The organism is Streptomyces sp. NPDC091416 (assembly GCF_044756845.1).
GTDB lineage: Bacteria > Actinomycetota > Actinomycetes > Streptomycetales > Streptomycetaceae > Streptomyces.
This window is the reverse complement of sequence record NZ_JBIVTU010000002.1, coordinates 194,598-309,940: the sequence shown is the minus strand read 5'-3', so window position 1 is coordinate 309,940 and position 115,343 is coordinate 194,598. Positions and strand designations below refer to the sequence as shown.

Below are 115,343 nucleotides of genomic sequence, written 5' to 3'. Positions count from 1 at the left end.
GTGCACGCCTGCGTCTCGATGCCGCGCTGGACCACCTGGCCGTCACGTTCGCCGGCCTGACAGCCCGCCCCGACGAGAACAACTGCGTGTGCCACTGGGGCGCCGCCGAGGAGCTCGCGCTGCTCAAGGTGGCGGACACGGAGCTGGAGCCCGACCTCCTGCGGCGCACCTGGCAGGCCCCCGACTGGCGCGACCACGCATCCGTCCTGCGCAGGATCCTGCCCCAGTTCGCCCGGTCCCTCGTCGCCGGTTGTGCCGGTCCCTGGTACGCGGAGGCGGGCTGGTCGTTCGCCCGGGGCCGGTGGGAGCAGTGGCCCGCCGCACAGGCCGGGGCGGTCCGGGAGTTCCTGCACGCCTGGTGGGCCCGCACCCTCATCGATCCCCGCCCCGTGGTGCCCGTCCCCGACGTCCTGGTCCTGGCCACCGGGGCGTCCGCCGCCGTCGCCCCGTGGCTCGGCGTCTGGGAGACGCTGACGGGACCACCGGCCGACGGACACCTCGCCGCCCTGGTCGAACGGTGGGAGTGGGAACTCATCGGAGACCAACTGCCCTGGAACTCCCGGGACGACAACGAGGAGGAGATCCGCACCGGGCTGACCTCCTGGCTGGTCCGCAACGCGCCCGCCCGCCTCCGGGCCCACGGCGCACCGGCGGAACTGCTCAACCGGATACGGCTGCTCGGCCTCGACGGCGCGGCCCGCTGGGAGGACCCGGGCTGGGACGGGCGGCCCTTCTGACCCAACGGGGCCGACGCCGCCCCGACGCCGCGCTACTCCCGCGGGAGTAACCGGGCCGCCGCACCCTCCCCGGCAGTAGCCGGGAAGTCGGCCCCCGGTGCGACGTATCGCCCCCGGCCCAAAGGGAGTCTGGACATGACCGGACACCCGTACGGAAGGGGGGCCTCGCATGAGGGCCGCAGCACAGGACGAGGACCAGCGGACACGGCCACGCGGCAGGTGGCGGATGCTGCCCTGGGCGGTCGTCGCGCTCTGGGCCGCCGTGATCGCGATCGCCGGCCCGGCGGCCGGCAAGCTCGGGGACGTACAGGTCAACCGCGCCGTCGACTATCTGCCGGCGAGCGCCGACTCCACCCAGGTGGCGAAGATCCAGGACATGCTGCCCGGCGGTGAGTCGACCGACCTCGTCCTCGTCTACCACCGCGACGGCGGACTGACCGCAGCCGACCGGGCCACGGCCGCCCGGCAGACCGCCGGGGTCGCCGCCGCCCACACCCTCACCGCGCCGCCGCGAGCCGTGCCCTCCGAGGACGGCACGACCCGGATGTACCCGGTCTCCACGACCGCGCCCGGCCAGGACGACGAGGCGCGGACCGCGTTCGTCGACGACGTGCGCGAGACCGTGAAGGGAGGCGGCGGACTGGGCGTCGAGGTCGGCGGGCCCGGAGCGCTGAACGCCGACGCGCAGAAGGTCTACGGCTCGCTCGGCGGACCGCTGCTGTACACGACCGTCGCGGTCGTCGCGATCCTGCTGATCCTCATCTACCGCAGCCCGCTGCTGTGGCTCGTGCCGCTCGCCGTCGCAGGCGTCGCCGACGCCCTGTCGATGGCGGTCGTCCACGGCCTCAACCGGGGCTTCGACGTCACCGTCACCGGCCAGAGCTCCGCCGTCATGACGATCCTCGTCTTCGGCGCGGGCACCGACTACGCCCTGCTGCTCGTCTCCCGCTACCGCGAGGAACTCACGCGCGCCGCCCGGCCGCACGAGGCGATGGCGGCGGCGCTGCGCGGCTGCGGCCCCGCCGTCCTCGCCTCCTCCGCCACCGTCGCGGCGGGCCTCCTGTGCCTCCTGGCCGCCGATCTCACCAGCAGCCGCGGCATGGGCCCCATCGCCGCCGTCGGGGTGCTGTGCGCGCTCCTGGCGATGCTGACACTGCTTCCGGCCGTCCTGGTGCTCCTGGGCCGCCGGGTGTTCTGGCCCCTCGTTCCCGTGTACGGCTCCGAGCCGAAGAAGCGCCGCTCCCTCTTCGCCGCCATGGGCGGCTCGGCGGGGCGCCGGCCCGTCGCGGTCCTCGTGACCGGCGGGGTCCTGCTCGGCGCCCTGTCGCTCGGCGCGTTCAACCTGCCCGGCGACCTCAAGCAGGCGGACTCCTTCACCAGCACGCCGGACTCGGTCGCCGCCATGACGACCCTCGCCGACGCCTACCCCGGCCGCTCCAGCCAGCCGATCACCGTGCTCGCCCCCACCGACCGGGCCGGCGCCGCGCTGGCGAAGGCCCGTACGACCGAGGGCGTCGCCTCCGTCGAACGCGGCCGCAGCGGCGGCGGCTGGACCGAACTGTCCGTCGTCGCCGAGGCCCGGCCCGAGACCGCGGGGGAGCGGGACACCATCCGCGCCCTGCGCGAGAACCTGGACGGCAGCCATGTCGGCGGGCCCGGCGCCCAGCAGATGGACCTGGAGACGGCCAGCTCCCGGGACCTGGGGATCGTCGTCCCGCTCGTCCTGCTCTCCGTCCTGCTGATCCTGATCGTCCTGCTGCGCAGCCTCGTCGCCCCGCTGCTGCTCGTCGCCGCGGTCGTCGCGGTCTGGGGCGCCTCGCTCGGCATCGGCGGACTGCTCTTCGAACCGGTCCTCGGGCTCAGGGGCACCGACCCCGGGCTGCCGCTGCTCACCTTCGTCTTCCTGGTGGCCCTCGGCGTCGACTACGGCATCTTCCTGATGCACCGCGTCCGCGAGGAGGCCCGGCGCGGCGCCGGACCCACCGAGGCCGCGCTCACGGCCCTGCGCACCACCGGCGGCGTGATCGCCTCGGCGGGACTGGTCCTCGCCGCCACCTTCGCCGTCCTGACGAACATGCCGCTGACCTCCCTGGTCGAGATGGGCTTCGTCATCGCCGTGGGCGTCCTGCTCGACACCTTCCTCGTCCGCACCTACCTGGTGACCTCGGCGAGCGTGGCCCTGCAAAGGAGGATGTGGTGGCCCGGAGCGCTCAGCCGGACCCCGGTCGCACCCGCCCCGCGCGAACCGGAACTCGTCGGGACGCCCTGACAGTGCCCCGCCCCGTACCGGAGGATGGCGGCGTGTCCACCACCGCACGCCGCCGCGAGCGCATCCTGGCCGTCGTCAACCGCGATCCGATGCACGCGCCGCACAAGACGCGCACCGACGCCCTCGTGGCCGTGGGCGCCGGTGCGCTCTCCGCCACCCTCGCCCTGTTCGCCGACGACGCCGTCGCGCCCGACGCGCTCGGCTGGCTCCTGCTGACGGCGAGCGCCGCACCGCTCGTGTGGCGGCGACGAAACCCCGTACTCGTCCTGCTCGCCATGGTCCCGCTGCTGATGCTCTACCACGGCCTCGACAACGCCCACACGGCCCCGATGCCGCAGACCTGGATCGCGCTCTACACCGTGGCCGTGACCGGCCGCCCGTTGCGCACCCTGCTCACCGGCATCGGCGTGACGTCCGTGATGGTGACGGTGGTGCTGAGCATCGACGCCCATCAGGGGCTCGAACTGCTGCGCATCTCCGGCTGGATCGTCGCCGTCCTGTTCTGCGGCGTGGACGTACGCATCTACCGCCAGTATGTGGCCTCCGTGCTGGAGCGCGCCGAACGTGCCGAACGGACCCGCGAGGAGGAGGCCGGGCGGCGGGTCGCCGAGGAACGGCTGCGGATCGCCCGCGACCTGCACGACCTGCTGGCCCACAGCATCACCCTCATCGGCGTGCAGACCTCGGTCGCCTCGCACATCCTGACCGTCGACCCGGAACGGCTGGACCGCCGGGCGATCGCCGCGTCACTCGACGACATCGCGGACACCTGCCGCGAGGCGAGGGCGGAACTCCGGACCACCCTCCAGGTGCTCCGCGACACCGGGCAGGGCGACCGGCACGACACGGCCGGCCCGCTGCCCGGTCTGGCCGCGCTGCCCGGCCTCGTACGGGCCGCCGAGGCCGCCGGGGCCCGGGTCGACCTCCGGGTGCGGGTACCCGACGGCCGCCTCGCCCCGGCGACCGGAGCGGCCGCCTACCGCATCGTGCAGGAGTCCCTGACGAACGCGGTACGGCACGCGGGCCCCGGCGCCCGCGTCGTCGTCGCCGTCGGGCCCGCCGACGCGGGCACCCTGCGGGTCACAGTCACCGACGACGGCACCGGCCCGGTGGACGAGGTCTCCCCGCCCGGCTTCGGCATCCTGGGGATGCGGGAGAGGGCCCGCAGCACGGGCGGCACACTGGCCGCAGGGCCCCGCCCCGGCGGCGGCTTCGAGGTCTCGGCGCTGCTGCCCTTCCGGGAACAGGGCGACGAGCGGCCCGCCGTCCCCGCGCCCGTTCCGTTGCGGGAACAGGGCGACGGGCAGCCCGCCGTCCCCGCGCCCGTTCCGTCGCGGGAAGAGGGCGACGGGCGGCCCGCCGTCCCCGCGTCCGTTCCGTCGCGGGAAGAGGGCGACGGGCGGCCCAGCGCAGGCGTTGACCCGTTGCGGGAACAGGGCGACGGGCGGCCCGCCGCACCCGCCCCCGCACATCAGGCCCCCGCACATCAGGCCCCCGAGCACCGGGCCCGGACAACGGAGACCGCCTCATGATCCGCGTACTGCTCGCCGACGACCAGACCCTCGTCCGGGCGGCGTTCGCGATGCTCGTCGGCTCCGACCCGGGCATGGAGGTCGTCGGAGAGGCCGCCACCGGTCTCGAAGCCGTCGCGCTCGCCCGCTCCGCCCGCGCCGACCTCGTCGTGATGGACATCCGGATGCCCGAGCTCGACGGCATCGAGGCGACCCGTCGCATCGCCGCCGACGAGGACCTGGCCGGAGTGAAGGTCCTCGTCCTGACCACGTACGACACCGACGACCACATCGTCGACGCGCTGCGCGCCGGAGCCTCCGGCTTCCTGGTCAAGGACACCCGGCCCGCCGACCTCCTCGCCGCGATCCGGACGGTCGCCGCGGGCGAGGCCCTGCTCTCACCGGGCCCGACCGCGCGGCTGATCGCCCGGGTCCTCAGCGCACCGCGGCCCCCGGCGGGCATCGGCCCCGGCGGCCCCGGCATGCTCTCCGACCGGGAACGCCAGGTCCTGGCCCTCGTCGCACGCGGCCTCAACAACACCGAGATCGCCGAAGCCCTCGGCCTCAGCCCGCTCACCGCCAAGACCCACGTCAGCCGGATCATGGGCAAGCTGGCCGCCCGCGACCGGGCCCAGCTCGTGATCGTCGCCTACGAATCCGGGCTCGTCGTGCCCGCGGGCGGCGGCGCGGAGGCCGGCTGACCGGACCGGCTTGCGGGGCCGGGCCCGCCGGGCCGGCCGCGTACCGGACAATGGAGCCATGAGCTTGTTCCGGGACGACGGCGTGGTGCTCCGCACGCAGAAGCTGGGCGAGGCCGACCGGATCATCACGATCCTGACCCGCGGCCACGGCCGGGTACGGGCCGTGGCGCGCGGCGTACGGCGCACGAAGTCGAAGTTCGGGGCCCGGCTGGAGCCGTTCTCCCACGTGGACGTGCAGTTCTTCGCCCGCGGCAGCGAGCTGGTCGGGCGCGGACTGCCGCTCTGCACCCAGAGCGAGACGATCGCTCCGTACGGCGGCGGCATCGTCACGGACTACGGGCGCTACACCGCCGGCACCGCGATGCTGGAGACCGCCGAACGCTTCACGGACCACGAGGGCGAGCCCGCGGTCCAGCAGTACCTGCTGCTGGTGGGCGGCCTGCGCACCCTGGCCCGCGGGGAGCACGAGCCGAACCTCATCCTCGACGCCTTCCTGCTGCGCTCCCTCGCGGTCAACGGCTACGCCCCGAGCTTCGTCGACTGCGCCCGGTGCGGAATGCCCGGTCCGAACCGGTTCTTCTCCGTCGCGGCGGGCGGCGTCATCTGCGGCGACTGCCGGGTACCCGGCAGCGTCGTACCCTCGGCGGAGGCCGTCACCCTGCTGAGCGCACTGCTCTCCGGCGACTGGGAGACGGCGGACGCGTGCGAGGCACGTCATGTCAGGGAGGGGAGCGGGCTGGTTTCCGCCTACCTGCACTGGCATCTGGAGCGCGGGCTGCGTTCGCTGCGGTACGTGGAAAAGTAGACACAGGGAGACGGAAAAGCTCATGGCAGTACGCGGAATCCTCGGCGGCCGCAACCGGCGGGACTACAAGACCCCGGAGCCGCACCCGTCCGGCGCCGTGCCCCCGAAGATCCCCGGCGAGCTGGTGCCCAAGCACGTCGCCGTCGTGATGGACGGCAACGGCCGCTGGGCCAAGGAGCGGGGCCTGCCGCGCACCGAGGGCCACAAGGTCGGCGAGGGCGTCGTCATGGACGTGCTCAAGGGCTGCATCGAGATGGGCGTCAAGAACCTCTCGCTGTACGCGTTCTCCACGGAGAACTGGAAGCGGTCCCCGGAGGAGGTGAAGTTCCTCATGAACTTCAACCGGGACGTCATCCGCCGCCGCCGCGACGAGATGGACGAACTCGGCATCCGGATCCGCTGGGTCGGCCGCATGCCGAAGCTGTGGAAGTCCGTCGTCCAGGAGCTCCAGGTCGCCCAGGAGCAGACCAAGGACAACGACAGGATGACGCTGTACTTCTGCGTCAACTACGGCGGCCGGGCCGAGATCGCTGACGCCGCGCAGCGGATCGCCGAGGACGTGGCGGCCGGGAAGCTCGACCCGTCGAAGGTCAACGAGAAGACGTTCGCGAAGTACATCTACTACCCGGACATGCCGGACGTCGACCTCTTCGTCCGCCCCAGCGGCGAGCAGCGCACGTCCAACTACCTGATCTGGCAGAGCGCGTACGCCGAGATGGTCTTCCAGGACGTGCTGTGGCCGGACTTCGACCGCCGCGACCTGTGGCGGGCCTGTCTCGAATTCGCCCAGCGCGACCGGCGCTTCGGTGGTGCGGTGGAGGCGGCGGGCGCCGCGGAGTCCTCGGGGAGCTGAACCGGCGGGGCCCCGGGGGCGCCGCCCCCGGGGTCAGCCCTCGGCGTTCGCGCACTCCACGCACGTACCGAAGACCTCGACCGTGTGTGCCACGTTCACGAAGCCGTGCTGGGCCGCGATGGTCTCGGCCCACGTCTCCACCGCCGGGCCCTCGACCTCGACGGCCTTGCCGCACATCCGGCAGACCAGATGGTGGTGGTGGTCGCCCGTCGAGCACCGGCGGTAGACGGATTCGCCCTCGGTGGTGCGCAGTACGTCGACCTCGCCCGCGTCCGCGAGGGACTGCAGGGTGCGGTAGACGGTGGTCAGACCGACCGAGTCGCCGCGGTGCTTGAGCACGTCGTGCAGGTCCTGGGCGCTGCGGAACTCGTCCACCTCGTCGAGCGCAGCGGCCACCGCTGCCCGCTGCCGGGTCGACCGGCCGCGTACCGGTGCAGCGTTCGTTCCACTGATCGGCGCCGTCGCCACAGGAGCCTCCTCGTGTCGCCCGTACGTATGTCGGGCCATTGTGCCAGTCCGCACCGGCGGCGGGGTCAGACCGACCGCACAGGTGCGTCGTCCGCGGCCGGGCGGGTCGCCGGTACTTCCAGGGTGCACCGCTCGTCCGCCGTTTCGCGGCGGCGGGCCCGGATCCGGGCCAGCGGGGCGGCGAGCAGGGTCAGGGCGATGAACACCCCGATGGCCAGCAGCACGATCGTCGCGCCGGGCGGGACGTCCTGGTAGTACGACGTGATGGTGCCGGCCAGCGTCACCGCGACACCGGTGACGACCGAGAGCACGAACGTCACCTTGAACGACCGCGTGATCTGCTGCGCGGCGGCGACCGGGACCACCATCAGGGCGCTGACCAGCAGCAGCCCCACGACCCGCATCGCGACGGTGACGGTGACCGCGGCGGTGACCGCGATCAGCAGGTTCAGTACGCGCACCGGGAGCCCGGTGACCCGGGCGAACTCCTCGTCCTGGCTGACGGCGAACAGCTGCCGCCGCAGCCCCACCGTCACCAGCAGCACGAACGCCGCCAGCAGGGCGATCGCGGTGATGTCCTCGGAGGAGACCGTGGACAGCGAGCCGAAGAGGTACGAGGTGAGGTTGGCGTTGGAGCCGGTGTCGGAGAGGTTGATCAGCAGGACACCGCCCGCCATGCCACCGTAGAAGAGCATCGCCAGGGCGATGTCGCCGCGGGTGCGTCCGTACCAGCGGATGAGTTCCATCGTGACCGCGCCGACGACGGCGACGGCGGTGGCCATCCAGACCGGGCTGGTGGACAGCAGGAAGCCGAGGCCGACGCCGGTCATCGCGATGTGGCCGATGCCGTCGCCCATCAGGGCCTGCCGGCGCTGCACCAGGTAGATGCCGACGGCGGGGGCGATGACGCCGACCAGCACGGCGGCGATCAGGGCCCGCTGCATGAAGGGTGGGGTGAGGAATTCCATGATCAGCTCAGCAGTCCCGTCCGGACGGGCTCGGAGGCCGCGTGGGGGTGTACGTGGTCGTGGCCCGGCAGGGCGTGCTGCCCCAGGGCCTTCGGGGGCGGGCCGTCGTGCATCACGCAGCCGTCGCGCAGCACGATGGCCCGGTCGATCAGGGGCTCCAGCGGGCCGAGCTCGTGCAGGACGAGCAGCACGGTGGTGCCGGCCGCGACCTGCGCGCGCAGGGTCTCGGCGAGGATCTCCTGGCTGGCCAGGTCGACGCCGGCCATCGGCTCGTCCATGATCAGCAGTTCGGGTTCGGAGGCGAGCGCGCGGGCGATCAGTACGCGCTGGTGCTGACCGCCGGAGAGTGCGTCCACCGAGTCCTTGGCACGGTCGGCGAGGCCGACGAGCGCGATGGCGCGGTCGACGGCGGCCCGGTCGGTCCTGCGCGGCAGTCCCAGCCGGGTGCGCGAGAGCCGCCCGGAGGAGACGACCTCACGGATCGTGGCGGGCACCCCGCCGGCCGCGGTGGTGCGCTGCGGTACGTAGCCGACCCGGGCCCAGTCGCGGAAGCGGCGCAGCGGGGTGCCGAAGAGCTCGACGGTGCCGCCGGTGAGCGGGACCTGGCCGATGACGGAGCGTACGGCGGTCGACTTGCCGGAACCGTTGGCACCGAGCAGCGCGACGACCTCGCCGCGGCGCACGGTCAGGTCGACGCCGCGCAGCACGGGGCGTGCGCCGAGGGTGGCCGTGGCGTCGCGCACGACGATCACGGGGGCGGGTGTGGTGCTCGGTGCGGTGCTCTGGGGCTCGGGCACGATCGCCTCCGGTGCTGCTGCGCGGTTCGGGTCGGCCGGGTCGGTGGAGTGGTTCACTTCGCGCCGAGCGCCTTCTGGAGGGCGGCGAGGTTGGATTCCATGACCTCGATGTAGTCATCGCCCTTGGACTTGCCGGTGATTCCCTCCAGCGGGTCCAGGACGTCGGTCCTCAGGCCGGTGTCCCGGGCGACGGTCCTGGCCGTCTTGTCGCTGGCGAGGGTCTCGAAGAAGACGGTGGTGACCTTCTTCTCCTTCGCGATGGCGTGCAGGGCGCTGATCCGGGCGGGGCTGGGCTCGGCCTCGGGGTCGATGCCGGCGATGCCCTCCTGGGTGAGGCCGTAGCGCTCGGCCAGGTACCCGAAGGCGGAGTGGGTGGTGATGAACGTCCTGGTGGCGGTGTTCTTCAGCCCGTTCCCGTACGCGGTGTCGAGCGCGTCGAGCCGGGTGACCAGGGCGTCGGTGTTCTTGCGGTAGTCCGCTGCGTGGTCCGGGTCGGTCTTCTCCAGGGACGCGCCCACCCCCTTGGCGACCTGGGCGTACTTCACCGGGTCCAGCCAGATGTGCGGGTCCGCGCCTGCCTCCTCGCCCTCGTGCTCGTGGGCGTGCTCCTCGCCGCCGACCTCGGCGCCGTGGTCCTCCAGCGTGGTGAGCTTCGCGGCGTCGACCGTGTGCGCGGACTCGGAGAGCCTGATCGCGTCGTCGACGGCGGGCTGGAGACCCTTGAGGTAGAGGATGTAGTCCGCGTCGCTCAGACCGCCGACCTCCCGCGGGCTGAGCTCCAGGTCGTGGGGCTCCACGCCCGGCTTGGTCAGAGTGGAGACGGAGACGTGGTTCCCGCCTATCTGCTCGGCCAGGAACTGCATCGGGTAGAAGGACGCCACCACGTTCAGCTTGTCGCCGCTCTTGCGGTCGGCGGTGTCGGAGGCCGAGCAGGCGGAGAGGGCGGTGAGGCCGAGGACGACTGCTCCGGCGACGACGGTCGTGGGTATGAGGCGGCGTACGTTCATGACAGTCATTTTCAACAAAAGTGGAAACGATTGTCAACAAGGCCGATGAGATGCTCCGGGGCGGGCCGCTCGGCGGGCCGGTCCGATACCGATTTGATCGAAGGGGCGTGCCCGCCGGTAATCTGAGGCATCCGCGCACCCGTCTCCCGAGCCCACCCCCCACCGAGGCGCTTCGCGTCAGCCCTGTCCAGTTCCGTCGTCGTAATGAAGAGAGCACCGTGGCCGCCGACAAGATCGACTCCATCGTCAGCCTGAGCAAGCGCCGTGGCTTCGTCTACCCCTGCAGTGAGATCTACGGTGGCCAGCGGGCCGCCTGGGACTACGGGCCGCTGGGTGTCGAGCTCAAGGAGAACCTCAAGCGTCAGTGGTGGCGCTACATGGTCACCTCGCGCGAGGACGTGGTCGGACTCGACTCCTCGGTCATCCTGGCCCCCGAGGTGTGGGTGGCCTCCGGCCACGTCGCCACGTTCTCCGACCCGCTGACCGAGTGCACCTCCTGCCACAAGCGCTACCGCGCGGACCACCTGGAGGAGGCGTACGAGGAGAAGCACGGCAAGCCGCCGGTCAACGGCCTCGCCGACCTCAACTGCCCCAACTGCGGCAACAAGGGCACCTTCACCGAGCCCAAGCAGTTCTCCGGCCTGCTCTCCACGCACCTCGGCCCGACCCAGGACTCCGGCTCGGTGGCCTACCTGCGCCCCGAGACCGCCCAGGGCATCTTCACCAACTTCGGCCAGGTGCAGCAGACTTCCCGCAAGAAGCCGCCGTTCGGCATCGCGCAGATGGGCAAGTCCTTCCGGAACGAGATCACTCCGGGCAACTTCATCTTCCGCACCCGCGAGTTCGAGCAGATGGAGATGGAGTTCTTCGTCAAGCCGGGCGAGGACGAGCAGTGGCAGGAGTACTGGATGGAGCAGCGCTGGAACTGGTACACCGGCCTCGGCATGCGCGAGGAGAACATGCGGTGGTTCGAGCACCCCGCGGAGAAGCTCTCCCACTACTCCAAGCGCACCGCTGACATCGAGTACCGCTTCCGCTTCGGCGGCAGCGAGTGGGGCGAGCTGGAGGGCGTCGCCAACCGCACGGACTACGACCTCAAGGCGCACTCCAAGGCGTCCGGCACCGACCTGCAGTTCTACGACCAGGAGGCCGGCGAGCGCTGGACCCCCTACGTCATCGAGCCCGCGGCCGGCGTCGGCCGCGCGATGCTGGCCTTCCTCCTGGACGCCTACGTCGAGGACGAGGCGCCCAACGCCAAGGGCGTCATGGAGAAGCGCACCGTGATGCGCCTCGACCCGCGCCTGGCGCCGGTCAAGGTCGCGGTCCTGCCGCTGTCCCGCAACCCGCAGCTCTCGCCGAAGGCCAAGGGCCTCGCGGCCGACCTGCGGCAGAACTGGAACATCGAGTTCGACGACGCGGGCGCCATCGGCCGCCGCTACCGCCGCCAGGACGAGATCGGCACCCCGTTCTGCGTCACCGTCGACTTCGACACCCTCGACGACAACGCGGTGACCGTGCGCGAGCGCGACACCATGAAGCAGGAGCGCGTCTCGCTGGACCAGATCCAGGCGTACCTCGGCTCCCGTCTGCTGGGCTGCTGACGGGCTCCACCCGTAGCGCGCGAAGCCCCCGGTTCCCCGTACTCCCGTACGGAGCCGGGGGCTTCGTGCACACTGGGCACACTCGCCCTCAGGAGGCCCGGATGCCGTCCATGACCACGAGCAAGGTCAGCAGATGGGACCAGCACGGCCGTGAACACGTCGTTCACGTGCGGAAGTCGGGTGTTCGGCGGCAGCTGAGCTGCGACACCTGCGACTGGAACAAGGCGGTGCAGTTCCTGCCGTGGCTCAAGGCGGAGGAGCACCTCGCCGAGGCCCACCAGGCGACGGTCGACCCCTCGGCGACGTAGGGGACCCCCTGTGCCGGGCAGAAAACACGGTGCCGCGGCCCGAGGGGGCCGGGTACCTTTGCGGCATGTATGCGTTCTTCCAGATCTACGAGTGAGAGTGCGGCGGGTCCGAGCACCCGCCGCCCATCGGAACGATTCAGGGTCTTCGCAGACCTCACTTTCACCACGAATGGGAGAACCCCGTGGCCAAGAGCCGAAACAACCTTCTCGGCGTCGGCGGACAGCGCAAGAAGGTGTCGCGCGCCGAGCAGCAGGGCGCCGGGCCCGAGCGCAACGCCGACCGCAAGACGGCCGCCGAGCAGAAGGCGGAGCTGCTGCGCAGGATGCGTGAGCGCACCGCCGGTACCGAGGCCGGGCCGTCGGACGCCGCCGTCCCCGCCGGGCAGGACGCCCCGGAGCAGGACGCGCCCGCCCAGGGCTGACCTCCTTCGCGGAGAGCGGTTCGCACCACCCGTACGACCGTGGGCCCGGAACACCTCAGGTGTTCCGGGCCCACGCCCGTATCCGCGCGCCCCGCTCTCACGCCACCCTGCGCGGCAGCCGCAGGCTCAGCAGGGCCGTCAGGGCGACCGCCGCGAGCTGGACCAGCAGCGTCACGATCAGCGCGTCCCGCATGCCCGAGCCCGGCGCCAGCGCCAGGAACAGCGAACCGAGCGTCGCCACACCCAGTGCCAGCGCCGCCTGCTGGGTCGTCGTCATGACGCCGCCGCCCACCCCGGCCCGCTCCGGTGGCACGTCCGACAGGACGATGCGGAACAGGACGGGCAGTTGGAGGCCCTGGCCGAAGCCGGCGATCGCCAGCCCCGGCATCAGGCCGAGGAGGCCCAGGCCCGACCAGCCGCGCCACACCGTGAGGGCGAGCACGACGACGCCGGCCGCCTGGATCAGCCCGCCGGCCGTCACCACGCGGCTGCCGTGACGGCGCACCAGCCGCGGACCGGCCAGCGAGGCCGCGAAGAAGGCCACCGCCATCGGCGCCATCGACAGTCCCGACTCCGCCGGGCCCAGCCTCAGTCCCTGCTGGAGCGCGACGGCGATGACGAACATGAAGCCGCCGAAGCCGATCGAGAACGGCACCACCAGCGCCAGCCCGCGCCGCAGCGATTCGAGCCGCAACAGGCTCGGCGGGACCAGCGGGACCAGTCCGCGCCGGTCCGCCCGCCGCTCCACCCGGTAGAAGGCGACCGCGGCGAACGGGAACAGTGCCAGCGAGACCCAGGTCCACAGCGGCCAGCCCGCCGCCCGTCCCTCGGTGAGCGGGGCCAGCAGCGTCATCAGCGACACGGCGAGCAGCAGCGTGCCCGGTACGTCGACGGGGGCCGGCCGTTCCGAACGCGTCTCCGGGACCGCGCGCGCCGCCAGGACCAGCCCGACGGCCGCCACCGGCACGTTGACCAGGAACACCGAACGCCAGCCCGCGCTCTCGCCGAACACCGACGACAGCGGCGCGGCGGCGACGAGCACCCCGCCCAGGATCTGGCCCGCGACCATGGAGAGCCCGGCCGTGGCCCCGTACAGGCTCATCGCCCGGGCCCGCCGGTGGCCCGAGGTGGCCGCCTGGATGGTGGCGAGCACCTGCGGCAGCATCAGCGCCGCCGCGGCGCCCTGGGCCACCCGCGCCCCGACCAGCGTCCAGGCGTCCGGCGCCAGTCCGCAGGCCAGCGAGGTGAGCCCGAACGCGGCCATGCCCAGCAGGAAGAGCCGGCGCCGGCCGGCCATGTCGCCGAGGCGGCCGCCGAGGACGAGCAGGACGGCGTACGAGAGCCCGTACCCGGCGACCACCAGTTCCAGCAGCGCGGGACCCGCGGCCAGGTCGTGGTCGATGGTGGGCAGGGCGACGTTGACGATGAAGAAGTCGATCAGGGGGAGGGCGGCGCCCAGCAGCACGGTGAACAGCCCCAACGCACCGAGCACCGGGGCGGGGTGGTCGCGCCGCACCACGGGGCCGGCGGTGGCGGATGTCTTCGGGCGTACGGAGGATTCACTCACGACGGATTCACTCACGACACCGACGATCGCTCTTCCCGGAGCCTGGTACCAGAGTGTCTTTATCCTGGTACCAGAAGCACCTGTCACGGCTTCGGCCGGTCCCGCATGCTGGAGGTATGACGACTATGGCGACGGTGGTCCGGAGGGGCCCGGAAGCGCGGCAGGGTCCGGCGGCCGAAGCCCCGGACGCGTCCGGGACCGAGATCCGGCGGCACGAGCTCGCGGACTTCCTGCGCAGCCGCCGGGAGCGGATCACCCCGGAACAGGTGGGGCTTCCCCGGGGCAGCCGCAGGCGCACCCCAGGGCTGCGCCGCGAGGAGGTCGCCCAGCTCTCGGCCGTCGGCGTCACCTGGTACACCTGGCTCGAACAGGCCCGCGGCATTCAGGTCTCGCCCCAGGTTCTCGACGCGCTCGCCCGCGCCCTGCTGCTGGACCGCAGCGAGCGCACCCATCTGTTCTCCCTCGCGGGGGCCGTCGACCCGGCGCCCGGCACCGAGTGCCCGAGCATCACGCCGGCGCTGCGCGCCCTGCTGCGACAACTGGAGCCGATCCCCGCCTGCGTGCAGAACAGCCGGTACGACATCCTCGCCCACAACCGCACCTACGGCCGGATGCTGTGCGACATGGACGCCGTCCCGGTCGCGGACCGCAACGTCATGCTGCTGGCCTTCACGAACGAGGAATGGCGCACCTCCGTCATGGACGTGGCCGCGGTGACGCGTCTCATGACCGCGAAGTTCCGTGCGTCGATGGCCGGGCACCTCGCCGAGCCCTCCTGGAAGGCCCTGCTCAAACGCCTGGAGGCGGCATCGCCGGAATTCCGGGAGACCTGGGCGCGACACGAGGTCCTCGGCCCCGGCGCCCGGTCCAAGATCTTCCGCAACGCGCACGTGGGGCTGCTGCGGCTGGAGACCACCGACCTCTGGCTCGGCCCGTCGTCCGGACCGAGGCTCGTCACGTACGCGCCACGCGACGAGGAGACCCGCGAGCGGCTGGAGCGGCTCCAGGCGTTCGTGGCCGAGGTCGAGGGCTGACCGGCGGGTTGCGAGCGTGGGGGCCGGCTTCAGGGCTTGGTGGCCGGGGCCGAGGGCTGAGCCGCGGGTGTGAGCGCGCGTGGGCTTCAGGTCCTGGTCGTCGATGCCGATGACTGACTGCGGAGGCGCGGGGCCGGCTTCAGGGCTTGGTGGCGGGGGCCGAGTGCTGACCCGCGGGTCGCGAGCGTGGGGGCCGGCTTCAGGTCCTGGTGGTCGATGTCGACGACTGACCCGCAGGTGCGCCGGGCGGGGCCGCGGCCGCGGGTTCCTCCAGCCGTTCCGCGGTACGGCGGGCGGTGCCGCGGGCCCAGCGTCCGCTGCTCACCGTGCCGACCAGCAGGACGCACACCCCGCAGCCGGTGATGATCCACCAGGCGGCCCTGCTCGCCCCGACGAAGTCGCCCGCCGCCCCGGTGCCGTACGAGGAACCGGCGTCGGCCACGCCCGCCGCGAGGACCGCGCCGATCACGGCGACGCCCAGCGTCTGGCCGATCTGGCGGCTGGTCGAGGCGACCGCCGCGGCGACGCCCGCCTGGGAACGGGGCATGCCGGAGACGGCGGTGTTGGTGATGGGCGCGTTCACCGCGCCGAAGCCGAGCCCGAACAGCACATACGCGGTGAACATCGACGCCGTGCCGGTCTCCGCGTCGAACGCGGCGAACATCAGCCCGCTGGCCGCCATCGCGACGCCCGCGAGCAGCAGCGGGATACGCGGTCCGCGACTGGCGACGAGCCGGCCCGAGAACGGCGACAGGACGCAGACCACGGCCGCCATCGGCAGCATGTGGAGACCGGCGTCGAGTGCGCTGAGCCCCCGGACGTCCTGGAGATAGAGGGTGTTGAGGAAGAGGAAGCCACCGAGAGCGGCGAACGCGCTGACCGCGATGACGGTGGCCCCGCTGAAGGGGACGCTGCGGAAGAAGCGCAGATCGATCAGCGGGTCGGTACGCCGGGCCTCGTACACCAGCAGACCCGTCAGGGAGGCCGCCGCGAGCGCGGCGAAGCACAGGATCTCCGCCGACGCCCACCCCTTCTGCGGCGCCTCGATGATCGCGTACGTCAGCGAGCCCAGCAGTGTGATCACCAGCAGCTGGCCCACCGGATCCGGGCGGCGCGCCTTCGGGGCGCGGGACTCGGAGACGTACCGCCAGGTCAGCAGCAGGGCGGCGATGCCGATCGGCAGGTTGACCCAGAAGATCGACCGCCAGCCGACCGAATCGACGAGGAGGCCGCCGACCACGGGCCCCGCCGCCATGGAGATGCCGACGACAGCACCCCAGACGCCGATCGCCCGCGCGCGTTCGCGGGGGTCGGTGAAGGTGTTGGTGATGATCGACATCGCCACCGGGTTGAGCATGGAGCCACCGACGGCCTGCACCATCCGGAACGCGATGAGCGCCTCCAGGCTGGGCGCCAGCGAGCAGAGCGCCGAGCCCACGGTGAACAGGACGAGCCCGGCCATGAAGACCTTGCGCCTGCCGATCCGGTCCGCGGTGGAACCCGCGAGCATCAGCAGGGAGGCAAGGACGAGCGTGTACGCGTCGATCGTCCACTGCATCCCGGCGACGCTCGCGTCCAGGTCATGGCGCATGGCGGGCAGGGCGACGTTGAGGACGGTGTTGTCGAGGCTGACGATCAGAAGGCTCATGCAGCAGATCGCCAGTACGAGCATCCGCCGCCGGTGGCTGAGCTCAGGCATGTATGGATAGTACGGCTAACTAACGACTTCCGCTGCCAGTACCCCGGCGACGCCGGCCACCAGCGGATGGTCCCCCGCGGCGTCCGCCTCGCGCTTGGTCGTCAGCACTGCCAGCACGACCGGGGCTCCGTCCGGTGTCCAGGCGATGCCCACGTCGTTGCAACTGCCGTACGAGCCGCCGCCGGTCTTGTCCGCGACGGTCCACTCGGGTGGCAGTCCGGCCCGGAAGCGGGTGCCGCTGGTCCGGCAGTTCAGCAGCCAGCCGGTCAGCCGCTCGCGGTCGCGGGGTTCCAGTACGCCTCCGAGCACGAGCCGGGCGTAGTCGCGGGCGATGGCGGCCGGGGTGGTGGTGTCCCTGCGCCGCCCGGGTTCGGCCGAATTGAGGTCCGGCTCCCACCGGTCGAGGCGTGTCACCGGATCGCCGATCGAGCGGCTGAAGCGGGTGACGGCGCGAGGGCCTCCGAGCTCGCGCAGCAACAGGTTGGCCGCGGTGTTGTCGCTGTCGCAGATCGCGGCGTCGCAGAGTTGCGCGACGGTCAGCCCGCTCGCGATGCATTCCGGGGTGTCGGTGACCCGGGAATCGGCAACGCAGTCCTCCTTCGTGTAGCGGACGAGCCGGCCGAGCACCTCGCCGTCGCGGTCCAGATCCCTCAGTACGGCCGCGGCGGCCAGGGTCTTGAACGTGGAGAGCATGGGGAACCGCTCGTCGGCCCGGTGGCGGACGGCGGCCCCGGTGGCCACGTTGTACGCGAACGCGCCGACCCGGGCGCCGTGGACGTGCTCCAGCTCCCGCAGCCGGGCGGCGGCGGAGCCGGGTCCCCGCGTCCGCGCGGCGGCCCGGGAGGGGCCCGCGGCGGCGACGAGCAGCGCGCCGGCCGCGCCTGCGCCGCCCAGCGAGAGCAGGGTGCGGCGGGAGGGTGATGCGGGGGCGGCGCCGGCCGAGGGGCGGATGGCGTTCGTGGAGCTGAGGTCCGTGGACGTGGGGTTCGTGGTCATCGTGTCCTTCGTTCACCGGATTCGCAACGACCCCTCACGCTACGTGTGCGCACTGACAGTGAGCCCGCGCCATGCGGCCGCCCGGCCCGCCGGAGCAGTTTCCGGCGTACGCGACAATGGGGGAATGACCACGCTCGCCCCCTCGCCCCAGCTGCTCCGCATCGGCCCGCACACCGTGCAGCCTCCGGTGGTCCTGGCCCCCATGGCCGGCATCACCAACGCCCCCTTCCGCACCCTGTGCCGGGAGTTCTCGGGCGGCAAGGGGCTGTTCGTCAGCGAGATGATCACGACGCGGGCGCTGGTCGAGCGCAACGAGAAGACCATGCAGCTCATCCACTTCGACGCGACCGAGACCCCGCGCTCGATCCAGCTGTACGGAGTGGACCCGGTCACGGTCGGCAAGGCCGTCCGCATGATCGTCGACGAGAACCTCGCCGACCACATCGACCTGAACTTCGGCTGCCCGGTCCCCAAGGTCACCCGCAAGGGCGGCGGCTCCGCGCTCCCGTACAAGCGGCCGCTGCTGCGCGCGATCCTCAACCAGGCGGTCTCCCACGCGGGCGACCTGCCGGTCACCATCAAGATGCGCAAGGGCATCGACGACGACCACATCACGTTCCTCGACGCCGGCCGGATCGCCGTCGAGGAAGGCGTCACGGCCGTCGCCCTGCACGGCAGGACGGCCGCCCAGCACTACGGCGGTACCGCCGACTGGGACGCCATCGCCCGGCTCAAGGAGCACGTCCCCGAGATCCCCGTCCTCGGCAACGGCGACATCTGGTGCGCGGACGACGCGCTGCGGATGATGCGCGAGACCGGCTGCGACGGCGTGGTCGTGGGCCGCGGCTGCCTGGGCCGCCCCTGGCTCTTCGGCGACCTGGTGAGCGCCTTCGAGGGTACGGAGACCCGGCAGGCGCCCTCCCTGCGCACCGTCGCGGACGTGATGCTGCGGCACGCGACGCTGCTGGGGGAGTGGATCGGTGACGAGACCCGCGGCGTGATCGACTTCCGCAAGCACGTGGCCTGGTACCTGAAGGGCTTCGCGGTCGGCTCCGAGATGCGCAAGAAGCTGGCGATCACCTCGTCGCTGGAGGAGCTCGGCTCCCAGCTGCACGAACTGGAGCTGGACCAGCCCTGGCCGGACGGCGCCGACGGCCCGCGGGGGCGTACCTCGGGCAACAACCGGGTGGTGCTCCCGGACGGCTGGCTGAAGGACCCGTACGACTGCTCGGGCGTCAGCGCGGACGCGGAACTGGACACCTCCGGAGGCTGACCCGCCCCACGCCAACCACTGTCGCCGAACCCGGGATTGACGGTCCGTCCGTTCGTTAGAATGCGTGACTCGGCCACAGTGGGGGATCGCGTGACGAGCGTTGTCTTTGTGCACGGTACGGGCGTACGGGAGGACTCGTACCGGAAGTCCTACCAGCGGGTCGCCCGGGGACTCGCGCGAGTACGGCCCGATGTGAACCTCGCGCCCTGCTACTGGGGCGACACCTACGGCGCGCACCTCGCGCTGGGCGGCGCCAGCTTCCCGGAACGGGACCAGGACCGGGCCCTGCCCGGCGCCGCCGCGGACGATCCGCTCGCCGTGTGGGCGCTGCTCGAACAGGACCCGCTCGCGGAGATCGAACTCCTCGCGGAGAGCGCCGGGGAGGACGAGGGCGGCGGTTTCGCACCCGGCCGCGCCGACCCGTGGGACGCCCTGGCCGCCCGGGTGCGCGCGCTCGCCGAGACCGGACCGGCAGTGGACACGCCGGACGACGGCGACGGCGCCGCCGCTCTCGCCGGGGAGCTGGGCCCCCAGCTGAGCGCCGCAGCCCTGCGCGTCGCCGAGGAGCTGTCACTGCGGCTGTCCGGCACCGCCCCGGGCCGCGACGCCGAGTCGATGGCCGCCCGCGCGGTCGTCGCGCTCGCGACCCGGCTGACCGAGCACGCCCAGGACGCCGAGGAGCCGCTGCCCGTCGACGGCGCGGACCGCGACGCCCTGGTCGGCCTGCTCACCGACCGCCTCGGCGGCACCGACCGGGGCCTCAAGGGTGCCGCGTCCTGGGTGGGCGGACGGCTGCTCGGTGACCCGTTCCTGTGGACCGTCTCGCCCGCCGTCCAGGCGGGCCGCCGCCGGATGACCGGCAAGATCCTCCCCGAGAGCGGAGACATCCTGCGCTACCAGGGCCGTGGAGCCGGGCTGCGCACGCGTATCGCCGATGTCGTGGCGCTGACCAGGGAGCGGGAGGACGGCCCCGTCGTCCTGCTCGCCCACAGTCTCGGCGGCATCGCCTCCTTCGACCTGCTGGCCATGGAGCCCTCCCACGGCGTCGACCTGCTGGTCACGGTCGGCTCGCAGGCGCCGTTCCTCTACGAGATCGACGCCCTGACCGGGCTGCGGCGCGGCGACGAACTGCCCGCCACGTTCCCGCGCTGGGTCAACGTGTACGACCGCCGGGACCTGCTCGGATTCGTCGGGGAGCGAGTGTTCCCCGGCCGGGTCACCGACGTGCGGGTGAACCTGCGCCAGCCCTTCCCCCGTTCCCACACCGGCTATTTCGCGCACCACGGCCTCTACGAGCGCATAGCGGCCGAGCTGCCGTGAGGCCCGCCGGGCACGACTGGCGGCGCACCCACGCGGTCGTCGTCGCGGTCGAGCAGTACGCGAGCCGGGGGGACGGCTGGGACCTGTCCGGCCCGGCGAACGACGCCGCCCGCATGATGCGATGGCTGCGGGACCGGGGCGTACCCCTGGGCCACATGCACCTGCTGGCCTCGCCCCTGGAACAGAACGAGGGGCTGCTCGCCGGCTTCACCGGGGTCCGGCGCACCACGGCGGACCGGATGCACGTCCGCCGCGTCTTCCAGGAGGAGCTGCGCCCCCTCGACGTCGACTGGCTCTGGGTGTACTGGGCCGGGCACGGGGTGCAGGCCGGGCACAACCGCTGGAGCCTGCTCTACCCGGAGTCCCGCGACGGCGATCCGCAGGGCGTCGACGCGGAGAACCTGATCTCCCTGCTGCGCACGGACCGGCTGCCCGCCCGCGCGGCCGAGCGGGCGGTCGTCGTCCTGGACGTCTGCCGTACGACCCTGAAGCCGGGCGAGCAGGCCCACGCCGCCGACCCCGACCCCCTCACCAACCGGACGGAGGCCAACGTCGCCCGCCCGTTGTTCGTGATGCGGGCGTCGAGGCCGGGCGAGGCCGCCAAGTCCGTCCACGGAGCGGGTCTCTTCACCTCGAAGCTGATGGATGAGCTGGAGGCGGGATCGAGGCGGGATCCGGCCGCCGCCCCCGACCTCGACGGGGTGTGGGGCCGGGTCCGGGGCCACTTCGTGGAGCTGGAGGCACGTGACGGTGCCGGCCAGGTGCCGACCGTACAGTGCAGCAACTGGAACGACGACAACGACGATTACGTACCCGGACGCCTCCCGGCCGCGCCGGCCACCGGGCAGAATCCCGCGCGCGACCGGCTGTCCCTGCTGGTCCGTGCCGTGCTCGCCGACGACGGCCCCGCCCTGGCCCGGGTCGCCTACGGACTCGGTGCGGAGCTGGGCACCGCACCGCCCTGCGACCCGCTCGGCATCGACGCCGCGGCGCTGGTCGACTGGGCGCTGACCCTCCCGCACGGCGTTCCCACGCTGATCCACCTGCTGGCGGCCGCGCCGGGCGGAGTGGACCCCGCCGATCTGGTGTCCATGAAGGCCGAAGGACACCAGCTGGCCCCCGACCGCTGGCTGCTGTGCGGCGAGCACGAGGCCCTGCTCGCGCTGCTCGAAGCCCAGCCCGCCGAGGTGGCGAAGGAGTTCGCGGACGCGGCCCGCAAGGAGGCGGTGGGGACCGACCTGACGGCGACCGTGCCGAGGCAGGTGGTCGACGACCTGGAGTCCCTGCTCCTCAACCTGCCCCGGCTGCCCCGGCTGCTGGGCGCGGTCGAGCGCGCCGCCGCGGCGGCCGGTGACGGTTCCTACGCCGAGGCGCTGCGGCTGTGGTCGGACGCGTGCGCGCAGCGCCTCGGCGGCGATCTGCCGGTCGTCCTGGCCGACCGGCGTGAGACCCTCGGCGAACAGGCAGCGGCCGCCGGAACGGGGGCCGTGGACGAACGGGTGCAGATCCGGCTCTCCGTGCCGTCCGGACCCGCCGGGCAGCGTACGTACCAGGTGTGGACGCACGGGGCCTCGGGCGCGGAGTCCGTCGAGGTCCGGGACGCGCCGGTTGAGCCGGCCGAGATCGAGCGCGCGGTGGAGACGATCCTGGACCGGCACGGGCGGGTGCACAGCACCCCGGTGGAGTTCTTCCTGGACGCCCGCGATCTCGAACTGGACGTCCACCGCTGGAAGATCGGGGCCGACGGCCCCTTCACCCGCTCGCTGGGCGCCGAGTTCCCGGTCGCCGTCCGCTGCACCGAGCACCGCTCCTCCCGGCGGGAACACCTCTGGCTCGGCCGCTGGGAGCAGGTGGCGGGCGCCCGGACCGGGGACCTGCACCGGCTCCCCGGCGACCTGCCCACGATGACGGCCGCCCACGGCTGTGTGAGCGCCCGGGAGGACGCGCCGGGCGTCGTCGTGGCCGCCGCCTCCCCGAACGCGGCCCCGCGCACGGATGTCTTCACCGCCTGCGTCTTCGGCGGCGTCCCCGTGATCGTCTGGTGCGGTCACGACGAACCGGAGCGCGGGGACGAGGAGTTGAAGGAACTCCTGACGGACTGTCCGCTGACGGAACTGCCCGCCCGGTTGCGTAGGCTGCGAGCGGACTGCGACGGCGACGACACGCACCCGCGCGGCGGGCTGGCCCTCCTCTGGGACGACCCGGAGCGGCAGCTGCCCCGTCGCCTCGATCTGTCCGCACCATGAGAAGCACGAGAAGAGGAAACCGATGAGCACCGACTGGCGGCTCTTCCGTGGAGGCGACGTCGAACCGCATCCCGTCACCGCGTGGCCCGCGCCACCGCCGTGGCGGACCTTCAGCGGCGGCGAGAGCCCGGAGGAGACCGAGAAGCCGGCGCCCGGGCAGCCCCGCCGGCGGTACGTGATCTCCGAGACCGACCGCGACATCGTCAACACCGCCCTCCACCTCCATCGCCCGCTGCTCGTCACCGGCCGCCCCGGCACCGGCAAGTCCACGCTCGCCCGGGCCGTCGCCCGCGAACTCTGCCTGGGCGAGGTCCTGCACTGGCCGGTCAACAGCCGTTCCACCCTGGCCGAGGGGCTGTACCGCTACGACGCGGTCGGCCGGCTCAGGGACGCCTCCCTGCGCGGCGGCACCGGCGACGGGGACACCGCCGAGCCCGACATCGGCGACTACCTCCGGCTCGGCCCGCTCGGCACCGCGCTCCTGCCGAGCGGCGACCCGAGGGTGCTGCTCATCGACGAGCTGGACAAGGGCGATGTCGACCTGCCCAACGACCTGCTCACCGTGTTCGAGGAGGGGACCTACGAGATCCCCGAACTGGCCCGGCTCAAGGGCGAGTCGGCGCAGGTCCGGGTCGCCGGCCCGGGCGACGTCCGGGCCACCGTCACCGACGGCCGGGTCACCTGCCGCACCTTCCCCGTCGTGGTCATCACCAGCAACGGCGAACGCGACTTCCCGCCCGCCTTCCTGCGCCGCTGCGTCCGCCTGGACCTCAAGCAGCCGGACGCCGACCAGCTGCGCTCCATCGTCGGCATGCACCTCGGCACGGCCGCCGCGACGCAGGCCGAGCGGCTGATCGAGGAGTTCCTGCGGCTGCGCGACACCCAGGCGCACGACCTGGCGACCGACCAGCTGCTCAACGCCGTCCATCTGCGGGTCTCGGGCGCGGCGATGGACTTCGACAAGCTGCGCGACACGGTGTTCCGCTCGCTCGGGGACCTGGGCGCCTGATGTTCGACCGGCTCACTGCCCTCCTCGGCCGCGCCGGAGTGGACCTGTCCACCGAGGAGCTGCTCGACGTCCTGTGGATCGCCGAGGTGCGGCGGCGGGGCGAGCCGGGGCACGAGCCGCCGCCCGGACCCGTGCCGGACGCCCGCCCGGTCCGCGCCCTCGAACCCGAGGAGCAGACCCGCGACTACGGCTCCCGCCGGTCCGGCCACGACTTCCCGGTGCCCGAACCCGAACCGGAACGCGTCGAACCGCAGGGCCTGTACGCTCCCGCGGCCACTGGCTCCGCGACGGGCCGGTCCGCGCGCGCGGTCGGTGTGACCGGGGTGCGGTCCCTGGAGTCGCAGCGCGCCCTGAACCGGGCGATGCGCCCGCTGCGCCGCACGGTCGGCTCCCGCACCGACCTGGTGCTCGACGAGGCGGCGACCGTCGAGCGGATGGCCGAGACCTCCCTGCCCGAACCCGTTCTGCGGCCCCGGCCCGAACGCTGGCTGAGCGCCGTCCTCGTGGTCGACGACGGCCCCTCCATGGTGCTCTGGCAGCGCTACGCGGCCGAGATCCGCGCCCTGCTGGAGAGCCAGGGAGCCTTCCACGACCTCCGCGTCCACGGCCTCGACAGCTCCGGCGGCCCCGGCCCGCTGCTGCACGCCCGCCCCTTCGCCCCCGGCCCCCGCACCCAGGCCGCCCTGCGGACCGACCCGGTGCGCCCCACCCCGGTCCTGGTGCTCTCCGACATGGTGGGACCCGCCTGGCACTCCGGCGCCGTCCCCGCGCTGCTGCGGAGCTGGGGGCGGCAGGCCCCCGTCACGATCATCCAGCCGCTGCCCGAACGGATGTGGCCCGCCCCCGGCGGCCACCCGGCCGAACGCCTCCTGGTCCGCTCCCGCCACCCGGCCGCCCCCAGCCGTGCCCTGCGCGTCACCCACCCCGTGCTGCCGCCCGAGCTGGTGTCCTACGGCGGCACGCCCGTCCCGGTCCTGGAGGCCGTCGAGGGCCGGCTCGCCCCGTGGGTCTCGCTGCTCACCGAGGGCGACAGCCGCGCCGCGCTGCCGGTGCTGATGATCCCCGACACAGGCCCCGAGCCCGCGGCGCGGGTGCCTGCGGAGAGCACGGCACCCCCGCCCCCGCCCTCGCCCTCGCCCGAGGAGCGGTTCCGCCGCTTCCGGGAGGCCGCCTCTCCGGAGGGCCGGCGGCTGGCCGGCGCCCTGGCCTCGGTCACCCCGCTCACCCTGCCCGTCATGCGCCTGGTCCACGAGGCCCACCGCACCGCCGGAGGCACCTTCCACCGCGCCCAGCTCGCGGAGGTCTTCCTCGGCGGCCTGCTGCGCCGCTCCGGGCGGAGCGCGACGGGCGACGGTGCCGAATACGCCTTCCTGCCCGGCGTCGCGGACCTGCTCCTCGACACCGTCCGCACGTCGGTGGCTCTGGACACCGCCGACCGGGTCGGCGCGTACCTGCTGGAACGCAGCGGCGCGGGGCCCGAGTTCCGTGCCCGGCTCTCCGGCGACGGCTCCGACGCCACGACGAGCCTGCCCGACCACGCCGGCCCCTTCGCCGCCGCCTCCCCGGAACTGCTGCGCCGCCTCGGCCTCGCGGACGGCGCGGGGACCGACCCGCGCCCCGAACCACGCCCGACGGACGCTCCGGAGCCGGAGCCGGCCCCCGCCGAGGAGCAGGAGGCCGACGGGCCGGTGGGACCGGCGGAGCTGTTCGTGATGGAGGAGATGGCGCCCGCTCTGGTGGCGTTCGCGCGGCGGGTGCTGGAGGATCCGGCGGTCCCGGGGGTGGTGGTGCGTGAGGCCGACCCCATCGTGGACCTCGCCGAGAGCTGGCAGCCGGGCTTCGGATGGAACCCGGTCACACATGTCGCGAGCCTGGGCAGACGGCTCGTCGAGTGCCGCATGGCCGGACTCCGGGAAGAACTGACGCTGCTGATCCGCGAGTTGCTGACGGATCTGCGGACACGGACCGACCTGGTCACCCGGACCATGTGGGGCAACCTCGCCATCGCGCTGAGCGGACTGGGCGAGACTGCCGAGGCGACGGACGAGCTGAGGGCCATCATCGCCATCGCAGCCGAGACCCACGGCCCCGACCACGACTACACCCTCAACGCCCGCCGTTTCCTCCAGGAGATGCTCTATGACGACGACTGCTACGCCGAGGCGGTCGAGGAGGGCACCGGCCTGCTGACGGCGTACCGGCGGCTGGACGCCGAGGAGTTCCGGTGGGAGTACACCCAGGTCCTGAAGTACCAGGCGTACGCCCTCCACCGGCTGGACCGGCCGCAGGAGGCGCAGGAGCTGCTGTCCCTGGTGCTCGCGCGGCAGTCGAGGCAGGAGGACCGGACCTCGCTCAACCTGAGACTCCACACCCGTTCCTGGTACGCGGCCACGCTCTCCGAGCAGGGGCACTACGCGGAGGCGGAGAGCGAACTGCGCGCCGGCCTCGTGGAACTGGAAGGGTCCGAAGGCGACGCCGAGGGGGCGGGCGTGATCAGGATCCTGGACGGTCTGGCCGACCTGCTCGACGACTTCGGACGGCACGAGGAGGCCGAGCCGTACCGCCGGGCGACCATCGAGGCCAGTCAGCGGTATTACGGAGCCGACCGGATGACCACGTTCCGGGCATGGCGGGACCTGATTGCGACGCTCCGCAGCCTGGAACGCTTTCCGGAGGCGCGCGACGAGGTCGATGCGCTGGAGCCGCGTGTCCTGGAGGCCTTGGGCGAGTACCACCGGGAGACCCTCTCCGTCCGCGAGATCCAGGCGCTCATCCGTGGGGACCTGCACGAGTACGACGACGCGGTGGACCGGATGCACCGGGTGATCGAGCAGACGGAGAGCCTGGGACCGAGCGAGCGGCGGGCGGCGCTCGGCTTCCGTCACGACCTGGGGGCCGTGCTGCACGCGGCGGGGCGGTCCGAGGAGGCGGAGCAGCTGTTGCGCGTACTCCTGGCGGACATGTGCGAGCAGCTGGGCCCGGAGCATGTCTTCACCGGGCTGGGGCGCTATCACCTGGCTCATGTGCTGATGTCCCTGGACCGTGACGAGGAGGCGCTCGCCCTCTTCCAGGAGCTGCTCGTCATCGAGGAACGCACCCTGCCCGAGTGGAGCCTGTCCACGGCGAAGACACGGCAGCGGATGGCGACGGTTCTCACAAACCTCGGACGGCACGAGGAGGCGGCCGGACAACTGGGTCTCGCGTGGGCCGCGCACGTGCGCGCCATGGGACCGGACGCCCTGCCGGCGCTGTCCGTCGGGCACCGCTACGGCGTTGCCCTGACGGCCGTCGGCCGCCACCGGGAAGCCGTCGACGTCCTCACCACCGTCGTCGGGGGACGCCGCACCCGGCGCGGCGAGGCCCACCCCGACACCCTCCGCTCCCGCCAGCGTCTGGGCGACGCGCTCGCCGCCCAGGGGCTGGCGGACCGGGCCCGCGCCGAGTGGACGGAGGTCCGGGACAACGCGTCCGCCGAGCTGGGGGAGGACCACGAGATCGTGCGTACGGCCAACGAGTCCCTGGCGGCACTGGGTGCCCCGCCCGCTCCACCGCTCAGATGAGCGCGCAATGACGTCGATTCGCGCCCGATTCGCTGCCTGGCCCCGCCTTCGCATCGCATCGAGGGCTCACGTGTGGCCGTAAGTGACGGCAGTGGCACCGTACGCTGCCCGTCAGGTGTCCGGATGGCGACATCTGAGCGCCGCCTCCGGCGTGATCCTCGCCACGTCTGATGATCCAGACGCTCACATGAGCATCCATCTCAGGGGTGCACTTCTCAAATGACGGCACTGCGTGCCAAGGGGTCGAACTTTGATCGATCGACGCTTCCCTTACGTACCGTTGCCAAAGGCGGCGTATCCAATCGCTGTACGTCACCATTGGTTCAAGAAGTAAACGCTTGAGCTCGCCGGGGCGCCGACTCGCGCCACTTTCGATCTGCTGGCGGACGGGTGGTTGAGGCCTCACGACGCGCAGGCGCACATACCCAGACACCTTCGATCTGGGTATGTTCCTCGCCGTCAGGGCAGCCACCGCGTCGTCGAGGAGTCGAGACCCGTGTCGGAAAACGAAGACCTTCAGAAGTTCGTCTACGACTTCACCGAGGGCAACAAGGAACTGAAGGACCTTCTCGGCGGGAAGGGTGCGAACCTCGCCGAGATGACCAACCTCGGGCTTCCGGTTCCTCCGGGTTTCACCATCACCACCGAGGCCTGCAAGGTCTACCTCGACAGCGGCGACGAGCCGGCCGCGCTGCGCGACGAGGTGAGTGCGCACCTCGACGCCCTTGAGGCGCGGATGGGCAAGAAGCTCGGCCAGGCCGACGACCCGCTGCTGGTGTCCGTCCGCTCCGGTGCCAAGTTCTCGATGCCCGGCATGATGGACACGGTCCTCAACATCGGCCTCTCCGACGCCTCCGTCGTCGGCCTCGTCGCCCAGTCCGGCGACGAGCGGTTCGCGTGGGACTCCTACCGCCGCCTGATCCAGATGTTCGGCAAGACCGTCCTCGGGGTCGACGGCGACCTCTTCGAGGAGGCGCTGGAGGCCGCCAAGGAGGCCAAGGGCGTCACCGTCGACGTGGACCTCGACGCGGGCGACCTGAAGAAGCTGGTCAAGCAGTTCAAGAAGATCGTCACGCGGGACGCCGGGCGCGACTTCCCCCAGGACGCGCGCGAGCAGATGGACCTGGCCATAAAGGCGGTCTTCGACTCGTGGAACACCGACCGGGCCAAGCTCTACCGCCGCCAGGAGCGCATCCCCGGCGACCTCGGCACCGCCGTCAACGTCTGCTCGATGGTCTTCGGCAACCTCGGCCCGGACTCCGGCACCGGTGTCGCCTTCACCCGTGACCCCGCCAGCGGCCACCAGGGCGTGTACGGCGACTACCTGCAGAACGCGCAGGGCGAGGACGTCGTCGCGGGTATCCGCAACACCGTGCCGCTCGCCGAGCTGGAGTCCATCGACAAGAAGTCGTACGACCAGCTGATGCAGATCATGGAGACGCTGGAGACCCACTACAAGGACCTCTGCGACATCGAGTTCACCATCGAGCGCGGTCAGCTGTGGATGCTCCAGACCCGGGTCGGAAAGCGCACCGCCGGTGCCGCCTTCCGGATCGCCACCCAGCTCGTGGACCAGGGACTCATCGACGAGGCCGAGGCGCTCCAGCGCGTCAACGGCGCACAGCTCGCGCAGCTGATGTTCCCGCGCTTCGACGACGAGGCGAAGACCGAGCGGCTGGGCCGCGGCATCGCCGCGTCGCCGGGCGCCGCGGTCGGCAAGGCCGTCTTCGACTCGTACACCGCCGTCAAGTGGTCCCGCTCCGGCGAGAAGGTCATCCTCATCCGCCGTGAGACCAACCCGGACGACCTCGACGGCATGATCGCAGCCGAGGGCATCCTGACCTCGCGCGGCGGCAAGACCTCGCACGCGGCCGTCGTCGCCCGCGGCATGGGCAAGACCTGTGTCTGTGGCGCCGAGGACCTGGAGGTCGACACCAAGCGCCGCCGGATGACGGTGGGCGGGCGGGTCGTCGAGGAGGGCGACGTCGTCTCCATCGACGGCTCGACCGGCAAGGTGTACCTCGGTGAGGTACCCGTCGTACCGTCGCCGGTCGTCGAGTACTTCGAGGGCCGGATGCACGCGGGCGCCGACGACGCCGACGAGCTGGTCGCCGCCGTGCACCGGATCATGGCGTACGCGGACCGGGTGCGCCGGCTGCGGGTGCGGGCCAACGCGGACAACGCGGAGGACGCCCTGCGGGCCCGCCGCTTCGGCGCCCAGGGCATCGGGCTGTGCCGCACCGAGCACATGTTCCTCGGCGAGCGCCGCGAGATGGTCGAGAAGCTGATCCTGGCCGACACCGACCAGGAGCGCGAGACGGCCCTGGAGCAGCTGCTGCCGCTCCAGAAGGCCGACTTCATCGAGCTCTTCGAGGCGATGGACGGACTGCCCGTCACCGTACGGCTGCTGGACCCGCCGCTGCACGAGTTCCTGCCCGACATCACCGAGCTCTCGGTCCGCGTCGCGCTCGCGGAGTCCCGCAAGGACGCCAACGAGAACGACCTGCGGCTGTTGCAGGCCGTGCACAAGCTGCACGAGCAGAACCCGATGCTCGGCCTGCGCGGGGTCCGGCTCGGCCTGGTCATCCCCGGCCTGTTCGCGATGCAGGTGCGGGCGATCGCCGAGGCGGCCGCCGAGCGCAAGAACGCCAAGGGTGACCCGCGCGCCGAGATCATGATCCCGCTCGTTGGTACGGTCCAGGAGCTGGAGATCGTCCGCGAGGAGGCCGACCGCGTCATCGCCGAGGTCCAGGCCGCCACGGGCACGAACCTCAAGCTGAAGATCGGCACGATGATCGAGCTTCCGCGTGCCGCGCTCACCGCAGGCCAGATCGCCGAGGCCGCCGAGTTCTTCTCCTTCGGCACCAACGACCTGACGCAGACGGTGTGGGGCTTCTCCCGCGACGACGTGGAGGCCTCGTTCTTCACCGCGTACCTGGAGAAGGGCATCTTCGGGGTGTCGCCGTTCGAGACGATCGACAAGGACGGCGTGGGTTCGCTGGTACGCAGCGCGGTAGCGGCCGGCAAGGCCACCCGTCCCGACCTGAAGCTCGGCGTCTGCGGCGAGCACGGCGGCGACCCGGAGTCGGTGCACTTCTTCCACGAGGTGGGACTGGACTACGTCTCCTGCTCGCCCTTCCGCATTCCGGTGGCCCGCCTTGAGGCGGGCCGGGCGGCAGCGGAATCGAAGGGCAGCGACAGCCGCTGAGGCGGCAGGGCCACTGATTCCGCGGGCTGCGGCCGGACCGGGCGACCCTCACCGGCCGGGCGGCGGCCGCGGAATTCCCTGAGGCGGCGGCACCCTGTGCGGGGGTGCCGCCGCCTCGCCATGTGTACGGCCCCGGACCTTCATGTGTACGGACCCCGGCCATCGTGTGCGTGGACCCCAGCGGTCAGGTACGCGAACCCCGGGGGAATGCGAGCGCTTACTGTAATGTCCGCGTCACTTCGTTGCGTCGTTTAATGCGCAAAGAGAATGGGCCGGAACGGGACCGGGGTGCGGTCCATGGATCCCCATCCACGGACCGCACCCGGCTTACCCCCGTCGAGTGCGGAGCCGCACCGTCGCCAACCGCCGCCGAACGAGCAAAACCCCCCACGGCCTTCACTCGCTCTTCCGGTGGCTTCGGAATCGCACCCGACGTCGTACAGCCTTTCGGGTGACGGCGGGTCGGGGCGAGACGTTTCACCTCTGGCCGAAACCCCGTGGTGACGTGTAGTAACTCTTCGCATACCCTGGCGCGGGGGCAATTGCAGGTGCAAGGGGTGGGGGTTCGGTGCTGCGTATCCATGTCTCCGGGTGGGACCTTTCCAAGGTGCGGATGGCCACCGGGCCGGACGCATTATGGGAGACCATTCTCAGCTTTCACCGACTGAGGGACCGGCGGGCTTCCACGGTGTTCGGGAAATGGCGCTCGGAAGCGCGAACGCGGTTGAATGGTGAAGTACGTCTGCTGTCCGCCGTGGTTCCACCGCGCGGCTATTTCCCGGACTTCCTGACGCCTTCTCGGGAAGGCGCCGAACCGATGGACTTCACCACCGGAATGGAAGCCCTGCGCGACACCCCGCCCGAGCGCCTCCGGGCCGAACTGGCGTTGCTGGGAGCCCAGGCGGCCGCCGGCGGCCGCGGCGCGGTCAGGCAGGCGGTCCGGCCCGTGGCGCCGGACGCGCTGGGCGAGGGCCGGGCCGAGCCCCTGGGCCGGCTCATCGGCGTGCTGCGCGCCTACCACCGGGCCGCCGTCGAGCCGTACTGGCCGCACATCCAGGCCAGCGTCGAGGCCGACCGTGCCCTGCGCGGCCGCGCACTCCTGGACGGCGGCGCCGACGAGCTGCTCGCCTCGCTCCCGCCGGTGATCCGCTGGCGGGCCCCCGTACTGGAGGCGGACTACCCGGTCGACCGGGATCTCCATCTGGACGGCCGCGGCCTGCTCCTCCAGCCGTCGTTCTTCTGCCGCGGGACTCCGGTCGTCTACCGTGACCCGCTGCTCCCGCCGGTGCTCGTCTACCCCGTCACCCACGCCGCCGCCCCGGTCTTCGCCGAACCGGGCCCCTGGCTCGGCCGGCTGCTCGGGAACACCCGATCGACGGTCCTGCGGGTCATCGGCGACGGCTGCACGACCAGCGAACTCGCCCGCCGAGCCGGAGTGTCCCTCGCCTCGGCCAGCCAGCACGCCTGTGTGCTGCGCGAGGCGGGCCTGGTCCACACCCTGCGCCACGGCAGCTCGGTCCTGCACACGCTCACCCCGCTGGGCGGCTCGCTGCTGCGGGGCGGTGCGCCGCTCGCCGTCTCCTGAGCCCCGGCCCTCCGCTCCGGCCCGGAGGTTTTCCGTCCGGCGCCGCGCGGGAAGGATTTTTCGTCCGGCGCCGATGAGTTCCCGGCGGTCCCGGCGTCTACCTGTCATCACGCGTTCGAGCAACGCACCGGGACACCACCGAGAGAGCGGGACGGCCATGCCTCAGATGATCTTCGTGAACCTGCCGGTCAAGGACCTCGAGACGACCAAGGGCTTCTTCGGCAAGCTGGGTTACTCCTTCAACCCGCAGTTCAGCGACGAGCACACCGCCTGTCTCGTCATCAGCGACACGATCTTCGCCATGCTCCTGGAGGAGCCGCGCTTCAAGGACTTCACCAAGAAGGAGATCACGGACGCCTCGACGCACACCGAGGTGATCCTGGCGCTGAGCGCCGAGAGCCGGGAGAAGGTGGACGAGCTGGCGGACACGGCACTCGCCTCCGGCGGATCGCCCGCCAACGAGACCCAGGACCTCGGCTTCATGTACGGCCGCTCCTTCCAGGACCCCGACCACCACATCTGGGAGGTCGTCTGGATGGACCCGGCGGCCGTCGAGGCCGGCGGCCAGCCCGCCTGATGCCCGGGGAGGCAGCCGCGCGGCGCCGGTGCGGACGCCGCGCGGCCGGGGTTCGGGCGGTCAGCCGCGGAACGGCCCCGTGACCTCGTACGTGATGCCGCCGGACGAGCTTCCGCTCGTGCCGCGCTGCGAGGAGAAGTAGAGCCGGGTGCCGTCCGGGGAGAACGCCGGGCCGGTGATCTCCGAGCCGGGCTGGCCGCTGATCCGCAGGAACGGGGCGACCGTGTCGTCCGGGGTGATCAGGCAGATCTCCATGTTCCCGCCGTCCTCGGCGACGTAGAGGTCACCCGACGCGGACCGGGTGACGTTGTCGACGCCCGTCAGCGGGGCGCTGCCGCCGGTGACCAGGGAGTCGTCGTAGACGAGCGAGATGCTGGACGCGTTCGCGTCGTACGCCCACACCCGGTTGTCGCCCTTGGTGGTGAACCAGCAGGTGCCCGCCGCGTAGAAGCAGCCCTCGCCGCCGTTGAACACCTTGGCGCCGGAGACCTGGTAGCGGGTCAGCGTGGGCGAGCCGTCCGGGTCGGGGACCGTTGCCCAGGTCACCGGGCCCGAGGTGCCGGTGCCGGCCACCAGGACCTGGAGGGTGCCGGAGGACAGGTTGCCCCAGGTGGTGGGGCGGAAGCGGTAGAAGCGGCCGTCCGTCTCGTCCTCGGTGAGGTAGACGTACCCGTGGTCCGGGTCGGCCGCCGCGGCCTCGTGCTTGAACCGGCCCAGCGCCGGGCGCTGCACGGCGGCGTTCACGCCCCACGGGTCGGTCTCGTAGACGAATCCGCGGCTGACCTCCTCGCAGGACAGCCAGGTGTTCCACGGCGTGCGGCCGCCCGCGCAGTTGTTGTTGGTGCCGGACAGGATCCGGGAGGCGGAGGTGATGGTTCCGGAGGAGTTGAAGCGCACCGCGCTCGCCCCGCCGCCGCTGCCGGAGGAGACCTCGGCGTTGGAGACGTAGATCCAGCCGCTGCCGTCGGCGAACGTGGCGCCCCCGTCGGGCGCGCTGTGCCAGGCGTACGAGGTGCCGGGGACGGTCTGCCCCGAGCGGGCCACGATCCTGCTGGTGAAGCCGCTCGGCAGCAGGATGCCGTTGCCGTTGGCGGCCTGCAGCGCGCCGTACGGGCCGGTGGCCGGCTGGGCGGGGCCGGCGAAGGCGGCACCCCGCCACAGGGTGCCGCCGAAGGCCGCAGCCGAGCCGCCGATCACCGCTGTGCGCAAGAAGGTCCGACGTTCCACGATCACTCCACGGGTGACGTGAGGGCCCGCCGGTCCGGTCGGCCCGGCGGGTCGAACGTCAGGACAGTAGAGGGACGCAGTTGACGGAGCGTCAACGCGTGGTGAACGGCCCGTGATCAGTCTGTCCGGGCCGTTCCCGGGCTCGTCCCGGTCCCGTCAGGCCGCGCGGACCTCGAAGACCGGCACCGAGACCTCGTCGTCGTCCAGGCAGGCGCCCGTCGCCAGGTCGAAGCGCTGCTTCAGGAGCGGGGAGGAGACGAACGGCTGTCCGCCCTCCGAACCGACCAGCCCGCGCGACAGGACGTACGCGCCGGTGAACGGGTCGCGGTTGTCGATCGCGTACGTGCGTCCCGTCCGGTCCACGAACAGCGCGACCTGCCGGCCGTCCGGGAGGAGCGCGGCGACTCCGCGGCCCGGCGTCAGCAGCGAGCGATCGCAGACGGTGAGCCAGTCGTCCCCGGCCGCGAGCCGGATGACCAGGGTGTCCTGCGCGGTCTCCGTCGTCCCGTTCATCGTCTGGGTCGTCATCAGGAGGCGGTCCCTTCAAGAGTGCGGATGGCGAGAACCGGGCCGGCGAGGATGTCCAGGTCGGGCTTGACCTGGTCGCGTTCCGGGACGAACTTCACCGACGGGTCGGGCGCGTCGGGTGCGTTGACGAAGGTCACGAAGCGGCGCAGCCGCTCCGGGTCGTTGATGGTCTCGGCCCACTCGTCGCGGTAGCCGCGGACGTGATCGGCCATCAGCCGCTCCAGCTCGTCGCAGAGCCCGAGCGAGTCGTGGACGACGACGTCCCGCACGTGCTCCAGGCCGCCCTCGATCCGGTCCAGCCAGGTCGAGGTGCGCTCCAGCCGGTCGGCGGTGCGGATGTAGAACATCAGGAACCGGTCGATGAGGCGGACCAGTTCGGCGTCGGACATGTCCTGGGCGAGCAGGTCCGCGTGGCGCGGCGTGGCGCCGCCGTTGCCGCCCACGTAGAGGTTCCAGCCGCCGGCCGTGGCGATGATCCCGAAGTCCTTGCCGCGCGCCTCCGCGCATTCACGGGCGCATCCGGAGACCGCCGACTTCAGCTTGTGCGGAGAGCGCAGGCCCCGGTAGCGCAGTTCCAGGTCGATCGCCATCTTCACGGAGTCCTGGACGCCGTAGCGGCACCAGGTCTGCCCCACACAGGACTTGACCGTCCGCAGCGACTTCCCGTACGCGTGCCCCGACTCGAAGCCCGCGTCGACCAGCCGGGTCCAGATCAGTGGCAGCTGATCGACGCGGGCGCCGAACAGGTCGATCCGCTGACCGCCGGTGATCTTGGTGTAGAGGCCGAAGTCCCGGGCCACCTCGCCGATCACGATCAGTTTCTCCGGCGTGATCTCACCGCCGGGGATGCGCGGCACGATCGAGTACGAACCGTTGCGCTGGAGGTTGGCCAGGAAGTGGTCGTTGGTGTCCTGGAGGGCCGCCTGCTCGCCGTCCAGGACATAGCCGCTCGCGCCGACCGTGGGCGCCAGCGAGGCGATGATCGAGCCGATCGTGGGCTTGCAGACCTCGCAGCCCTCGCCCCCGCGCGCCGCCTCGCGGCCGTGCGAGTCGAGCAGCTCGGCGTACGACGTGATCTCCAGGGCGCGGACGATCTCGTACAGCTCGCTGCGGGTGTACGAGAAGCAGCCGCACAGGCCCTTGTCCTGGCTCTGCGGCAGCAGCTGGCCGATGACCTTGACGCAACTGCCGCAGCCCGTACCGGCCTTGGTGCACTTCTTCACCTCGGGCAGTGTGGTGTGCTCGCAGATCGCGCCCTTGGTGACGTTGTGGCAGGAACAGATCACGGCCTCGTCGGGCAGCGAGGAGGGACCGAGGGTGACCGGCCCGCCCGCGCCGGCCGGCAGGACCAGCTGCTCGGGGGCGACCGGCAGGACCGTGCCCGTCATCGGGCGCAGCGTGCCGTACTGGTCGGCGTCCCCGACGAGCACCCCGCCGAGCAGCGTGCCGTCCTGGCCGATCACCAGCTTCTTGTAGACGCCGGAGCGGGAGTCCGCGTACACGACGTCCAGGCAGCCCTCGGCGGTCCCGTGCGCGTCACCGAAGGACGCGACGTCCACACCGAGCAGCTTCAGCTTCGTCGACAGGTCGGCTCCGGTGAACGACGCCTCCTTGCCCGCGATCACCTCGGCGGCCGTCTGCGCCATCTCGTAGCCGGGCGCCACCAGGCCGTACACCCGGCCGTCGGAGGCCAGCGCGCACTCGCCGATCGCGAAGACCGCCGGGTCGGAGGTCCGGCACTCCTCGTCGACGATGATGCCGCCGCGCTGCCCGACCGCCAGTCCGCAGTCCCGGGCCAGCTGGTCGCGGGGCCTGACACCGGCCGAGAAGACCACCAGATCCGTGGCGAGCGAGGAGCCGTCGGAGAGCGACATCCCGTTCACCGCGCCGTCCTCGCCCGCGGTGACCTCCTGGGTGCCGACGCCCGTGTGGACGGTCAGGCCCATGTTCTCGATGGTGCGCAGCAGCGCGGCGCCGCCGCCCTCGTCGACCTGGACGGGCATCAGCCGGGGCGCGAACTCCACCACGTGGGTGTCGAGTCCGAGCCCCTTCAGCGCACCCGCCGCCTCCAGGCCGAGGAGCCCGCCGCCGACGACCGCGCCGGTCGTCGCCGTCTTCGCGTACTCCTCGATCGCGAGCAGGTCCTCGATCGTGCGGTAGACGAAACAGCCCTCGGCGTCCTTGCCCGGGACGGGCGGGACGAACGGGTAGGAGCCGGTGGCCAGCACCAGCGTGTCGTAGCGGAAGGTCTCGCCGGAGCGGGCGGTGACCGTGCGCGCCTCGCGGTCCAGGGACTCGGCGGGGTCGCCGATCCGCAGCTCGAAGCCGTGCTGCTCCATGAAGCCCTGCTCGACCAGCGACAGGTCCTCGGGTGTCTTCCCTGAGAAGTACGAGGTCAGCTGCACCCGGTCGTAGGCGGGGCGGGGCTCCTCGCACAGGACGACGACCCGGGCGGTGCCGGCGGCGGCCGTCAGCCCGCGGTCGGCGAGGGCCTCCAGGAATCGCTGGCCGACCATTCCGTGCCCGACGACCACGATGGTCGGCACGGCTGCAGCGGTGGAGGTGTGGGCGGTCGGGAACGTGGACACCGGCATCTCAGAAGCCTCCGTCGTTGGTGAGCAGGTGGAGCAGGGACGTTTCGGCGGGGAGCGGTGCGTCGTCCTGCCAGGTGCGGGCCAGGGTGCCGACCGCGGCGAGATCGCCGAGCAGCACACCGCCCGCCAGCCGGTCGCCGCGGACGACGACCGTGCGGTACGCGCCCCGGGTGGCGTCCGCCAGCCGGATCACGTCGTCGCCGGGCAGCGGCCGGGAGTCGCCGAAGGCGGCGAGATCGAGCGACCCGGTAGCGGGGTCGGCCGGGCCGTTGAGCGTCAGCCGGGTCAGGGCCCGGGTGCCTTCGTAACGCGCCGCCCGGCCCGCCAGCACCTCGGCGAGCACATCGGCCTGCTCCAGCGCCGGGCCCGCGAGCCCGTACACGGTGGAGCGGTGCTCGGCGCAGTCGCCCACGGCGTGGATGTACGGATCGGAGGTGCGCAGCTCGTCGTCGACGACGACACCCTTGCGGACCTCCAGACCGGCCGCCTGGGCGAGGCCCGTCCGGGGACGCACCCCGCAGGCCAGCACGGTGATCTCGGCCGCCAGCTCGTATCCGTCGGCGAGCTCCACGGCCCGGACCGCACCGTCGGCGCAGCGCAGCCCGCGGACCCGGCACTCGGTGTGCACCTCGACGCCGAGGGCCTCCAGATGGCTCCGGAGCAGCCGGGCCGACTCCGCGTCCAGCTGCCGCTCCATGAGGTGCTCGCCCTGGTGGGCCAGCACCACCTGGGCGCCGCACTCGGCCAGCGCCCGGGCCGCCGACACGCCCAGGAGGCCGCCGCCGATGACGACCGCGCTCACCCCCGGCCGCACCGAGGCGCGCAGCGCCAGGCAGTCGTCGAGGGTGCGGAAGGCGTGCACCCCGTCCGGCAACGTGTTCCCGAGCCCGCGCAGCGGCGGGAGCACCGGGTTGGAGCCGGTCGCCAGCACCAGCCGCCCGTACCGCACGACGCTTCCGTCGTTGCAGTGCACCAGCCGGTCGTCCCGGTCGATCCGCACCACCCGGACCCCGCGCCTGACCTCGGCAGGGGGAAGGGCGATCACGTCCGCCGGATAGCGCCCGGCCAGCACCTCGGCCAGCAGCACCCGGTTGTAGGGGGCGTGCGTCTCCTCGCCGATGACGGTGACATCGGGCACCCGGGCGGCCAGGCGTGCGCCCGCCATCCCGGCGCCGATCACCACCACCCGCGCCGTGTTCTCCGTCCGTGTCCTCATGACAGGAAGCGTGACCTGGGGGTGTTACCCGTCCGGATCCCCGCTGTTTCCCGGGAGGAACCTTGCGCTCAGCGCCTGCGGGGTGTGTCTGTGAGGGCCGGGTGACGGCGGCAACCTCAGAGGCGGCTCAAGAATCCGGCGGCGGTTGGACGTGGCACGTGCCGCTTCCTTAAGGTCGCGATCATGCCTGACATCACCCTGACCACCCTCGTCGTGCTCTGCCTCGCCGCAGCCGCGGCCGGCTGGATCGACGCCGTGGTCGGGGGCGGCGGACTCCTCCTGCTGCCCGCGCTGCTGCTCGGACTGCCGCACGTCCCGGCCGCCCAGATCCTCGGCACGAACAAGGCCGTCGCGATCGTCGGTACCTCGGGCGCCGCCGTCACCTACGCGCGCAAGGCGCCCGTGAAGGTCGGCACGGCGCTGCGGATCGGTCTGGCGGCGCTCGCCGGATCGATGACCGGCGCCTTCTTCGCCGCCGGGATCAGCAGCGACGTGCTGCGCCCGGTGATCATGGTGGTGCTGGTGGCCGTCGCCGCGTTCGTGATGCTGCGGCCCCAGTTCGGCAGGTCCGCCGAGGACGGCACGGCACCCCGGGTCACCCGGGCCCGCACCGTCACCGCGATCGTCCTGGTGGGCGGCGGCATCGGCCTGTACGACGGGCTGTTCGGGCCGGGCACCGGCACCTTCCTCGTGCTGGCGCTCACCGCGGTGCTCCACCTCGACCTGGTGACGGCCTCCGCCACCGCGAAGATCGTCAACGTCTGCACCAACGGCGGGGCTCTGGCGATGTTCGCGTACCAGGGCAACGTGATGTGGCAGCTGGCCGCGCTGATGGCGGTGTTCAACCTGGCGGGCGGCCTGTTCGGGGCGCGGATGGCGCTGCGCAAGGGCAGTGAGTTCGTCCGCGGGGTGCTGCTGGTGGTGGTCTTCTCGCTGGTCGCGAAGCTCGCCTTCGACCAGTGGCAGGCCTGACGGTCCGACCGGGGGCGGGTTTGAGGGCGCTGTCCGGGGCCGGCCTCAGCGCACGCCGGTGAGATGGGCGTACGCCACCACGTTGCCCTCGTAGCCGGTCGACGGCGAGAACCCGCCGCCGCAGGTGATCAGGCGCAGCGATGCGTGCTCCGAGGCCCCGTACACCCGCCGGTCGGGGAAGTCCTCGTTGGCGTACACCTCGATCGCGTCGACCGAGAAGACGGCGGTGCGGCCGTCCCGGCGGAGCACCTCGACGGTGCTGCCCTTCTTCATCGACCCCAGGTCGTAGAAGACGGACGGTCCCTGGGCGTTGTCGACGTGACCGGCGACGATCGCGGTGCCCTTGGCGCCGGGCGGCGGGCCGTCCTCGTACCAGCCGACGATGTCGGTGTTCTCGGCCGGCGGTACGTCGAGGCTGCCGTCCGGTCCGAGTCCGAGCCGCATCATCGGGGCGTCCACCCGGATGCCCGGGATCGTGATGCGGACGGGCGCGGAGGGCCGCAGCGGCTCGGCGACCGGTGATCCGGGCAGCAGTCCGGGGCCGGCGGCGAAGGCGTCGGCGGAGGCCGGGGCCGGCGGGGTCAGCTGGGTGCCGGCGCCGTTCCGGATCAGCCAGAGGCCGGCCAGCGCCGCGACGACGAGCAGCCAGCCCTTGGCCTTCTGGGACACGGTCGTCCTCCGGGGGAGAGAGTTTGGTCCCGTCCCGGTGGCGCGGGGCCACCGGGACGGAATCCGGGCGGTACGGAGAGGTGGAAGTCTCCGTCAGCTGCCGTCCTGCGTGCCGCTCGCCCGGCGACGCAGGAGCCAGGCTCCGCCTACGGCGGTCGCGGCGAGTACGCCGGCTCCCGCCGCGATCTGGGTGGTGTCCGGTCCGACGCTGCCGCCGACACCGGTCTTCACGTGCCCCGTGGGGGCGGTGGGCGCGGCCGAGGTGGGGCGGCCCGAGGGGTGCTCGTGTCCCGAGGGGGTCGGGCGCGGGGTGGGGCGCGCGGTGGGGCGCGCGGTGGGCGTGCCGCGTCCGGGGAGCGCGGGGGCGTCCGGAACGAGGGCCGAGCCGGAGGCCTCGGCCTCGTCGAGCCCGGTGGTGTCGTACTCCTCGGAGTCGTACAGGTCCGAGGGCAGACCGGCACCGGCGGGCGAGTCCTCGTCGGACAGCAGACCGGCACCGGCGGGGGAGTCCTCGGCGGAGGACACCGCGGCGCTGTCCTTGCCCGTGGTGCTCGTGGTGCCCGCGGCCTTCACCTCGATCTCCCCGGTGGCCCGCTTGCCGTTCTCGCAGGCCACGTCGATGCTGTACGGTCCCGGCGCGATCGTGCCCGGCACCTGGAACGAACCGGCCAGGACCTCTTCGAGCGTGGCCGGTGCCAGCGCGAACTCGGAGGCGTCCAGGGCGCTCGCGTCACCGGTGGCGCCGGTGTCGCTGCCGCAGGCGGTGGTGTTCACGGTGACCGTGGACCCGGGGGCGGCGCTCGCCGGACTGATCTCCAATGGCCCGAGCTCATCCCCGTACGCGGACGGGGCGGCGGCGCTGAGGCCGAGCGCGGCAGCGGCGAGGGCCGCGGCGGCGGTGCCGGTCACGAGGCGAACAGGACTGCGCATGGGGGGTTCCTCCGGAGCGGGGACGGCGCGGGCTGGTGTGTCCTGGTTCCGAGCTAACGGCCGTCCCGCCACCCATGCCTGTTGACGCCGGGTCAGCATTCACCCGTTCGGACCGGCGCCGCCTCCTTGCCACCCCGCATGCGCGCAGGTCACAGCGGTGATGGCGGGGTGCGGCCCCCGTCCTTCGGTGCCCGGTGCCGATCGGGTGATGCGCGCCGAAAGGAGGAGTGGCGTACGTCACATGCATGACCCGGGCGTCCGCGGGCACATGATGCACACCCCCCACGGGACGGTGAACGCAACCGCCCCGGCCACCGCTCTCACCGGGCCCACCCCCCCTGGGCCCGGTGGGGGCGGTTTCCTGTGTGCCCGGGCCTCCGTCAGCCGGGCGCGGTCGCGGACCAGGTGATGACGGGCGGCCGGACCCTCGCGCAGAGCGGCTGCCCCCGGGCGTCGGAGAGCGGCAGCCGGGCGGTGAGATGCCCGGAGCGCACGGCCGCTTCGAGGGTGTCCGCATCGATGTCGGCGAACATCAGCTTGGCCCGCCGGAACATGGAGAACAGCCCGTCCCCGTCGACCGTGCCCCACGACAGGTAGACGAACCGCCCGCCGAGCCGGTTCTGTACATACGGCCCGCTCACCTCGACACCGTCCGGGCCGGCGGCGGCGGTGCAGTCCAGGGTCCAGTGGGCGGCGGGGGCGTCGCCGGGGTGCAGCCCGAGGAGTTCATCGGGCCGGTCCTTGCGCTGGACGCCCACGTGGATGTTCTCGCGGCCGGCGAAGTCGCCACCGGGCGCGCAGTCGCGGCCGGGCAGGCGGGAGCCCTCGATGTGGATCTGCATGCGCGAAAGCGGTCCTTCGGTCGGGTGCTGAGCGGGTTTCCGTCGTCCATCCTCGCCGCCGGGACCGTACGGCGTCAGAGGATGTCCCGGGGGGCGGCCCCGTACGCCGCAGCCAGCCGCTTCATCAGCTCCTCGTCGACCGTGAACTCCGTGCCGTCGATCCGGGCGACCGGTGCCATGCCCTGCGAGTTCGTGACGAACGCCGACCGGTAGGCCCCCAGGCCGTCCAGGCCGACCGGCCGGCGCAGCGACGGGACCCCGGTGCCGGGCAACTCCTGTTCCAGCAGGGCCATGGTGATGCCCAGCAGGGCGGGGGCCTGCGGCCAGATGACCGAAGTGCCGTCCCAGAAACCGATGTTGGTGATCGCGCCCTCGGTCACGGCGCCGTCCGGCAGGGTCAGCAGCGCATCGTCGAAGCCGCTCCTTCGGGCGAGCTCCCCGTAGTACGTCTGGCCGAACTCGCCGGGACGCTTGAGGTGCGGCGCGGTGCGCGCGTACGGAACGGACTTCAGCCCGACCGGCCGCGGGTCCATCCGGGCCGGCCCGCGCACCGTGACCATGACGGTCGTCGAGGCGGCGCCCGGCGGCCGCATGCCCTGCACCCGCACCGAGGCGTCCGTCGCCCCCGCACTCCGCAGGGCGTGCCGGATCAGTTCCCGTACCGGGCCGCCGTCCAGAGGGAGTTCGAACAGCTCGCGGTTGGCGGAGTCCAGCCGCTCCAGATGCAGCCCCAGGCCCCGCACCCGGCCGTCCCTGACCTGCATGGCCGTGAAATGGCCGTAGCCGGAGAAGGCGGCCGTGCGCAGGTCGTCCTCGGTGGCCGGATGCCCGTCGAACTCGGCGTAGGGGAAGGGTGCGGCTCCTGGAGTCGTCATGCCGTCCACCGTATGCCGCCACGCGCGGCGGACGGACCGGCGGCGGCCGCTTGACCTCAACCATGGTTGACGTACGAACCTCTTCGCATGGACCTCACCACAGCCCGAACCACGGCCACCGCTCCGACCGGGACCGACCCTTCGACCGAGAACGATTCCCCGGCCGGGACCGCACCCCTGAACGTCGCGGTCATCCTCGCCAGCAACCGGGAGGGCCGGTTCGCGCCCGTCGTCGCCGACTGGTTCCGCGCCCGCGCGGACGGCCACCCCCACATCGGGACCGACCTGATCGACGTCGCCGAGCTCGACCTGCCGACCGCCCTCTCCCGCCGTCCCGGCCCCGAGGACCGGGCCGTGCTGGCCGAGGTCTCCGGCCGGCTGGCCGCCGCCGACGCGTTCGTCGTCATCACCCCGGAGTACAACCACTCCTACCCGGCCCCGCTCAAGAACCTCATCGACTGGCACTTCACCGAATGGCAGGCCAAACCGGTCGCCTTCGTCTCCTACGGCGGGGTCTCCGGCGGTCTGCGCGCGGTCGAGCACCTGCGGCAGGTCTTCGCCGAGCTGCACGCCGTCTCCATCCGCGACACCGTCTCCTTCCACAACGCCGGCGCACTCTTCGACGACGAGGGCAGGCACCGCGACCCGGTCGGCCCCGACGCGGCGGCGAAGTCGCTCCTGGACCAACTGGTCTGGTGGGGGCGGGCGCTGAAGGCTGCCAGAGCCGCCCATCCGTACGGCGGCTGACTGCGCGGAGCCTTCACCTGGCCGACAATCGGGAGCACGACCCCGCTGCCGATCCGAGGAGACCGAAGGTGACACCGCCCGCATGGCTGACCGTGCTGACCACGACGGACAGCGAGGAGAAGGCCCGGATCCTGGCGCAGGGCGCGGTGGAGGCCAGGCTCGCCGCCTGCGTCCAGATCTCCGCGCCCGTCACCTCGGTCTACCGGTGGCAGAACGCCATCGAGTCGACCGAGGAGTGGCAGCTCTTCCTCAAGACGACGGCCGAACGGTACGAGGAGCTGGAGGCGTACCTCCAGGAGGCGCACGACTACGACACCCCGGAGATCATCGCCCTGCCGGTACTCCGGGGCAGCGCCCGCTACCTCGGCTGGGTCTCCGCGGAGACGGCCCCGGTCACCTCGCTCTGAGCGGCGTCCGGGGCGACCGCCTCCACCCGCACCGCGCACACCTTGAACTCCGGCATCCTCGACACCGGGTCCAGGGCCGGATTGGTCAGCGTGTTGGCCCGGCCCTCACCGGCCCAGTGGAACGGCATGAACACGGTGTCCGCCCGGATCGCCACGGTGATCCGGGCGGGTGCCACCGCCCGCCCGCGCCGTGAGGTGACCGCGACCGGCTCGCCCTCGGCCACCCCGATCCGCTCGGCGAGCCGCGGGTGCAGCTCCACGAAGGGGCCCGGGGCCGCGGCGTTCAGCTCCGCCACCCGGCGGGTCTGCGCCCCCGACTGGTACTGGGCGACGACCCGGCCCGTGGTCAGCACCACCGGGTACTCCGCGTCCGTCTCCTCGGCGGACGGCCGGTGCGTGACCGGCACGAACCGGGCCCGCCCGTCGTCCGTCGCGAACCGGTCCAGGAACAGCCGGGGCGTACCGGCGTGCTCCGTGTCCGGGCACGGCCAGAAGACCCCGTCCTCGGCCGCGATCCGTTCGTACGTGATGCCCGCGTAGTCCGCCGTGCCGCCCGCCGAAGCCCGGCGCAGCTCGTCGAACACCTCCTCCGGGTCGGCCGGGAACCCCTTCCCGTGCCCGAGGAGGCCGGCCAGGCCGTGCAGCACGTCCAGATCGCTGCGGACGCCCGCGGGCGCGGAGACCGCACGCCGGCGCAGCAGCACCCTGCCCTCCAGGTTCGTGGTGGTCCCCGTCTCCTCGGCCCACTGCGTCACCGGCAGCACCACATCGGCCAGCGCGGCCGTCTCCGACAGCACCACATCGGCGACCGCGAGGAAGTCCAGCGAGCGCAGCCGCTCCTCCACGTGCCCCGCGTGCGGCGCCGACACCACCGGGTTCGACCCCATCACCAGCAGCGACCGCACCTCGGTGCCCAGCGCGTCCAGCAGTTCGTAGGCGCTGCGGCCCGGCCCCGGCAGCGAGTCCGGATCGACGCCCCACACCCCCGCGACATGGCGGCGCGCCGCCGGGTCGGTGAGCTTGCGGTAGCCGGGCAACTGGTCCGCCTTCTGGCCGTGTTCACGGCCGCCCTGGCCGTTGCCCTGCCCGGTCAGACAGCCGTAGCCGGACAACGGTCGGCCGGCCCGGCCGGTGGCCAGCGCGAGGTTGATCCAGGCGCCGACCGTGTCCGTGCCCTTCGCCTGCTGCTCCGGGCCGCGCGCGGTCAGCACCATGCCGCTCCGAGCGTCGCAGAACATCTCGACGGCCGCGCGCAGTTGCGGCACCGGGACCCCGGTCAGCCGCTCCACCAGCTCGGGCCAGTGCGCCATCACCCCGGCCCGCGCCGCGTCCCAGCCGCTCGTGCGCTCCCGTACGAACTCCTCGTCCACCCGCCCCTGCGACACCACCAGGTGCAGCATGCCGAGCGCGAGCGCCAGATCGGTGCCGGGACGCGGGGCCAGATGGAGGTCCGCCTGCTCGGCGGTCCTGGTGCGGCGCGGATCGATGACGATCAGCCGGCCACCGTTCTCCCGCAGTTCGGTCAGATAGCGCAGCGCGGGCGGCATCGTCTCCGCGAGGTTCGACCCCACGAGGATCACGCACCCGGTGCGCGGGATGTCCTCCAGCGGGAACGGCAGCCCGCGGTCGAGTCCGAAGGCCCGCTGGTGCGCGGCGGCGGCCGACGACATGCAGAACCGTCCGTTGTAGTCGATCTGCGAGGTCCCGAGCACCACCCGGGCGAACTTCCCGAGCGCGTACGCCTTCTCGTTGGTCAGCCCGCCGCCGCCGAACACCCCCACCGCGTCGGCCCCGTGCTCCGCGCGCGTGCCCCGCAGCCCCTCGGCGATACGGGCCAGCGCCTCGTCCCAGCCGGCCGGCTCCAGCCGCCCGGTCGCCGGATCGCGTACGAGCGGCCCGGTCAGCCGGACCGCGGAGGAGAGCACGGCGGGCGCCGAACGGCCCTTGCCGCACAGCGCGCCGCGGTTCACGGGGAAGGAGGTGCGCTCCTCGACCTCGACGACCGCGTCACCGGCGACCGGGCGCAGATTCATGCCGCACTGCAGTGCGCAGTACGGGCAGTGGGTCGCGGTGGCGGCAGTCGCGGTGCTGGTCATGCCCCCAGCCTGGGAGCCGGGTGTTACACGGGCGCCCGCTCCCGGTTACACCGCCGGTACGCCCACCTCAGCGTGCCCGGCATCCGGCGGTGAGGTGCGCGCCGCCCTCACCGCTCGTCCGCCGCGAGGGCCTCGGCCACCCCCGGTTCTTGGGGCCCCAGGAAGTGCGGATCCGGCTCGAACAGGGCGTCCAGGGCCGCCTTCCCCGCCGCGAACACCTCCCGCGCGCCGCCGTAGTACCAGGTCACATCGTGTACGGCCTCGACCCCGACCCCGTACGCGTCGATCCCCGCCGCCCGGCACAGCGCGATCGCCCGCCGGATGTGGAACCCCTGGCTCACCAGCACGGCCCGCTCGACCCCGAAGATCTTTCTGGCCCGCACGCACGAGTCCCAGGTGTCGAAGCCGGCGAAGTCGCTCACGATCCTGCTGTCCGGCACCCCGTGCGCGACGAGGAACGTGCGCATCGCGTCCGGCTCGTCGTAGTCCACCCGGCTGTTGTCACCGGTCACCAGCACGACCTTCACCTTCCCGTCCCGGTACAGCTCGGCCGCGGTCCGCAGCCGGTTCGCGAGATACGGGGACGGCCTGCCGTCCCACAGCCCCGCGCCGAACACCACCGCGACCTGCTGCGCGGGCACGTCCGCCACCGTTGCGACCCGGGCATCGGCGACCGTGTGCATCCAGGTGGCCGGGGCCAGTGCCAGCACACACGCCACCATCACCCCCTGCACCGCCAGACGCCGCCCCCGCCGGGTCCGCGGCAGCCCGGGCCGCAACCGGGCGGCGGCCCGCCGCAGCGCTCCCCACGGCTTCCTCCGCATCGTGACCCCCACCTGTCTCGTGCCGTCGTCCCACGCCGTCCCTCTCCCGCTTGACGAGCAGACGGCCGAAACGGTTCTCCGCCACGGCCGTCGGTAGCATCGGCCGATGTTGCTCCCACGGCTGATCGCCTCAGATCTCGACGGCACCCTGCTCCGTAACGACGGCACCCTGTCGCCCCGCACCCTGCGCGCCCTGCGCACGGCCGAGGACGCCGGCGCGGAGATCGTCATCGTCACCGCCAGACCGCCCAGGTTCGTCGACCGCCTCGCCGAGGCCACCGGCCTCGTCGGCACGGCGGTCTGCAGCAACGGGGCGCTCGTGTACGACATCGGGACCCGCACCGTCGTCTCCTCCCGCGTCCTGCCCCTGACCACCGCCCAGCGGGTCGCCACCGCACTCGCCGCCGCGGTGCCCGAAGTGGGCTTCGCCCTGGAGACCGGCAACCAGGTGCTGTACGAGCCGGCCTACCGGCTGCGCATGTCCGAGGACGCCGGCGCCGAACTCCCCGTACCCACCCTCGCCGACCTCTGGCTGACCGAGGCCCCCGTCACCAAACTGCTCGTCTGGTCGGACCGGCTCGACGCCGACACCCTGATGGCCGCCGCCCGCCCGGGCGCGGGCGACGAGGTGCAGCTCACCCACTCGGGCGGGCGCGGACTGCTGGAGATCAGCGCGCCCGGCGTCACGAAGGCCGGCACCCTGGAGGTGCTCTGCACCGCACGGGGCATCGACGCCGCCGAGGTCATCGCCTTCGGCGACATGCCCAACGACCTCACCGTCCTGACCTGGGCGGGCACCGGCTACGCCATGGCCAACGCCCACCCGGCCGTACTGGCCGCCGTGGCGACGCACACCGCCACCAACGAGGACGACGGGGTCGCCGACGTCATCGAGCGGCTGTTCGCCGGGCAGGTCCGGCCCGCGGCGGCCGTCTGACAACGGGCAGGGGCTTTCGGTGAGGTAGCGGAAAACGGCTGTGACCGGCGCGCAACGAGGCGGCAACCTGCGCCCGGCACCATCGGTCCATGACGGAGCCGGCCCCGGAACGTCCCCAGGAGTCCCTGCCCCCGCACAGCACGGCGCGCGAACGTCCCCAGGAGTCCCCGCCCCTCGACAGCACGGCGCAACTGCTGACCCGTATCACCGCACAGCTCGGAACCCAGCTCAGCCTCGTCTCCCTGAACGGAACCCGACGGCCCATGCACCGCACCCCGCAGCAGCCCCCGCACAGCAACGTGAGCCCGCTGGTACCCCCCGCCCTCGTCGCCGTCGCGCACGGCAGCCGCGACCCGCGGGCGCTGCACACGGTGACGGAACTCCTGGACCGGGTGCGGGAGCTGCGGCCGGGGCTCGACGTGCGGCTCGGCCACATCGAGCTCAACGAACCCCTCCTCCCGCGGACCCTGGACGAGCTCGGCAGCGGTGAGGCGGTCCTCGTACCGCTGCTGCTGGGCCGCGGCTACCACGTGAAGCAGGACATCCCGGAGGCCGTCGCGGGCGCCGCCGCCCTGCGCACCCGGACCGCCCGCCCGCTCGGCCCGCACCCGCTGCTGGTCGAGGCGCTCCACGGCCGGCTCACCGAGGCGGGCTGGCGCCCCTCGGACGACGGGAACCGCAACAGCGCCGTGGTGCTGGCCGCAGCCGGTTCGCGCGATCCCGAGTCGGCCGCCGGTACCCGCCGCACCGCGCAGCTGCTCAGCGAACGGCTCGGCGGGGTTCCCGTCGTACCCGCGTACGCCTCCGCGGCGACGCCCACCGTCCGGGCGGCCCTGCGCGCGCTGGCCGCCCGCGGCCGCCGGAGGGTCGCCGTCGCCTCGTACTTCACCGCCCCCGGACGCTTCGCCTCGGCCGCGGCCGAGGAGGCCACCTGGATCGCGGCCGCTCCGCTCGGCGCCCACCCGGCCATGGCACGCCTGCTGCTCCACCGCTACGACGAGGCGCGGGCCGTCGGCACACCGGTGCGCGAAACCCTGATGAACACACGTTTCCTGGCCTCCGCCTGAGCCGTCCTGTCAGCCCGGCGGATTAGTGTCGGCCCTATGGAAGGCACAACGGACGGCACGGACCACACGGACGACGCGCACAGCACGGACCACACGCACGCCACGGACGACGCGCACGGCACCCAGGGCCCCGGCACGGCCCCGTACGGCGCCGCCGACGCCGAGCGCTGGGACACCGAGCCGGACAAGCGGCCCGGCCGCACCGCCTTCCAGCGCGACCGCGCCCGGGTACTGCACTCCGCGGCCCTGCGCCGGCTCGCCGGGAAGACCCAGGTCGTCACCCCGGGCACCCGCAGCCACGTCTGGGACGCCAGCCCGCGGACCCGGCTCACGCACTCGCTGGAGTGCGCGCAGGTCGGCCGCGAACTCGGCGCCGCGCTCGGCTGCGACCCCGACCTGGTCGAGACGGCCTGCCTCTCCCACGACATGGGCCACCCGCCCTTCGGCCACAACGGCGAACAGGCGCTCAACGACTTCGCCTCCGACTGCGGCGGCTTCGAGGGCAACGCCCAGTCGCTGAGGCTGCTGACCCGCCTCGAACCCAAACGCTTCGTGCCCGACACCCGCACCGGTGAACTCGTCAGCGTGGGCCTCAATCTCACCCGTGCCGCGCTCGACGCCGCCACCAAGTACCCCTGGCCCCGGGGCGCCCATCCCACCGACCCCGGCTCCCCGAAATTCGGGGTGTACGAGGACGACCTGCCGGTCTTCCACTGGTTCCGCGAGGGCGCCCCGCAGGGCCGCAAGTGCTTCGAGGCCCAGGTGATGGACTGGTCCGACGACGTGGCGTACTCGGTCCACGACTTCGAGGACGGGCTGCACGCCGGGCACATCGACCCCAACTGCCTCGACGCCGAGCCGGAGCGCGAGGGCATCTGGGCCGTCGCCATCGGGCGCTACGTCCCCGCGGACACCGACCCCCAGGAGCTGTCCGACGCACTCGACCGGCTCATGGACCAGGACTGGTGGCCGCACGGCTACGACGGATCGGCCGTCGCCCAGGCCCGGCTCAAGGACGCCACGAGCCAGCTGATCGGCCGGTTCTGCCTCGCAGCCGAGAGCGGCACCCGGCACGCGTACGGCACCGGACGCCTCGGCAGATACGGCGCCGAACTCGTCGTCCCGCGTGAGGCGCGCAACGAGTGCGCGGTCCTCAAGGCCGTCGCGGACCGTTACGTCATGCAGCGCGCCGAACAGGAGGCGATCCGCGCGGACCAGCGCATCGTCATCGCGGAACTGGCCGCCGCCCTGACCGCCCGCGCCCCGGAAGGGCTGGAGCCGCAGCTGCGGGCGCTGTACGAGGCGGCCCCCGACGACCGCGCCCGCAAGCGGGTCCTGGTCGACCAGATCGCCGCCCTGACCGACGCCTCGGCCCGTTCCCTGCACCACTCGCTCACCGCCCGCCGTGCCTGAACGGGCCCGGTCCCATGACCACTGGGCGTGACCTGATCGGGTCACACCCTCTTTCGCCATCACGCTGCGTGCGGGACGCTCGCAGTTGGCGCCGCGCAGCAAGCACCGAGGAGGCATCAAGTGGTCGACGCACATCGGACGTTCGTCATTGTCGGCGGAGGACTGGCCGGAGCGAAGGCAGCGGAGACGCTCCGGGCGGAGGGGTTCAGCGGCCGGGTCATCCTGATCGGCGATGAGCGCGACCATCCGTACGAACGCCCGCCGCTCTCCAAGGGCTACCTCGGCGGGAAGGAGGACCGCGACAGCGTCTTCGTCCACGAGACGGCCTGGTACGCGGGGGCCGACATCGAACTCCACCTCGGCCAGCCCGTCACCGCGCTGAACCGCGAGGCCCGCTCCGTGGAGCTCGGCGACGGCACCGTCATCCACTACGACAAGCTCCTCCTGGCCACCGGCGCCGAACCGCGCCGCCTCGACATCCCGGGCACCGACCTGGCGGGCGTCCACCATCTGCGCCGCCTCGCCCATGCCGACCGGCTGCGCAACGTGCTGGCCGCACTCGGCCGCGACAACGGCCATCTGGTGATCGCCGGAGCCGGCTGGATCGGCCTGGAGGTCGCCGCGGCGGCCCGCGGATACGGCGCCGAGGTCACCGTCGTCGAACCGGAGGCGACCCCGCTGCTCAAGGTCATCGGCCCCGAGCTCGGCCAGATCTTCACCGACCTCCACAGCGACCACGGCGTCCGCTTCCACTTCGGCGGCCGCCTCACCGAGATCGTCGGCCAGGACGGCATGGTCCTCGCCGTCCGCACCGACGACGGCGAGGAGCATCCCGCCCACGACGTCCTCGCCGCGATCGGGGCCGCCCCGCGCGCCGCCCTCGCCGAGGCCGCCGGGCTGGAGACCGCCCCGCGCGAGCAGGGCGGCGGCATCGCCGTGGACGCCTCGCTGCGCACCAGCGACCCGCACATCTACGCCGCCGGGGACGTGGCCAACGTGGCCCATCCGCTGCTCGGCACGCGGCTGCGGGTGGAGCACTGGGCCAACGCGCTGAACAGCGGGCCGGCCGCCGCCCGCGCCATGCTCGGCCAGGACGTCGCCTACGACCGGGTGCCGTACTTCTTCTCCGACCAGTACGACCTCGGCCTCGAGTACTCGGGCTGGGCGCCGCCCGGCAGCTACGACCAGGTCGTGATCCGGGGCGACGCGGGCAAGCGCGAGTTCATCGCGTTCTGGCTGAAGGACCACAAGGTCCTCGCCGGGATGAACGTGAACGTGTGGGACGTCACGGAGACCGTTCAGGAGCTGATCAGGGCAGGACAGCCGGTCGACCCGGACGCCCTGGCCGACCCGTCCGTGCCCCTGGAGTCCCTTATCTGAGCCGCCCCGGCCCGGTGACCGCGCCGCCCCCGGGCCACGGCCCGGGGGCGGTGGCACGGGCGGCCGGCGGACCGGATCACACCCGCGGGCACCCTGACTGTCCCACCCCACCCGTAGACTTCACTCGTGGCAGGCAGGATCAATGACGACGACGTGAAGGCGGTCCGGGACGCGGTCCCGATCGACGCCGTCGTTTCCGAGTACCTCCAGCTGCGCAACGCGGGCGGTGGAAACCTCAAGGGCCTGTGTCCCTTCCACGACGAGAAGTCGCCCTCCTTCCAGGTCAGTCCGAGCAAGGGTCTCTTCCACTGCTTCGGATGCCAGGAGGGCGGCGACACGATCGCCTTCGTCCAGAAGATCGACCATCTGACGTTCGCGGAGGTCGTCGAGCGGCTCGCCGCCAAGGCCGGCATCACCCTGCGGTACGAGGAGGGCGGGTACAACCCCTCCCACCAGCGCGGCGAGCGGATCAGGCTGGTCGAGGCCCACAAGGCGGCCGCCCGGTTCTACGTCGAACAGCTGGACGGGCCCGAGGCCGAGATCGGCCGCAAGTTCCTCGCCGAGCGCGGCTTCGACCAGGCGGCGGCCGAGCACTTCGGCGTCGGATACAGCCCCGCGGGCTGGGACCACCTCACCCGCTATCTGCGCGGCAAGGGCTTCAGCGACAAGGAACTGATCACCTCCGGCCTCTCCCAGGACGGCCGGCGCGGCCCCATCGACCGCTTCCGCGGCCGGCTGATGTGGCCGATCAGCGACACCGCGGGCGACATCGTCGGCTTCGGCGCCCGCAAGCTGCGCGACGACGACAACGGACCGAAGTACCTCAACACCCCCGAGACGCCGATCTACAAGAAGTCCCAGGTGCTGTACGGCATCGACCTGGCCAAGAAGGACATCGCGAAGTCCAGCCGGGCCGTCGTCGTCGAGGGCTACACGGACGTGATGGCCTGCCATCTCGCCGGGGTCACCACCGCCATCGCGACCTGTGGCACCGCGTTCGGCGGCGACCACATCAAGATCCTCCGCCGCCTCCTGATGGACAACGGCAGCGCCCGGGTGATCTTCACCTTCGACGGGGACGCGGCCGGCCAGAAGGCCGCCCTGCGCGCCTTCGAGGACGACCAGAAGTTCGCCGCCGAGACCTACATCGCGATCGCCCCGGACAACATGGACCCGTGCGATCTGCGCCTCGCCAAGGGTGACGAGGCCGTTCGCGACCTGGTCGAACCCCGCACCCCGCTCTTCGAGTTCGCGCTCCGCCAGATCGTCGCCCGCTACGACCTGGAGACCCCGGCGGGCCGCGCCGCCGCGCTCGACGAGGCCGCCCAGGTCGTCGCCAAGATCAAGACGGGCAGCGTGCAGCGCGAGGTCGCCGTCCAGCTCGCCGGTTTCGTGGGCATCCTGGACCAGGAGTACGTCGTCCACCGGGTCAACCAGCTCGCCCAGTGGGCCAGGGGCCGCGGCGAGCGGGGACCCGCGCCCGGCGCGCGCGGCGGCTCGCGGCACCAGGACATCCAGGCGCCCGCCGCCCCCTCCGGCCCCGCGCTCAACCTCCGCAGCCCGGCCCACCGCACCGAGCGCGAGCTGCTCAAGCTCGCCCTCCAGAAGCCCGCCCTGGTCTCCCCGGCCTTCGACGCCTACGGGATCGACGAGTTCACCGCCCCGCCGTACGCCGCGGTCCGCCAGTGCATCGCGGAGGCGGGCGGCGCCGAGCTCGGGGTGCCGGAGACCCGCGAGTACCTCGTCCAGGTGCTCGACGCGACGCCCAACGAAACGGTGCGCAAGCTCGTCACGGAGCTCGCGGTCGAGGTCTTCCACGGCAAGTCCATCGACGAGGCCTACGCGGGCGAGCACCTGGTCAAGGTCCGCCTGCGCGCCGTCGACCGCCGGATCAACGACGTCCAGGGCAGCCTCACCCGCCTCGGCAGCAACGTGGCCCCGGACCACCTGGCCGCCGCGCAGAACGAGGTCTGGGTCCTCCAGCAGTACGCGCAGTCCCTGCGCAACAACGGCGCCGACGCGCTCTGACGGCGCCGCACCGCCTCTGGGGACCGGTAACCGCCGGTCACGAACCGAACTCAGAAAGTCCCCGCACGCCCCTCGTGGCGGCTGTGTGTCGTACCCCACACTGGGTGGCGGTGCCTGAGTCATCGGAGCGCGGTCCCCACCGAACGGTGGTCCCCCATCCCCGCGATCCGGCAGCGATCACCTGGAGGTCGCCCCCGTGCAGACCCGGACCGTGACCGAAACCGAGCGTGTCCCGGCCGTCCCCGCGCAAACCCGGGCCGTGCATCACCCCGAGGCCGCGACGGACCCGCCGACACCCCCGCCCGCTCCGCAGTACCCGCCCGAAGCGCCGCCGGACCCGCCCGAACCGCCCGAGGCCGTCATGGAGGAGCCGGAGCTCCCCGAACCACCCGAGCCGCGCAGCCGTCCGGACACCGGCGGGCCGTCGTCCGACCTCTTCCGCCAGTATCTGCGCGAGATCGGCCGCATCCCGCTCCTCACCGCCGCCGACGAGGTGGAGCTCGCCCGCAGCGTCGAAGCCGGCCTGTTCGCCGAGGAACGCCTGGCCCGCACCCCGGACCCCGACACCCGCCTCGCCGTCGACCTGGACCGGCTGGTCGTCATGGGGCGGATGGCCAAACGCCGCCTCATCGAGGCCAACCTCCGCCTCGTCGTCTCCGTGGCCAAGCGCTACATCGGCCGCGGGCTGACGATGCTGGACCTGGTCCAGGAGGGGAACCTCGGACTGATCCGGGCGGTCGAGAAGTTCGACTACGCCCGGGGCTACAAGTTCTCGACGTACGCGACCTGGTGGATCCGCCAGGCCATGTCCCGCGCCCTCGCCGACCAGGCGCGGACCATAAGGGTCCCGGTCCACGTCGTCGAACTCATCAACCGCGTCGTCCGGGTCCAGCGCCGGATGCTCCAGGAGCGCGGCTACGAGCCGACGCCCGAGGAGGTCGCCGCCCAGCTCGACCTGACACCGGAGAGGGTCGGCGAGGTCCTGCGGCTCGCCCAGGAGCCCGTGTCCCTGCACGCCCCCGTGGGCGAGGAGGACGACGTCTCGCTCGGCGACCTCATCGAGGACGGGGACGCCGCGTCCCCGGTGGAGTCCGCTTCCTTCCTGCTGCTGCGCGAACACCTGGAGGCGGTGCTCTCCACCCTCAACGAACGCGAGCGCAAGGTGGTCCAGCTGCGCTACGGGCTGGCCGACGGGCGCCCGCGCACGCTGGAGGAGATCGGGCGGATCTTCGGCGTGACCCGTGAACGCATCCGGCAGATCGAGTCCAAGACCCTCAGCAAACTGCGGGACCACGCCTTCGCCGACCAGCTCCGCGGCTACCTGGACTGACGCGCTCGCGCGCAGGTCCGGGCAGCCGCGGAAGGCAGCCGTGGAAGGTGGCCGCAGCCGGCTAGTCGACCTCGGCGACCGCCTGCGCGAACTGCGCCGCGTACAGCCGTGCGTACGCGCCCTCGGCCTCCAGCAGCTCGTCGTGCGTGCCCTGCTCGACGATCGACCCGTTCTCCATCACCAGGATGACGTCGGCGTCCCGGATGGTGGAGAGCCGGTGCGCGATCACGAAGCTCGTACGGCCGTGCGCGAGGCCGGCCATCGCCTTCTGGATCAGCACCTCGGTACGGGTGTCGACGGAGCTGGTCGCCTCGTCGAGCACCAGTATCACCGGGTCGGACAGGAACGCCCGCGCGATGGTGATCAGCTGCTTCTCGCCGGCGCTGACACCGGAGCCCTCGTCGTCGATCACCGTGTCGTAACCCTCGGGCAGGGTGCGGATGAAGCGGTCGGCGTGGGCCGCCCGCGCCGCCTCCTCGATCTGCTCCCGGGTGACATCGCCGGACGCGCCGTAGGCGATGTTCTCCGCGATGGTCCCGCCGAACAGCCAGGTGTCCTGGAGGACCATGCCGATGCCCGAGCGCAGGTCGTCGCGCGACATCTTCGCGATGTCGACCCCGTCGAGGGCGATCCGGCCCCCGGTCACCTCGTAGAACCGCATCAGGAGATTGACGAGCGTCGTCTTGCCCGCGCCGGTCGGGCCCACGATCGCGACCGTGTGTCCCGGCTCGACGCTCAGCGAGAGGTCCTCGATGAGCGGCTTCTGAGGGTCGTAGCGGAACGACACGTTCTCCAGGGACACGCTGCCACGCAGCTCCCCGGGGAACTCGCCCTCGCCCTTCGACGGGTCGGCGTCCTGCTCCTCGGCGTCCAGCAGCTCGAAGATCCGCTCCGCCGACGCGATCCCGGACTGCACCAGGTTCGCCATCGAGGCGACCTGGGTCAGCGGCATGGAGAACTGCCGCGAGTACTGGATGAAGGCCTGCACATCACCGATCGACAGTGCGCCCGAGGCGACCCGCAGCCCGCCGACGACGGCGATCAGCACGTAGTTCAGGTTCGACACGAACATCATCAGCGGCTGCATGATCCCGCTGTTGAACTGCGCCTTGAACCCGGCCTCGTACAACGCCTCGTTCTGCTCGGCGAAGTCGCGCGCCGACTCGTCCTGCCGCCCGAAGACCTTCACCAGGGTGTGCCCGGTGTACATCTCCTCGATGTGGGCGTTGAGCTTGCCCGTCACCTTCCACTGCTGGACGAACTGCGGCTGCGAGCGCTTGCCGACCTTCGCCGCCACGACCACCGAGAGCGGCACCGTCACCAGGGCGACCAGTGCCAGCAGCGGCGAGATCCAGAACATCATCACGAGCACGCCGATGATGGTCAGCAGCGAGTTGATCAGCTGCCCCATCGTCTGCTGCATCGTCTGCGAGATGTTGTCGATGTCGTTCGTCGCCCGGCTCAGCACCTCGCCGCGCTTGGCCCGGTCGAAGTACGACAGCGGCAGCCGCGACAGCTTCGTCTGGATGTCCTCACGCAGCTGGAACACGACCCGGTTGATCACCCGGATCGACAGCCGCGTCGACACCAGCATCAGCAGTCCCGCACCGACGTACACGGCCAGTGCCACGAGCAGCACCCGGCCGATCGCGTCGAAGTCCATGCCCTGCCCCGGGGTGAAGTCCACCTTGGAGAGCATGTCGGCCAGACCGCTGTTGCTCTTGCGCAGGCCCTCGACGGCCTGCTCCTTCGTCGTCCCCGCGTCCATGCCCCGGCCGACGACACCGGCGAACACCAGGTCGGTGGCCCTGCCGAGGATCTTCGGGCCGACCACCGACAGCGCCACGCTCAGGGCGACGGCCACGAGCATCACGTACAGGGTGGCCTTCTCCGCCGCGAAGCGCTTCAGCAGCCGCTTCGACGAGCCCTTGAAGTCCATGGACCGGTCGGTCGGAGCCCCGCCCGCCATCATGCGTCCGCCAGGCCCGGCCATTACGCGGCCTCCGCTTCCGTCAGCTGGGAGAGAACGATCTCCCGGTACGTCTCATTGCCGTCCATCAGTTCGTGGTGGCTGCCGGAACCGACGACGCGGCCCTCGTCCAGCACCAGGATCCGGTCGGCGTCACGGATGGTCGACACCCGCTGCGCGACGATCACCACCGTCGAGCCCCGGGTCTCCCGCAGCAGCGCCGCGCGCAGCGCCGCGTCCGTCGCGTAGTCCAGCGCCGAGAACGAGTCGTCGAAGAGGTAGATCTCCGGCCGCTGCACCAGCGTCCGGGCGATCGAGAGCCGCTGCCGCTGCCCGCCGGAGACATTGGTGCCGCCCTGCGCGATCGGTGCGTCCAGGCCGTGCTCCAGCGCCTCGACGAACTCCTTGGCCTGCGCGATCCCCAGCGCGTGCCACAGCTCCTCGTCGGTCGCGTCCGGATTCCCGTACCGCAGGTTCGTCGCGACCGTTCCGGAGAACAGGTACGGCTTCTGCGGGACCAGACCCACGGTCCTCGCGAGCAGCACCGGATCCAGCGTCCGCACGTCCGTCCCGTCGACCAGCACCTGGCCGTCCGTCACATCGAACAGCCGCGGTACGAGACCGAGCAGCGTCGACTTCCCGCTGCCGGTCGACCCGATGATCGCGGTCGTCTCGCCGGCCCGCGCCACCAGGTCCACCGAGCGCAGCACCGGCTCCTCGGCGCCGGGGTAGCGGAAGTCCGCGCCGCGTACCTCCAGATGCCCGTGGACCGTCAGTTCCCGCACCGGGTTCACCGGCGGCACCACGGAGGACTCGGTCTCCAGGACCTCCTGGATGCGCTCGGCGCACACCTCGGCACGCGGCACCATCATGAACATGAAGGTGGCCATCATCACCGACATGACGATCTGCATCAGGTAGGAGAGGAACGCGGTCAGCGCGCCGATCTCCATCCCGCCGCTGTCGATCCGGTGCGCACCGAACCAGACGACGGCGATCGACGACACGTTCACGACCGTCATCACGGTCGGGAACATCAGTGCCATCAGCCGGCCCGTGGACAGCGCCACGTCCGTCAGCTCGGTGTTCGCGCCCCGGAAGCGCTCCTCCTCGTACCCGTCGCGCACGAACGCGCGGATGACCCGGTTGCCGGTGATCTGCTCGCGCAGCACCCGGTTCACCGTGTCGAGCCGCTCCTGCATCGTCCGGAACAGCGGACGCATCTTCCGCACGATCAGGCTCACCGCGATGCCGAGGACCGGTACCACCGCGAGCAGCACCGCGGACAGCGGGACGTCCTGGCCGAGCGCCATGATGATGCCGCCGACACACATGATCGGCGCCGACACCATCAGGGTGAACGTCATCAGGGCCAGCATCTGGACCTGCTGCACGTCATTGGTCGTACGGGTGATCAGCGACGGAGCGCCGAACCGGCCGAGCTCGCGCGCGGAGAACGACTGCACCCGGTCGAAGACCGAAGCGCGTACGTCGCGGCCGAGCGCGGACGCGGTGCGTGCTCCGATGTAGACGGCCCCGATGTTGCAGACCACCTGGGCGATGCTGACGACGATCATGACGCCGCCGTACTGGACGATGTAGCCCGTGTCCCCCTGGACGACACCGTTGTCAATGATGTCCGCGTTGAGGGTGGGGAGATAGAGCGTGGCGCAGGTCTGCAGCAGCTGGAAGACGACCAGCAGCGCGATCGGTTTCTTGTACGGGCCGAGATAGGCCCGCAGGAGTTTTATGAGCACGCGTGTCTCTCGGAGTCGGCGAGGTCGGGAGTCGACCCATTTTCGGGTACCGCCCACCGGGACAGCGAACGTTTTTATTCAAGTCCAGGTCAAAAAACGGACCGGGTCCATAATTCCCTGGTCCGGACCGCACCACGGGCCCGGACACGTCACCGAGCGCACTCGCCTCAGCGCGCGGCGTCGAACGCCCCCGGGTGGATCTGGTCCCGCGTCGCCACGTACTGCTGGCGCACCGCCTGCCCGACCGGAAGCTCCTCGCCGGGCTCCAGCAACTGAGCCGCAGCGCCCTGCCACGCCGGGGGAGTACGCCCGTCCAGCGTCCCCTCCGAGACACCCAGCGCCCAGGCGGCCTGCCGGGCCGCACCCAGCGCCGCGTACTGCGCCGGCTGCGGCACGACCACCTGGGTACCCAGCAGCATGGGTGCCAGCCCCTGTACGGCCGGCAGTTCGGCGGCGGCGCCCAGCAGGAACACCCGCCGCACCTCCACTCCGCGGCCGCGCAGCACGTCCAGCGCGTCGGCCAGCGAGCACAGCATGCCCTCGAACGCCGCCCGCGCCAGATGCTCCGGCTTCATCGACTCGCGCCGCAGCCCGCTCAGCGTCCCGGCGGTGTGCGGCAGATCCGGCGTGCGCTCGCCCTCCAGGTACGGCAGGAGTACGAGCCCCGAGGCGCCCGGCGTCGACTTCAGCGCCAGCGCCGACAGCTCCTCCAGCCCGTCCACCCCCAGCATCTCGGCGGTGCCGCGCAGCGCGCGTACCGCGTTCGACGTGTGGACCACCGGCAGATGCATCCCGGTGGCATCGGCGAAGGACGTGATCATCCCGGTCGGGTCCGCCAGCGCCTCGTGGTGCACCGCCATCACCGAACCCGACGCCCCCAGCGACACCACCGCGTCACCGACCGCGACCCCGAGCCCGAACGCCGCCGCCATCGTCTCGCCCGTGCCCGCCGAGATCAGCAGCCCCTCGGGCGTCGTCCCCGCCGCGTCGGACGGGCCGAGCACCTCCGGCAGCGCCGCCTGGCGCCCCAGCGCGAGCTCCACCAGATCCGGCCGGTACGACCCGCTGCCCGCCGACCAGTAGCCCGTACCGGACGCGGCCCCCCGGTCGGTGGTGCGCCGGGCCGGCCGGCCCAGCAGCTGCCACACCAGCCAGTCGTGCGGCTGGAGCACCGCGGCGACCCGCTGCGCCAGGTCCGGCTCGGTCCGCGCCAGCCACCGCAGCTTCGCCACGGGCTGCGACGCCTGCGGCACCGACCCGACCGCCTCGGCCCAGGCCTGCCGCCCGCCCAGCCCGTCGATCAGATCGGCCGCGGCGACCTGCGCCCGCCGGTCGTTGCCGAGCAGCGCCGGGCGTACGAGATTGCCCTGGTGGTCCAGCGGCACGAGCCCGTGCTGCTGGGCCGACACACCGATGGCCTGCACCCCTTCGAGCAGGCCGCCGGCGGCCGCCTCACCGAGTGAGAGCAGCCACGCCTGAGGATCGACCTCGCTGGCCTTCGCGTCCACGGGATGTGCGGCGTATCCCTGACGCAGTACGGCACCCGTGTCCGTATCGCAGACCACGATGTGCGTGAAGGCGGATGAACTGTCCAAGCCGGCGACTATGCCCATACATGGATTCTGCCGCACCTCCGGAGGTTTCCCGACCGGTGGTGCGGCAGATGTGACGACGGGGGGCTCAGGTGTTCGTCGTTCCCCAGTCGTCCTCACCGTTCGCCCCGCGCCCGCGCAGCGACCGCACCCGGTCCGACACCGACGCCGGCATCTTGTCGCCGACCTTCTCCTCGACCGCGTGGTACGCCTTCCCCGCGAACTGGCGGCCGCTCTGGGCCGCCGTCTCGCAGGTGTTGCGCACGGCCGGGTTCTGGGCGAACTGGCGTGCGGACTTCTTCAGCTGCTCGTAACGCTCGCGCCCGGCACGCGTGCCGAGCACGTAACCGAGGGCCACTCCGGCGATGAACGTGAGCCGGTACCGCATGGCTGCCACCCTTCCTTCGCTCCGTGCGACGTGTGCTGCTCGCCTACCCGCAGGCGCCCGAGATCACCCCGGGCGATACCGATTGGCAAAGCACCCCCCTGCTTGCGCTAATGTATGTGTCGCAGCGAACGCGCGCCGCCCGGCAGCAGCCAGGCAGGTACGTTCGAGGCAACGCAGCAATCCCCTGTAGCTCAATTGGCAGAGCAGCCGGCTGTTAACCGGCAGGTTACTGGTTCGAGTCCAGTCGGGGGAGCGCGATCCCCTGTAGCTCAATTGGCAGAGCATTCGGCTGTTAACCGGAGGGTTACTGGTTCGAGTCCAGTCGGGGGAGCGGAACGGAAGAGGGCCCTGCGGGGTCCTTTTTCGTGTGTCCGGGTCCGGCCCGCGAAGAGCCCGCCGCGGTGATGCCGGTGGGGCTCGGGTGACTCTTTCGCGTCAACTTCGCGTGGGCCGGAACCGGGCAGCGAGCAGCGCGGTCTTCATGGTCATCAGTAGCCGGGCAACCGGAGCGAGAGATCGTATGACCGGCTATGCTGCGGCAGACGGCGCGCACACATGTACGCGCCACGCCGAAAAGGGGCGGTAGCTCAGCCGGTTAGAGCAGCGGACTCATAATCCGTCGGCCGTGGGTTCGAGTCCCACCCGCCCCACCGTCATCCCCAGGCAGAATCGTTCTGACCTGGGGAAACGTGTTTCTGGGGCGTTGTGCGTGCACCGTTCGCCTCACGGGGTGTGGCGAACGCGGGTCTTCACACATCCCGGACGAGTCCTGATCGGCTTCGACCCGGGCTTCTGCGGTCCGGCGCCCGCGGGCGGGTTGACGGCGGTCCCACGGCCGCACCTCCCCGCCCGTGCCGCCGGCGGCGAGCCACGGGGAGCTCTGCGTGTGGCGTTCGACTCACGGCGCCGTGGGTGGATGTCGGGCTCCGGGTCCGTCGGATCGGGCCCGGCAGGGCTGTGGCCTGCGAGTGGCCGCGGCCACGGCGACCGGCCGGCAGCGCTCCTTCGCAAGGGCACTCCGGCCGGATCGTGCCGTCCCGCTCGCCCCGGGTGAGGGCGCCGCCCTTCTGTGCGGGGCCCGGACGGAGCGACGTCCGGGCCCCGCACAGGCTGTCAGCGCTTCATGAGGGCGAAGACGCCCCAGCCGAGGTACTCACGTCCGTAGCGCGCGTAATGGGCGGGCTCGGTGGTGAGTTCCTCCCGTACGTCGGGGGCGAGTTCGTCGTCCGGGTTCTCATCGAGCCAGCGGCGCATGCTGAGCCACTGGGCCGCGGCGTAGCGGTCCCAGCTGTCCTGGTCGGACAGCATCATTTCCACGACGTCGTACCCCAGCTCCCGGAACCGCTCGATCAGTTCCGGGAGGAGCAGGAAGTCGGCGATGGAGGTGGCGTGGCACGCCTTGGCGGTCTCCTCGTCCGCGGGGGTCCGCCGCCAGAAGGGCTCGCCGATCAGCATCATGCCTCCGGGACGCAGGCTGCGGTCGAGCAGCCCGACCGTTCCGGCGACGCCGTCGCCGATCCAGGTGGCGCCGACGCAGGCGGCCAGATCGACCGGCTCGTCCGCGACATGGCCGGCGGCGTCACCGTGGAGGAACTCGACCCGGTCGGCGACGCCGAGTTCGGCGGCGCGGGCCCGGGCCTGCTCGGTGAAGACCGTGCTGATGTCGACACCGATGCCCGTGAAGCCCAGGTCACGCGCCCAGGTGCACAGCATCTCGCCCGAGCCGCTGGCCAGGTCGAGTACCCGTGTTCCGGGGGCGAGACGGAGACTGGCCCCCAGGGTGGCGAGCTTGTCCGCGGTCAGCGGGTTGTGGATGCGGTGGCCGCTCTCGCGGATGGTGAAGATGCGGGGAAGGTCCATGACCGTGTTCCTTTCCGTCATGCCTTGAAGTGGGGGGACCGCTTGAGGGCGCGCAACTGGCGCGAGATCTCCTTCAGCGGCCGTTCCAGCTCGGCGCGCAGCCGCGCGTCGGTGCGGGAGGCGGCGTGGGCGTTCTCGCGTCGCAGCCGGTGGTAGCTGTCCAGGCGCCGCTGGGTGAGGTGGCCCTCCTCGACGGCCGACAGGACGGCGCAGCCCGGTTCGGTGGCGTGGGCGCAGTCCGTGAAGCGGCAGTCGCGGGCCAGTTCGGTGATCTCCGCGAACGTGTGGTCCAGGCCTTCGCCGGCGTCGTGCAGCCCGACACCGCGCAGCCCCGGCGTGTCCAGGAGGACCCCGCCGTGGGGCAGCGGCAGCAGCTCCCGCCACGCGGTGGTGTGCCGGCCCTTGCCGTCGCCGTCGCGCACCGCGCCGGTCGCCAGGAGATCCTCGCCCAGGAGTCTGTTGCCGAGGGAGGACTTGCCCGCGCCCGAGGGCCCGAGCAGGACGACCGTGCCCGACAGGACGGCGGCGAGGACGTCCAGGCCCTCGCCGGTGGCGGCGCTGGTGACCAGCACCTCCACGCCCGGGGCCACCTCGGCCACCTCGGCGGCAGCCGACCCGGGGTCGGCGCACCGGTCCGACTTGGTGAGCACCACGACCGGGGTGGCGCCGCTGTCCCAGGCCAGGGCGAGCATCCGCTCGACCCGTCCGGGCCTGAGCGGGTCGGCCAGGGATACGGCCACCGCCACGGTGTCGACGTTCGCGGCCAGTACCTGGGCCCGGGAGGTACGCGACGCGGTGGAGCGGACCACGACGGTCCGGCGCTCCAGCACCTCCACCACCGCGGCGGAAGCAGTCCGGCCGGCCGGGCGGACGGCCACCCAGTCGCCGGTGCACGGCGTCAGCCGGTCACCGGCGCCCGACGAAGGCGACGAGGCGATGACCACCGCGCGGACGGGGCCGGTCTCGGCGACGACGTCGCAGTGGCCGCGCTCGGCCCGCACGACGCGGCCCGGAACCAGTCCGGCAGCCCGTGACGGGGCGAAGGAGCGCTCACGTTCCGTGTCCCAGCCGAAGTCGGCCGGGGTCAGGACGCGCGCGGGGAGAGAGGGATCGGATGGATGTGAAGTGAGTTGACGGGACAACGTGGAGACCCTTGAAAGGGGGCCCGCCGGACCACAGGCATGCCGAGAACGCTCCCTATGGGGGAGGAAGGCAGGCGAGAGTCAGAGCGAGGCCCGGGAAGTGAGGATGATCCGGGCACCGCGCGCAGCGGCCGTCTCCACCGTGACCATGCAACTCACCTCCTTGGAATCTCCGTGCGAACGTGTCGTCGCTGATTGAACGTTAACACTTCCGCGGACGCCGACACCGTGAAGGCGGCACATCGGAGACGTGGATCACCGACGGCATCCGGCACGACCCCTTCGGCCCGGTCGGCCGGCCCCGTCCGCCGGGGCGGTGGTCCCCGGCCCCCGAACCGTGCCGCGGGCCGGTCGCTACGATGCGCCGTGACCGAAACGACCGAACCCGATGTATCCCGCACCCGAATATTCGCCGACCTGACCCCGCTGCGAACCTCGCCCGACTACCGGCGGCTCTGGTTCGGGAACACGGTCTCCTGGGTCGGGCAGGGCATGACCTCGCTCGCCGTCTCGCTCCAGGTGTACGACCTCACGGGCTCCGCCTTCTCCGTCGGGCTCATCGGGTTCTGCTCGCTCGTGCCGCTCGTCGTCTTCGGGCTGTACGGCGGAGCGGTCGCCGACACCGTCGACCGGCGCAAGCTGGGACTGGCCAGTGCCTTCGGGTCGTTCCTGCTGTCGGCGGGGCTGGTGGCGGTCACCGTGGCCGGGGTCGAGCAGGTCGGGCTGCTGTACGGGATCGTCGCCCTCCAGGCCGTCTGCTTCGCGCTCAACTCGCCCGCCCGCAGCTCGATGATCGCCCGGCTGCTGCCGCCCGAGCAGCTGCCCGCGGCGAACGCGCTGAGCTCGATGACCAGCACCACGGGCATGCTCGTCGGACCGATGCTCGGCGGACTCATCGTCGGCTGGTGGGGGTACCGGGCCGCGTACGGAGTCGACGCGATCACCTTCACGGCCTCGCTGTACGCGATGTGGCGGCTGCCCTCGATGCTGCCGGATCGGGGCGAGGAGAAGGCCGGGGGCGCCGGACGGGCCTCCGTGCTGGACGGGCTGCGGTTCCTCGGGACCCGGCCCAACCTGCGGATGACGTTCTTCACCGACCTGTGCGCCATGGTGCTCGCCCAGCCGCGCGCGCTGTTCCCCGTCGTCGCCGGGCTCTGGTACGGGGGCGACGCGAAGACCACCGGGCTGCTCGTCGCGGCCCCGGCGCTGGGGGCGCTGCTGGGCGGGGTGTTCTCCGGCTGGCTGGGGCGGATCCGGCGGCAGGGGCTCACGGTGGTGTTCGCCGTCGCGGGCTGGGGCACCGCCATCGCCGTGTTCGGACTGACCCGGCAGCTCTGGCTCGGGCTGGTCTTTCTGGCCCTCGCGGGCGCCGCCGACACCACGTCCATGGTCTTCCGCAACACCATGCTCCAGGCCGCCGTGCCCGACGAGATGCGGGGCCGGCTCCAGGGCGTCTTCATCGTGGTCGTGGCGGGCGGCCCGCGGCTCGGGGACTTCCTGGCCGGGTCCGTCGCCGACCTGGCGTCCCCGGGCCTCGCCGTGACCGGAGGCGGGATCGCGTGCGTGGCCGCGGTGACGCTGCTCGCGCTGCGCTGGCCCGGGTTCGCCCGCTACGACGCGCGGGAACCGGAGGCCTGACCCGGCGGGGGCGCGGCGAGCCCTTCTCCGTGGCCCACCGCGGTTTCGTGGACAACACGGGACCGGCCCGCCCACGGCGGTGACCACCACCTGTGCCCGGGCCGTGGCCCACGTCATCGGCCCCGCCGCGATCGCCGCGCGAACGGCTTCGCCCCCGCCGGGCTCGTGCGCTCGGCGGGGGCGAAGAGGGACGGCATGGAACCACAGCGCCCTCGCGGGCGCCGGGGCTCAGACGGGTCGGATCACCCGAAGGTCAGCTTCTCGTTCCAGCCGGACCCGATGACCGTCTTCACCGGAGCGTTGGTGTTGGTGGTGGACGGGTGGTAGACGGCCATGTGCCCGTCCGACGCGAACCGGGCCCAGATATCCGGAATGCCGTCGTTGTTGATGTCCGGAATGCCGATCGCCGTGTTGACGTTGGCCTCGGTCCAGCTGGTGCCGAACGGGACATCTCCCTTGAGCGAGTTCGCCGCCAGCATCAGGGAGTTGAGATCGACACTGCCGACGACGGAGCCCGGCTTGCCGTGCCGGACGTACATGTTGCCGTTGTCCAGGTTGCGCCAGAGCAGGTCGGGCGTGCCGTCCTTGTTCATGTCGGCGAGGTTGACGATGTCGCGGCGCCCCCAGGCGTCCGCGTTCATCAGGGTCGCGGCCCGGAAGGTGGCGCCGCTGTAGCCGGAGAGCACCCAGAAGCCCACGTCGGTGCGCAGGACCAGGTCGGGCAGCTTGTCGCCGTTGATGTCACCGATGGCCTTGAGCTGGGTCCAGGTGGATGGTGCGGGCGCGTTCGAGGGGAGGCGGATCTTCAACCGCCGTCCGACATCGAACGAGCCGTAACCGTCGCCCGGGTAGAGCCAGAACCCGCCGTCCGGATTGACGGCGAAGAGGTCCGTCGTGCCGTCGCCCGGGTAGGCGTCCTGGTAGTGCGCGATCAGCGCGGCCTTGCCCGTCGTCGCGTTGTACCAGTGGCTGGTGGGGGCCGAGGCCGGCGTGCCGTCGGCGCCTCGCGTGTACGAGGAGTTCAGCTGGCCGTACAGCTCACCGCCCGGCTGGCCGGGGTACGTCCGCAGAACGCCGGCGCTGTCGATGACGAGCAGGTCCGGCGTGCCGTCGCCGCCCGTGTCGCCGGGGCCGTCGGCGTTGTCCCTCGGCGGGAGGTACGTCGTGTAGTCCGTCCGTGCGCTCGCGTTGCCGAGGCTGTCGTAGGCGTAGACCTGGATCGTGTTGGGGCCGGCGTTCGGCGGCCGCAGGTCGGGGATGGTGGCGAGGCCGTCGGCGTTGGCGGTGACCGTGACCGGGCCGCCCCCGCCCCACGCGTAGGTGAACTTCACCGCCCCCGGCGATTCGAAGGCGATCGGGCCGGGCAGGCCGAACTTCACCGTCGCCCAGGTGGCGCCGTCCGCGGTGGCCTTGAGGAACACGTCGCTGGTGACGACGGGCTGGGACGGGCCGCTCGGGTCCACCGTGATGCGGCAGGGCTCGGTGCCCGGCGGATAGGTGCTGGACGTCGCGCCCGCCGAGTCCTTGCCCATGGCGTCCCAGGAGAAGGTGGTGTTGGTGGTGATGTCCTTCAGCAGCGGATCGCTGGACGGGATGGTGTACGTGGCGGTGCCGCCGGACCCACCGATCGGGACCTCGACACCGGTCGGGACCGTGCCGCCGGTCTTCCAGAACCGGAAGCGGACCTTGCTCATGTTGTTGTCGGGGTCCTTGGCGGTCACCGACAGGGTGATGTTGGTCTTTCCGACCGTCACGCCCGCGCCGGGGCCGGGAGTGCAGGGGCCGCCGGGCTTCGAGGAACCGGCCGTGGGCTCCGAGGGGTTGCGGTTGTAGACGGCCTCGATGGTCGCGGAGGTCGCCTTGAACTTGCGCCAGGTCTGGGTGTCCGACTCGGTCGTGGCCCGCATGCCCAGGGTGACGCTCGAATCGCCTCTGTCGGTGGCGTACTGGGCGGCGTCCTTGACGTCGAAGTCCTCGTAGGCGTCCGCGCAGGAGCTCGCCGACCATCCGTGCGCGAAGGACTTGCGCTCGATCTCGTCGGACCAGCTCGGCTGCGCGTTCCACGTCGTGCCGGACGAGATCGCGCCGGTACGCCACAGCTGGAACTCGCGCTTCGTGCAGGACCAGGAGTGGTTGTTGAGCACCTTGAAGGTCGCGCTGGTGATCTTCGCGCCCTTGATGCTCTTCGACCAGTCCATCCGCCAGAAGGAGCGGGCGGTGCCGCCGCTGTCGTCCTCGTGGCCCACGCGGGCGTCGGAGGTGCCGGAGGAGAAGTTGGTGCCGTTGAAGAAGCTGGTGCTCGGGTAGGGCTTGTAGGCCACCGTCCACGCGTCCCAGCCGGGGTTCAGCGGCGGGTCGACGAACAGCGGGTACGTGACGTCCTTGCGCGCCGCCAGACCGGTGGCGGCGAAGCCGAGGCCGAGCCGGGCGGCGTGGGTGTTCTCGCCGTCCAGGGTGATCGGCAGCGGCGCCGACTGCGCGCCGGGCTCGATGCCGGTCAGGCCCGACAGCTTGAGCACGTCGGCGGGCGTGGCGACGGAGCTGCGGTTCGGGGTGCCTTCGGCGAGCTCGGGGTCACGGCCGCTGGAGTCCCAGGCGAACGGCGTCGGGATCGAGCCGACCTCCTTGCCGGCCTTGTCCAGGACCCGGACCCTGCTGGCCTTGCGGTCCTGACGGAACACGGCCGTGGCGGAGTTGAGGCCGTACGAGACGGTTCTGAGCGCTTCCTGCCGTGCCGCCTCGGAGGTCTTGACGATCAGGACCTGCGCCATGCCGCCCTCCTCCCGGGCGACGAGCAGCAGGTCGACACCCGGGAGAACCTCGGAGTAGAGGGCGCGCGGCCCGTCCAGGACCGGCACGGGAAGGGCATCCGGCCAGGTGTACGCCACGGTGTGGCCGTCGAGTTCGACCTCGGCGAGCACCGTCTCACCCGGCGTTCCGGTGCGGGTGAACGAGCGGTCGGCGCGCGCCTTGCGGTCGGTGCCGCTCGCGAAGCGGACGGGCACGGCCGGGTTCGCGGGAGCGATACCAAGACCCTTGGGTGCCTTGGCCGTTCGCTTCAGCGTGTTGTCGATCGGGGCCCACTCGCCCTTGGCGTTCTTCGCCCGGATCGGCGCGGCCGTGATCCGGGTCTTGAAGTGGCCGTCGGGCAGTGCCCAGGTCAGCGTGGTGGCGCTGGTCGCCGTGTCGACGAGGACCTGCGCGTGGGTGCGCAGGGCCTGGGCCATCGCCGTGGCCTCGTCGCGCGGGCCGGTGGAGGCGGGTGCGGCGTCGGTGGCTCCGGTGGCCCCGTCGGCGGTGGTCGGGGAAGAGCCGCCGGGCTGCCACCACGGCAGCAAGGCAGCGGTCAGGGCGGCCAGCACGAGGCCGAGGGTCAGGGCCAGCCGCGTGCGCGTGCGCACGAAGGGGCTGAGAAAACGGGGCGGCGCGGTCACGGCGGTCTACTCCGGTGGGAACCAGGCGGATTGAGGACAGCACAGACAGCCCCAGTGGGCAGGCCGCGGGGGCAGAAGGCGGGCACACGATCACACATGTGAAGCACTTGCGTCCATGCGTGAAGGGTTTATGAACTTGTTACGGCCGTGCGGAGTTGAAGCCGACACGACTCGACGGGTTGTCAACCAAGACCGATTCAAGGCTTTTCTGGGTCCGTATTGACGGTGACCACCGGAATGCCCCTCGCTTTCCTGATTAGCCGTCAGTGAAGCGGTCTGATGCGGTTCACCCCGTGTCGCAGATCACTTCCGCAGCCCCTTGGCGCCACTTTTCGATCTTGAATATGTGTCGAACATGCCAGAGAGTGCGCACGCACGCGTCTGAGGCAGAGGTGTGCCATCCGGTGTTTCCGCACCTCGTCCATTGTTCGAACTGCCAGGGTGGGAGTCGACGCGTATGCGTGCTTCAGGTCCGCTGTCGTGGGTGGGGCGGGGACGCCTAGCCACGACGGATTCACAACGACGGCGCCGGCGGCGAAGCCGCACGGCGATCGTCCTTCTGCTGTCCTCGACACTGACCGTGACCGCCCTGGGCAGTGAGGCGCTCGCCGTTCCCGGCCCCGGCATGAGCCGCGAGGAGTCGATCGCCCAGGTCGGCCTCCCGGACCTGCCGGAGGCCACCAGCGTCGAGGGCGACGCGGCCGCCGACAAGACCCTGACCCTGGCTCCGGAGAATCCGGTCGCCCCGTACACGCCCACCGCCACCGCCGCGTGGACCTCCGGTACCGGTCAGGCCACGCTCGACGCGAGCAGCGCGCCCGGCACCACCGAGCCGGTCAGCAACAACCTGCCGGTCGCCATCGGTGTCCCCGAGGGCGGTGACCCCGCCGCCCTCGCCGGCGACTGGACCGTGGGCGTGGCCCCGCAGACGACCTCGCAGGACGCGGGCGTCTCCGGCATCGTCATGAAGCTGACTCCGCCGGCGACGGTCGACCCGGCCGCCGAAGTGGCGATCAGCATCGACACCACGGGCTTCGCCGACCTCTACGGTCCGCAGGCCGCCGACCGCTTCGGACTGATGCTGCTGCCCGAGTGCGTCTACTCCTCCCCGAACGAGGGCGACTGCGCCGACGGCGGCGGTACGAGCACGATGTCCCTCTCCGACGGGGACAAGGACGTCAAGAACGGCAAGAAGGACTTCCAGCGCCTGCGCAGCACGGTGAAGACCGTCGCCGCCAAGGACGCGCCGACCAGGACGAAGACGGCCGGCAACGCCGCCACGCGCAAGGTCCTCAGCGGCAGCATCCCGGTCTCCAGCCTGGTCGGCGAGGGCTTCGTTCCCTCCGGGGCGACCAAGGCCTCCTACCGGGACGGCGTCCAGCCCGCGGTCTCCGCGAACGGCGGCGCCGCCGTCGGCGGCCTCGACACCGGCTCCTCGGTCTCCGGCGACTTCACGGCCTCGCCGCTGCTGTCCTCGGGCTCCTGGGCGTCGGGCTCCTCCTCGGGCGCCTTCACCTACTCGTACGACATCCAGGTCCCGGAGACCGCCGGCGGACTGATGCCGAAGGTCAACCTGGCGTACTCCTCGCAGTCGGTCGACGGCCGCACGTCCTCGTCGAACAACCAGGCCTCCTGGATCGGTGACGGCTGGGACTACAACGCGGGCTCCATCACCCGTACGTACGCCAACTGCCGCCAGGACTCCAAGAAGGCCGGCTCCAACAACGCCACCCACCGCACCGCGGACCTGTGCTGGGGCTCGGAGAACGCCACCCTCTCCCTCGCCGGCATGACCACCGAGCTGGTCTGGGACGCCTCCAAGGGCAAGTGGTTCACGGCCAACGGCGACGGCTCCACCGTCCAGGTGATCAAGGGCGAGGACACCGGCAACGGCGCCAAGGACGGTGAGTACTGGATCGTCACCACCAAGGACGGCACGAAGTACCACTTCGGCAAGAACAAGCTCCCGGGCTGGTCCAACCACGGCGACGCCGCCGACGACCCGACCACCGACTCGGTGCTCACGGTCCCGGTCTACGGCAACCACGCGGACGAGGACTGCTACAAGGGCCCCACGACCACCGACTGGACGAAGTCCTGGTGCACGCAGGGCTGGCGCTGGGGCCTCGACTACATCGAGGACATCCATGGCAACGCCATGTCGATGTGGTGGAAGAAGGACGTCCCGAACTACTACGCCCGCAACTTCAACTTCAAGGACCCGGTCGCCTACGACCGTGACGGCTGGCTCGACCACATCGACTACGGCCAGCGCAGCGACACCATCTTCACCGCGACCGCCCCGGCCCGGGTCGGCTTCGCGGTGAAGGAGCGCTGCTACACCGTCGACGACGTCACCTGCTCCGACGCCAACTTCGCCTCCAAGGACCCGCGCAACTACCGGCCCTGGTTCGACACCCCGGTCGACATGCGCTGCGAGTCCGGCAAGAAGTGCTGGAACGCCGGCCCGTCCTTCTGGTCCCGCAAGCGCCTCGAAACGATCACGACCTCGGCCCAGCGGCGCACCGACACCGCGGCGCGCCAGGTCGTCGACGAGTACCAGCTGAAGCAGAGCTTCGCCAAGCTGCTGACCGGCCCGAACACGGCCCTGTGGCTGGAGTCCGTCCAGCGCACCGGTTACGCCCGCAAGGGCTCCACCGACGCGAGCGTGCAGCTCAACACGGTGCGGTTCGAGCCCAACACCGAGGACATGCCGAACCGCGTCAAGGCGGTCCACACGGAGCGCCCCGGTTTCTCCCGGCTGCGCATCGGCCGCGTCGTCAACGAGTACGGCGGCGAGACCATCGTCACGTACAAGCCGATCGAGGGCGACTGCCTCAGCGGCAACCTTCCCCTGCTCGACCAGCAGCCGGGCGAGGACCGTGCCACGGCCATGGCCCGGCTGCAGGCGCAGCTCAAGGGGAACGACCGGCTCTGCTACCCGGCCTTCTGGAACCCCGACCCCGAGGTCGAGGACATCGACTGGTTCCACAAGTACACCGTGGACACCGTCGAGGAACTGCCCAACATCGACGGCAACTTCACCACCAGGACGGAGTACCGGTACAAGAACCCGGCCTGGAAGCTCGCCGAGGCCGAGTTCTCCAAGAAGTCCCAGCGCACCTACTCGCAGTTCGCGGGCTTCGAGCAGACCACGGTCCTGACGGGCCCGGTCGTCGAGGACACCGCGGACACCGCCGACCAGCGCTCCAAGGCCGTCACCCGCTTCTTCCGGGGTCTCGGCGACACCGTGTCCGTCAAGGACATCACCGGCGCCGAGATAGCCAAGGACCGGGAGCCGTTCGCCGGCCGGATCGCCGAGGAGCTCACGTACGCCGACTCCACCAAGGCCGACTCCGACTGGCTGTCCCGCTCGGTCACCAAGCCGGAGGCCACCGAGCTCGCCAAGCGGGACCGCGACGACGGCCTGAGCCCGCTGCGGGCCTGGCGGGTCACGGAGCCGGAGGAGATCGCGTACACCAGGTCGTCCGGCACCAACACCGATGACCCGCGCAAACTGCGCACGGTCAGGACGTCCTCGAAGTACGACGCGACGTACGGTCTGCCGACCGAGGTCGAGTCGCTGGGCGACGCCGACGCCGCCAAGACCGGTGACGAGTCCTGCACGAAGCTGGAGTACCTGCACCGGCCCGACAAGAACCTCATCGGTCTGTCCAAGCAGGTCCTGGTCTCGCCGACGACCTGTGCGAACGCCGACTGGACCGACCTCGGCTCGCTGAGCGGCGCCACCCGAACCGCTTACGACGGCACGGCCTACGGCACCGCGCTCGGCTCCGCCACGCGTGGCCTGGCCACCGAGTTGTGGACGCTCAACGGCGCCGGCACCGGCTTCCAGACCACAGGCACCAAGGAGTTCGACTCCGTCGGACGCGTGGTCAAGGAGACCTCGGCGGAACAGCTGAAGCAACTGATCCCCAAGTCCTCCACGATCGCCTACGACTCCATCGGACCGGCCACGGGCCAGGTCTTCAAGGTCACCACGACCAACGTGCTCGGGCAGCGCCAGATCCAGGAGCTGGAGCCGGGCCGCTCGGTCACCGTCAAGACGACCGACGTCAACAACCTGGTCAGCGAGGCCGTGTACGACCCGCTCGGCCGGCTCGCCGAGGCCTGGGCCCCGGGCCGGGTCCCCGGCTCCGGGATCCCGGACTTCCGTGCGGTCTACACCGTCCCGAAGGAGGAGACGGACCCCACCGACTCGAAGATCAAGATCCGCAAGCCTCCCTACGTCACCACGTACGCGCGTGGCTACGAGGACCGGATCGAGTCCTCCGTCACCCTGTACGACGGTCTCGGCCGTGAGCGGCAGACGCAGGAGGAGGCGGACGGCGACGCCGGCTGGCTGATCACGGACACGCTGTACAACAGCTCCGGTGAGGTCTACCAGACCAACAACGCCTACCTGACCGACGAGGCGAAGCCGGGCGAGCTGTTCAGCCCGCTCGCCGACACGACCGTCCCCAACATCACGCGCTACACCTACGACGGTCTCGGCCGCGTGCTGAAGGAGACGCCTTACCTCAAGTGGATCGACCCGGACACCAAGGAGTCCTTCTCCAAGGCGTACGAGGACCGGGCCGTCCGCTACGAGTACGGCGAGGACTGGTCGAAGGTCATCCAGCCGGAGGGCGACTCGTCCTACCGCGTCTGGACCGACGCGACCGGCCGCACCGTGCGCACGGACACCCTCAACCCGGCCGCCCCCGGCGGATTCACGTCCACCCGCTACCGGTTCGACGCGCGCGGCCAGCTCCAGACGGCGAGCGCCTCGGCGGACACGACGCACCCCTGGTCGTGGACGTACGACCACAACGGCCGGGTGGAGTCGGCGACCGACCCCGACGCAGGCACGACCCGCACCACCTACGACGCCTTCGGCCGGCTCGAGACGAAGACCAACGCCCGTGGCGTCAAGGTCTGGAACGGCTACGACGAGCTGTCGCGTCCGAAGGAGACGCGCGAGGACAGCTCCGCCGGCAAGCTGCTCTCCTCGTTCACGTACGACACTGCCCCGGGCGGCAAGGGCATGCCCGCCACCGCCACCCGCTACACCGATTCCCAGGCGTACACGCAGAAGGTCAACGGCTACACGAAGGAGTACCAGCCGACCTCGACCACGCTGTCCCTGCCGCAGTCCATCGTCGACACGTGGGGTTTCAAGAAGGACTACACGTACGACTACACGTACAACGAGCGCGGCATGCTGGACGAGACCACCCTCCCGGCGGTGGGCTCGTTCGACGCCGAGAAGCTGGTCGTCCGCTACAACAAGGACGGCAAGCCGCTCTCCATCTCCGGCAAGGACTGGTACGGCTCCGAGACCACCTACGACGCCTACGGCCAGGTGCTCCGCTCCACGCTCGGGGCCCAGCCCTACCGCGTGTGGGCGCAGAGCGCCTTCGACGAGGGCAGCGGCGAGCTCACCGAGCAGTCGGTCTACCGCGAGAAGGGTGACGCCACTGCCGACAAGAGCGTCGTCGGCGGCAGCCTCGTCTCGGACCGGGCGTACAGCTACGACCCGGCCGGAAACGTCACCTCGATCGAGGAGAAGTCCACCGGGATCGCGGAGCGCCAGTGCTTCGTCTACGACCCGTTGGGACAGCTGAAGTCGGCCTGGACCTCCAAAGACCGGACGAGCTGCGTCAACCCGCGGAACCCGGACGGCTCGCTCAACAAGAACACGGACGGCACGCTCCGGGCAGCGTCGGGCACGGATGACTCCGGCTACTGGCAGGAGTACGAGTACGACCTGCTCGGCAACCGCACGAAGCTGACCGAGAACGACCTCTCCGGCGACACCACGAAGAACGCGGTCTCCACGTACGCGTACGGCAAGAGCGCCGCCAAGGACCAGCCGCACACGCTGACCAAGGTGTCGAAGACCTACACGACCCCCGCGGGGGCACAGGTCACGGCCGAGGCCACCCGGCTGTACGAGCTGACCGGCGAGACCAAGTCGGTCACCTCGGTCGAGAACGGTGACAAGCAGGACCTGTCCTGGACCTACGACGGCCAGGTCGACCGGATCACCGGTGCGGGCACCGGCGGCAAGACCCCGTACGTGGGGCTCGGCCAGAAGTGCCTGGACCTGGAGTCGGGCACGGCCGCCGCCGGCCAGTCGATCCAGCTCTACGCCTGCAACGCCTCGGCAGCGCAGAACTTCAAGTTCACGCCCACCCCGGGCACGGCTTCGGCGCCGCAGACGGATCCCGACAAGGGCACGCTCTCGGTGCACGGCACCTGGTGCCTCCAGCCCGCCGCCAACACGGCCGGGTCGGCACTGAAGATCCAGAAGTGCAACGGCTCGGCCGCGCAGGAGCTGAAGCGCAACGCCACCGGGCAGCTGATCCACTCGGCCTCCGGCCTCTGCCTGGCGGTCCAGGGCGCGGTGAACGCGAACGCGACGCCGATCGTGCTCGCCACCTGTGCCGCGGCCCAGGCCGCCCAGCAGTGGCTGCCGCAGAACGACACCCGTCACATCTACGGCGCCGACGGCGCTCGCCTGCTCACCATTCAGGGCAAGCAGGCGACACTCCACCTGGGCGAGGCCGAGGTGACCGCCCAGCAGGGCGGTGCGCTGGTCAACACCCAGCGCACTTACGGGGTCCCGGGCGGCGCGGTCATGCGCTACGCCTACGGCACCGGGGCGGAGACCCTGGTCGCCCAGACCACGGACCATCAGGGCAGCGCGTACACGGAGGTCGGCCTCTACGGCGGCATGCCGGTCCGCATCCGCAAGCAGGACCCCTTCGGCAACGAGCGCGGGACCACCGGCACCGAGCTCAAGAACCACAAGGGGTTCCTCGGCAAGACCCGGGACGACTCCTCCGGCTTCCAGCCGCTGGGCGCCCGCCTGTACGACCCGGTGGTCGGACGCTTCCTGTCCGTCGACCCGGTGCTCGACCTGAACGACCCGCTGCAGTCCAACGGGTACGCGTACGCGCAGAACAACCCGGTCACCTACTCCGACCCGACCGGTGAGTCGATCGTCCTGAGCGCTTCCGAGAAGGCCGCGGCCCTCGCCGGCGCGGGGCTGTCCGCGGCGCAGGTCGCGCAGGCGCAGGCGATGCAGGGCAAGTCCCTCACCTCCGTCATCCTGGCGGTCGCGTGGGAGACGCTGAAGGACTTCATCGGCATCAACGACGCCATGGCCTGCTTCGGCGGCGACATGTGGTCCTGCGTCAGTATCGTCGTCGACGCCATCCCGTGGACCAAGCTCGGGAAGATCCCGTCGGTGATCAAGGCGGTCAACCGCACCATCGATGCCATCAAGGCGTTCAAGGTGGCCAAACGGGCCGCTGAGCTGGTCCTCAAGGCAGCCAAGGCCGCCGAGTCCGCGGCGCTGAAGGCCAAGAAGCTGGCCATCGAGAAGGCCAAGAAGGAGGCCGCGCAGAGAGCCAAGAAGAAGGCCGCCGAAGCCGCCAAGCGAAAAGCCGACGAAGCGGCCGCCGCGAAGCGGAAGACGGGTAACGCCGTCCAGAAGCAGTCCCAGGCCAAGGCCGCACCCAAGGCCACCTCCCACCCGAGTTCGGCCAAGGGCGGCGGCAAGGGGTCCGGCGGCAGCAAGAGCTCCGGGGGCGGGGGCGGCGGAAAGTCCGGCGGCTCCTCCCGCAGCAAGGGCGGCACCAGCGGTGGCGGCGGCTCGGGCAAGGCCGACGGGGGCGGTTCCTGCAACAGCTTCGTGCCCGGCACGAAGGTGCTGATGGCCGACGGTTCGGCCAAGCCGATCGAGAAGGTCGAAGCCGGCGACAAGGTCGTCGCGACCGACCCGAAGACCGGTGAGACCGTCGTCGAGACGGTCACCGCCGAGATCAAGGGCCAGGGGCTCAAGCACCTGGTCGAGGTCACGATCGACCTCGACGGCCGGAGCGGTTCGAAGACGGCCCGGATCACTGCGACCGACGGCCACCCGTTCTGGGTTCCCGAGCTCGGCGAGTGGATCGACGCCACCGACCTCAAGTCCGGTGAACGGCTCCAAACCAGCGCAGGTACCTACGTCCAGATCACCGCGATCCGCCGATGGACCGCGCAGGACGCCACGGTGCACAACCTGACCGTGTCCGACCTGCACACGTACTATGTGGTGGCGGATGCTGCATCGGCTCTCGTCCACAACTGTGACGATCCCGGGCACGCGGACGATTGCTACTGCGATATGGGAGATACTCCCAAGCCGCGCGCAGACGCCATGAGTGACGACATGTGGGGCGGCGGCGGCGGTGAGCAGCCTTCGGGTGCGGACCGGAGCCTTCACGGGGCATTGGCGGCCGCGGATGACGGAATGAATGAAGCTGACATTCAAGACCTTGTCGCGAATGCGGACCGGGTTCTCTGGCAAGGGAGTGGGGACAATTTGGCTCGTGTGTACCTGAGGCAAGCCGCCGGGGGAACACATGACGCCGCCATCCGCAGTTTCCCCGGCGGGGAAGCGATTACTACCTTCAACCTTACGGAGTCGTCCCTGAGAGGGCGCATAGCCAGCGGAAGGTGGTACGACCAAGATGGCTGAGATGAGCGCGAATCCAGTGTGCTGCTTCTGCTATCTCGTCATCCGGGAAAGCGAAGATCCATTTGCGATGCGAATCAAAGTGGGCCCACTTTCTGAGGAGGTCCGCCAGATTCTCTATGCGCATTCGAAATGCTTCCGATCCCGGTTGCATGAGGAAGTGGACTTCTGGTGGGAGTACTAGTTGCCTTCCGCCGTCGCTAGTGTTCCATTGAGGTCCTGGCTGCCGCGGTCGCTGATGACCTGAGCATCCGGACTGAAAACAGAGGCCCCACCGGAACGGATCCCGGTGGGGCCTCTGGTGCGTCTGACGGCAGTGGTGGACGGCAGCGTTCACGACCGGGTGGAGTACAAGGCGGCGGGTTGTCGATCTCCGTGGGTCGGTTGTGCGAGCGCCCGGGAGCACGGTCTCCAGGGCCGGCCAGGGCATGAAGCGTGCGTGCCGGGGCGTGGCCGCCCGGTCAGAGGCCGCCCGACAGGCTCTGAACCGGCGGAGGGTCCGTGCGACCGGTCAGGAGACGTCCTCGATCTCCGGCATGTCGCCCCCGGTCGTCGTCCCGTCGATCAGCGAGAACGCGGCGCCCTGCGGGTCGGTCAGCGCGGCGAAGCGGCCGAACGGCATGGTCATCGGGCCGAACCGGAGTTCCGCCCCGAGTGACTTCGCCTTCTCCACCGCCGCGTCGCAGTCCGCCACGGTGAAGTACACGTTCAGATACGAAGGCACCTCGGGCGGGAACTCCTCCGTCATCTTCATCCGGCCGAGCACGGGGTCCGAGCCCAGGTCGTACAGCGTGAAGTCGACCGCGTCGTCGACCATGCGCTTGACTCCGTACCCGAACACCGCCGGGAAGAAGGCGTCCGCCTTCTCCGGCTCCCGGGTGAAGATCTCGGCCCAGGCGTACGCACCGGGCACCGTCCGTGCCTCGAAGCCCTCGTGGGTGCCCGCCTGCCACACCCCGAACGCCGCGCCGCCCGGGTCGCTCGCCAGCACCATCGTCCCGAACTCGCCGACCCGCATCGGCTCCACCAGGACCGTGCCGCCGTTCTCGCGGACCTGGGCGGCGGTGGCCGTCGCGTCCGGCGTGGCGAGGTACAGACACCAGGCGGGCGGGGCGTCCTGGCCGGGCATGGGCGGGGACAGGGCGGCGACCGCCTTCCCGTCCACGTAGGCCTGCGTGTAGTTGCCGTACTCGGGCAGCGACTCGCCGTACGTCCAGCCCAGCACCTCACCGTAGAAGCGCTTCGCGCCCTCCAGGTCGCCGAACGTCGCGTCGGCCCAGCAGGGTGTGCCCTTCGGCTCTGCGGCCATGACCGGTCATCTCCTCACATGGGAACGGCCCCCTTGCCACGCTAGCCACCCCCCGCCCCTCCTGCGCGCCGGGCGGACACGGGTCACCGCACCGGCGGGTCCCGCCGTACGACCGAGCGGGCGACGCCGAGGTCCACCAGGTCCTGCGGGCGCAGGCGCAGCTGGCCGGCCGTGGCGTGCACCTGGTCCGGGGAGCGCTTGAGGATCGCCGCGGCGAGCTCCGGGGCGATGACGGAGAAGTAGCTGTCCGCGGTGACGTGGGTGTTGTCCGGCGCCGCCAGGGCCAGCGCCCCGCCCGAGCCGCCCTCGCCGATCACCAGCGTCGTGACGGGGACCCGTGCCGCCGCGATCGCCGCGAAGGCGTCGGCGATGGCCGCGCCCGCACCGGCGCGCTCCGCCGCCGCGTCGTTGGCCGCACCCGGGGTGTCGACCAGCGTGAGGACCGGGACCCCGAGCCGGTCGGCCAGCCTGATCACCCGCGCCGCCGTGCGGTAGCCGGCCGGGCGGGTCGCGGTCCCGCACTGCGCCACGTACGCGACCGGCTCGCCGTCGTGCAGCCCGAACCCGCACAGCAGCCCCGGATCCGTGCCCCCGCAGCGGTCGCCGCTCAACGGGAGCCGCACGGTGAAGTAGGCGTCCAGATACGCCTCGGCGTGCGGCCGGGACACGGACCGGGCCCGGAGCACCGCGTCCCAGCCGGTCCGGGGGAGCCCGGCCGGGGAGAGCGCGGCCGGGACCGGGGCGGGCGCGGGCGGGGTGTCGCGGTGGGCGAGCAGCCGCAGCCAGTGGCCCACCGTGGCCGGCAGCTCGCCGGGCGGGACGACCGCGTCGGCCTGGCCTGCCGCCAGCTGGCCCTCGGCGGTGTAGGCGCCCGGGTCCGCGCCCGCCGGCCGCACCCGGGAGCCGGCGAACCCGACCTGTGCGCCCGGCAGCGCCAGGATCACGTCGGCGCCCGCTCCCAGGGTTGCCCAGCCGCCGCCGGTCGTCGGGTCGCGCAGGACCGCGAGCTGCGCCGGCCCGGCCGCGCGCAGCCGGGCCGAGGCGCGGGCCACCCGGTGCAGCTGGGTGAGCGCGATCATGCCTTCCTGCATCCGGCTGCCGCCCGTCGCGATGAGCGAGACGAGGGGCAGCCGCCGGGTCACGGCCTCCTCGTACGCCGCCTCCAGCCGGTCGCCGGTGCGCTGTCCCAGCGAGCCGCCGAGGAAGCCGAACTCGAAGGAGATCAGCACACAGGGCCGGCCGCCGACCGTGGCGGTGCCGTGGACGACCGACTCCTGCTCGCCGGTACGGGCGGTGGCGCGGGCCCGGGACTCGGCGTACCCGGACCAGTCGAGCGGCCCGTCGCCCGCGGTGTCCCCGGTGGGTGCGGCGGACTCGGTGAAGTCGGCGGTGAGGGCGGCGATCGCCTCGCGGGCCGCCGGGCGGTCAGTCATGGAGGGACCGCTTCATGATCTTTCCCAGGTCGTTGCGCGGCAGCGCGTCCAGGTAGCGGACCGTGCGCGGGCGCTTGTGCGGGGAGAGCTGGGCGGCGACATGACCGGCCAGTGCATCGGCCGAGGGCGGGGACGCGGGATCGGCCGGCACCACCCAGGCGACGACCCGCTCGCCCAGGTCCGGGTCCGGCTCACCGGTGACGGCCGCCTCCCGGACGCCCGGGTGGTCCAGGAGCGCGTTCTCGATCTCGCCGGCGCCGATCTTGTAGCCGCCGCTCTTGATCAGGTCGGTGGCCTTGCGGCCGACGATCCGGACGTACCCGTCGGGGTCGAGCGTGGCCATGTCACCCGTACGGAACCAGCCGTCGGCGGTGAGGGCCGCGGCGGTGGCGTCGGGGCGGTTCAGGTACTCGGTGAACAGGTTCGGGCCGCGTACCTGGATCTCGCCGATGGACGCGGGGTCCGCGAGCGGCGTGCCGTCCTCCTCCACCAGACGGAGCTCGACGCCGCGCAGGGGTGCGCCGACCGTGCCGGGGCGCGGTTCGCCGTCGGCCCGGACGCCCGTGTTCATCAGCGTCTCCGTCATGCCGTACCGCTCGATGACCCGGCGGCCGGTCGCGGCCGCGATCCGTTCGTGGTCGTGGACCGGCAGCGCGGCCGAACCGGAGACCAGCAGCCGCGCGCCCGCGAGGGCCTTCGCGAGGCCGCCCGGGGCCGACGGCTCCGCCAGCGCGTCCGCCAGCCGGTGGTACATCGTCGGCACACCGAACAGCATCGTGCCGCCCGATCCCAGCTCCCGGGCCACGCCCTCGGCGGAGAACCGGCCGAGGTGGCGTACCGAACCGCCCCGGCGCAGCGGGCCGAGGACGCCCAGGATCAGACCGTGCACGTGGAACAGGGGCAGGGCGTGGACGAGGACGTCGTCACCGGTCCACTGCCAGGCGTCCTCCAGGGCGTCCAGCGAGGCGGCAATCGCCCGGCGCGGCAGGACGGCGCCCTTGGGCGGGCCGGTGGTGCCGGAGGTGTACACGACCAGGGCGGGGGACTCGGGGGAGGGCTCGGGGAATCCGGCACCGGCGGGCGCCCCGGCCGTCGCGGGTGGCGCCGCGTCCGTGACCACGTCCAGCCGTCGCAGGCCGGCCAGCGCGGGCGGCAGCACGTCGGAGGCCGAGGCCAGCACGGTGGCCGGCGCGCTGTCCGCGACGATGTGCGCCAGCTCCCGTTCGCCCGTCTTCGGGTTCAGCGGCACGGCGGGCACCCCCGCCCGTAGCGCGGCCACCACCGCGATCACGGTCTGCGCGGTGGGCGTGGCCCAGACCGCGACCCGGTCCGCGCCGGCGATCCGGGCCGCGAGCGCGTCCGCGGCGGCGGCCAGCCGCGCGTAGGACAGGGAGACATCGTCGAACCGGACGGCTTCGCGGGCGGCCGCCGGGGCGGACGCGTCCTGGAGTGCAGGCAGAAGTGGCATCACCCTGCGACCCTAGGGCGATTTCGGTCCGCGTTCAGGCGTCTCGGCACGCTGACGCGATTCCGTACTGCCTGAGAGCGTCCCGGCACGCTGACGCGATTCCGTCCTGCCTCGGGCGTCCCGGCTCAGGCCTTCGCTCCCGGTCCCCGCCTCCCGCATCCCGGCTCAGGCGTCCCGCTGGACGTTCCGCATCCGCCCGTACGCGTACACACAGCCCGCCAGCGCCAGGTCGGACAACAGCATGAAGCCGATCGAGTACGAGCCCTTCGCGCTGTAGATCGCGCCCATCACCAGCGGCGGAACGAAGCCGCCCAGCCCGCCCATCGCGCCGACGATGCCGGTGACGCTGCCCACCTTCGCCTGCGGTGTCACCTGCGAGACCAGGGCGAAGACGCTGCCGCTCGCGGTGCCGAGGCCGGCCGCCATGCAGAGCAGCGCGATCGTGCCGCCGGGTGACAGCTTCGGGTCGAAGGCCTGGACGATCGCCATCAGTGCGGCGAGGCCGAGCGCGAAGGAGGTGACGACCGCCGGATGCATGCGGTCCGAGAGCCAGCCGCCGATCGGCCGGAAGATGACCGTGACCAGGGCGAAGCCGGCCGCCTTCGTGCCGGCGTCGGTCGGCGACAGCTCGTACCAGGTCTTCAGGTACGTCGGCAGGTACACGCCGAACGCGACGATGCCGCCGAAGCCGATGGCGTACAGCGCGGACAGCTCCCACGTGACCCGCAGCCTGCTCGCCGACCCCAGCCGGTGGGCCAGGGTGTCGGTGGGCACCTGGCGGCCGGGGCGGTCGTTGATGAGCACCGCCGCGAGGGCGGCGAACACCACGAGCGCCCCGGCCACCACGTAGAACGGCAGGTTGTCGCCGTGCTTGGCGATGCGCGGGGTGAAGTAGCCGGACAGGGCGACGCCGCCCATGCCCATGCCGAACACACCGAGCGCGAGGCCGCGGTCGGCGGGCGGGAACCACGAGTTGACCAGGGGGATGCCGATCGCGAACGTCGTTCCGCCCAGCCCCAGCAGGAAGCCCACGGCCAGCATCGCGCCGTAGGAGTCCTTCGCCGGGATCAGCAGCAGTACCGGCACGATGGTGAGTGCCGAGATCAGCGGGAACATCAGCCGCGCGCCGTACTTGTCGGTGAGCGCGCCCACCGGGATGCGGCCCAGCGAGCCGACGAGCACCGGCACGGCCACCAGCAGGGACTGCTGGAACGAACTCAGGCCGAGCCGGTCCTTGTAGTCCGCGGACATGGGCGCGATCAGGTTCCAGGCCCAGAAGGTGAGCGCGAAACCGATCGTGGCCATCACGAGGTTGCGGTAGGCGGCGCCGGAGGGCTTCTCGGCGGCCGGGGCCGGTGACTGCTTCGCTGCGGTATCCACACAGCCAGTCAAGGGCGCGGGCGCACCGCGAGCCCGTCGGGTTACTCCGAACGGGACCCCGTCCGCCCGGGCCCGCACGGGGTCACCGCCGTCTCCGCAGTCGCGATCGCCCCGAAGCTGGGACAATCGCCGCATGGACCGTCTGGACAGAGAAATCCTCGGCGTCCTCCAGGAGGATGCGCGGATCTCGTACCGGGATCTGGGCACACGGGTCGGGCTCAGCGCCAACGCGGCCGCCGACCGGGTGCGCCGGCTGCGCCGGGACGGGGTCATCCGCGGCTTCACCGTGATCATCGACCCCGCCGCCGACACCCGGACCGGGCTCGTCGTCTTCATCGACGTGTCCCTGCGCTCGGACACGACCAGCGAGGTGTTCGAGCGGGCCGTGCTGACCCTGCCCGGGATCACCGAAGTGGTGCACGTGACGGGCGCGCACGACTACCTCGTACGGGCCACGGCCGCCGACACCACGGCGCTGGACGGCCTGCTGCGCAGGCTCAAGCGCGAGGCGGGCGTCGCCCACTCCAGCACCAGGATCGCTCTCAGAGCGGCGCCTGCCAGATGACGGTCGGCGCGCGCGAGCCGTCCGGCTTGCGCCCGTCGTCCGCGACCGCCAGCCGGACCCCGGACCTGCCGTCGGGCAGCACGGCCGTCGCGTCCACCTCCACCTCGATCGCGGAGACCCCGGCCCGCCGGTGCGCTGCCGCCAGCGCACCGCGCAGCGCGGCGAGCAGCTGCCCGTCCACCGGGCCCCGCACCAGCGCGTCCACCGCACCGGAGAAGTGCACCGAGGGCTGGAACCCGAGCACCGCGGCCGCGCCGCTGGTCTCCCGCAGCACCCGGCCGCGGAAGGTGGCGGGCGCCTCGGCGGGCGGCTGCTGGAGGGCGAAGATGGCGGTCCGCACCTCCTGGATGGTGGAGTCCAGCTCGTCGACGGCCCGGCCGAGCAGCTCGTCGGTGTCCTCGGCGCCGGCCCGGCGGCGGGTCGACTCCAGCATCATCTCGGTGGCGAACAGCCGCTGGACGACGAGATCGTGCAGATCGCGGGCTATCCGGTCCCGGTCCTCGTACACCGCGAGCTGTTCGCGGTCGTGCTGGGAGTCCGCCAGGACCAGGGCGAGCGCGGCCTGCGAGGCGAACTGGGAGGCCAGGAGCCGGTCCACGTCGGTGTAGGGGCGGGCGCCGCGCCGCCGGGGCAGGGCCAGGGTGCCGATGAGCCGCCCGCCGCTCTGCAGGGGCAGCATCATGCTCGGGCCGAAGCGGGAGCGCACCGGGGTGGTCATCCGCGGGTCGGTCGCCGAGTCGTCGACGAAGACGGCCTCGCCGCCCAGCAGCTGGACGAGGACGGGGGAGCCGGGCGCGATCGCCGTGCCCACCAGACCGGCCGGGTCCTCCAGGGTGGACGCGACGACGATCTCCATCCCGCCCTCCTCGTCGGGCTGGAGGATCACCCCGGCCGAAGCGTCACTGAGGATCCTGGCCCGTTCGGCCACGGTCATCAGGGCGTCGGAGGCGTTCTCGCCGGTCAGCAGCGTGTTGGTGACCGCGGCCGCGCCCTCGATCCAGCGCTCGCGCTGCCGGGCGCTCTCGTACAGCCGGGCGTTGCCGATCGCGATGCCGGCCTGCGCGGCGAGGACGCGGAGCAGCGTCATGTCGGTGTCGGTGAAGTGCCCGGTCTTCTTCTCGGTGAGGTAGATGTTGCCGAACACCTTGTGGTGGACACGGATCGGGGCGCCGAGGAACGAGTGCATCACGGGGTGGCCGGGCGGCACACCGCAGGAGCGCGGATCATCGGCCAGGCGGTCGGAACGCAGTGGCTCCGCCTGTTCGACGAGCGCGCCGAGCAGGCCCGTGTGCCCGTCGGGGAACTCGCCGATGGCCGCCTGCTCGCTCTCGCTCAGCCCGGTGACGAACAGTTCGCTGATCGTGCCGGTCCCGGCGTCCAGGACCCCGAGCGCGCCGTAGCGGGCCTCGGTGAGCGCGGTCGCGGTGTCGATGATCTGCTGCAGGGTGGCCCGCAGCTCGAGGTCGGTGCCGACCCGCAGCACCGCCTCCAGCAGCATCGGAAGCCGGGGCGAGCGGGGGACGCCCCGGCCGGGCGCGGGTCGGCGCGGCTCGTCGGTCATCCGCCGTGCCCGCGGGACTCAGCCGGCGAGCGGGTCGAGGACCATGGGGCTGATCTTTCCGTCCAGCATGGCGCCGAGCCCGAGGACGGAGCAGACGTCGGGCCGTTCGGCGATGTGCACCGGCATGCCCGTGGCGTCGCGCAGCATCTGGTCGAGGCCGGGCAGCAGCGCGCTGCCGCCGACCATCATGATCCCGCAGTCGGCGAGGTCGGCGACGAGATCGGGCGGGCAGTCCCGCAGGATCTTGCCGAGCCCGTCGAGGACCGCGGTCAGCGGGGTGTGGATCGCCTGGCGGACGGCCGCGGTGTCGACCTGGACGGAACGGGCCAGTCCGGTCGCCACGTCCCGGCCGTGGATCTCGGTCACGGAGGGCCCGTGCGGGGTCAGCCCGGCGCCGCTGAGGGCCAGTTGGAGCGGGCGCACGGACTGGCTGGGCAGCACGAGCTCGTGGTGCTGGCGCAGATGCTGGATCACCGCGTGGTCGATGGCGTCGCCGCCGATCGGAATGCGTACGGCGGTCACGATCGAGCCGAGCGAGAGCACCGCGATCTGCGTGGTCGCGGCCCCGCACACCATGATCATGGTGGCGGTCGGCTGTTCGACCGGCAGTCCGCAGCCGACGGCCGCCGCGATCAGGGTGTCGACGAGCTCGACTCGGCGCGCGCCGAGGCCGACCAGGGTCTCCACGGCGGCGCGCTGGGCGAGCGGATCGCTCTCGTGCGGGATGCAGGCGGCGGCGCGCAGGCGCGGCTTGCGGCGCAGCTGGCGGCGGAGCTTCTCGCCGAGCAGATGGCGCAGCATGCGCTGGGCCATCTCGATGTCGACGACGGTGCCGCCGGAGACGGGGCGGACCACCCGGATGTAGTGGGGGGTGCGGCCCGTCATCTGTTCGGCGAGCGCGCCGACGGCGATGAGCGAGCCCGTACGGGTGTTGACGGCGGCGACGCTCGGCTCGTCCACGACGAGCCCGAGGCCCTTGATGTACACCCGGGTCCGGGCGGCCCCGAGGTCGACGGCGACATGGCAACGGCGCAACTGCTCAAGGCTGACGGTCACGGCAGGTTCTCCCGAGAGCGCTGATGGCGGGGACCGACGGGCAGCCGGTTCTCCTTGAATCGTGCGCCGTTCGGGGGCGTGGCGCCCGCTGGGGTACGCCGTAGGGGGTACGGAGCTGACGGCTCGTCGGCGCGGGTCCCGGGCACCCGGCGGGCCGTCCGGTGACTGTTTCGGGCCCGTCCGGCTCGGGTGCCCGGCGAGGTCGGGGGACGACTGCCTCCGCCCGGCTCGGGCACCCGGCGGGCGGTCCGGCGACTGTCCCGGGCCCGTCCGGCTCAGGCGCCCGGCGGGCCGGGGAGCAGTCGCTGGAACAGTCCCCAGGTGAACTCGGCGACGTACGGGGTCCCGGTGGCCGCATCCGTGATCGCGAGCGCCCAGCGGGTCGGCGCGCTGCCCTCCATCGGACGGGCCGGCGCGAAGGCCCGGGCCACCTCGTTCACGGTGCACGACCAGGGGCGCAGTTCCCCGGCCCGGCCGAGCGCGGGGGCGGCCGCGCCCGGTGCCCGGACCAGCCATTCGTTCCACACCGCGCCGCCCGGTGCCACCATCACCTCGAACCGCAGGTCCGGCCAGAGCGGTACCGGCCAGAACAGCGCGTCGCACTCCAGATCGCCGACCGTGCGGCGCAGGGACGATTCGGGTTCGCCGAGCACGGACCGGTAGCGGCGCAGCGCGCCCCGTCCGCGCGGCGCCCGCGTCATGGCCTGCCAGCGGCGGTTGGCCTCACGCATCTCGGCGAGGGTGGCGCTCAGCTCGTGCCGGGCGTCCTCGACGAGGCCGGGCTGGTGGTCGGCCATCCGGCGCAGCAGGACGAGCTGGAACTCGCGGGGGCCGAAAGGGGCGGCAGTGGTCATGGAATCAACGGTTCCACACAGGATCCTCACCTGAGCGGCTTTCTCCGTTGTCCGGCGGGCATCTAACCTGCGGGCGCCATGGATTACTGCCACCCCTGTCAGCGGCATCTGAACGGTGCCCTGGCCTGTGCCGGATGCGGAACCCCCGCTGAGGCGCTGAGCCCCTACGCCGTGTCCCCGCCCCCCGGCCACGAGCCGGAAGCGCGGGACGGGCATGCCGCTCCGCCCCTGTCCGGGGGCCATCGCCGCCGGGAGCGCGACGCCGCCCCGGCGCGGGGCGGCACGCACGGCCGCCGCGCTCCGGCTCGTCGGCGTACCGCACCCGTCGAGCGGCCGCGCCGGGGCCGCCGCGGCCGCAGCCGCCGGGGCCGTACGGTGTTGCTGGCGCTGCTCGGGGTGGTCCTCGCGGCCGGTGCGCTGAGCCTGGCCGAGCTCGCGACCGAACCGGACGGCGGCGACAACGCCTCGGACTACGTACGCGAATCGACGCCCGCCACCACCGCTCCCGCCCCGCAACCGACGGTGAGCGACACCGCCGAACCGCCCGGACCCGTGCGGAGCCCCTCGGGCAGCCCTTCGGCCGTCCCGGCCACCGTGACGCGCTCGCCGGGCGCCACCCGGTCCGCCCGGGTCACGGACGAGCCACGTCCGGGTGGCGGCGCCTCCGCGCCGACGGCCCCGGCTCCGGCCTCCTCCGTACCGCCGTCGCCGCCCGCGTCGCCCACGACCGGCGGCCCGACGGAGCCGGGCGGCACGGGCGGCGGACCGTCGCCGTCGGTGACCCCGACGGGGCCCACGCCCACGCCGACACCCACACCGTCGCCGACCCCTTCGGACGACGACTGCTGGTTCCCCTGGTTCTGCTGAGGGCCAGGGCGTTCAGAACCGGGCGGTGCCGGGACCGGCGGACCGCCGGGACCGGCCCACGCCGGGCAGGGCCGGCGTCAGGCAGGGCCGACGTCAGGCAAGGCCGATCGTCAGGACAGGTCCGCCGGGTCCATTCCCAGCATCCGGCGCAGCAGGTCCCGCAGCACCGCGCGGTCCGTGTCGGAGAGCCCGGCCAGGGGTTCGCGGGCGAAGTCGAGGGACGCGCGGAGCTCGCGGGCCGTGCGTGCGCCCTTCTCCGTGGGGGCGGCCAGCTTCACCCGGCGGTCGGCCGGATCGGGCCGCCGCTCCACCAGGCCGCGGGCCTCCAGCCGGTCGACTATGCCGGTCACGTTGGACGGCTCGCACTTCAGCTTCTGGGCGATCCGGCGCATCGGCAGCGGGTCCAGGGAGAGCAGGCCGAGGACCCGGGCCTGGGCGCCGGTGAGGCTGTGGGCGGCGGCGGCCTGCTCGTACTCCTCGTAGTAGCGCGCCACGACCGCGCCGATCAGCTCGACGACTTCGAGGGTCAGCGGGTCCGTACGAGTGGTGGCCATAGGGCTCAGGATAGCCGGTTACTTGACAAGGTGAAATATCCAGGCGCATGGTTGTTTCACATCATGAAGCATTTTCGCCCCGGGTCGAACCGGGCGAATGGCTTCCGCGCCACGCTTCCCGCACCGTCTAGGCATCGAGGAGATCCGAGCCCATGTCTGCAGCTCTTCCCACATCCGGCCGTGAATGGCACCTCGTGGCCCGTCCGCACGGCTGGCCGAAGGCCGAGGACTTCGCGCTGCGTGAGGCTCCGGTCAGTGCTCCCGCCGAGGGCCGGGTCCTCGTCCGCAACCTGCACTTCTCGGTCGACCCGTACATGCGCGGCCGGATGAACGACGTGAAGTCGTACACCCCGCCGTTCAAGCTGGACCACCCCATGGACGGTGGCGCGGTCGGCGAGGTCGTCGCGTCCAACGCCGAGGGCTTCGCGGTCGGCGACCACGTACTGCACGGCCTCGGCTGGCGCGAGTACGCCGACGTCCCCGCCAAGCACGCGGTGAAGGTCGACGCCTCCCTCGCCCCGCTCTCCACCTACCTCGGCGTGCTGGGCATGACCGGGCTCACCGCCTACGCGGGCCTGTTCGACGTGGCCTCCTTCAAGGAGGGTGACGCGGTCTTCGTCTCCGGAGCCGCCGGTGCGGTCGGCAGCCAGGTCGGCCAGATGGCGAAGCTCAAGGGCGCCTCGCGCGTCATCGGCTCCGCCGGCTCCGACGAGAAGGTCAAGCTGCTCGTCGAGGAGTACGGCTTCGACGCCGCCTTCAACTACAAGAACGGCCCCGTCGCGGAGCAGCTGCGCGAGGCCGCTCCCGACGGCATCGACGTCTACTTCGACAACGTCGGCGGCGAGCACCTCGAAGCCGCGATCTCCTCGCTCAACGTGCACGGCCGCGCGACCATCTGCGGCATGATCGCCCAGTACAACGCGACCGAGCCGACCCCGGGCCCGCGCAACCTCGCCCTCGTCATCGGCAAGCGGCTGCGCCTGCAGGGCATGCTCGTCGGCGATCACGCCGATCTCCAGGGGCAGTTCGTCCAGGAAGTGGCCGGCTGGCTGGCGTCCGGCGAGCTGAAGTACCGCGAGACGGTCGTGGAGGGCATCGAGAACGGCTTCGACGCGTTCCTCGGTCTGCTCCGCGGCGAGAACACCGGAAAGATGATCGTCTCCCTCGGCTGAACCGCCGCTCCGGGCACCCGCAGGGCGTGTCCGCGCAGTCTCGTCCGCCCCGCGGCCCCGCCCCCGGGGCGGACGACGACACTGCGCGGACATGCCCTAGTCTCGTCCCAGGCCGTCGCGGTCGTGGGCGCGAGTCGCGGCGCATCAGCAGGAGGAATCCTCAAGCATGACCATCCAGGACATAGCCGTCGCGTACACCGCCGTCGCCACCGCTTCGAACGGCCGTGACGGCCGGGTCGCCTCGGACGACGGCAGGCTCGACGTGGTCGTCAACCCGCCGAAGGAAATGGGCGGCAGCGGCGCGGGCACCAACCCGGAGCAGCTCTTCGCGGCCGGTTACAGCGCCTGCTTCCAGGGCGCGCTGGGCGTCGTGGCGCGACAGGAGAAGGCCGACATCGCCGGCTCCACGGTCACCGCCGCGGTCTCCATCGGCAAGACCGAGGCCGGCGGCTTCGGTCTGGAGGTCGCGATCACCGCGACCATCCCCAACGTCGACGCCGCGACCGCGCAGGCGCTCATCGAGAAGGCCCACCAGGTCTGCCCGTACTCGAACGCCACGCGAGGCAACATCAAGGTGGCGCTCTCGGTCGTCTGACCGTCCCCGCTCCTGCCCGTACACAGCCGAGGGCCGCACCCCGCGAGGGTGCGGCCCTCGGCCTTTCGCCACGACATGTCCCGCGCCCCGCCCCGGGCTCTCGTTCGGCATCCCGGACATTGTTCGGAATTCTTGCGCGACCCATTGACGCGCAAGCGCTTCGATTTTACGGTCCGTTCGAAGTTACGGGCGGTATTCGATATGTCGAACAGTGAGGGCGGGCATGGGACGACCTGGCCTGAATCGCAGGCAACTGATCGCGGGGCTGGGCGGCGCCGCCGTCGCCGGCAGCTTCGGCTTCGCGGCGCTGGGAAGCGGTGCGGACGCCCTCGCGTCGAGCGCGGCCACCCGCGTCCGCTACTGGAACCTCTTCAGCGGCGGCGACGGCTACAACATGATCGCGATGCTCGACGCGTTCCGTGAGGAGCACCCCGGCATCGACGTGAAGGACTCCACCCTCCAGTGGGGCAGCCCCTTCTACACCAAGCTCGCCATGGCTGCGGCGGGCAACCGCGCACCCGACCTCGGCGTCATGCACCTGGGCCGCGTCACCGGCTTCTCGCCCGGCCGCCTCCTGGACCCCTGGGACGCCGGCCTGCTCGCCAAGTACGGCGTGAAGGAAGCCGACTTCAACCCGGAGCTGTGGAAGCGCGCCGTCATCGACGGCAAGCTCTACGCCCTCCCGCTCGACATCCACGTCCAGCTCTGCTTCTACCGCAAGGACGTCCTGGGCAAGGCCGGACTGCTCGGCGACGACGGACGGATCGTGCCCGTCACGTCCACCGACGAGTGGTTCGACGTACTCAAGAAGGCGAAGAAGGCCACCGGGAAGGGCCTGCAGACCATCGGGATGTGGGCCAGCGACCAGAACTTCCAGTGGTGGTTCTTCGTCGCCTTCTACACCCAGCTCGGTGGTACCTGGTTCGACGCCGCCGACTCCGACGTCACCTTCGACACCGACAAGGCCACCCAGGTCCTGGAGTTCATGCGCCGCCACATCACCGACGGGTACTCCGACCCGGGCTTCGCGGGCGGCGCCGGCGCCGAGCAGTTCATCAACGGCTCCCCGTTCTGCTGGGAGGGCAACTGGTCGGTGCCGGTGTTCTCCGGGGCGAAGATCGAGTACGGCGCGACTCCGCTGCCGCCCGTCTTCGGGAAGCCCGCCACGCACGCCGAGTCGCACGCCTTCGTGCTGCCCCACCAGGCCGGGCGCGGCGGCGACACCAACGAGGGCGCCCACCGGCTCGCCGCCTACGTCGTCAGGCACGCACGGCAGTGGGCCGCCGGCGGGCACATCCCCGCCTACACGCCGACGCTGTCCACGGCCGCGTACCAGCGGCTCAGCCCGCAGAACGAGTACGCCTCCGCGATGAACCACCAGGCGACCGAGCCGAAGGTGTGGTTCGCCGGCTCCACCGGCATCCTCGCCCAGCGCGTCGGCCCGATCGTCGTGTCCTCGACGCTGGGCTCCGCCAAGCCGGAGGCCGCCGCCCGCCGCATGAAGGGCATGCTCGCCGAACTGCTCGCCTCGAAGAACCCCATGGACGGCCGGACCGCGGCGCAGGCAGGTGCGGCAGCATGACGACGACCACGCAGACCGTCCTCGCACCCACCCGCGCGAGGACCGCCACCGGCAGCGCCGCGGCCCGCCGCAAGCAGGGCCTCCAGCACGGGGGATGGTTCGTCGCCCCGTTCCTCGTCCTGTTCGCCCTCTTCGTGATCTGGCCGCTGCTGCGCGGCGTCTACCTCAGCTTCACCGACGCCAACATCTCCGGCGACGGCACGGGCTTCATCGGCCTCGACAACTACCGCGAGGCCCTCCACGACCAGCTGATGTGGGACGCGCTCGGCCACAGCGCGTACTTCACCCTGCTCGTCGTGCCGTGCATCACGGTCCTCGCCTTCCTCCTCGCGATCCTCGCCCACCACATCCACCGCGCCCCGTGGCTGTGGCGGCTGTGCTTCTTCATCCCGTTCCTGCTGCCGTCGACCGTCGCGGGCAACCTGTGGCAGTGGCTGTTCAACCCCGGCACGGGCATGGTCAACCACGTCTTCGGCCTCGACACGCCCTGGCTCACCGACAAGTCGTACGCGATGCTCGCCGTCGTCCTCACCACCCTGTGGTGGACGGTCGGATTCAGCTTCCTGCTCTACCTCGCCGCGCTCCAGGGCATCCCCGCGCACCTCTACGAGGCCGCGAAACTGGACGGCGCGAACGCCTGGCACCGCATGGTCCACATCACCCTGCCCCTGCTGCGCAACATCACGGGCCTCGTGATCGCGCTGCAGATCCTCGCCTCGCTCCAGGTCTTCGACCAGGCCGTCGTGATGCAGGACTTCACCCCCGGGCCGGAGGGATCGACCCGCGCCTTCGTGCAGTACACGCTCGAAGAGGGCTTCACCAGCTACCGCGTGGGTTACGCCTCCGCCATCTCCATCATCTTCTTCGTGATCATCGCGGCCGTCGCCCTCGCGCGGATGTGGCTGCTGCGCAACCGTGAGGAGGGCGGCCGATGACCACCGACGCCGCACAGATACCCGTCAAGTCCCGTCGCCGCACACCCTGGTCGCCGAGCCAGATCGTGCTCACCCTCATCGGCACCGCCGTCTCCGCCGTCTTCCTGGCACCGCTCGCCTGGGCCCTGTTCACCTCCCTCAAGTCGGAGACCGAGGCCGTCGAGGTGCCGACCCACTGGCTGCCAAAGGACTGGACGGGCCAGGCGTGGCGGGCCCTCTTCGAGACCGGCAACATCACCAACTGGTTCGTGAACTCGCTCGTCGTCTCGGTCTGTGTGACCACGGTGGTGCTGCTCGTCAGCGCACTGGCCGGATACGGCTTCGCCCGCACCGAGTTCAGGGGCAAGGCGTTCCTGATGGGCGTGGTGATGGCGGGCCTGATGATCTCGCCCGCCGTCCTCGGCGTCCCGCTGTTCACCACGGTCCAGCAGCTGGGCATGGTCGACACCTACTGGGGCATGATCCTGCCGCAGTGCGCGCCCGCCGCCATGGTCTACATCCTCTACAAGTTCTTCCAGGGCATCCCGAGAGAGCTGGAGGAGGCCGCGTACATCGACGGCGCGGGCCGCTGGCGGGTGTTCTTCACGATCATCGTGCCGCTGTCCCGCCCCTCCCTCTCCGCCGTCGGCATCTTCACCTTCATCGCGTCCTGGAACAACTTCCTGTGGCCGTACATGGTGACCAACAACCCCGACCTGATGACCATGCCGAACGGCATCGCGACCGTCATGAACTCCTACGGCATCCAGTGGGCCCAGCTCATGGCCGGCGGGCTGATGGCCGGGCTGCCGCTGATCATCGTCTTCGTCTTCTTCCAGCGCCAGATCGTCAGCGGCGTCGCCCACACCGGCCTGGCCGGTCAGTGACCCGTACCGACACACGTACCGACACCACCCCGAAGGAAGTCATGACCCGCACCGCCCGCTTCACCCTCGACCCCGCGTTCACCGTCGGCGACGTCGACCCCCGCCTCTTCGGCTCGTTCGTGGAACACCTCGGCCGCTGCGTCTACGACGGCATCTTCGAGCCCGGCCACCCCTCGGCCGACGAAGCCGGCCTGCGTACCGACGTCCTGGAACTGATCCGCGAACTCGGCGTCACCGCCATCCGCTACCCCGGCGGCAACTTCGTCTCCGGCTACCGCTGGGAGGACAGCGTCGGCCCCGCCGACGAGCGCCCCCGCCGCCTGGACCTCGCCTGGCGCTCCACGGAGACGAACCGCTTCGGGCTCTCCGAGTTCATCGACTTCTGCAGGAAGGTCGGCCCGCAGGCAGAACCGATGATGGCCGTGAACCTCGGCACCCGCGGCGTCCAGGAGGCCATCGAACTCCAGGAGTACGCCAACCACCCGGCCGGCACCGCACTCTCCGAGCGCCGCATCTCCCACGGCGACAAGGACCCCTTCGGGATCAAGCTGTGGTGCCTGGGCAACGAGATGGACGGCCCCTGGCAGACGGGCCACAAGACCGCCGAGGAGTACGGCCGGATCGCCGCCGAGACGGCCCGCGCGATGCGGCAGATCGACCCGTCCGTCGAACTCGTCGCCTGCGGATCCTCGGGCCGGTCCATGTCCACGTTCGCCGCCTGGGAGGCGACCGTCCTCGCCGAGACCTACGACCTCGTCGACTACGTCTCGCTGCACGCCTACTACGAGGAACTCGGCGGCGACCGCGACTCGTTCCTCGCCTCCGCCGTGGACATGGAGTCCTTCATCGAGGAGGTCGTCGCCACCTGCGACCACGTCGGGGCGCGGCTCAAGTCCACGAAGAGGATCAACCTCTCCTTCGACGAGTGGAACGTCTGGTACATGTCCCGCAGCCAGCAGGAGGCCGAGGCGAACCCCCTCGACTGGCCCGAGGCGCCCCGCCTGCTGGAGGACAACTACTCCGTCACCGACGCCGTCGTCTTCGGCACCCTGCTCATCGCCCTGCTGCGCCACGCCGACCGGGTCACCGTGGCGTGCCTGGCCCAGCTGGTCAACGTGATCGCCCCGATCATGACCGAACCCGGCGGACCCGCCTGGCGGCAGACCACCTTCTTCCCGTTCGCGCAGGCCGCCCGGCACGGCCTGGGCCAGGTCCTGGACGTACGGGTCGACTCGCCCACGTACGACACGGCGAAGTACGGCGAGACGGACCTGCTGCACGCCACCGCCGTCCGCGACCCGGAGACCGGCGCGGTCACCGTCTTCGCGGTCAACCGCGGCCAGGACACGGCCCTCCCGCTCGAAGTCGCCCTGCACGGCTTCGACCTGACGGAGATCGCCGAGCACCAGGTCCTGGCCGACGCGGACCCGGACGCCCGCAACACCCTCGCCGAACCCGGCCGGGTCGCCCCGCACCCGGCCGAGGCAACGGTGCTCGACGGGGGAGTGCTGCGGGCCACGCTGGAGCCGATGTCCTGGAACATGATCCGTCTCGTCTGATCTCCGCACGGAGGCCCGCCCCCGGTCCCGTTACGCTGACGGCATGCGTGATCTCGGGGCGGGCCTCGGCCATCTGATCAAAGGGCAGCGCTGGGTCGTCCGGCACGGGAGATGGTTCGGCGTCGGGCTGCTGCCCGGCCTGATCACCCTCGTCCTGTACGCGGGCGCCCTCGTCGGCCTCGGCTACGGGGCCGACGACCTGGCGGACTGGGCGACCCCGTTCGCCGACGACTGGTCCTCGCCCTGGCTCGGCCTGCTCCGCAACACCCTGACCGTGCTGGTCTTCGCCTTCGGCCTCTTCCTCGCCGTCATCACGTTCACGGCCGTGACCCTGCTCGTCGGGCAGCCCTTCTACGAGTCGCTCTCCGAAGAGGTGGACCGTGCCGAGGGCGGCAAGGTCCCCGAGTCCGGGCTGCCGCTCTGGCGCGAGCTGTGGATCTCCGCCCGCGACAGCGTGCGCATCCTGGTGCGCGTCGCGCTGTACGCCGTGCTGCTCTTCGCTCTCGGATTCGTCCCGGTCGCCGGCCAGACCGTCGTCCCGCTCCTCGGGTTCTGCGTCACGGGGTACTTCCTCGCCGAGGAACTCACCGCCGTCGCGCTCCAGCGCCGCGGGATGGAGCTGAGGGAACGGCTCGTCCTGCTGCGTGGCCGCCGGCTGCTGATCCTCGGCTTCGGCGTCCCGCTCGGGCTCGCCTTCCTGGTCCCGTTCGTCGCCGTCTTCCTGATGCCGGGGGCCGTCGCGGGGGCGACGCTGCTGGCGCGCGATCTCCTCGGGGAGGACGGCGTGGGGACGGTGCCGCCCCCGCGCCCGTGAGCGGTCAGCTTCCGTGCACCTCCAGCGCGGTGCGCACGGCGGACTCCAACGCCCCTTCGATCCAGGCGGGCTTGACGGACGTGTGGCAGCCGGCGAAGTGCAACGGCCCCTCGACCGAGCGCACATCGGCGAGCAGCTCGGTGTGCTGCCCGGGCAGCAGGACGGACGCCTCGCCGTACGCGTACGGGTCACGCATCCACGACTGGGTGGCGCCGGCCCCCGTGTAGAAGACCTCGACGCGCTGCCCGTACACGTCCTGGACCCCGCCCAGGGCGTGCGGGTAGCGCTCGTCGTCGTCCAGGGAGTCCCACTTCAGGGCGTCGTCGGCCCAGCTGTACGAGGCGAGCAGGACCCCGCCCCTGCTGCCCTCGACCGGGTGGGAGGGCTGGTACATGAAGCGGTTGGCGTTGTCGGTGACCGATCCGCCGCCGATGACATGGGCCGCCTCGGGCTGGTTGCGGGCGGTCGCGCGGTACGCCGCGTAGTGCACGCGCTGGTTGGGCGGAATGTGTCCGGACGGTACGGAGGGGTGCGCGCCCAGCAGTGAGCCGTCGGCCGGCGCCTGCCCGAGCCGGTAGGCGTCGTACAGTCCGGGCCGGACCTTTTCCAGCTCCTCCTTCCAGTCCTTCTCCTCGAACTCCCACCAGCGGCGGCTGAATTCGAGCAGCACCTTGGTGGCGGTGTCGTAGTGGACCTCGGTGATCGCACGCCGCTTGCCGTACGAGAGCGGCGGCGTGACCGGGACGTGCCGCAGGCCGGAGAACGGCACGGTGACGATGGCGCGGTCCCCGGTGAACGTCTCCCGTACGACCTTGCCGTCACGGCCCTCCGAGACCGTCTCGACCCGGACGCCGTCCTGGCCGTGGCTGATCCTGGCGGCCCGGCGGTCCAGCCGCACCAGGTCCTTGACCCGTGCGTACATGGCGTCGGCCAGCGTCGCCGTACCGTCGGGCAGCTCGTAGAACGCGGTGTCCGGGCTGATCAGGGCGGCCCCGATGAAGCTGTGCACGAAGGCGAGCGGGAGCCGGGAGGTGAGGTTCTCGACCGTGCCGATGAGGTCGACGGTGCGCTCGTCGAGCTTGGCCGCCTCGGTCAGGAAGCGGAACATCGACCAGTGCCCGTACCGCTGGATGACCCGGGCCCAGCCCTCGACGAGCTCCGAGCCCTCCTTGCCCTCGAACTCCTTGCGTACGGGGGCGAAGGCCTCCCGCACGATGACCGAGGCGGGCTTGTCCTCGAACGCGGCGGGAACCCCGAAGGACCGGTTGACCGCCTGCGGCCTCTTCGCGTAGTCCGCCTTGCGGACCCGGATGCCGTTGACGTGGATCCAGGTGTGGTTGACGGGCTTGCCCGCGGCGTCGACGTCGACGAGGTGGAAGGGTCGGCGCTTCAGCTCGAAGGCGTCCATGAGCCCGGTGACGAGGGGGTGGCTGTCGGGGATCCGCATCGCCCCGGCCTCGGCGTACTGCTTCGGGTCGGCGAAGGGTGAGGTGGCGTTCTCGTGGCCGCCGTTGCGGAAGGTCTTGATCCGGCCGCCGACGCGGTTGCCGTTGGCCTCGATCACGGTGACGGTGTGCCCGGCCTCGCGGAGCAGATGGGCGGCGGTGAGTCCGGCCGGGCCCGCGCCGATGATCAGCACCTTCTTCGGGGCCCTGCGGCTGCGCGGCAGCCCTGTGGAGAGCAGGACGTCACGGTAGTGCGGTACCAGCGACCGGTCCTGCTCGTCGTGGACGAGGACGGCGCGGGCGACCGTCAGACAGGCGTCCCAGTCGGAGCCGGGGGCCGCGGCCGGGGCCGTGAGGGAGCCGGGCGACGCGGCGTCGGCCGCGGTCACGGCGGTGGTGGCGAGAGCGGCGGCACCCGCGGCGGCACCCGCGATCACGGTGCGCCTGGAGGGCAGGGCGGAGTTCGGCTGGGCAGGCTTGGAAGTCATGCGGTCACCCTGGGGGGCGCGGGACGGGGCGCATTACGCGAACGCGCGTAGATCATCCGCAATCACCCGCAGGTGGAGCTTAACGATCTTGTAATATCGGCGTTCCCGCAGGTCAGCCAAGCCTGCCGAGGCCCGCCTCAGCGCACCGAGAAGCCGTACACCGTCGTCGAGACGAACTCCGCGCCCGGCCGCAGTACCGTGCTCGGGAACTCCGGCCGGTTCGGCGAGTCCGGGAAGTGCTGGGTCTCCAGGGCGATCCCGGCACACGGCACGAACGGCCGTCCCTCGAAGTGGTCGGCCGTGTACAGCTGGAGGCCGGGCTCCGTCGTCGTGACGGTCAGGACCCGTCCCGACGCCTCGTCGTACAGCTCGGCGACCGGGCCCGTCACGCCCTCGTCCAGCACGAAGTTGTGGTCGTACTCCTTGGAGACCGGACGCGGCTCCCGGAAGTCGAACCGGGTCCCGTCCACCGGCAGGAACTCGCCCGTCGGCAGGGACTCCGCATCGGCCGGGGTGATCCGCCCGGCCGCGATCCGCAGCCGCTGGCCGAGCGCGCTGCCGGAGTCGGCGCCCGCCAGGTTCCAGTACGTGTGGTTCGTCAGGTTCAGCACGGTCGGCGCGTCCGTCGTCGCCCGGTACGCGATCCGCAGCGCCCCGTCCTCGTCCAGCGTGTACGCCACCGAGACCTCCAGCCGCCCCGGGAAGCCCTCCTCGCCGTCCGCCGCGACCAGGGACAGCTCCACCCCGCCGTCGGTCTCGCGGGCGTCCCACACGCGCTTGTCGAAGCCGACGGCCCCGCCGTGCACGTGGTTGCGGCCCTCGTTGCGCGTGACGTGGTGCGTCCGCCCGTCCAGGACGAACGCCGCCCGGCCGATCCGGTTCGCGTACCGCCCCACCAGAGCGCCGAAGTACGGCCCGGTGTACTGCTGGTACGAGGCGAGATCCGGCAGCCCGAGCGCCACCCCGGCCCGCGCGCCGTCCCGGTCCGGCACCTCGACCGACTGCACGACGGCGCCGTACGTCAGCACCCGTACCCGCGTGCCGCCGCGCTCCAGCGTCCAGCGGTCCACGGCGGTGCCGTCCCCGAGGGTGCCGAAGTGTTCCGTACGCAGCGCCGTGTTCGAACCCGTGTCCATGATCGGAAACTCTAGCCCGGCCTCCGGCCTAGGCCGGAGGCCGGGCCGCCGTGATGTTGCGGTAGGCGATCTCGGCGAGCCGGGCCTGACCGTTGCGCCCCGGATGGAACCAGTCCCACTGGCTGAGCTGCTTGCCGGTGAACCGGTAGTCGAACACCGCCCCGCCGTCGTAACGGCAGCGCCGGTCCTTCGCGCACACCTCGCGCAGCACCTCGTTGTACGCGACGACCCGGTCCTGCACCGCCGTGCGCCGGGCCACCGCGGAGGCGCCCATGTTGTCCGCGTCCCCCAGCATCGACTTGCAGATGCCCAGCTTCCAGATCTGCTTGCCCAGCTGATTGACCCGGCCCGTCGACCAGAGCCGCTTGAGGTCCGGCACGCTCGACACGTACACCTGCGTCTTCGGCGCCGTGCTGCGCAGCCGGCGCAGCGACGCCTCGAACGACGCCCGGAAGTCCGCCACCGGAGTCATGGTCCGCACCGAGTCCCGGCAGGCGTCGTTCGCGCCGATCATCACCGTCACCAGATCGGGGTCCTCCTTCGCGGCCAGCGCCATCTGCTCCGGCAGCTGGGCGATCCTGGCACCCGTCTCGGCGTGGTTCCAGCTGCGGTCGGCGGCGCCCGAGGCGCCGAGGAGGCGTACCGCCAGGCTGCGCACCGAGCTGTCCGTCCCGGTCGCCCAGGAGACCTCGGGGCAGTCGGCCAGCACCGAACAGGCGTCGAAGCCGCGGGTGATGGAGTCCCCGACCGCGGCGACCGACTCCGGACTGCGGTCCCAGAGCGGTGCGGCGGCCGGCTGCCGGCCCGTGTCGGCCTTCGCGCCCTTCGTCGTCCCGTCGGGCCCGGAGTCACAGCCCGTCAGGACGGCCGTGCCGAGGAACGTCACGGCGGCCAGTGCGGCCAGTGCGGTGCGCGAACGGTGGCGTACGGAGCGATCCGGCATGGCCCTCGTCCCCTCCCTGTTGCTGTCCCTGTTCCTGTCCCATGCCTCCGGCACACCCGTGCGTCACCGGCCGGCGGGCCCGCGCGCTCCGCAGGGTGAATGCCGAGCGAATCATGGGCCCGGGACCGACGGTACGTCACACCTCGGACGCCGCCGCACGGTAGCTTTTCCACGTCGAACCAGTGGTTCCTTCGGCCGCCCGGCTCCAGTCGGGTGGCTCTCGAACATCACATCACGTCACATACCCTCCCTTCTCCGGACATTAACTCCCGATACTGTTTACTGATGACAGCTTCGGGAAGTCGGCCGAAAAGAGGCGTTACGGGCGCGAGGCCGCTGGGGAAGGCGAACCTCGTCCCACACTGGAGGTCCCGGTGACGACACGTGGAGTCCTGTACGTCCACTCAGCCCCGCGCGCGCTCTGCCCCCATGTCGAATGGGCGGTGGGCGGCGTACTCGGTGTACGGGTCCAGCTCGACTGGATCAGACAGCCGGCCGCACCCGGCACCTGGCGCTGCGAATTCTCCTGGCAGGCCCGCCCCGGCACTGCCTCGAAGCTGGCCTCCGCCCTGCGGGGCTGGGATCTGCTGCGCTTCGAGGTCACCGCCGAACCCTCGCCGACCGCGGAGGGCGAGCGCTACAGCTCCACGCCCGAGCTCGGCATCTTCCACGCCGTCACCGGCATGCACGGCGACATCCTGGTCCCCGAGGACCGGCTGCGGGCCGCGCTGGCGCGGTCGTCGAGCGGCGAGAGCGACCTGGAGGCGGAGATCGCCAAGCTCCTGGGCAAGCCGTGGGACGACGAACTGGAGTCCTTCCGTCACGCGGGCGAGGGCGCGCCGGTGCGATGGCTGCACCAGGTGGTGTGACCTTTCCGGGGGCGGAGCCCCCGAAAGCCTGAAGCCCGCCACCTCGCGAGAGGGGACGGGCTTCACGCGTACAGCCGGAAAGATCACACGCTGCGGAAGGCCAGCACCACGTTGTGCCCGCCGAATCCGAACGAGTTGTTGATCGCCGCGATCGGCCCCTCCGGCAGCGGCCGCGGGGCGTCCCGCACGATGTCCGCCTCGACCGCCTCGTCGAGGTGGTCGACGTTGATGGTCGGCGGAGCCATCCGGTGGTGCAGGGCCAGCACGGTCGCCACGGTCTCGATACCGCCCGCGCCGCCGAGCAGGTGCCCCGTCATCGACTTCGTCGCCGAGATGGCGACATGGTCCAGGTCATCGCCCAGGACCTTGCGCAGTGCCTTCAGCTCCGCGATGTCACCCTGCGGCGTGGACGTGGCGTGCGCGTTGAGGTGCACGACCTCGGACGGCTTGAGGTCCGTCTGGTCCAGCAGGTTCTGCATCGCCGTGGCGATGCCGCGCCCGGTCGGTTCCGGCTGGGCGATGTGGTGGGCGTCCGCGGACAGCCCCTGGCCCAGGACCTCGCAGTAGACCCGGGCGCCGCGCGCGGCGGCGTGCTCCGCGGACTCCAGGACGACGACACCGGCGCCCTCGCCGAGGACGAAGCCGTCACGGGCGGTGTCGTACGGGCGCGAGGCCTTCTCGGGCTCGTCGTTGCTCTTGGACATCGCCATCATGTTGGCGAACGCCGCGATCGGCAGCGGGTGGATCGCCGCCTCGGTGCCACCGGCGAGGACCACGTCGGCACGGCCGGTGCGGATCATCTCGACGGCGTACCCGATGGCCTCGGCACCCGACGCACAGGCGGAGACCGGGGTGTGGACGCCCGCCTGGGCGTTCACCTCGATACCCACGTTGGCGGCCGGGCCGTTGGGCATGAGCATGGGCACGGTGTGCGGGGAGACGCGGCGTACGCCCTTCTCCTTCAGCACGTCGTACTGGTCGAGCAGGGTGATCACGCCGCCGATGCCGGAGGCGATGACCGACCCCAGCCGGTCGGGGCGGATCGTCTCGTCCTCGCCGGCGGGGCCGGTGAAGCCCGCGTCCGCCCACGCCTCACGGGACGCGATCAGCGCGAACTGCGCCGAGCGGTCCAGCTTGCGGGCGAGCGGGCGGGGCAGGACGTCCCCCGGGTCCACGGCCGCGAGGGCCGCGATGCGGACGGGAAGTTCGGCGAAACGTTCGCCCTCAAGAGGCTTGACGCCGGAACGGCCGGCCATCAGGGCTTCCCAGGTCGATGCGGAATCGCCACCCAGCGGAGTGGTTGCGCCGATACCGGTGACGACCACGGTGCGATTGGTCGAGCTCACTGGAAGATCTTCTCCACGTGTAGAGGGTCGTGAATAAGCGGCGCCACCGCCGGGTGGCGACACAGCTGGGCCGGGATCAGCCCTGGTGCTTGAGGATGTACTCGGCGGCGTCGCCGACCGTCTTGAGGTTCTTGACGTCCTCGTCGGGGATCTTGACGTCGAAGCGCTCCTCGGCGGCGACGACGACCTCGACCATGGACAGCGAGTCGACGTCCAGGTCATCGGTGAAGGACTTGTCCAGCTCGACGTCCTCGACCGGGATACCGGCGATCTCGTTGACGATCTCGGCGAGACCCTTGACGATCTCTTCCTGCGTGGCGGCCATGTCGGCGCTCCTTCGGTGTATATCTGCTGGGTTCGGGCGTCCGGGTCAAAAGACCCGGTGTGCCTAGGGGAGGGTAACGACCGTCGCGGCGTAGACGAGACCCGCCCCGAAGCCGATGACGAGCGCGGTGTCGCCGCTCTTCGCCTGACCGGTCGCCAGGAGCCGCTCCATTGCGAGCGGGATCGAGGCGGCGGAGGTGTTGCCGGTGGTCTCCACGTCACGGGCGACCGTGACGTGCTCCGGCAGCTTCAGTGTCTTCACCATCGAGTCGATGATCCGCATGTTGGCCTGGTGCGGGATGAAGACGTCCAGGTCTTCCGGGGCGATCCCGGCGGCGTCCAGCGCCTGCTGGGCGACCTTCGCCATCTCGAAGACGGCCCAGCGGAAGACCGCCTGGCCCTCCTGCGTGATGGCGGGGAACTTCTCCGGACGGTCGGCGTGGAAGGTGTCCCACGCCACGGTCTGCTTGATCGTCTCGGACTTGTCGCCCTCGGAGCCCCAGACCGTCGGGCCTATGGCGGGAACCTTGGAGGGGCCGACGATGACCGCACCGGCGCCGTCACCGAACAGGAACGCCGTCGCGCGGTCGTTCAGGTCGGTGAGGTCGCTCAGCCGTTCCACGCCGATGACGAGTACGTACTGGGCAGAGCCCTCGACGATCATGCCCTTGGCGAGCGTCAGGCCGTAGCCGAAGCCCGCGCAGCCGGCCGAGATGTCGAAGGCGGCGGGCTTGCCCGCGCCGACCTTGTGGGCGATCTCGGTCGCGATGGCCGGGGTCTGCTTGAAGTGCGAGACGGTGGAGACGATGACCGCGCCGATCTGCTCCGGCGTGATCCCGGCGTCGGCGATGGCCTTGCCGGACGCCTCGACGGACATCGCTGCCACGGTCTCCTGGTCGGAGGCCCAGTGGCGGGTGGCGATGCCGGACCGGGAGCGGATCCACTCGTCGGACGAGTCGATCGTCTCGAGGATCACCTCGTTGGGCACGACACGGGTCGGGCGGTAACCGCCCACACCCATGATCCGTGCGTACGGGGCGCCCTGGCTGGGCTTGATCTTCGACATGCTCTCGGGCTCCTTAGGCGCCCGCGTGCTCAGCGATGAGCGCGCGGGCCGCGTCGAGGTCGTCGGGGGTCTTGAGCGCGAGGGTCTGCACGCCGGGCAGGGCGCGCTTGGCCAGACCGGTCAGCGTGCCGCCGGGGCAGGCCTCGACGATCGCGGTGACGCCCAGGGCCTTGAACGTCTCCATGCACAGGTCCCAGCGGACCGGGTTCGCGACCTGGCCCACCAGCCGGGAGATGACCTCCGCGCCGGTGGCGACGGTCTGCCCGTCCGCGTTCGAGACATATGTCACGGTCGGGTCGGAGACCTCCAGGGCCGCGGCGGCCTCACGGAGACGCTCGACCGCGGGAGCCATGTGGTGCGTGTGGAAAGCGCCGGCGACCTTGAGCGGGACCACCCGGCGCACGCCCTCGGGCTTGTCCTCGGCGAGCGCGGCGATCTGCGCGGCCGTGCCGGCGGCGACGATCTGGCCTGCCCCGTTGACGTTCGCGGGCGTCAGGCCGAGCTTCTCCAGGTGCGGGACGGTGACCTCGGGGTCACCCCCGAGCAGGGCCGCCATACCGGTCTCGGTGACCGCGGCGGCCTCGGCCATGCCGAGCCCACGGGTACGTACGAAACGCAGCGCCGCCTCGTCGCCGATGACTCCGGCGAGAGCGGCTGCGGTGATTTCACCCACGCTGTGACCTGCGACGACCGCCGGAGAGGCGTCGAGCGCGGCGGCGGACAGCAGACCGGCAGCCACCAGCAGCGGCTGAGCCACCGCGGTGTCGCGGATCTCGTCCGCGTCAGCCTTGGTGCCGTAGTGGGCAAGGTCGAGCCCGATGGCGTCGGACCAGGCCGCGATGCGGTCGGTGGCACCGGGGAGGTCGAGCCAGGGAGTCAGGAAGCCGGGCGTCTGAGCGCCTTGGCCGGGAGCGACGAGTACGAGCACCCTCACACTCTCTCTTGTGAACGGTACGGAACGCCCGTGGGGACAGGGACGAAGAACCGTAGGGGGAATTGTTGATGTCCGACAAAAGTCTAGGACTGCATATCCCTGTCGGCCAGACGCCCCAGGATCAGGGCGATCCGCAGAGTGAACGCCGAACGAACGTCGGACGGGGACCAGCCGGTGACGTCTGTCACACGTCGGAGCCGGTAGCGCACGGTGTTGGGGTGGACGAAGAGCATCCTGGCGGCGCCTTCGAGACTGCTCGCCTGTTCCAGATACACACTCAGCGTCTCCAGGAGGGCAGAACCTGCTTCTTCGAGCGGTCTGTAGATCTCCTCCACCAACTGATCCCGCGCCGCCGGGTCACCCGCCATCGCCCGCTCCGGCAGGAGATCGTCGGCGAGGACCGGCCGCGGGGCGTCCTGCCAGGCACCGCACGCCTTGAGCCCGGCGGCCGCGGCCTGCGCGGACCGGGTGGCGGCCAGCAGGTCGGGCACCACGGGTCCGGCGACGACCGGCCCTGCCGCGTACGGGCCGATCAGGGCCTTCGCGACCTGGAGCGGGTTGTCGCTGCCGCCGGCGATCACGACCAGGCGGTTGCCCAGCACCCCGGTCAGGACCTGGAGCTTGGCGTGCCGGGCGGCCCGGCGGATCGCCTCCACCGTCAGCTCGCTGTCCCCGTCCGGAGCCGTGCCGAGGAGCACACACACGTGCTCGGGGGAGTTCCAGCCGAGCGCGGCGGCCCGGGACACGGCGCCCTCGTCGGCCTCGCCGGACAGCACCGCGTTGACCACGAGCGATTCCAGCCGGGCGTCCCACGCGCCACGCGCCTCGGCGGCCTGCGCGTACACCTGGGCGGTCGCGAAGGCGATCTCCCGCGCGTAGACGAGCAGCGCCTCGCGCAGCACCGACTCGTCACCGGGCGCGGCGACTTCATCGATCGCGGCCTCCATGACCTCGATGGTCGTCCGCACCATCTCGACGGTCTGGCGCAACGTGATCGCCCGGGTCAGCTCGCGCGGAGCGGTACCGAAGACATCGGTCGAAATGGCCTGCGGGGTCTCCGGATGCCGGAACCACTCGGTGAACGCGGCGATACCGGCCTGGGCCACCAGGCCGATCCAGGACCGGTTCTCCGGTGGCATCGCCCGGTACCAGGGCAGCGACTCGTCCATGCGGGCGATCGCGTTCGCGGCCAGCCGGCCGGAGGACTGCTCCAGCCGTTTCAGGGTCGCGGCATGGAGATGGGCGGCGTTCGCAGCGGGCTGCTCAGGATCGGGTCGGGGCACGGGGACAAGACTGCCCTATCCGGACGGGTGCCCGAAGGGGCGGGGCGGGTGGCGGGTCGTACCGCCGGGTAGCCGGGGGCCCGTCCCGCCCGGCCGGGCTACCGTGGGGCGGGTGATTTCCGTACGTCGCTCGGGCGACCGTTTCAGGGGTGGGGACGGGGCGGCCGGCATCGAGTCCCGGCACTCCTTCTCCTTCGGCACGTTCTACGACCCCGACAACCTCCGCTTCGGCCCGATCCTGGCCTGCAACGAGGAGCGCCTCGCCCCCGGCGCCGGGTTCGAGGAACACCCGCACAGCCACACCGAGATCGTCACCTGGGTCGTGGAGGGCGAGCTGACCCACCGGGACTCGGCCGGTCACGCCACCGTGGTACGGCCCGGGGACGTCCAGCACCTCAGCGCGGCCTCCGGCGTCCGCCACGTCGAACGCAACGACGGTGACACGCCGTTGACGTTCCTCCAGATGTGGCTCGCGCCCCTGGAGCCCGGCGGCGACCCCTCGTACACGACGGTCCCCGGCATCGCCGACTCCACCCCCTACGCCCTGCCGGAGGCCGGCGCGATGCTCCATGTGCGCCGGCTGGCCGGGGGCGAGCGCACGGCGGTGCCGGACGCGCCGCGGGTGTACGTGCACGTGGTGCGGGGCGGGGTCGCGCTCGGCGAGGCGGACATGGCGGCGGGCGACTCGGCGCGGATCGCCGGCGAGGAAGGCCTCGAACTGGTCGCGGGCGCGGCGGCCGAGGTGCTGATGTGGGAGCTGCCGGACTGAGGCGCCGTCCGGCAGGCCCGCCTTCCTCACCAGTCGAACGTCTCCATGTCCGCCTCGGTCGCCCTGCGGTAGCCGGTGATCACGTCGCCGTCGAACTGCACGAGGCAGAAGCCCTCGTCGTCGAGCCCGCACTGCCTGCACCATTCCGGATAGCCGGGAACCTCGAAACGGCCCGTCCGGGGCGAGCCCTTGGCCCTGTCCGACCACGCGATCGTGTCGCCGACGCGGAACGTGTGCAGGTACACGTCCCCGAAGTGGAACTGGATCACCAGGTCCTCCCGCGAACCGCACCGGGGGCAGGGAGACGGTGCGGGGACGAACAGCCGGTCGTACACCCCCATGTCCGGGCGCCTCTCGTTCGGAACCCGTCCCCGGCCCGGATGCGCCGGGAACGCGTCTCGCAGCATGAGCGGGAACCGTCGTTCGGGCAAAGACTTTTCAGCGGTCGCCCTCTGGCGCCGCACGGGCCACATCGGCGGTCCGGACCGGAACACCATCTCCTTGTGCACCGCGAACCCGTGCCGCTCATCGGCAAGACCCCACGGGTCATCCGGCAGGCGGCGGCTCTTCATCTCGTGGCCACGGGCACGCCAGTGGGCGGGACCAGGATCGGGGCCACCCACGACCCCGTGCCAGGAGGCTCCCATGTTCCGCCGGACCCTGTCCGTTCTCGCCACCCTCGCCGCGCTCACCGCCGCGGGATCCGCAGGCCAGGCCTCGGCCGCCGAAGACGCGCGGACGGCTTCCCCCGGCGGCGCCCGGGTCCTGAACGTCATGTCGTTCAACATCCACCACGCCCAGGGCACCGACGGCGAGCTCGACCTCCGTCGGATCGCCCGCGTCGTTCGCGAGAGCGGTGCCGACGTGGTGGGCCTCCAGGAAGTGGACAACCACTACTCGGAGCGCAGCGAGTGGTCCGACCAGCCCGCGGAACTGGCGGCCCTGCTCGGGTATCACGTGGTGTTCGGGGCGAACATCGACAAGGCCCCGCCGGCACCCGGCGGGTACCGCGTCCAGTACGGCACGGCGATCCTGTCCCGGTACCCGATCACCGCGTCGGACAACACCTGGCTGTTCAACACGCCGGGTCAGGAGCAGCGCGGCCTGCTGCACGCCACGCTGGACGTCCACGGCAGGAAGGTCGAGTTCTACGACACCCACCTGGCGGCAAGTTCGCAGACCGACCGCCTGCGCCAGACCGATCAGCTCGTGGACCTGATCGGCACGAAGAAGCCCGGAATCCTCGTGGGCGACTTCAACGCGCTGCCGGACGCACCGGAGTCCCAGCCGTTGCAGTCGGCCTTCACCGACGCATGGGCCAGGTCCCTGCACCCGCGCGGTGACGGCGCGACGTACCCCGCGCAGGCTCCCACCGAGCGGATCGACGTCATCTACACGACCCGCGCGGCGACGCCGCTCGTCACCCGCGTCGTGAAGGCCGACCCGGCGGCATCGGACCACCTGCCGCTCCTCAGCAGGGTTCTCCTCACCTTCTGACCGGCGAAGCCCGTGCCCACGAGGTCAGGGCCCGCTCGCCTCGTGTTCCGGACGAGCGGCGGTCACCGCCACGACGCCGCCGAGGCCCTGACCACGGTCGCGCGGATCCGTGCTCTTCCGGCCGCCGGCCTCCCCACGGAGACCATCCGGGATCCCATGCCCTGTTTCATCGGTGACGGCCCTGTTCTCGGCACCTGCGTCCAGGAGCACCTGCAGAATCAACTGCACGACCCGGACCGCCGTATGGCCGGCCTGGAGGACGCCCGCGCATCGCTCAGCGACTTCATCGACTCCTCGACGCGGGCGGCCGCCTCCCCGCCCGCCTGAACCGGCCCCGGCCCCCCGTCCCTACGGCCGGTCGCCCTCCCGCCGCCACATCGCCCACATCGGCGGCCCGGACCGAAACGTCATCTCCTCGTGCACCGCGAACCCGTGGCGCTCGTAGAACGTCAGATTGCGCCGGTTGCTGGACTCCAGGAAGACCGGCCGCCCGTCCGCGTCGGCCCGCTCCAGCAGCCCGCCCAGCACCCGGGACCCGCGCCCCGTGCCGCGCGCGTCGGCGTGGGTGCCGATGTACTCGACGTACCAGTGCGCCGGACCGGCCGGGTGGCGGTGCTCCAGAGCGAGCAGACGCAGTCCGGTGCGGGGGAGTTGGGTCCGCGCCGCCCGCAGCAGGGTGCCCGCGTTGCGCAGCAGGTAGGTGGCCGGGAGCTTCCACTGCCCGGGCTCCGCCCACACTGCCGCCACCGTGCGGTCCTCGTCCGTCCACACCCGGCCCGCCGGGACCTGCTGGGCGAGGTGTGCGGTGAACAGGAGCCGCAGCCGCCGGTCCCGGTCGTCCGGCATCAGCCAGGACCAGACGGGGTCCTCGGCGTAGGCGCTGGCGAGTACGGCGGCGAGGGCCGGGACGTCGGAGGCGGTGGCGCGGACTGTGTCGGTCATGGCCGGGGAGAGTAGCGGCTCCCCGTGATCTCCGGCCAGGGAGATGGCAAGACCGGCCGACCGGCCAACCAGGCACGAGTTTCGGCTATCACCGTGCAGCGTCTCGACCCGGCGCCGGACCCGTGGAAATCTGCCGGTGCCTCAGGAATACGTCCTCGGTTCGCCCGCCGTTCGCCCTGGCGGCCTACCTTTCGCAGGCACGCGCCGACGTCAGCCCCCTGAACCACTCTCCCCCAGAGGTCCCCCTGATGACTCCCAGCACCACCGATTCCACGCGCCCCGACATCGAGAGCACCATCAGTACCGAGAGCATCCCCAGTACCGGGAGCACCGCGAACCCCGCCGGTGAATTCCGCATCTCCCGGCGCCGGATGCTCCAGACGGCCGCCGTCGGCCTCGGTGCGATCGCCGCCGGCCCGGTCGCCGAAGCGGTCGGCGGAGCGCAGGCAAGCGCGGCCGAATACCGCCTGCCCAAGGGCTACAAAGGCGACATATCCGATCTGAAGCACGTGGTGATCCTCATGCAGGAGAACCGTTCCTTCGACCACTACCTCGGCCAGCTGCGCGGTGTGCGCGGACACGACGACAAGCAGGTCCTCAAGTTCCAGGACGGCACCACCGTCTTCCAGCAGCGCGACGCCACCGGTGCCATCGTGACCCCCGCCGTGTCGACCGCCACCTGGAGCGACAAGCACAACTTCTACGGTGCCAACGGCGGGCGGTGGGACACCTGGGTGAAGGACAAGGGCGACCACTGCATGTGGTACTACACGCCCGACTACATGCCGTGGATGTACTCGCTCGCCTCCCAGTACACCGTCTGCGACATGAACTTCTGCTCGATGCACGGTCCGACCATCCCCAACCGCTACTACCTGATGACCGGTTCGGGCGGCGGCGAGACCACCAACGCCAAGCAGAACGACTACAGCCGCACCTGGACCACGGTCCCCGAGCAGCTCCAGCAGGCCGGCATCGACTGGCGGGTCTACTCCGACAACAGCGGCAACGGCGTCGGCGGCAGCCTCCAGAGCGGCTTCGTGGGCGAGTACGGCTGCAACGTCACCAACAGCTTCGCCGCCTTCGACCCGCGCACGGCGGACGAGGCGGACCTCGCACCGGGCACCGGCAAGATCTGGAAGGCCAACTCCTTCGTCTACGAGGGCGCCACCACGCCCAACGACGACTCCGAGGCGAACCTCGACGCGGTACTCCGCGATCTGATCGCCGCCTGTGAGCCGGGCGCCGAGCACCCGCTTCCCGAGGTCTCCTGGGTGGTGATGCCCGCCGCGTGGAGCGAGCACCCGGGCTTCGACACGGTGCACGGCGAGCGCTACATGGACAAGATCCTCAAGACGCTCCAGAGCAACGAGGACATCTGGAACCACACCCTGGTGATCATCACCTACGACGAGAACGACGGAAAGTTCGACCACGTCCTGCCCCCGCGCCCGGAGGAGGGCACGCCCGGCGAGTTCTCCGGCACCACTCCGTACGGGTTCGGCCCCCGGGTGCCGATGCTGCTGGTCTCGCCGTGGACCCGGGGCGGCTACGTCGCGTCGGAGGTGTTCGACCACACCTCGACGGTGAAGTTCCTGGAGACCTGGGCCGCCCATCTGGGCAAGCCGTTCACCTGCCCGAACATCACCGACTGGCGCCGCTCCATCGCCGGCGACCTGACCAGCGCGATCGACTTCGCACACCCGCGCCCGGGCCCGGTCGTCATCGCCGACCCGGTCACCGGCACCCCGCCGAAGCCGCCGCGTGACCGCATGGAGCCGCGCGGCCTCTCCTTCCACCCGCACGCCACGTTCACCGAGGACCGGGCCGCCGGCACGGTGACCGCGTCCATGACGCTGGCCGGCGGCCCGGCGGGCAAGGCGGTGAGCCTCCAGGTCTTCCCCGACCAGTACCTCCCGTTCGCCAACACGCCGTACACGGTGAGCGCGGCGGCCCCGCGTTCGTACACCTGGGACACGAAGCAGACGGACGGCAAGTACGCCTTCTCGGTCTACGGCCCCGACGGCTTCCTGCGTTCCTTCGCCGGCCAGGTGACCCCCGAGAGCGGGAGCAGGCGGCGCGAGGGCCTTCCGCGCGTCGAGGCGGAGCTGGCCGGGGGCAGGCGCGCCGCGGTCCGGATGAGACTGCACAACGACGGCCGTCACCCCGTCCGTTACACCCTCAAGGCCAACGACTACGCAGGCGGCACCCGGAAGGTCACCGTGCCCGGCGGCCACTCCACGGTCGTGAACTGGCCCACCGAGCACGGCTACTACGACGTGGTGCTCACCGCCGACACCGGCACCGGCTGGACCCAGCGGTACGCGGGACGCGTGGCGACGGTCTGACGGCCGACATGACGGGTCCCGGCCCCCTCCCGGGGCCGGGACCCGTCACGCCGCCTCGCGGCAGGGCTACTTCAGGCCGAACGCCCGGATGACGTCCTGCGTGACCTTCAGACCGTCCGGCCCCTGTGCGGTCGCCCGCAGCGAGACCCAGCCACCGGGGTGGCGCGGCGTGCTGAGAGCCGTCCGCCACATTCCGTCGCCGGTCCGCGCCAACGTGGCCGGCCGCCATGTCGCACCGTCGTCGTACGAGACCTGGAGCGTGGCCCCGGTCGCCGTGACGCCGCTGGTGTAACTGGACGAGTTCAGCGCGAGCGGCACCCGGCTGCCCGCGCGGACCTGCCCGCGCAGGTCGGTGTCGACGTCGTAGCCGAGGTCGAGAACCGGGATCTCCTTGCTCGGAGTGCCCTGCCGGGGTGCCGTCGAGCGGAACGTCCAGGTGGTGTCCGTGGCCGTGGAGCCGGCCCAGGTGCCGTTGTCACGGTTCGCCTTGAGCGAGAGCGTGTACTCCTGCTCGGCGGCCGGCACTCCGGTGTAGTAGCCCGCGTAACCACCCTTGCCCAGCACCGTTCCCTCGTGCCGGAGCTCGGAGGCCGCGCTGCCGCCGGGTGAACGCGTGATGTGCCCGTCGGACCCACCGGACCAGGCCGGGACGTTCCAGGAGATCCCGTTGCTGGTACGGCTGGGCCGCCACAGGCCCTCGCCGAACCGGGGTGCGTTGACCGGCTTGAACCACTCGCCGGGGAACCGCCGGCCGGCGGCGTACGCCTGCCCCGGAGCGACCTCCAGAATGGAGTCGGCGCCCAGCGGGCTCAGGGTGATCCGGTGATCCTCGTTCCACTTCCCGAGCCCGGTGGGTGCGGGAGTGAGGTAATCCGTACGCGTGTCCGGGTAGCCCTCCTTCTGCGTACTGCCCACGCCCTGCCCCCAGGCGGGCGAGAAGACGCGGTGGCCGATTCCCTCACGTGTCCCCGCCCCCTTGCGGAGCGAGTAGAACGCGGTGTCCACGCGGGCCAGTTCGTCGTGGTCGGGGCGGTAGACGAGGTCCTGGTCCGGGATCGAACCCTTCCGGTACTGGAGGAGGTCGTACTGGTAGTCCGGGTAGCGGTGCTCGGTCAGGCTCAGGATGCCGAAACCGGTCTTCGCCTCCCTGATCAGACGCGCCCCGTCCGCACTGCCCGTGCCGGCCAGTGTCAGCCCGTGGCTGTCGCCGAACGTCTCGTACAACCGGCCGAGCCGGTCGTCGACGGTGATCAGCATGGCGGCGCCCGCGTCGGCCGCGGCGCGAGCGCGCTCATCCGGGCCGGAGGTGCCCCGGTCGACGATGACGGCCCGTCCCTTCGCCTTGAGACCGACGTAGTCGGCCGGGGTGCCCGCGCCCGCGTAGACGGTCCTCAGGATCCGGTGACCGTCGTCGTACGCGGTGCCGTTCTGGCCGGTGAGCTCGACGCCGCGACCGGTGCCGGTGGCCGCGTCGAGGAACTTCTGCCGCAGCTGCCAGTGCACCATGAGGTCCTGGACGCCGCCGTCGGTCTGGGCGGTGGGAGAGACGAACAGCTCCGTGTACGACTTGTCCATGACGAACGCCGAACCGAGTGCCCCGCCCCCGGCGAGGCTGCGCCGGTACTGGATGACCGTCTGCGCGTTCTCCGTCTCGCGCGGCGCGACGGCCCGCACCCGGCGGGCCTTGGAGGCGTCGAGGCGCGCCGTCGCGTCACTGTGGCCGGGGCCCACGGCGATGTCCGGCGCGACGAGCATGGCCATGCCGAGCGCGTCCGGATCGTCTCCGTTCACGTCCAGGAAGCCGAAGGCGCTGTAGCTGCGCGGGGGCAGACGCAGCGTGGTCTTTCCGTAGACCTCGACAAAACCGGGCGCCGGGTTGCCGGGGAACGTGAGAGCGACCGTACCGGTGGCGGGCTTCCCGTCCCGGCCGGTCAGCTCGATCGTGTAGTCGTACGCCTCGGGCTCCTTGAACAGGGCGTAGGCCGTGTGCGCGACGACGTTGCCGTTCGCCCGGTCGGTCGCGGTGACCTGACCGGACAGCAGGGTCTGCGGAGTGGACACGGGCAGACCCGTCGGGTCCAGCCGCACCGACACCTTGGCGGTGCCGCCCGCCGGGACGTTCACCGACGGCTCGGACAGCGACACCGTGGAGCCGGTGGTGTCCGCCTTCAGGTCCAGGGTGACGCCGGCGGTACCGGTGTTGCTGTACGTGATGGTGCGCTCGACCGGAGCCGCGTCCGCGTTCGGCCACTTGAAAGCGGCGGCGGGCACGGATCCGGGCGCCTCGATCGTGGAGTCCACGGCCGCCGCCACGTCCATCCGCCCGGTGCCCTGCTGGTACGGCGTCAATGAGTTGAGCTTCTTCGACGTGCTCATCAGGGCGTTCTTGATCCGGTTCGCGTCCCAGTCCGGGTGCGCCTGACGCAGGATCGCGGCACCGCCGGCGACATGCGGCGTGGCCATCGATGTGCCGCTCATCGACTGGTACATCGGGGCGCCGTCCGCCGGGTGTGCGGCTGCCGCGCTGATGCCCACGCCCGGCGCGGAGATGTCCGGCTTGAGGGCGTAGGAATGCGCGACCGGCCCCTGGCTGGAGAAGCCCGCCCGCGCATCGCGCTGGTCGACCGCACCCACCGTCAGCGCCGAGGCCGCGGCACCCGGCGAACCGATCGAGCCCACCGAGATGTTGTTGCCGGCGGCGATCACGAACAGCGGTCCGCCATCGGCGGACAGCCGGTCGACGGCCTGGGAGAGCGGGTCGGTTCCGTCGGACGAGCCGCTGGTGCCCAGGCTCATCGACACCACGTCGACGCCCTGTTCCTCGGCCCATTCCATGCCGGCGAGAATTCCCGACTGGCTGCCCTCGCCCGCGTTGGACAGCACCTTGCCGACGTACAGCTTCGCGCCCGGCGCGACGCCCTTCTCCTTGCCGCCGGAGGCCGCGCCCGATCCGGCGATCGTGGAGGCCACGTGCGTACCGTGCCCGTGCCGGTCGTCGGCGCTCTCACCCGGTACGAAGCTCTTCTCGGCGGCGACCGCGTCCTTCAGGTCCGGGTGGGTGGCGTCGATCCCGGTGTCGAGGACGGCCACCTTGCTGCCCGTCCCGTCGAGCCCTTTCGCCCAGGCCTCGGGCGCCCGCACCTGCGCGACCGAATCGCTGAGCGCCGCCTGCACCTTGGCGTCGAGCCACAGCCTGCCGATGCCACTGCCCGCGTCGAACGTACGCGACGTGGCCGCGGCGGCGGGCGCGATGTCCTTCCAGAACGCGCGGGCGTGCCGTGCGTCCGCCTTCATCGCCGTGGCGTCGACCCGCCCGAACTTCCGTACCTGCGAAGCCCCGTCGGGTGCGGCGGGCGCCTCGGCGCCGCGTCCGCCCGGCGCGGTGGCGATGACCGGTATGCCACCGGAGCGGGCGTCGTCGTAGCCCATGGCCACCAGGCCGGTGACGTTGAACAGCTCGGCGTCGAGCTTCCCCGAGGCGATCAGGCCCATCGCCTCGGTGGGAATCACATAGGTGTGGTGGCCGTAGCTCTGTACGCTCACTCCGCCGTGCGCGCCGGGCACCCGGTCGACGGTGACATCGTCCTGGTCGCCGGGCCGGTCCGTGTAGTGGACGACATCCCCGGTGACCAGGGTGATGTCGTGAGCGGCCTGCTGTCCTGCGGCCGTGACCGCAGCGGTCGCGCTGTTCGTCGAAACCGTGCCGTCGGTGGCGGGAGCGGCAGCGGCCGTCGGTGAGACCAGCAGAGCGCCGCTGAGCGCCAGGGGCAGAGCGGTGGCGGTCGCCGCGGGGAATAACCGAAGCTTGCGTCTTGGTCGCGTCATAGGTGGGGTCTGTGCCACCGGGCGTCCCGGCAACCGCAGTCCCGGTGGCGGGACTGCGTCATGGCGAGAGTTCGTCAGGGAGGGCAGGTGCGGGTCGAGGCCGTGTGCGGTGGTGGCTGCCACCCAGGACCCCTGGCGGCCGCGGCCCGCGAGAGCCTGTCGGCGGCGCTCTACGCTTGCTCCTGAACGCGTTCAATAGTGGCGGAACCCCGGTGCTGACGGCTTTCGGCTCGGCGATCAGGCCAGGGCGTTGTAGATCGTCCAGCCCTTGCCGACCTGGGTCCGGGCGGCGAAGGGGACACCGGCGTCGGGGGTGCCGTTGTAGAACCACAGGGCGCCGCCTGCGTCGGTGGCGAGCAGGTCGTTGCTGCCGTCGCTGTTCAGGTCGCCGGCACTGACAAGTTCGGTGTACGTGTTCCAGCCGCCGCCGACTCGGGTGCGGGCGGTGAGGGGTGCGTTGGTCTTGCCGGTGCCCTGGTAGAGCCAGAGGACGCCGGTCTTGTCGCGGGCGAGCAGGTCGGGTGTGCCGTCGCCCGTCAGGTCGGCGCCGCCGACAAGTTCGGTGTACGTGTTCCAGCCGCCGCCGACTCGGGTGCGGGCGGTGAGGGGTGCGTTGGTCTTGCCGGTGCCCTGGTAGAGCCAGAGGAC

General features: G+C 71.7%; 86 protein-coding genes, 3 tRNA genes and 1 pseudogene (1 of these 90 only partly in view). 46 read left to right on the top strand and 44 right to left on the bottom strand.

Annotated features, from left to right (window positions below; genetic code table 11):
* The 6 genes and pseudogenes from ACIQMX_RS08315 to ACIQMX_RS08290 all read left to right on the top strand — a co-directional run.
* A protein-coding gene (locus ACIQMX_RS08315; protein ID WP_402475873.1) for a hypothetical protein crosses the window boundary here: on the top strand, positions 1 to 737 show its 3' portion. The gene continues 19 nt to the left of window position 1, outside the view; 737 of the gene's 756 nt are visible here — the last part of the coding sequence; its start codon lies beyond the left edge, outside the window; the stop codon is at positions 735 to 737.
* 169 nt (positions 738 to 906) lie between these two features.
* Complete coding sequence (locus tag ACIQMX_RS08310; RefSeq protein ID WP_402475871.1) at positions 907 to 3,006, top strand: MMPL family transporter; 2,100 nt, start codon at positions 907 to 909, stop codon at positions 3,004 to 3,006.
* Positions 3,007 to 3,095: 89 nt separating this feature from the next.
* Positions 3,096 to 4,241 (top strand): annotated as a pseudogene (locus tag ACIQMX_RS08305) (sensor histidine kinase); the annotation flags it as partial.
* A 293-nt stretch (positions 4,242 to 4,534) separates the two neighbouring features.
* A complete protein-coding gene (locus ACIQMX_RS08300; protein ID WP_363069592.1) occupies positions 4,535 to 5,218 on the top strand; it encodes a response regulator transcription factor in 684 nt (227 codons plus the stop codon).
* 58 nt (positions 5,219 to 5,276) lie between these two features.
* Complete coding sequence (gene recO / locus ACIQMX_RS08295) at positions 5,277 to 6,023, top strand: DNA repair protein RecO (protein ID WP_363069594.1); 747 nt, start codon at positions 5,277 to 5,279, stop codon at positions 6,021 to 6,023.
* A gap of 22 nt (positions 6,024 to 6,045) precedes the next feature.
* Positions 6,046 to 6,876, top strand: a complete 831-nt coding sequence (locus tag ACIQMX_RS08290; RefSeq protein ID WP_363069596.1) for an isoprenyl transferase — start codon at positions 6,046 to 6,048, stop codon at positions 6,874 to 6,876.
* 33 nt (positions 6,877 to 6,909) lie between these two features.
* Here ACIQMX_RS08290 and ACIQMX_RS08285 read toward each other — a convergent pair whose 3' ends face one another.
* The 4 genes from ACIQMX_RS08285 to ACIQMX_RS08270 all read right to left on the bottom strand — a co-directional run bounded on the left by ACIQMX_RS08285 (position 6,910) and on the right by ACIQMX_RS08270 (position 10,116).
* A complete protein-coding gene (locus tag ACIQMX_RS08285) occupies positions 6,910 to 7,344 on the bottom strand; it encodes a transcriptional repressor (protein ID WP_363069598.1) in 435 nt (144 codons plus the stop codon).
* Positions 7,345 to 7,409: 65 nt separating this feature from the next.
* Positions 7,410 to 8,312: a metal ABC transporter permease gene (locus ACIQMX_RS08280; RefSeq protein ID WP_363069600.1), complete on the bottom strand. Its 903-nt coding sequence runs from the start codon at positions 8,310 to 8,312 to the stop codon at positions 7,410 to 7,412.
* 2 nt (positions 8,313 to 8,314) lie between these two features.
* Positions 8,315 to 9,109, bottom strand: a complete 795-nt coding sequence (locus tag ACIQMX_RS08275) for a metal ABC transporter ATP-binding protein (protein WP_402476479.1) — start codon at positions 9,107 to 9,109, stop codon at positions 8,315 to 8,317.
* Positions 9,110 to 9,162: 53 nt separating this feature from the next.
* The gene (locus ACIQMX_RS08270; RefSeq protein WP_402475868.1) at positions 9,163 to 10,116 is read right to left on the bottom strand and encodes a metal ABC transporter substrate-binding protein; all 954 of its coding nucleotides are present in this window, start codon (positions 10,114 to 10,116) and stop codon (positions 9,163 to 9,165) included.
* Between the two features lie 218 nt (positions 10,117 to 10,334).
* On the opposite strand from ACIQMX_RS08270, the gene ACIQMX_RS08265 reads away from it, so the two are divergent.
* From ACIQMX_RS08265 to ACIQMX_RS08255, 3 genes are all read left to right on the top strand, one after another.
* Entirely contained in the window at positions 10,335 to 11,717 is a 1,383-nt protein-coding gene (locus ACIQMX_RS08265; protein WP_363069604.1) for a glycine--tRNA ligase, read from the top strand.
* Positions 11,718 to 11,818: 101 nt separating this feature from the next.
* Positions 11,819 to 12,025, top strand: a complete 207-nt coding sequence (locus ACIQMX_RS08260; protein ID WP_363069606.1) for a hypothetical protein — start codon at positions 11,819 to 11,821, stop codon at positions 12,023 to 12,025.
* Positions 12,026 to 12,207: 182 nt separating this feature from the next.
* Positions 12,208 to 12,447, top strand: coding sequence for a DUF6243 family protein (locus ACIQMX_RS08255; protein WP_402475865.1), 240 nt, complete (start codon positions 12,208 to 12,210; stop codon positions 12,445 to 12,447).
* Between the two features lie 97 nt (positions 12,448 to 12,544).
* Here the strand turns inward: ACIQMX_RS08255 and ACIQMX_RS08250 are convergent, their stop codons facing one another.
* Positions 12,545 to 13,966: an MFS transporter gene (locus tag ACIQMX_RS08250; protein WP_402476476.1), complete on the bottom strand. Its 1,422-nt coding sequence runs from the start codon at positions 13,964 to 13,966 to the stop codon at positions 12,545 to 12,547.
* 164 nt (positions 13,967 to 14,130) lie between these two features.
* On the opposite strand from ACIQMX_RS08250, the gene ACIQMX_RS08245 reads away from it, so the two are divergent.
* Positions 14,131 to 15,048: a helix-turn-helix transcriptional regulator gene (locus tag ACIQMX_RS08245; protein ID WP_402475863.1), complete on the top strand. Its 918-nt coding sequence runs from the start codon at positions 14,131 to 14,133 to the stop codon at positions 15,046 to 15,048.
* A 199-nt stretch (positions 15,049 to 15,247) separates the two neighbouring features.
* Here the strand turns inward: ACIQMX_RS08245 and ACIQMX_RS08240 are convergent, their stop codons facing one another.
* Both ACIQMX_RS08240 and bla read right to left on the bottom strand, forming a co-directional pair.
* A complete protein-coding gene (locus tag ACIQMX_RS08240; protein ID WP_402475861.1) occupies positions 15,248 to 16,747 on the bottom strand; it encodes an MFS transporter in 1,500 nt (499 codons plus the stop codon).
* A 15-nt stretch (positions 16,748 to 16,762) separates the two neighbouring features.
* Entirely contained in the window at positions 16,763 to 17,743 is a 981-nt protein-coding gene (gene bla, locus ACIQMX_RS08235) for a class A beta-lactamase (RefSeq protein WP_402475860.1), read from the bottom strand.
* Positions 17,744 to 17,867: 124 nt separating this feature from the next.
* On the opposite strand from bla, the gene dusB reads away from it, so the two are divergent.
* The 8 genes from dusB (at position 17,868) to ACIQMX_RS08195 (ending at position 32,521) form a co-directional block, all read left to right on the top strand.
* Positions 17,868 to 19,016 carry a tRNA dihydrouridine synthase DusB gene (gene dusB / locus ACIQMX_RS08230; RefSeq protein ID WP_402475859.1) on the top strand — a complete coding sequence of 383 codons (1,149 nt, stop codon included), beginning with the start codon at positions 17,868 to 17,870 and terminating at the stop codon, positions 19,014 to 19,016.
* Positions 19,017 to 19,106: 90 nt separating this feature from the next.
* A complete protein-coding gene (locus ACIQMX_RS08225) occupies positions 19,107 to 20,336 on the top strand; it encodes a hypothetical protein (RefSeq protein ID WP_363069616.1) in 1,230 nt (409 codons plus the stop codon).
* Complete coding sequence (locus ACIQMX_RS08220) at positions 20,333 to 22,582, top strand: caspase family protein (RefSeq protein ID WP_402475857.1); 2,250 nt, start codon at positions 20,333 to 20,335, stop codon at positions 22,580 to 22,582. Before ACIQMX_RS08225 ends, ACIQMX_RS08220 begins: the two co-directional genes overlap by 4 nt.
* Positions 22,583 to 22,604: 22 nt before the next feature.
* A complete protein-coding gene (locus ACIQMX_RS08215; RefSeq protein WP_402475855.1) occupies positions 22,605 to 23,591 on the top strand; it encodes an AAA family ATPase in 987 nt (328 codons plus the stop codon).
* Positions 23,591 to 27,151, top strand: a complete 3,561-nt coding sequence (locus ACIQMX_RS08210; protein ID WP_402475854.1) for an SAV_2336 N-terminal domain-related protein — start codon at positions 23,591 to 23,593, stop codon at positions 27,149 to 27,151. The genes ACIQMX_RS08215 and ACIQMX_RS08210 overlap by 1 nt, the downstream gene beginning before the upstream one ends.
* A gap of 496 nt (positions 27,152 to 27,647) precedes the next feature.
* Positions 27,648 to 30,359: a pyruvate, phosphate dikinase gene (gene ppdK / locus ACIQMX_RS08205; protein WP_363069624.1), complete on the top strand. Its 2,712-nt coding sequence runs from the start codon at positions 27,648 to 27,650 to the stop codon at positions 30,357 to 30,359.
* Between the two features lie 568 nt (positions 30,360 to 30,927).
* On the top strand, positions 30,928 to 31,944 hold the full coding sequence (locus tag ACIQMX_RS08200) for an ArsR/SmtB family transcription factor (protein WP_402475852.1): 1,017 nt from the start codon (positions 30,928 to 30,930) through the stop codon (positions 31,942 to 31,944).
* A 157-nt stretch (positions 31,945 to 32,101) separates the two neighbouring features.
* Complete coding sequence (locus ACIQMX_RS08195) at positions 32,102 to 32,521, top strand: VOC family protein (protein ID WP_363069628.1); 420 nt, start codon at positions 32,102 to 32,104, stop codon at positions 32,519 to 32,521.
* A 60-nt stretch (positions 32,522 to 32,581) separates the two neighbouring features.
* Here ACIQMX_RS08195 and ACIQMX_RS08190 read toward each other — a convergent pair whose 3' ends face one another.
* From ACIQMX_RS08190 to ACIQMX_RS08175, 4 genes are all read right to left on the bottom strand, one after another.
* Positions 32,582 to 33,748, bottom strand: coding sequence for an alkaline phosphatase PhoX (locus ACIQMX_RS08190; RefSeq protein ID WP_402475850.1), 1,167 nt, complete (start codon positions 33,746 to 33,748; stop codon positions 32,582 to 32,584).
* 156 nt (positions 33,749 to 33,904) lie between these two features.
* Positions 33,905 to 34,276 carry a nitrite reductase small subunit NirD gene (gene nirD, locus ACIQMX_RS08185; protein ID WP_402475848.1) on the bottom strand — a complete coding sequence of 124 codons (372 nt, stop codon included), beginning with the start codon at positions 34,274 to 34,276 and terminating at the stop codon, positions 33,905 to 33,907.
* Positions 34,276 to 36,870, bottom strand: a complete 2,595-nt coding sequence (nirB, locus tag ACIQMX_RS08180; RefSeq protein WP_402475847.1) for a nitrite reductase large subunit NirB — start codon at positions 36,868 to 36,870, stop codon at positions 34,276 to 34,278. Before nirB ends, nirD begins: the two co-directional genes overlap by 1 nt.
* A gap of 1 nt (position 36,871) precedes the next feature.
* Positions 36,872 to 38,086: an FAD-dependent oxidoreductase gene (locus ACIQMX_RS08175; RefSeq protein WP_363069636.1), complete on the bottom strand. Its 1,215-nt coding sequence runs from the start codon at positions 38,084 to 38,086 to the stop codon at positions 36,872 to 36,874.
* A gap of 183 nt (positions 38,087 to 38,269) precedes the next feature.
* Here ACIQMX_RS08175 and ACIQMX_RS08170 point away from each other — a divergent pair, with 183 nt between their 5' ends.
* Complete coding sequence (locus tag ACIQMX_RS08170; protein WP_363069638.1) at positions 38,270 to 39,058, top strand: TSUP family transporter; 789 nt, start codon at positions 38,270 to 38,272, stop codon at positions 39,056 to 39,058.
* A 45-nt stretch (positions 39,059 to 39,103) separates the two neighbouring features.
* On the opposite strand, the gene ACIQMX_RS08165 is transcribed toward ACIQMX_RS08170, so the two are convergent.
* The 4 genes from ACIQMX_RS08165 to ACIQMX_RS08150 form a co-directional block, all read right to left on the bottom strand.
* Positions 39,104 to 39,727, bottom strand: coding sequence for a class F sortase (locus ACIQMX_RS08165; RefSeq protein ID WP_363069640.1), 624 nt, complete (start codon positions 39,725 to 39,727; stop codon positions 39,104 to 39,106).
* Between the two features lie 93 nt (positions 39,728 to 39,820).
* Entirely contained in the window at positions 39,821 to 40,657 is an 837-nt protein-coding gene (locus tag ACIQMX_RS08160; RefSeq protein WP_402476536.1) for a hypothetical protein, read from the bottom strand.
* A 380-nt stretch (positions 40,658 to 41,037) separates the two neighbouring features.
* Positions 41,038 to 41,499, bottom strand: coding sequence for a DUF5990 family protein (locus ACIQMX_RS08155; protein ID WP_363069642.1), 462 nt, complete (start codon positions 41,497 to 41,499; stop codon positions 41,038 to 41,040).
* Positions 41,500 to 41,573: 74 nt separating this feature from the next.
* Entirely contained in the window at positions 41,574 to 42,374 is an 801-nt protein-coding gene (locus ACIQMX_RS08150) for an aminotransferase class IV family protein (RefSeq protein ID WP_363069644.1), read from the bottom strand.
* Positions 42,375 to 42,461: 87 nt separating this feature from the next.
* Here ACIQMX_RS08150 and ACIQMX_RS08145 point away from each other — a divergent pair, with 87 nt between their 5' ends.
* Positions 42,462 to 43,121, top strand: coding sequence for an NAD(P)H-dependent oxidoreductase (locus ACIQMX_RS08145; RefSeq protein ID WP_363069646.1), 660 nt, complete (start codon positions 42,462 to 42,464; stop codon positions 43,119 to 43,121).
* Between the two features lie 68 nt (positions 43,122 to 43,189).
* A complete protein-coding gene (gene cutA / locus ACIQMX_RS08140; protein ID WP_363069648.1) occupies positions 43,190 to 43,528 on the top strand; it encodes a divalent-cation tolerance protein CutA in 339 nt (112 codons plus the stop codon).
* Here cutA and ACIQMX_RS08135 read toward each other — a convergent pair.
* Both ACIQMX_RS08135 and ACIQMX_RS08130 read right to left on the bottom strand, forming a co-directional pair.
* On the bottom strand, positions 43,480 to 45,624 hold the full coding sequence (locus ACIQMX_RS08135; protein WP_402475843.1) for a molybdopterin oxidoreductase family protein: 2,145 nt from the start codon (positions 45,622 to 45,624) through the stop codon (positions 43,480 to 43,482). The two genes, cutA and ACIQMX_RS08135, sit on opposite strands and share 49 nt — an antisense overlap.
* Before the next feature lie 107 nt (positions 45,625 to 45,731).
* Positions 45,732 to 46,448, bottom strand: coding sequence for an ElyC/SanA/YdcF family protein (locus ACIQMX_RS08130; RefSeq protein WP_363069652.1), 717 nt, complete (start codon positions 46,446 to 46,448; stop codon positions 45,732 to 45,734).
* Positions 46,449 to 46,569: 121 nt separating this feature from the next.
* Here ACIQMX_RS08130 and ACIQMX_RS08125 point away from each other — a divergent pair, with 121 nt between their 5' ends.
* The 6 genes from ACIQMX_RS08125 (at position 46,570) to ACIQMX_RS08100 (ending at position 54,603) form a co-directional block, all read left to right on the top strand.
* The gene (locus tag ACIQMX_RS08125) at positions 46,570 to 47,385 is read left to right on the top strand and encodes a Cof-type HAD-IIB family hydrolase (protein ID WP_363069926.1); all 816 of its coding nucleotides are present in this window, start codon (positions 46,570 to 46,572) and stop codon (positions 47,383 to 47,385) included.
* An 89-nt stretch (positions 47,386 to 47,474) separates the two neighbouring features.
* Positions 47,475 to 48,452 carry a sirohydrochlorin chelatase gene (locus ACIQMX_RS08120; RefSeq protein ID WP_402475841.1) on the top strand — a complete coding sequence of 326 codons (978 nt, stop codon included), beginning with the start codon at positions 47,475 to 47,477 and terminating at the stop codon, positions 48,450 to 48,452.
* A gap of 36 nt (positions 48,453 to 48,488) precedes the next feature.
* A complete protein-coding gene (locus tag ACIQMX_RS08115; RefSeq protein ID WP_363069656.1) occupies positions 48,489 to 49,865 on the top strand; it encodes a deoxyguanosinetriphosphate triphosphohydrolase in 1,377 nt (458 codons plus the stop codon).
* Positions 49,866 to 49,985: 120 nt separating this feature from the next.
* Positions 49,986 to 51,245: an FAD-dependent oxidoreductase gene (locus ACIQMX_RS08110; RefSeq protein ID WP_363069658.1), complete on the top strand. Its 1,260-nt coding sequence runs from the start codon at positions 49,986 to 49,988 to the stop codon at positions 51,243 to 51,245.
* 126 nt (positions 51,246 to 51,371) lie between these two features.
* Positions 51,372 to 53,273 (top strand): DNA primase, encoded by a 1,902-nt coding sequence (gene dnaG / locus ACIQMX_RS08105; RefSeq protein WP_402475839.1) that lies wholly within the window; start codon positions 51,372 to 51,374, stop codon positions 53,271 to 53,273.
* A gap of 196 nt (positions 53,274 to 53,469) precedes the next feature.
* Positions 53,470 to 54,603, top strand: coding sequence for an RNA polymerase sigma factor (locus ACIQMX_RS08100; RefSeq protein ID WP_402475838.1), 1,134 nt, complete (start codon positions 53,470 to 53,472; stop codon positions 54,601 to 54,603).
* A 61-nt stretch (positions 54,604 to 54,664) separates the two neighbouring features.
* Here ACIQMX_RS08100 and ACIQMX_RS08095 read toward each other — a convergent pair whose 3' ends face one another.
* The 4 genes from ACIQMX_RS08095 to ACIQMX_RS08080 all read right to left on the bottom strand — a co-directional run bounded on the left by ACIQMX_RS08095 (position 54,665) and on the right by ACIQMX_RS08080 (position 60,309).
* Positions 54,665 to 56,596 (bottom strand): ABC transporter ATP-binding protein, encoded by a 1,932-nt coding sequence (locus tag ACIQMX_RS08095; RefSeq protein ID WP_363069664.1) that lies wholly within the window; start codon positions 56,594 to 56,596, stop codon positions 54,665 to 54,667.
* A complete protein-coding gene (locus tag ACIQMX_RS08090; protein WP_363069666.1) occupies positions 56,596 to 58,329 on the bottom strand; it encodes an ABC transporter ATP-binding protein in 1,734 nt (577 codons plus the stop codon). Before ACIQMX_RS08090 ends, ACIQMX_RS08095 begins: the two co-directional genes overlap by 1 nt.
* 167 nt (positions 58,330 to 58,496) lie before the next feature.
* Positions 58,497 to 59,942, bottom strand: coding sequence for an FGGY family carbohydrate kinase (locus ACIQMX_RS08085; RefSeq protein WP_402475835.1), 1,446 nt, complete (start codon positions 59,940 to 59,942; stop codon positions 58,497 to 58,499).
* A gap of 67 nt (positions 59,943 to 60,009) precedes the next feature.
* Positions 60,010 to 60,309 carry a YtxH domain-containing protein gene (locus ACIQMX_RS08080; protein ID WP_363069928.1) on the bottom strand — a complete coding sequence of 100 codons (300 nt, stop codon included), beginning with the start codon at positions 60,307 to 60,309 and terminating at the stop codon, positions 60,010 to 60,012.
* 180 nt (positions 60,310 to 60,489) lie between these two features.
* On the opposite strand from ACIQMX_RS08080, the gene ACIQMX_RS08075 reads away from it, so the two are divergent.
* The 3 genes from ACIQMX_RS08075 to ACIQMX_RS08065 all read left to right on the top strand — a co-directional run bounded on the left by ACIQMX_RS08075 (position 60,490) and on the right by ACIQMX_RS08065 (position 60,959).
* Positions 60,490 to 60,562: transfer RNA gene (locus ACIQMX_RS08075), tRNA-Asn, on the top strand.
* A 5-nt stretch (positions 60,563 to 60,567) separates the two neighbouring features.
* Positions 60,568 to 60,640 (top strand) — tRNA-Asn (locus ACIQMX_RS08070).
* Positions 60,641 to 60,885: 245 nt separating this feature from the next.
* A tRNA-Ile gene (locus ACIQMX_RS08065) sits at positions 60,886 to 60,959 on the top strand.
* A 463-nt stretch (positions 60,960 to 61,422) separates the two neighbouring features.
* Here ACIQMX_RS08065 and ACIQMX_RS08060 read toward each other — a convergent pair.
* Together ACIQMX_RS08060 and rsgA are read right to left on the bottom strand one after the other, a co-directional pair.
* A complete protein-coding gene (locus tag ACIQMX_RS08060) occupies positions 61,423 to 62,169 on the bottom strand; it encodes a methyltransferase domain-containing protein (RefSeq protein WP_363069688.1) in 747 nt (248 codons plus the stop codon).
* A gap of 17 nt (positions 62,170 to 62,186) precedes the next feature.
* On the bottom strand, positions 62,187 to 63,257 hold the full coding sequence (gene rsgA / locus ACIQMX_RS08055) for a ribosome small subunit-dependent GTPase A (protein ID WP_402476472.1): 1,071 nt from the start codon (positions 63,255 to 63,257) through the stop codon (positions 62,187 to 62,189).
* 420 nt (positions 63,258 to 63,677) lie between these two features.
* On the opposite strand from rsgA, the gene ACIQMX_RS08050 reads away from it, so the two are divergent.
* Complete coding sequence (locus ACIQMX_RS08050; protein WP_402475833.1) at positions 63,678 to 64,949, top strand: MFS transporter; 1,272 nt, start codon at positions 63,678 to 63,680, stop codon at positions 64,947 to 64,949.
* 242 nt (positions 64,950 to 65,191) lie between these two features.
* Here the strand turns inward: ACIQMX_RS08050 and ACIQMX_RS08045 are convergent, their stop codons facing one another.
* On the bottom strand, positions 65,192 to 68,383 hold the full coding sequence (locus ACIQMX_RS08045; protein ID WP_402475831.1) for an FG-GAP-like repeat-containing protein: 3,192 nt from the start codon (positions 68,381 to 68,383) through the stop codon (positions 65,192 to 65,194).
* A 580-nt stretch (positions 68,384 to 68,963) separates the two neighbouring features.
* Between ACIQMX_RS08045 and ACIQMX_RS08040 the strand changes: the two genes are divergently transcribed.
* Complete coding sequence (locus ACIQMX_RS08040; RefSeq protein WP_402475830.1) at positions 68,964 to 76,913, top strand: ricin-type beta-trefoil lectin domain protein; 7,950 nt, start codon at positions 68,964 to 68,966, stop codon at positions 76,911 to 76,913.
* Between the two features lie 508 nt (positions 76,914 to 77,421).
* Here the strand turns inward: ACIQMX_RS08040 and ACIQMX_RS08035 are convergent.
* The 4 genes from ACIQMX_RS08035 to ACIQMX_RS08020 all read right to left on the bottom strand — a co-directional run bounded on the left by ACIQMX_RS08035 (position 77,422) and on the right by ACIQMX_RS08020 (position 82,500).
* The gene (locus ACIQMX_RS08035) at positions 77,422 to 78,219 is read right to left on the bottom strand and encodes a VOC family protein (RefSeq protein WP_402475829.1); all 798 of its coding nucleotides are present in this window, start codon (positions 78,217 to 78,219) and stop codon (positions 77,422 to 77,424) included.
* Between the two features lie 83 nt (positions 78,220 to 78,302).
* Positions 78,303 to 79,652, bottom strand: coding sequence for a carboxyl transferase domain-containing protein (locus tag ACIQMX_RS08030; protein ID WP_402475828.1), 1,350 nt, complete (start codon positions 79,650 to 79,652; stop codon positions 78,303 to 78,305).
* On the bottom strand, positions 79,645 to 81,120 hold the full coding sequence (locus tag ACIQMX_RS08025; protein WP_402475827.1) for an acyl-CoA synthetase: 1,476 nt from the start codon (positions 81,118 to 81,120) through the stop codon (positions 79,645 to 79,647). Before ACIQMX_RS08025 ends, ACIQMX_RS08030 begins: the two co-directional genes overlap by 8 nt.
* 165 nt (positions 81,121 to 81,285) lie before the next feature.
* On the bottom strand, positions 81,286 to 82,500 hold the full coding sequence (locus tag ACIQMX_RS08020) for an MFS transporter (RefSeq protein WP_363069700.1): 1,215 nt from the start codon (positions 82,498 to 82,500) through the stop codon (positions 81,286 to 81,288).
* A 133-nt stretch (positions 82,501 to 82,633) separates the two neighbouring features.
* Between ACIQMX_RS08020 and ACIQMX_RS08015 the strand changes: the two genes are divergently transcribed.
* The gene (locus ACIQMX_RS08015) at positions 82,634 to 83,065 is read left to right on the top strand and encodes an Lrp/AsnC family transcriptional regulator (protein ID WP_363069702.1); all 432 of its coding nucleotides are present in this window, start codon (positions 82,634 to 82,636) and stop codon (positions 83,063 to 83,065) included.
* On the opposite strand, the gene ACIQMX_RS08010 is transcribed toward ACIQMX_RS08015, so the two are convergent.
* From ACIQMX_RS08010 to ACIQMX_RS08000, 3 genes are all read right to left on the bottom strand, one after another.
* Positions 83,043 to 84,626 carry a GAF domain-containing protein gene (locus ACIQMX_RS08010; RefSeq protein ID WP_402475825.1) on the bottom strand — a complete coding sequence of 528 codons (1,584 nt, stop codon included), beginning with the start codon at positions 84,624 to 84,626 and terminating at the stop codon, positions 83,043 to 83,045. The two genes, ACIQMX_RS08015 and ACIQMX_RS08010, sit on opposite strands and share 23 nt — an antisense overlap.
* An 18-nt stretch (positions 84,627 to 84,644) precedes the next feature.
* Complete coding sequence (locus ACIQMX_RS08005; RefSeq protein WP_363069706.1) at positions 84,645 to 85,682, bottom strand: rod shape-determining protein; 1,038 nt, start codon at positions 85,680 to 85,682, stop codon at positions 84,645 to 84,647.
* A 275-nt stretch (positions 85,683 to 85,957) separates the two neighbouring features.
* Complete coding sequence (locus ACIQMX_RS08000; RefSeq protein ID WP_363069708.1) at positions 85,958 to 86,536, bottom strand: hypothetical protein; 579 nt, start codon at positions 86,534 to 86,536, stop codon at positions 85,958 to 85,960.
* A gap of 171 nt (positions 86,537 to 86,707) precedes the next feature.
* Here ACIQMX_RS08000 and ACIQMX_RS07995 point away from each other — a divergent pair, with 171 nt between their 5' ends.
* Positions 86,708 to 87,403, top strand: a complete 696-nt coding sequence (locus tag ACIQMX_RS07995) for a hypothetical protein (RefSeq protein WP_402475822.1) — start codon at positions 86,708 to 86,710, stop codon at positions 87,401 to 87,403.
* 110 nt (positions 87,404 to 87,513) lie between these two features.
* Here the strand turns inward: ACIQMX_RS07995 and ACIQMX_RS07990 are convergent, their stop codons facing one another.
* Positions 87,514 to 87,957 (bottom strand): MarR family transcriptional regulator, encoded by a 444-nt coding sequence (locus ACIQMX_RS07990; RefSeq protein WP_363069712.1) that lies wholly within the window; start codon positions 87,955 to 87,957, stop codon positions 87,514 to 87,516.
* Positions 87,958 to 88,109: 152 nt separating this feature from the next.
* Here ACIQMX_RS07990 and ACIQMX_RS07985 point away from each other — a divergent pair, with 152 nt between their 5' ends.
* From ACIQMX_RS07985 to ACIQMX_RS07955, 7 genes are all read left to right on the top strand, one after another.
* Positions 88,110 to 89,129, top strand: a complete 1,020-nt coding sequence (locus tag ACIQMX_RS07985; RefSeq protein ID WP_363069714.1) for an NADP-dependent oxidoreductase — start codon at positions 88,110 to 88,112, stop codon at positions 89,127 to 89,129.
* Positions 89,130 to 89,295: 166 nt separating this feature from the next.
* Positions 89,296 to 89,724 carry an organic hydroperoxide resistance protein gene (locus ACIQMX_RS07980; protein ID WP_363069716.1) on the top strand — a complete coding sequence of 143 codons (429 nt, stop codon included), beginning with the start codon at positions 89,296 to 89,298 and terminating at the stop codon, positions 89,722 to 89,724.
* A gap of 223 nt (positions 89,725 to 89,947) precedes the next feature.
* A complete protein-coding gene (locus ACIQMX_RS07975) occupies positions 89,948 to 91,306 on the top strand; it encodes an extracellular solute-binding protein (RefSeq protein WP_402475820.1) in 1,359 nt (452 codons plus the stop codon).
* Positions 91,303 to 92,241: a sugar ABC transporter permease gene (locus ACIQMX_RS07970; RefSeq protein ID WP_363069720.1), complete on the top strand. Its 939-nt coding sequence runs from the start codon at positions 91,303 to 91,305 to the stop codon at positions 92,239 to 92,241. The genes ACIQMX_RS07975 and ACIQMX_RS07970 overlap by 4 nt, the downstream gene beginning before the upstream one ends.
* Positions 92,238 to 93,107 carry a carbohydrate ABC transporter permease gene (locus ACIQMX_RS07965; RefSeq protein WP_363069722.1) on the top strand — a complete coding sequence of 290 codons (870 nt, stop codon included), beginning with the start codon at positions 92,238 to 92,240 and terminating at the stop codon, positions 93,105 to 93,107. Before ACIQMX_RS07970 ends, ACIQMX_RS07965 begins: the two co-directional genes overlap by 4 nt.
* A 41-nt stretch (positions 93,108 to 93,148) precedes the next feature.
* Entirely contained in the window at positions 93,149 to 94,666 is a 1,518-nt protein-coding gene (locus ACIQMX_RS07960) for an alpha-N-arabinofuranosidase (protein ID WP_402475818.1), read from the top strand.
* Positions 94,667 to 94,709: 43 nt separating this feature from the next.
* Positions 94,710 to 95,480 carry an EI24 domain-containing protein gene (locus ACIQMX_RS07955; RefSeq protein WP_363069726.1) on the top strand — a complete coding sequence of 257 codons (771 nt, stop codon included), beginning with the start codon at positions 94,710 to 94,712 and terminating at the stop codon, positions 95,478 to 95,480.
* Positions 95,481 to 95,484: 4 nt separating this feature from the next.
* Here the strand turns inward: ACIQMX_RS07955 and ACIQMX_RS07950 are convergent, their stop codons facing one another.
* The 3 genes from ACIQMX_RS07950 to ACIQMX_RS07940 form a co-directional block, all read right to left on the bottom strand.
* Positions 95,485 to 97,413, bottom strand: coding sequence for a flavin monoamine oxidase family protein (locus ACIQMX_RS07950; RefSeq protein WP_402475816.1), 1,929 nt, complete (start codon positions 97,411 to 97,413; stop codon positions 95,485 to 95,487).
* A 137-nt stretch (positions 97,414 to 97,550) separates the two neighbouring features.
* A complete protein-coding gene (locus ACIQMX_RS07945; protein WP_402475814.1) occupies positions 97,551 to 98,549 on the bottom strand; it encodes an aldose epimerase family protein in 999 nt (332 codons plus the stop codon).
* 28 nt (positions 98,550 to 98,577) lie between these two features.
* Positions 98,578 to 99,492, bottom strand: a complete 915-nt coding sequence (locus ACIQMX_RS07940) for an SGNH/GDSL hydrolase family protein (RefSeq protein ID WP_363069732.1) — start codon at positions 99,490 to 99,492, stop codon at positions 98,578 to 98,580.
* A gap of 374 nt (positions 99,493 to 99,866) precedes the next feature.
* Between ACIQMX_RS07940 and ACIQMX_RS07935 the strand changes: the two genes are divergently transcribed.
* Complete coding sequence (locus tag ACIQMX_RS07935; RefSeq protein WP_363069734.1) at positions 99,867 to 100,361, top strand: DUF3145 domain-containing protein; 495 nt, start codon at positions 99,867 to 99,869, stop codon at positions 100,359 to 100,361.
* Positions 100,362 to 100,444: 83 nt separating this feature from the next.
* Here ACIQMX_RS07935 and fabF read toward each other — a convergent pair whose 3' ends face one another.
* The 5 genes from fabF to ACIQMX_RS07910 form a co-directional block, all read right to left on the bottom strand.
* Positions 100,445 to 101,707, bottom strand: a complete 1,263-nt coding sequence (gene fabF, locus ACIQMX_RS07930; RefSeq protein ID WP_363069736.1) for a beta-ketoacyl-ACP synthase II — start codon at positions 101,705 to 101,707, stop codon at positions 100,445 to 100,447.
* A 76-nt stretch (positions 101,708 to 101,783) separates the two neighbouring features.
* Positions 101,784 to 102,032, bottom strand: coding sequence for an acyl carrier protein (locus ACIQMX_RS07925; RefSeq protein ID WP_148017430.1), 249 nt, complete (start codon positions 102,030 to 102,032; stop codon positions 101,784 to 101,786).
* Between the two features lie 63 nt (positions 102,033 to 102,095).
* Complete coding sequence (locus ACIQMX_RS07920) at positions 102,096 to 103,097, bottom strand: ketoacyl-ACP synthase III (protein ID WP_363069738.1); 1,002 nt, start codon at positions 103,095 to 103,097, stop codon at positions 102,096 to 102,098.
* 13 nt (positions 103,098 to 103,110) lie between these two features.
* Positions 103,111 to 104,025 (bottom strand): ACP S-malonyltransferase, encoded by a 915-nt coding sequence (locus ACIQMX_RS07915; protein ID WP_363069932.1) that lies wholly within the window; start codon positions 104,023 to 104,025, stop codon positions 103,111 to 103,113.
* Between the two features lie 89 nt (positions 104,026 to 104,114).
* The gene (locus tag ACIQMX_RS07910) at positions 104,115 to 105,314 is read right to left on the bottom strand and encodes a helix-turn-helix domain-containing protein (protein WP_363069741.1); all 1,200 of its coding nucleotides are present in this window, start codon (positions 105,312 to 105,314) and stop codon (positions 104,115 to 104,117) included.
* A 112-nt stretch (positions 105,315 to 105,426) separates the two neighbouring features.
* Here ACIQMX_RS07910 and ACIQMX_RS07905 point away from each other — a divergent pair, with 112 nt between their 5' ends.
* Positions 105,427 to 106,083 carry a pirin family protein gene (locus ACIQMX_RS07905; RefSeq protein ID WP_402475811.1) on the top strand — a complete coding sequence of 219 codons (657 nt, stop codon included), beginning with the start codon at positions 105,427 to 105,429 and terminating at the stop codon, positions 106,081 to 106,083.
* Positions 106,084 to 106,109: 26 nt separating this feature from the next.
* Here ACIQMX_RS07905 and ACIQMX_RS07900 read toward each other — a convergent pair whose 3' ends face one another.
* Positions 106,110 to 106,424 (bottom strand): hypothetical protein, encoded by a 315-nt coding sequence (locus tag ACIQMX_RS07900; RefSeq protein ID WP_402475809.1) that lies wholly within the window; start codon positions 106,422 to 106,424, stop codon positions 106,110 to 106,112.
* Positions 106,425 to 106,728: 304 nt separating this feature from the next.
* Here ACIQMX_RS07900 and ACIQMX_RS07895 point away from each other — a divergent pair, with 304 nt between their 5' ends.
* Both ACIQMX_RS07895 and ACIQMX_RS07890 read left to right on the top strand, forming a co-directional pair.
* On the top strand, positions 106,729 to 107,580 hold the full coding sequence (locus ACIQMX_RS07895) for an endonuclease/exonuclease/phosphatase family protein (protein WP_363069747.1): 852 nt from the start codon (positions 106,729 to 106,731) through the stop codon (positions 107,578 to 107,580).
* Between the two features lie 42 nt (positions 107,581 to 107,622).
* Positions 107,623 to 107,907 (top strand): MerR family transcriptional regulator, encoded by a 285-nt coding sequence (locus ACIQMX_RS07890; RefSeq protein WP_363069749.1) that lies wholly within the window; start codon positions 107,623 to 107,625, stop codon positions 107,905 to 107,907.
* Between the two features lie 21 nt (positions 107,908 to 107,928).
* Here the strand turns inward: ACIQMX_RS07890 and ACIQMX_RS07885 are convergent, their stop codons facing one another.
* On the bottom strand, positions 107,929 to 108,522 hold the full coding sequence (locus ACIQMX_RS07885) for a GNAT family N-acetyltransferase (protein ID WP_363069751.1): 594 nt from the start codon (positions 108,520 to 108,522) through the stop codon (positions 107,929 to 107,931).
* A 248-nt stretch (positions 108,523 to 108,770) separates the two neighbouring features.
* Here ACIQMX_RS07885 and ACIQMX_RS07880 point away from each other — a divergent pair, with 248 nt between their 5' ends.
* Positions 108,771 to 110,870 carry an alkaline phosphatase family protein gene (locus ACIQMX_RS07880; RefSeq protein ID WP_363069753.1) on the top strand — a complete coding sequence of 700 codons (2,100 nt, stop codon included), beginning with the start codon at positions 108,771 to 108,773 and terminating at the stop codon, positions 110,868 to 110,870.
* 66 nt (positions 110,871 to 110,936) lie between these two features.
* Here the strand turns inward: ACIQMX_RS07880 and ACIQMX_RS07875 are convergent, their stop codons facing one another.
* Positions 110,937 to 114,695: a S8 family peptidase gene (locus ACIQMX_RS07875; protein WP_402475807.1), complete on the bottom strand. Its 3,759-nt coding sequence runs from the start codon at positions 114,693 to 114,695 to the stop codon at positions 110,937 to 110,939.
* A 237-nt stretch (positions 114,696 to 114,932) separates the two neighbouring features.
* The coding region (locus ACIQMX_RS07870; protein WP_402475805.1) for an FG-GAP repeat domain-containing protein at positions 114,933 to 115,343 on the bottom strand (411 nt) is incomplete at its 5' end.

Coding starts and splice junctions, on each gene's coding strand:
- ACIQMX_RS08290 (WP_363069596.1), top strand. CDS start 6,046: ATGGCAGTACGCGGAATCCTCGGCGGCCGCAACCGGCGGGACTACAAG.
- ACIQMX_RS07940 (WP_363069732.1), bottom strand. CDS start 99,492: ATGCCGGATCGCTCCGTACGCCACCGTTCGCGCACCGCACTGGCCGCA.
- ACIQMX_RS08240 (WP_402475861.1), bottom strand. CDS start 16,747: ATGCCTGAGCTCAGCCACCGGCGGCGGATGCTCGTACTGGCGATCTGC.
- ACIQMX_RS07980 (WP_363069716.1), top strand. CDS start 89,296: ATGACCATCCAGGACATAGCCGTCGCGTACACCGCCGTCGCCACCGCT.
- ACIQMX_RS07945 (WP_402475814.1), bottom strand. CDS start 98,549: ATGGACACGGGTTCGAACACGGCGCTGCGTACGGAACACTTCGGCACC.
- ACIQMX_RS08260 (WP_363069606.1), top strand. CDS start 11,819: ATGCCGTCCATGACCACGAGCAAGGTCAGCAGATGGGACCAGCACGGC.
- ACIQMX_RS07990 (WP_363069712.1), bottom strand. CDS start 87,957: ATGGCCACCACTCGTACGGACCCGCTGACCCTCGAAGTCGTCGAGCTG.
- ACIQMX_RS08280 (WP_363069600.1), bottom strand. CDS start 8,312: ATGGAATTCCTCACCCCACCCTTCATGCAGCGGGCCCTGATCGCCGCC.
- bla (WP_402475860.1), bottom strand. CDS start 17,743: ATGACCACGAACCCCACGTCCACGGACCTCAGCTCCACGAACGCCATC.
- ACIQMX_RS07880 (WP_363069753.1), top strand. CDS start 108,771: ATGACTCCCAGCACCACCGATTCCACGCGCCCCGACATCGAGAGCACC.
- ACIQMX_RS07955 (WP_363069726.1), top strand. CDS start 94,710: ATGCGTGATCTCGGGGCGGGCCTCGGCCATCTGATCAAAGGGCAGCGC.
- ACIQMX_RS07965 (WP_363069722.1), top strand. CDS start 92,238: ATGACCACCGACGCCGCACAGATACCCGTCAAGTCCCGTCGCCGCACA.
- nirD (WP_402475848.1), bottom strand. CDS start 34,276: ATGACGACCCAGACGATGAACGGGACGACGGAGACCGCGCAGGACACC.
- ACIQMX_RS08245 (WP_402475863.1), top strand. CDS start 14,131: ATGACGACTATGGCGACGGTGGTCCGGAGGGGCCCGGAAGCGCGGCAG.
- ACIQMX_RS08030 (WP_402475828.1), bottom strand. CDS start 79,652: ATGACTGACCGCCCGGCGGCCCGCGAGGCGATCGCCGCCCTCACCGCC.
- ACIQMX_RS07875 (WP_402475807.1), bottom strand. CDS start 114,695: ATGACGCGACCAAGACGCAAGCTTCGGTTATTCCCCGCGGCGACCGCC.
- ACIQMX_RS07985 (WP_363069714.1), top strand. CDS start 88,110: ATGTCTGCAGCTCTTCCCACATCCGGCCGTGAATGGCACCTCGTGGCC.
- ACIQMX_RS08170 (WP_363069638.1), top strand. CDS start 38,270: ATGCCTGACATCACCCTGACCACCCTCGTCGTGCTCTGCCTCGCCGCA.
- ACIQMX_RS08115 (WP_363069656.1), top strand. CDS start 48,489: ATGGAAGGCACAACGGACGGCACGGACCACACGGACGACGCGCACAGC.
- dusB (WP_402475859.1), top strand. CDS start 17,868: ATGACCACGCTCGCCCCCTCGCCCCAGCTGCTCCGCATCGGCCCGCAC.
- ACIQMX_RS08270 (WP_402475868.1), bottom strand. CDS start 10,116: ATGAACGTACGCCGCCTCATACCCACGACCGTCGTCGCCGGAGCAGTC.
- ACIQMX_RS08310 (WP_402475871.1), top strand. CDS start 907: ATGAGGGCCGCAGCACAGGACGAGGACCAGCGGACACGGCCACGCGGC.
- ACIQMX_RS08000 (WP_363069708.1), bottom strand. CDS start 86,536: ATGACCACTGCCGCCCCTTTCGGCCCCCGCGAGTTCCAGCTCGTCCTG.
- ACIQMX_RS08135 (WP_402475843.1), bottom strand. CDS start 45,624: ATGACCAGCACCGCGACTGCCGCCACCGCGACCCACTGCCCGTACTGC.
- ACIQMX_RS07920 (WP_363069738.1), bottom strand. CDS start 103,097: ATGTCGAAGATCAAGCCCAGCCAGGGCGCCCCGTACGCACGGATCATG.
- ACIQMX_RS08300 (WP_363069592.1), top strand. CDS start 4,535: ATGATCCGCGTACTGCTCGCCGACGACCAGACCCTCGTCCGGGCGGCG.
- nirB (WP_402475847.1), bottom strand. CDS start 36,870: ATGCCGGTGTCCACGTTCCCGACCGCCCACACCTCCACCGCTGCAGCC.
- ACIQMX_RS07925 (WP_148017430.1), bottom strand. CDS start 102,032: ATGGCCGCCACGCAGGAAGAGATCGTCAAGGGTCTCGCCGAGATCGTC.
- ACIQMX_RS07885 (WP_363069751.1), bottom strand. CDS start 108,522: ATGACCGACACAGTCCGCGCCACCGCCTCCGACGTCCCGGCCCTCGCC.
- ACIQMX_RS08080 (WP_363069928.1), bottom strand. CDS start 60,309: ATGCGGTACCGGCTCACGTTCATCGCCGGAGTGGCCCTCGGTTACGTG.
- ACIQMX_RS08130 (WP_363069652.1), bottom strand. CDS start 46,448: ATGCGGAGGAAGCCGTGGGGAGCGCTGCGGCGGGCCGCCGCCCGGTTG.
- ACIQMX_RS08150 (WP_363069644.1), bottom strand. CDS start 42,374: ATGACGACTCCAGGAGCCGCACCCTTCCCCTACGCCGAGTTCGACGGG.
- ACIQMX_RS08210 (WP_402475854.1), top strand. CDS start 23,591: ATGTTCGACCGGCTCACTGCCCTCCTCGGCCGCGCCGGAGTGGACCTG.
- ACIQMX_RS08035 (WP_402475829.1), bottom strand. CDS start 78,219: ATGGCCGCAGAGCCGAAGGGCACACCCTGCTGGGCCGACGCGACGTTC.
- ACIQMX_RS08160 (WP_402476536.1), bottom strand. CDS start 40,657: ATGCGCAGTCCTGTTCGCCTCGTGACCGGCACCGCCGCCGCGGCCCTC.
- ACIQMX_RS08145 (WP_363069646.1), top strand. CDS start 42,462: ATGGACCTCACCACAGCCCGAACCACGGCCACCGCTCCGACCGGGACC.
- ACIQMX_RS07960 (WP_402475818.1), top strand. CDS start 93,149: ATGACCCGCACCGCCCGCTTCACCCTCGACCCCGCGTTCACCGTCGGC.
- ACIQMX_RS07895 (WP_363069747.1), top strand. CDS start 106,729: ATGTTCCGCCGGACCCTGTCCGTTCTCGCCACCCTCGCCGCGCTCACC.
- ACIQMX_RS08095 (WP_363069664.1), bottom strand. CDS start 56,596: ATGGCCGGGCCTGGCGGACGCATGATGGCGGGCGGGGCTCCGACCGAC.
- ACIQMX_RS08120 (WP_402475841.1), top strand. CDS start 47,475: ATGACGGAGCCGGCCCCGGAACGTCCCCAGGAGTCCCTGCCCCCGCAC.
- ACIQMX_RS08195 (WP_363069628.1), top strand. CDS start 32,102: ATGCCTCAGATGATCTTCGTGAACCTGCCGGTCAAGGACCTCGAGACG.
- ACIQMX_RS07975 (WP_402475820.1), top strand. CDS start 89,948: ATGGGACGACCTGGCCTGAATCGCAGGCAACTGATCGCGGGGCTGGGC.
- ACIQMX_RS07950 (WP_402475816.1), bottom strand. CDS start 97,413: ATGACTTCCAAGCCTGCCCAGCCGAACTCCGCCCTGCCCTCCAGGCGC.
- ACIQMX_RS08025 (WP_402475827.1), bottom strand. CDS start 81,120: ATGCCACTTCTGCCTGCACTCCAGGACGCGTCCGCCCCGGCGGCCGCC.
- ACIQMX_RS08060 (WP_363069688.1), bottom strand. CDS start 62,169: ATGGACCTTCCCCGCATCTTCACCATCCGCGAGAGCGGCCACCGCATC.
- ACIQMX_RS08010 (WP_402475825.1), bottom strand. CDS start 84,626: ATGACCGACGAGCCGCGCCGACCCGCGCCCGGCCGGGGCGTCCCCCGC.
- ACIQMX_RS07970 (WP_363069720.1), top strand. CDS start 91,303: ATGACGACGACCACGCAGACCGTCCTCGCACCCACCCGCGCGAGGACC.
- ACIQMX_RS08175 (WP_363069636.1), bottom strand. CDS start 38,086: ATGAGGACACGGACGGAGAACACGGCGCGGGTGGTGGTGATCGGCGCC.
- ACIQMX_RS08155 (WP_363069642.1), bottom strand. CDS start 41,499: ATGCAGATCCACATCGAGGGCTCCCGCCTGCCCGGCCGCGACTGCGCG.
- ACIQMX_RS08015 (WP_363069702.1), top strand. CDS start 82,634: ATGGACCGTCTGGACAGAGAAATCCTCGGCGTCCTCCAGGAGGATGCG.
- recO (WP_363069594.1), top strand. CDS start 5,277: ATGAGCTTGTTCCGGGACGACGGCGTGGTGCTCCGCACGCAGAAGCTG.
- ACIQMX_RS08215 (WP_402475855.1), top strand. CDS start 22,605: ATGAGCACCGACTGGCGGCTCTTCCGTGGAGGCGACGTCGAACCGCAT.
- ACIQMX_RS08085 (WP_402475835.1), bottom strand. CDS start 59,942: ATGGGCATAGTCGCCGGCTTGGACAGTTCATCCGCCTTCACGCACATC.
- ACIQMX_RS07900 (WP_402475809.1), bottom strand. CDS start 106,424: ATGGGGGTGTACGACCGGCTGTTCGTCCCCGCACCGTCTCCCTGCCCC.